Raw genomic sequence first — 115,343 nt, 5'->3', positions numbered from 1 at the left:
GATATATCTGACTCTTTTTTTTGGGACTATTACATTAGCTTTCTTTTGGTTAACAATTAAGTGGGAACTATTACCCGCTTCTCTAGTAAAGCCTTATTTAACACAGGAAAATACAGGGCTTTTTGATGCGCTAGGTGGATGGGCATTAGGTTTTGCAGGGGCATTAGTTGCGATCCGTATAGCGGGGGTCGCAAAAAAAATTCAAGAGAATGACTCTATTAGAGAACATGTAAACCTTTTAGGTAAGCATGTTGAACGTGTGTCTGAACTTAACTCAAAATTGACGCGTTCTACTGTGGATGCAAAAAGAGCGTGTGCAGCTGTGTTGCTTCATGCTAAAAATTTAAATGATTTAAACAAATTGAGTAAAGTATCTCACTTAATGAACTCAATAGATAAAAATAGAACAGATAAGGGCATGGTGGAAGTAAACGAGCAACGTCATCGGCAACAGCAGGAAAAACTTCAGACGAAACTTGAGGAAAAACTTGAAATACTAATTGATACGATTGACGAAGCATTTAAGGATTCGGTTTATCGCTCTGTATTGCAGATTGTTTCAAGTGAATATACTGAAAAGGCAATCGTATTTTCAGATGAAGATTTCACGAAGAAATATTTTAACTCTACAGAAACACGAAAAAACCTTATAGCAATTGTTGAGGAAGATAATGTTTTTTTTAATATTCTAAAAGTCATTGGTAGTTTAGGGACGAGGAACTTTGGTATTGGATTAATGGAGTTGCGCTCAACGCTATTATTTGAACACTTTTATAAAGACCTTATGCGCATAACATCTTTTCAACAAGTGGATAGCGAATCCGGCAAAGAGCCTATCGAAATTGCGGATGCAGCTTGGCTTTTTCTTGGTTTGCTGATATCTAGAAGTAAAATTGATGGTGGCAGAGAGAGTAATAATGATGGGTTTATATTAATGGCTTTAATGCTGGGTTCTTTGCCGACAGAAAAATCAATAAAAACTTATTTAGATACTAAAAAACCTGAAGTTGTGAACGACTATTCCTCAGCGGGACGAGCTTTTATGGAAAGAGAAGTCGATGAGTTAGCTAAGCGCATGTTTTTTGTCAAAGGTAAGGAGTTATCAGATATTGTTAAATTGATAAAGATGTGTAATGACAATTTGGGTTATCTAGATGTATTAACTAAAAACACTGGGATAAGTTTAGAGGCTGAATCAGTTGAAGATGATAGAGATGCTAAAAATAATAGAGATGCTATAGAATCTCCAGATAGTCATTTAGATAGTAGACAGAATCAACCTGTAAAGAATGAAAAAGCTATGTTAACTGGTATGAGTAAAGATAAAAAAAGCGGAGATTAATTCATCAACGCCCACTAAAATAAAATAGTGGGCGGTTCGATATGGCCGCTCTGAATTTAGTGGTGTTTAGCAAACTATGGCAAGCCCATATGTGTTTACTTCAATTTCGGCTAGTGGATGGTGATCACTGTATTTCTTCAGTCGCGGTGTTATTTTTTAAAAATTTCAGCTCTAATACGCCTTCGTTAATGTAAGAAAATATAACGATCCAACCAACGACTGAAATAAAAGACGCTTTAATGATCCAAGGTAAGAGCCAGTCTCCACTATTCCATAACATATGTGAAAGTGTTGCTATTAGAAAAACCCTCACAAAAGTATAATTAAATAACATACTTACCATAAACGGTCTGCCCTCCTTAACCTTCCATAATGCAGCGCCTATCATACCGGTCCAAATTATATGCCCAAAAGGTGACAAGACTCCTCGTAAATTAATATTGTCTATCATTGAGGTATAATTCTGACTTAAAAGGATTTCAAACGCATATCCAGCACTTTCAAATGAACCAAAACCACACCCAACAGCAGCTCCAAATAATAAACCGTTTAAAATATAGGGATACCTGACTGCATTTGCTATTAATAGAAGTGCGATTAATTTCCCTGGCTCTTCAGCTAAACCTGCAACAGGTGGGCCTAGCCAGTTTAAGTCAGAAGTTAATTGGAACATAAGTAAAGAAAAAATAAGCGACAGTATCCCGCCTTGTAGAACGAGTTTAAACACTTTTATTAATGAGACATTCCTTGGCACGTTTGTCTCGAAAAAGAAAACGAGTACACTTAAAGGCATTGCAAACGTGCCAACAAAAATTAAGCCGGGCAATAGTTTAATATTTTCCCAATATTCAAATGAGTAAATAAAGCCAAAGTAGGTTAGTAGCATCAATCCAAAAAGCCGAATAAATAACCAAGGTCTTGGGAATTCGGATGTTATTTCATTGATATCAGGTGTTGTTGTCACCGTTCCAACTGAATAATACTCTTCAAGCTCTTCATCATTTCTTTTCTTAAACACATCAGAGAAAAGTAGTTTGATGTTGAAGTCCGCCAGATCTTTAGTGCCCGCAAAGGAGGTAACATGCTGACTTAATGTCGCTCGGTTTTTGAACAACGTTTTTTTAGCTGTTACATCTCCTTTTGATGCAAAACGATTACTTGCATCCTCATTATCCATTACATAGCAGATAATGCCTGCTTCTAACATCGTCTCAGACATGTACTGGGCTTTTTCATGAGTTAGATCTTTCTTTAATACATAGCTCCTGCCATTAAAATATTGCTCAGCCTTAGTGACTGAAATATTAAAGAGTGATGCAAACTCATTAATAGTTTTTTCTAGATTTTTATCAGGGGCAATACCACCTTTAAAAACGAGTTTATAAGTATATGCCATCGTACTATCTCGTAAATAATAGTTTTACAGATGGTGTTACGGCGAGACTAATTTCCATACCTACGCTTTTCATACTTCTGATGTTAACTTTTCTCTGTAAATCAGCACTCATTTTGATTGCGCGAACTAACATTGCCACGACAGGTTTATCTTTAACTTTCTCTTCTAATTCTTCCATTGATAGCGTCGTTTCACTGTTCATTTTAATAATGACATTAACCTTCGGTGATACACCGACTTCCATCTCAAGATCTTCAATAATGTAGCCCGCATTCTCTAGATAAGGTATTGATGAATTTATTTGTACTACAGATTCTTGTAGTTTTACCATACCAATTGTTTGCGCTCTTTTGAGTTGCTCAAATGCCATTTTTTGTGCTTTTACAGTAAAAGCATTAGAGCTAATAAAGCTGCTTGTTTCCTCTTCAACAACATAAGCCCCCGACATTAAATCATGGAGTCCTCGACGTTTAGGGTTAAAGAAAATACTTATCGCTGATATCAAGAAAAAGGCGAAGCCTACTAAGAATACAATGGATCTTATGAAGGCGTTAAGTAAGTTTAATGGGGCCGAGTGTTCATCTACTATTTTTATTTTTAATAACCTTGCGCCAATTGTTTTTCCGCCTGATAAATTGCCAGTCATCAGCGTGAAATAAACGAGACTTAACACAAATCCAAGGTACTTTACGCTTTCAAGTGTGGCTGGAAAAAGAGTCAGTATCAAATACGTAATGATAAACGTAAAGACCATCGTTATTAGTTGGTCAACGCACAAGGCCGCAACACGTCTCCACGGTTTTGCTATTAGTAAGGAGTCTACTTTTATTGTATCATTTTCGTTGGCTGGTTCTTGGGCTTGATCCGCTTCTATTGTCGAAATGTCTTCAACGACGGCAACAATTTCAATTTCTTCCTCTGGGGCTAAGTCATCCACTTCTTCTATGTCTTCAATATTAAAAAGGTCTTCATTATTATCTTTAAATTGAAGTTCAACTTTTCCCCCAAATTTTATAATAGCCTGTTCAATTTTATTGGCTTTGTCTTCGTCCAAATCGGTAAAAAGAACGAGATCATCTTGCTTTAAATAGCTGATGACATTTGCTTTAGATGCGTTAGGGAAACAACGTTTAATTATGCCAGCAAGGTTAGCGATATTATTTTTATTACTGATCCCTCTGTAGATAACATCACACTTCATCATATATTTCAGTCCCTTTAATATTTTAGTTAACAATAGAATTTTATTAGCTTTACTTCGCTTATGAGCAGGCGCTAAAAAACGGGTATCTTCAATCAACGGTTGCGCTAAGGTGAAGTCACTTGAGATCTTAAGTGGTTTGCCTTTCTCGTATCAATAGCAATCATAATAGAGCGGTACTTATCGCATTTAGTTTTAGATGTAACTCAAGTCGCGAAGAGTTAGCTTATTTCACTTGCTCCTATCTGTATTGGCATGCACGACGAAGCATGTCAACCTGTCTGTTAACAAGTGTGATAGCGCCCTAGTTGTGTCTTTAAATTTGATAACGCTCTAGCGTTTGATACTTTTTAAAACAGCGGGTACATATTGGATAGGGATAATGGGAAATGAATATGTTTTACTTCCATGTCAACTCATCGTCCAATTTGATAAGTACTACAACTGACTAACCGAGAAATAGTATACATTCCTACCGTGTATTTCAAATGAAAATTTATAGTGCACAGGTAATCCCCCAAAAAATAATAGAAGCCAAATGTAGAATTTTCTCTTATTGTAAACACTGGAGAAAACTATGAAAAAGCACATTTTACGGACAGCCAAATCCTTGCCATTTTAAAATAAGCAGACAGCGGCGTGCCTATTCCTGAGCTGTGTCGCGAACATGACATGAGTAATTCAACCATTTTACAAATGGCGCACCAAATATGATGGTATGGACGCCTCAACGCTGAAGTTATTCAGGAAGCAATGGCAAAAAGTGGTAAAAGGTTTCTGAGCGAAAACTACTTGCACTCGAAGTCATTTACGCGAATAAAATGAGTATATCATTAGCCTGTCATGCGTTTATGATCAGCTAAACATGTTACCGCTATACGCCTAAACTGTCTGATAAAAATACAAAAAAAGCGGCGTTACAATTTGATAAATAATGTAGTTTAAGTGCTTTATACCTAATTTTATAAATATACTGCCTACAATGCCTTATTTTAGATCGTCAATAAGATAATCAGGCATATAGTGTGTCTCTTGAGAATATTAGGTTAAGATAATTTCCTATAGCTCTGCGGTAATGCCAAGACAATCCACTTGGAATAATTGGTGATGATACCGGCTCGTCTAATTATAATTTTAAGCTTGGAATGTCACATGCTACATTTATTGAAACGTATTTACTCGAGCGCGGCGTTTTGCAGTTTCAAATTAAAGTGGGCTCTGTGTCTAAAGCTAATAGCCACTTAAAACCATACGCGCGTACTTTTCATTTAAGCTACTAATGGCACTCGGCCCTTTAAACCCCACACTATGGGGGCTCATTTACAGGTAGTTACATGTCTATAATTGATACTTAATCATGGATTATCGTGTAGCTTGTACCACTTATGGAGTGATTTTGTCGGGGTGTGCTATATTCCGCACGAATTTAAATCATTACTATTTATTTTTAGCGCCTTTTAAGTCTGTATTTCCACTGTATTTAGAGTTCTTGAGGAACCATAGTGACAATAATTAAACGCTTACCCATCGGGTTCTTATTTATATTCGGGGCGACTTCTCTCATTTTTTCTGCTGCTATTTGGTCTCAGTGGAATAATTTAAAAAATATTCATGCTGAACGGCAATTATCCACCGTAACTAGGTTTGCAAGTAGTGTGGACTCGTTACTTAGTTCGCAAGAAATAATGATGTTGTTACTTGAGCAGTCTATTGTTAATGGCCATGGGCTTATTGATAGCGAAAAAATTGGAGCTAAATTTGAGGAACTTCTTAACGCGAATCCTGATATAGCTATGGTGGGAATTTCAAATCTGAAAGGTGAACCTCAATTAGTGAGACCGCACATTGAGATAGACCCTCGCTTTAATTTATTGGATTATGACGAAACACGCGATAGCTTTTTAAACGCTTTAAATAGTGACCATATGGTGCTTGGGCGCACGTATCGTGTAGATGGGCAGCTTATTATCCCCTTACGTAAAACATTACGGTCAGAGTCCGGTGAGCCTGTCGCTATGATTGCCATCGGGCTTAGAGTTACGGATGCAAGGCTGTTTAACAACCATCAGCATTATGCCGCCTATAATACGCTGACTGTGTTACGCGATGATGGTTATCGCCAATTCATTTCTTCCCACTTTGATTACCCCAGTGCTTACACAAATAAGCCATTCGTTTTTTCTGAGAAAATAGGAAAATCCGTTCCGCTAGTGGATGCTGTTGTTAGCCAATACCCATACAAGAAAGAGTCTTTTGAACCGTATCTTTTTTACAACAAGCGTGCTCAAGTTGTTATCGCTCGGCTTGATACCTATGGTTTATGGATCAAGTCCATAATATTTAAAAGTGACATTATATCCCTCTTAATTACGCCTTTTTTAATTCAGTTTTCACTTTTTATCTTCATTAATTTAGCCGCACTTTACATTATTCGTTTAATGGCCGCTAAACAACGACAAAGAGACAATGACTTTTTCTACCAAGCTCACCATGACGAATTAACGACACTGCCTAATCGACAATACTTCACAAAACACATGAGTGACTGGTTCAAGACAAGTCAGAAACCATTTGCGATGATTTTAATTAATGTCGACCACTTTAAATTAATCAACGATAGATATGGCAACTTGTCGGGCGATCGCGTTCTACAAGAGGTAACGGCTCGACTCAAAAAGTTAGAATGCACTAATGAACTCCTTATTCGCTATGCCGGTGATGAATTTATCATTTTAACGAGCGTTACACATACGTCCGAGCTGCACCGTAAAGCATCAATCATCATTAAGGCAATAGCGTTACCCTTTAAGATTGGGGAAAGTGAGTTGCGTCTTGGCTGTAGCTTAGGCATTGCTAAAGCACCCGAGCATGGAAAAACATTAACGCTGCTTTTACGTTCTGCAAATATTGCGATGTATAACTCAAAAAAAGAAGGGAATACGTTTAATGTCTTCACTTTCAGCATGGCGCAAACTTACATGGGTCGTTTGGAAATAGAAGAGCGCTTACGTGTAGCTGCTGAGCTTGAGTGCTTTTACATGGTGTATCAACCGCAAGTAGATGTAAATAACACCCTATACGGCGTTGAAGCTCTCGTAAGATGGGAAGATGAGAAGTTGGGCTTTGTACCCCCTGATAAATTTATCGCCATTGCTGAATATTGTGGCCTAATGCCAAAAATTGGTAACTATATTATTGAAACGACATTGAAAGAAATGAGTGCATTGCAAAAAAGCTTAAATTTAACTTTTCAAATAGCAATCAATATTTCGGCTCAACAATTTTCCCACATTGATTTTATTACGATGCTTAAACAGTCCATTAACCGCCACAATATTGACCCAAAGCGAATTACTATTGAGATCACTGAAAGTCTTTTTATCGATGATATTAATAAAGTGCTCCCGATACTTAACCAGCTTCGTGATGAAGGCATTTGTATTTCACTTGATGATTTTGGTACGGGTTATTCGTCTTTAAATTTGCTTCGCACATTACCCATAGACGAGTTGAAAATTGATAAGAGCTTTGTGGATGATATTATGCATGATGTTCAATCGTTGAAAATGGTGCAAAATATTATTTCAATTGGTAAAAATCTAAACTTGACGTTACTTGCAGAGGGCATCGAAACTGTTGAGCAGAAACAGTGTCTTATAGAGTATGGTTGCGATTTATTTCAGGGCTTCCATTATTCGAAACCGTTATTATTAGTCGATTTGTATGAATATACTTCCGAGAGTAAAGAGGTATCCAATCAATTATCTTACAATTCACAGTAAAGAACTACACGAATCATTCGTGTAGTTCTTTACTGATAAGGGATATGGCTGAAGACCTGGCTCACCCCATAACAACATTAATAAATACGCTCAATATCGGTTTTTTGGTATTAATCTCACGTCGTAAAGATCAAGGGATTTCCTCGTGATTTTTTATGAGACCACTACTAATTAAACGATCCAGTCGCGTTGAGTTTCACGATAAGTAGCCTCTTTGTAACTATCTATCCACGCCTTTAACACAAACTTCAACCGGTTGTTGTTGTTGTTGTTGTTGTTGTTGTTGTTGTTGTTGTTGTCAAGATCACTTTCAGTAGGCGTGTATTGAAACGAGACGTCGTTTTCATTTGGCCATTCGGCAATACGTATTCATATTTAATGGGTAAATCTACGCGACCGTTGAGGTTTAACACTTGTCCTTCGCATATATAGTCGTGCCCACTTCAACGAGATGAGGTGCACGTATCTGCTCCATCACTGGCCTTTGGGATACTGGACGCGCATAGTAACGAGCTTCTGACCATGCCTGCTCACCCGCTATCTCCGTTGGTGTACTGAATCTAAATCGACCCAAATAAGCGCTTACTCTCCTTTGGCTATGAATGACTGTGCAGGCGCACCTTCAAACCATGTTTCACCCTCATCATGCGATCATTGAGCTTGTCCGTCATACGCATTTATGTATCCTTGTAAGCTAGAAGCGTGGTTAGCTTTATATAATTCAGTCCTAATAGTTAATTACTTTTCACTAAGTTCAATGACTGCTGTTAACTGGTTATTGTCGCTATAATTTTCGGCTAAGTTACTTAGGCTGTTGGTGTATTTCGTTTGCCGTTAGCTCAATGAGTAGTGGCGTTTTTTGAGAGCAAAGCAAATCACTATAGTAATTAGATAAATATTCAGGGTGTGATATTAATTAAAATTTTTTTAAGTGGGGAGGGCGCATTGGTATTTTTATCCATTCCATGACTACTCAAAACACTGGTCGTATTCTATTGACTGTTAAAACGTTTCGTTAAGCAGTAATCAACTTAAAAATAGTATTAATAAGTGTATCGAGAGAAATATATTAATTAAATTTACTGCTCAACGTATTTTAAATCAAGTATGTGAAGGGGAGCTATGAGCGGCTTTTTGTCATATTACATCCTATTTAACGATGTAATAATTGACGTTGATACGGATAAAAACCTTGTGAGTCTTACCCAAATAACCAAATTATAGTTATATAAATTAGCGTCTAATATGTGAAAAAAACAAACTATTTTTGTCAATGTGTTAGCACTTTTTCTATTGTACTCTCTAATCTATTAGCGTTTAAGTTAGTAATAACAAGTGGATAGCATTGATTTGTTAAGTTTTATAAATTAATATTGCAGCTTAATGTTAACTGAATGCAAGGGACTGCGTTAGTTGAAGGTTTTTGAATAATTATTTTCAAATTACGACTTTCTTGCGTTCATATAAAGGAAGATATGTATGAAGTTGAAGCAGTTACTTATATTGCCATTGTGTAGTTTAGCATTGGCAGGTTGTGGAGGTTCGGATGATAAACCAGCCACCAAAGTAGATACCGTCCAAGATACCACGTCCCCTATTATTACACTTACAAATGGTGCTGAAATTGAAGTTGAAGTGAATACAGACTTTGTTGAGCCAGGTTATTCTGTATCAGATGACACTGATGACGACGTATCAGTATCCATTGATAGTAATGTTGATAGTAATGTTCTTGGTAGCTATACCATTACCTATTCAGCAACAGATAAAGCGGGAAATAGCGCTGAAGTAATAAGAACGGTTATAGTCGTTGATACAACAGCCCCAGTTATAACTCTATTAAACTCAGAACCGCTTACGCTTGAGCAAGGAACAGAGTACCGCGAATATGGTGCACAGGCTGTCGATAATTACGATGATGAAGTTGAAGTCATAATTTCAAATAGCATTGATTTGACACAGCCTGGTAATTATACAATTGTATATTCAGCCACTGATAGTTCTAACAATACCGCAACAACTGAAAAACAAGTAACAGTTTCACCTTCGAAAATCACAGTAACGATAGATTCGTTTGGCGATGGCATAGTTGAGCTATTAGACAATGCGAGTCCCTTAATCTGCTCAAGTAGTAATATTTGTTCAGTTGATGTTGAGCTAGGGACTGCACTATCACTAAAAGCAACCCCAACGAATGATTGGCAGTTTTTAAGCTGGCGTGGATGTGAAACTGCGCAAGATGCTAATGTCTGTCAACTAACACCGCAAGGCGACGTCTCTCTATCTTTAACCTTCTCTCCAAATGAATCAGGTGTAGATTTAACCTTAGCTGATAACGTGGTTGTACTTGATGAACAGCAAAAATCATCAATTAGAGATTACAATGAAACAACAGGTGTTATTACGTTTGATGGGAGTACTGATTTAAGTAAAGTGGTTATTGGTAGTATTCTTGTATCAAACGGAATAGATGAAGGGGATGGGTTAGAGAACTTCTTCTTAAAAAGAGTTGTTGAAGTATTGGGTAATCAAGGCTCACTAAGGGTCATAAAAACAGAAGAAGCGACGCTAGATCAATTAATCACAGAAGGTGCAATTGTTTATCAACAAGCATTAACAGCTGAAAATGTGCAGCAGTCATCGTTACCGCAAGGAATGAAAGTACTGACAACACAACAGTCACCGCAAGCACAAAACCAAGTAGCGAGTGCGACTCCTATTGAATTCGTGGTTACAAACCTCATACTTCATGATGCCGACGGTGATATAGGTACTAAGAATGATCAAATCAGTGCTACAGGTGCAATAAAGTTAACTGTAAATCCTGACTTCTCATTAAAAATAGACTTTCCAGCGACTATAAGCCACTTTAGAAGCGTAGCACACATTGATGTGGACAGTGAGCTCGGCTTAGATATTGGTGGACCTGTTAGTGTTGCCGCCTTGAAAAAGAATGTGACACTGCCAATCAGATTCGCACCTATTACACTAGGTATTATTGTCATTCAGCCTGAAGTGCAATTGTCTTTGGTTGCTGATGCATCCGTTGGCGTAACAATAAAACCGCGTTTAGTGGCTAAATTGGACATCGTCGCTGGGGCACAATATACAGAAAGTAAAGGGTTTGAAGGGATCAAAGGGCTTGACTTTAATGTGGATGCAAATGATCCATTTACCACTGTTGAGTTTAAAGCAGAGGCGAAAGCAGGCCCAGAGATTGCCTACTTTAGTCGCTTATATGGTATTGCAGGGCCTGGTGTTGGAAACTCATTAAAGCTAGGCATCGAAGCAATCCCATTAGTAAATAATAATAACTGTGTTTTTGATGTTAATACTTTTCTTGAACTAGATATAAGCTTTAAAGGTTCTTTTAGACTGATCACAAAAAGGTTTGATTACACATCGAGTTTATTTAAGTTTAAAAAACAGATAGATAGCCTCAGCCGCTCATGTGGGGCCTCGGTGCTGAGTGCGCCAACGGAATTAACGGTTACGACAACAGGAAATGAAAGCTTTATAGTTGATTGGGACTTCATTGATAGTGATGCTGATATCAGTTATAAAATTTATAAAGATAGCGTGTTTTTAGAAAATGGCATTTATGAATCACAATACGAAGATTCAAATGTGACTGCTGACACACAACATTGTTATTTTATTATTGCAGAAGATGATTTAGGCAATGAATCACCAGCGTCTAGTGAAGTATGCGCTATTGTTGAAGCGCCAGATGTCACTGCTCCAACCGCGCCAACGCAGTTATCAGCAGAGCCACTGTCATCTACAGCGATTAAATTAACCTGGAGTGGGGCAACTGATGATACAGGCGTTGAAGGGTATACAGTCTATGCATATGATAGTAATACGCCTTATGCTAAGGAAGTGTCAGTAGAGTCGACTGCGACTATTCTTCAATTATCACCTGATACTGAATATTGTTATTCAATAGCTGCTTTTGATGCGCGAGGAAATAGCTCTGAGCTGTCACAATCATCTTGTGCAACAACAAACACGAAAGAAGAGTCTGAATGGAGCATGTATATTGCTTGTACTGGCAGAGAGTATGTTGTTGAGGAGCAGTTTGATTTAGACCAAAACTTAACGTCAGAGGTTTTTGTATTTGGTGAAGCTCAAGATTACGGTGGCGCACAAATGAACTATAGTTTGTTTGGTGTGTACACAGATACTTCAGGTAACCTTAACGGTGAAATAAACTGGTCTTTTGATAATACAAATAGCCTCAGAAAAGATGAGTTTATAGTCGATTTATCTACCGGTGATACAGGCGATGTTGCAATGAACCAGACATTAGTGACTGGGTGTGATGCAGTGATACGATTCGTTTCAAGTAAAGAGCAGGCACCGACGAATATGCCAGAGGTTCGCTCTATTCAAAATAATACAGTAGGAGAAACAATTGGTGGACTTGGATACTAATAAGTCTACCCAAAGGGGCTCATTAGAGCCCCTTAATACGGGTGGAACACTTCATGTTACACACTCAGCGCATGAGTCAGGTGTACACTTAATACTCAAAGCGTCAAAATCAAATAAACTAGCTTATATCGGTTGTTTATTTTTTGGGGCGGTTATTCTAATTGCCAGTATATATATGCTTTTTGCCGTTGCTGATGTTTTTGCTGCATTTGCTTTATTTATAGGGGGGGGCACATTAATTGGTTTAGGAAGGTTAGTTAAAAAAAGCAGTAAAGAATACAGATTCATACTGTCTGAAAAAAAATTAATGGGTTTAGAGAAGACAATCCCTTTTAAAGAGATCGTCAAAGTAGAGTTATTAAAAAAAATTGTAAATGCAAAAAGTCAGGACGAGCCGTTTCAAAGTGGTGAAATAAGGATTTTAACTAACCAAGGAGCACGCTATCTACTTGTCGAAGGAGCTAATAGCGCGCAAATGAAAACAATCGCAACTTTAATCGCACGCTATATAAACGTCCCTTTAGTGAGTGATGAAACGCTGCATAGGGTTTGAAATTTACTCGTGTGATTCCTTTGGTATCAAGGGAATATGTCGTCTAATTACGCGCGACTATACCAACTAGCTAAATAATTGAAAAGCTAATAGGTGTTATAGTTTAAATCTCTATTTATCAATCACTTGAATTCAGAAGGTTATCAGAAGGTTTTATTTAGTTAATTCATTAGAATGCTCTAAAAATAAATAAAAGAATACCTTCATGGCTTCTATAGAAACTAAAAAAAACTATAAGATACATACTTTTGTACTTTCAATAATCTCTGTAATATCGTTTTTTATATTAAAAATTGAAAGTTTTTCGCTAGCATTTAAAATTACCCCAGTCATTATTTTGTGTTTTATATATCTACTTAAATCAGGGACGTTAGATATTTCTAGATTAGGTATACTTCATTCTCGTGCTGGAATGAAAAAATATATACACAAAGATGATATCCAAAGTATAGAACTTAAAAAAAACATCGGAATTACGTACTTAAAAGTGACTTTACACAACAATAAATCTCATTTTTTTTACGGCTGGGTTATTGAAGAAAGAAAGCTAAATGATATGTATAGGGAAAGACGATAAGGTAAAAAGTACACTTTTATTTTGAGGTATGAGAAAGCTGCGTGTTATTTCGTGACGAGCATCTAGAGCGCCTAAGACTATCTCTCATCGCTTGCTATATGGCTTTTATATAAAGGAATTTTTTCGCGCTAAAACCAGCGCGTAAACTTACCAATAGATAGGCTTAAATACCCAAAGAGAATGACATTTTACAGCAGCGCGAACACAATAACACCAAGGTGAAGACTTTATCAGTAAAGCTGTATGCTACTTTACACCCGGTGCCGAACAATCAGGACAATGGTATGAAATAGCGCACTGACTTCAATGTTACTCAGTTAATTCTGTGCTTTGATCGGGGCTCTGTATAAAATGTATAACCCGTTGACGAGAACGATTGCTGATATAATTAAAACGCAGAGCGTCGCAATTTGTATTACGTTCATAAACCCACTCCTAAATTATGGTTGTGATTAAGTATACTCGAATTTAGAGAATGTGCACAATTGATGGTTAATTGGCAAGACGCGCTCACGTGGTTATGAGTTTAGCACTATTGGCGCTAAACATGATTGATTATTCGTGATGAAATTGCTCACTCTATAATAGTATTTAGGCTTATTTTTTTGTTGATCTACGTGTCTCTTATTGAGAGCAATATTGGAAGCGTGTCGAACCATGTGTAAGTGGATGCATGGTTAAGTGGAACTTTCAAATACAGCCCAGAAACCGCGGTGATCAGAGTGAAACGATGTCGAAGAGCCGCTCACTGTCGACGTTTGATACTTAGTTAGAAATTAAACCCATACAATGATAGCGTAAATTTACAGCTTTGAGTTATGGGTATGTTATATTAGCGTTAATTCTTAAATGTTTAAATTTTAATAAATGGACCTGTATTATGCACCGGATTAAACCTTTATTTGTAGGTAGTTTGGCAACACTTTGTTTACCAGCCTTTGCAGCCGATGAACTAAATAACTTTCAGTCGTTTACTGGTTATACTGGGTTGATCAACATACCTACCGCCGAGGTACTACGTAAAGGTATGGTCGATATGGGCCATAATAACCAGCTTGATCTAATTGGTCAAAAATACGTTGATGGCCATAATTTTATTTTATCAGCGGGTATATTTCAAAATTTTGAGGCGAGCGGACAAATTGCCTCTAGCACGATGCATGACAATCTTTTTTATACGGAAGGCAATGGCCAAACACGAGATTTATCATTTAATGCTAAGTATCAACTGCCATACATTCCAAAAAATTGGTTTAGCGTAGCAGTCGGCGGTAAAGATATTGGTGGTGCTGCTAACAATTATGAAACGTACTATGTGGTTGCCTCTAAAGAAGTCGGCGATTTTAGATTTAGCGCGGGCATGGCTAAAAGTGATCGCCTAACTGGTGAGATGGATGGGGCTTTTGCGGGTATTGAGTGGCAATTATTTGATTGGTTCACTTTGCAAGCAGAACATGATGGTGAGGCTGAAAATGCAGCCGCGCGTATTACCGTGCCTAAAGAGTGGTTATACGATGTAGGTACGCTTACATTAACAAGTCGTTTCTACAGTAATAGTGATTTTGATGAAGAAGGCACATACTGGGGTATTAACTTTAGTCTACCTTTTACGAGTAGTGTTGATCAAAACTTAACTAAAGCGGCTCCTGCCGATTATATAAAGAGCAATACTGTAAATGCTAACGTGCCACCAGAGCTGACTATAAATCGCTCAACAATGGATGATGGTGAGCAACGGGCGTCTTATACAAGTGCTTCAGAGCAAAACGTTAGCTATACAGGAACGTCTCAAAAGAGTAATGCGAGTAGTCATTCATCTACTAAAAGTGACACTTCAAAGCGTATTAATGTTCAAGTGGCTGCACTCAAAGCTGAATTAGCTAATGATGGTTTTGAAAATTTACTTGTAGGCTATAACAAGCAAAATCAAATAGTTGTTAAGTTCGAAAACTCGATATTTAATCGTAATGACATTGATGCGCTTGGCTTAGTACTCGGGCGAATCGCTGAGTATGTTACTCCAAGTAATGCACAGTTTAATGTTGTGCTTTCTAAGTACGATATGCCGCTTATGAGTGTCACAGGTTTAGTGAGTAACTATCGTGAGTTTATCAACGGTAATACCACGCCTGATTTAAATATTACTAAATCCCCTCAACCTATGCCTAAAGCACTTACTTGGGTAGGTTTAACTCGTGCTAATAGTCCCTACTTTAAACCGCGCGTTACTTTTGGACCTGCCTTAACAAATAGCTATGCGAGTGAGCTTGGTGTATACGACTTTTCGCTTGCAATACGTGCTGATGTTGAAGTGCCACTATGGCAAGGTGCTGGTGTGCTAGTAGGTGGTCAAGTACATGTAGCGAATAGTGATGATTTCGAAAAGGATGGGTCATTTAGACGTTTACGTGAGCCAACAGGGTTTGATCGTGCGTTGTTTTATCAAACATTCGAATTACCATTTGGTTTTTATAACCAAACACAAATTGGTTATTTTAAAGAAACGTATGACTACACTGCTATCACGAATGAAACAGCTTGGTTAAGTGAGGCTGGACGTCATAAAGTAACAGCCAATTTAGGCTACTTTGAATATCAAAATTATAATGGTAATCGTGACTATAAAACGCTTTCTTATCAATATAACTGGGTTGAGCAAGATATAACATTGCATGCAACAGCTGGGGAGTTCTGGAGTAAAGATACAGGTGTAAAAGTTGAAAGTCGTTTTTGGTTTGGCGACAGTTATATATCAATATTCGCAGAAGATACTGCTACCCGTAAAGCGGGTGTCGCGATCAGTATTCCTTTAACACCACGTAAAGATATGAATGTAAGTTCTTATGGACAAATTAAGGGCACACAGGCTTGGCGTCACTCAATCAGTACACAAATAGGTGAGTCACATAATAGATTGGTTTTCAACCAAGGTTATACACCTAGTAGTGCTGTAAGTTTAGATAAAACCTTTTTAAACCAAGGCCGTATGTCTAGTGATTATGTTTATGGTAACTTATCGAGACTTAAAGAAGTTTATTTAGAATATAAATAAAGTTCACCGTTCAACCTTTTGATTTTAAGGCATATTATATGATATGCCTTTTTTATAATGTTCATATTATTTAACATTAAGTTTTATTCAGCAGGCATTTATTTTTAAAATGTTAGGTTAATGTTATTACATTGATAATAATAGATAAGAAGCTATCTCTTTAAATGTGAAAATAGCCAATAAACCCTTATTAAATACAGAATAAATGAGCGTGTAATCAAGGTGATCACAGATATTGTTTGAGGATGGGTCGCTTAAAAAACAATTGGAAGTTATTTTGATACAATTTTTTAGCTTCAAACTACACGTAAATATTAACGATCATGCGCGCAACGCAGGAAAATTAAGAGTTTAAGGGGGAGTAGCTACTCTTTTTAGTGTTTAGGCAAAAATAAACGACTTATCCGCGTCTAGACAAAATCTTAATCTTTTTAATAGTAATTGTTTCAGCAATAAAGATAGGTAGTTGCAGGGCTTTAGAATAATGAAAGGCTGATTTGATTTTTTAACCGGCTCCTATTGAGCAGTTTTCAAAGAGTGTTCACGCGTTGCTTTTTAGTGTGGTTGAACGATGAAGTTTCAAGTTAAAACTTCATCGTTAAATGATAAGCGTATAGCGTCGCTACTTTCTTTTTTATATTTTTAGAGAGTTATGTAGCATAAATTCATTTTTGACTTATATTTATTCTTGGTGTGCATATTATGTGCTAACTAAGTTTCCGAATTAATGTTATATTACCGTTAACTAAAACCAATTTTTTGGTATAGCTTTATTAAAGGTGTTTAATCAAAGCATAAAGTACTGGATTGTAGCGTTGCTCCTTATATTTGAAATTAAGATTTTCATAAGCGTAACACTGCTATTTTACTTATATTTTACTGCAATGAAATTTATGTAAAACTTTAATAATATATTAATAATGTATTGTTTAAATGCACATGTGTTGGTTATAATTTAACCTTGTGTTTGTGCGTTATAATTGAGCTGTTACACTTTATCTAGTAGGTATGTGTTATCTACTTAAAATGTTTATTGAAATGGAAAAAAAGGACTCCCTATGTTTACTAACAAAAAAACTCTACTAGCTTTATCAGTTGCGTCAGCACTTGTATTAAGTGGTTGTAGCGACAATGATAACAACGATCCAGTACCGCCGGTTGAAGAACCAGTTGCTGTAGTTGTTGCACCAGAAGCGCCTATCGAGCTTTCGGGTGTTGTGGCTGGTAACGTTGTAGATGGCACTTCATTTGACGTTGTTGCAGCTAAAGTATCATTTTTTGAAAGTGGTACTGCATCTACTAATGTAGTAGATGTTGATGGTAACGTTACATCTTCTATTGACTCTGAAGATGGTAGCTTTACTTTCCAGCTTAAAGATGGTGCTAGTATTACTCAAGTAACTGCAGTTGTAGTGGCTGACGGTTATGCAACAAAAACGTTTATTATTGACCTTAGCGATTTAGGTGATGATTCAGTTGAAGTGCAACTAGGCTTAACATCGTTAACTGCTGATGGCGTTGCCGCTGAATCTACAGACGTTACAGTATCTGGTGGTAGCTCAGCTGAAGTAGTTACAGCTGCAGTAGCACAAGGTAAAGCAGCTGCATCAGTTAATGTACCAGCGGGTACTACTTTTCAAGATGCTGATGGTAATGTAATTACTGGTAGTACTGTTAAAATTGCACTTACAGCTGCTGATACAAGTGGAACTGCAGGCGCTTTAATTACACCTGAAGGCTTAAATGCTGGCAGTACTACAGTTGTTAAAAAAGCAGTTGCAGTAGCAAGTGTTAACATGTCTGATGAGACAGGTACTTCGATTAAGAAGTTCTCAAGCCCAATCACAGTAAACATGGCAGTACCTGCAGATAAAGGTTTTGCTACAGGTGAGACGCTTAGCCTTTCTTCACAAAACGAAGAAACGGGTGTTTGGACGTCAGAGACTCAAGACGTAACAATCGGTGATTTATCTGCAGATAGCAGTTACTACAATGCTAGCTTCATGACTGACCATTTAACATTCTTTGCTGCAACAACTGAATCAGCTGTATGTGCTTCACCAGTGCGTTTCTTATTTACTGGCGATGCTATCCCAGCTGCAGGTTTGAAATTATCTGCTAGCTCTTCAGATTTCAGCTTTGGTGGTTTAACTGTTAAAGAAAACTACACAATTTCAGCAGCTAAAGTTGCTGCTTATGGCCTTGCTGACGATGCAAGTGCAAGTGTAGCTGTAAAAGATAGTGATGGTAACTCATGGTTTGCATCAACTGGCGAAGTTGCTTTATGTGGCGATGTGAACGTTGCTCTTACTGCACCAGCAGATATTAGCTATGTTTCTGAAGCGTTAGCTTTAACCGCTCAGTGTAGCAATGATACAGCTTTAACAACTCCAGGTTCTGGTGCTCTAGTTAAATATGGTCGTACAGGTAAAGCTAAGCGAGTAGCTAAAGGCGCTGACGGAAGTTATGCACTTACCGATTTAATCGAAGGTGCAAGCTACGAAGTATCAGTTAAATTCCAAGGTACTTTAGCGGCTATTGGTACTAAAACGTACACTATCACTGCTGATGGCACTGATGAGCCACAAACTGAAGCATTAACTTGTGATACTACGACTGGCGCTACTGGCGCTACTGGTGGGAACTAATTTGTTAGTAATATCGGGTTAATACCCTGATGAAAGCCGCATTTTATGCGGCTTTTTTTTTGCATTAATTTTACGCTTCTTTACTCATATATAATTCCACTTTTAAGGCTTAATCTCCTCACTTTGTTGCACTATACAATCCATAAATCGTGTTACGACACTCTATAATAAATCATTTGCACGTCTTCGCTTTCGCGTGAGGCTCTGTTAAAATTAGCCAGATAAGTACCGAGTTTTAAAAGGAATGATATGAAAATCACTATTGTCGGCACCGGATATGTTGGTCTTTCTAATGCAATGTTGCTTGCACAAAATAATGAAGTTGTAGCGCTTGATATTGACGAGCATAAAATTGCGCTTTTAAATAATAAACAGTCCCCGATTGTTGATACCGAAATAAGTGAATTTTTAACACGCAGTGATTTAAATTTCACTGCAACAACGGATAAAATAGCTGCTTATAAAAATGCTGATTTTATAATTATTGCAACACCTACTGATTATGATGTAGAAAATAACTACTTTAATACAGACTCTGTAGAAGCTGTTATTAAAGATGCTATCTCGCATAGCCCAATGGCCGTAATGATAATTAAATCAACTATTCCAGTTGGTTTTACACAAAGCATTAAAGAGCAGCTAGGCATAGATAATTTAATTTTTTCACCAGAGTTTTTACGTGAAGGTAAAGCACTCCACGATAACTTATATCCGTCGCGAATTGTCGTTGGTGAGCAAAGTGAGCGAGCAGCTATATTTGCTAACTTACTCAAGCAAGGTGCTATCAAAAAAGATATTGAAGTATTATTTACCGATTCAACTGAAGCGGAAGCTATTAAGTTGTTCTCTAATACTTACCTTGCAATGCGAGTCGCCTACTTCAACGAGTTAGATAGTTACGCAGAATCACATGGCTTAAACAGCAAGCAAGTTATACAAGGTGTTAGTTTAGATCCACGCATAGGCAATCATTACAATAATCCATCGTTTGGCTATGGAGGCTACTGTTTACCTAAAGATACTAAGCAATTACTCGCAAACTATGCAAATGTACCCAATAATATTATTGGTGCGATAGTTGATGCAAATACGACACGTAAAGATTTTATTGCAAATTCAATAATTAAGCGCAATCCAAAAGTGGTTGGTGTGTACCGTTTAGTGATGAAAACTGGATCTGATAACTTTAGGGCATCAGCGATTCAAGGTATTATGAAGCGTATTAAAGCGAAAGGTATTGAGGTTGTGGTTTACGAACCTGTACTTGAAGAAAGTGAGTTTTATCATTCACGCGTAATTAAAGATCTCAACGAGTTCAAAGAAATATCTGACGTTGTTGTATCAAACCGTATGGTTGAAGAGCTGAGTGATATTGCTGATAAAGTGTATACACGTGATTTGTTTGGTAGTGATTAGTCGAATAAAAGAGAAAGCTGTTAGAGGCTTTTTTAATTAAGATTAAAAATGATTATGGGAAGTTTATGCTTTAGATAAGTTGCTTCTCAGTCACTAAAGCCGTTTTACTTTGTACGCTAGTAATTGTTATTTCTAATATATAAATAAAACCCTATGATACACCGTATCATAGGGTTTTTTGTATTCTATTAAACCTAAACTTTAAATTCGTCTACCGACAAGCGAAGCTCTTCGGCAAGTTTTGCTACTTCTGAGCTTGAGATATTAGTTTGGTTTGCGCCTTCGGCTGTTTGCTCTGCGATGGCTACAATCGACTCAAGACGTTCGCTAATTTCTTGCGCTACTTGTTGTTGCTCAAGTGCTGCGGTCGAAATCTCTTCACTTACATCGTGAGCTTGCGAAACCGCAAATGTAATTGAATCAAGTGCGCTACTTGCTAGGTCGGTTTGCTCAACACACGATACCGCACGTTGCTTACCTTTACTCATAGCAGTTACTGCAGCTTCTGCACCTGTTTGAAGCGATTCAATCATTGATTGTATCTCTTGGGTCGACTCTTGAGTTTTACTCGCTAGAGAGCGTACTTCGTCTGCTACAACAGCAAAGCCTCGACCATATTCACCAGCGCGTGCAGCTTCAATTGCGGCATTTAGTGCAAGTAGGTTGGTTTGGTCAGCTATGCCGCGTATTACATCTAAAATGCTGCCTATTGATGCGCTATCTTGATGTAGTTTATTGATTACTTGTGAGGCGTCGTCTACTTCACGTGCTAACTGTTCAATCGTGGCTTTATTGTTATTCGAAATACCTTTAACACGCTCAGCTTCTTTATCAGCATTTTTAATTTCGTTAAGTGCTTGTTGAGCGCTGTTGCTAACCGTTTGTGATGTACTGCTCATTTCGGTCGTTGCAGTGGCTGCTTGTTCAACTTGTGCTTGCTGGTTACGAATTGCTTGGCTTGATTCTGCGGTAATGGCAGATGTTTGCTCTGATGCTGCAGCTAGCTGAGTTGAGCGTGAAATAATGCCTTTAATTAGGCTGCGTAAGTTATCAATTAAGGTGTTACAACTTTTAGATAGTTCGCCAAATTCGTCTTTAGCGCTGTCGTCTAAGCGTTGTGTCATGTCACCACTGGCAACAATATCTAAAATTCGGTTAACTTCAGCAAGTGGTTTAGTAATACGACTAACAGTAATAATAGCAATAGCTACAGCTAAAAGGGTGGCTATAATCATACCAACCCACGTCCATAAATTTGCAGAGTCTACGTCGCTGCGCACGCCTTGCTGTAATTTGAACGCAACGTCACTTGCTTGATTAACTAACTCATCAATTTGGTTAAGTGCCATTTTAGTGGCTTGCTCTGATTGGGCAAGCTCTGATTCTGTTAGGGTAATCGAATCAATTAAACGCTTTTTGTTTGCAGCTAAGCCATTACTCCCCTTGATATTGCTTTCTAAAATATCAACATACTCTTTTAGACTTGAATATAAGTCGCTATGAGTTTGCTCTATTGCTGGCTTAATTAAATCAACGGTACGTGTAACCTCTTCAAGGTAATAAGTTTGCTCATTTTTCACTATATCGAGTGTATTAAGGGTTTTAACAGTGAGCATGTCAGTACTATTATTAACTACCGACATAAAGTTGTTTTCTAAATTGTTTGCAGCTTGATAAGCACGAGGGTGGTTTTGTTCAAACCCGTCAATGTCGATAATATCGAGTACAACAGAGTTAGCATCTTCTGCACTTAGCTCTATATTTTCTAATTGTGCTTTTAATGTTTTGTTTAATGCGAGTTGTTTGCTTTTATCTTCTAATAAATTTTCAACAGTACTTAAAAAGCTCAAATAGGTTTTTTCTACATTTTGGCTGCTTTGATTAAGTGCAACATCGTCTTTTACTACGTCTTGAAGTTCACGATGAAGGGTATTGAATAACTGTTTTTGCTCAAGAACATGTGCTTTTATTGGTGCAAGTTCATTGGCTGATGTAGTGTAAAAGCTCGCTTGAGCGGCTTTACTCATTAAAATAAATTCGGCTTGTAGTTCTGAGCTTTTATTGAGTGCTGGAAGTGATAGTTGATTCACTTTTTGAGTGGAACGGTCAATATTTGCAATTTTTATTAAGGAATTACCACCAATTATTAATAATAATAGTGTGATAAATATAAAACCACCCCAAATACGCTGGCTTACTGTCAGGTTCATAAGATTTCCACTCAAAAGTACTTCAATTAAGACTTATCGGCGTTTGTACCAATAAGTTAAGTAATTAAAATCAATTACTTTAACTAATTTTAACTATTAATTGATAAATCTAACAGATGTATTGTTTTTTTTCAGTTTATTTAGACGAAAGGTGGGATTTTTCTACAATTACTTTTTTAGTACTTAGCTCCATTAGGGTCATGGTGTTACCCCACACACAGCCTGTATCTAAGGCGTGAACTCGTGGATTACCTGTTTTACCTTCAAGTGCTGCCCAGTGGCCAAAAATAATATCGTGTTTAGTTTTAGCTATATTCGGATGGTTAAACCAAGGGGTTAGTGTTTGGCTATCGGTTATTGCACCCTTTTCATTAAGCTCGAGTGTGTTATCACTTGTTAAAAAGCGCATACGGGTAAAATAGTTAACTATGTATCTAAATTTTGCAAAGTCATCAAGATTGCTTGACCACTCAATAGGGTGAGGCTGATACATGTGTTCAAAAAACGCTTTAGCATTGTTTGATTGATAACAGCTTTGTGCAAATTGTGCTTGTTTTAGCGCATCTTCAATAGACCAATCGGGGTTTAATCCGGCATGAGATATAAAGCAGTTATGTTTTATAAGCTCTAAGGCCAATGGTTGGGTTTGTAAAAAGGCGATGTAACGCGCTAATTTTGGGCTTTCAAATATTGGGTTTAGTTTATCTTTTGGATTGGTAGGTTTGTTAAGGAAGTAGCAGGCAACCATGTGAAGGTCGTGATTGCCTAAAGTGATGGTCATGCTATTTTGATGTTGATAAATGTAGTCTAAGCAGGCTAGGGAGTCTGGCCCGCGGGCAACTATGTCGCCAACTAAATAAAGGTGATCTTTGCTTGGGTTAAAATCAACTCGTTGCAAAAGGGTATTAAATTCACTAAAACACCCTTGTAAATCACCTATCGCATAATCTGCCATTTAAGTGCTTAATGCAAAATGTTAGGACAAGCCAAACGAAACACATTAATAGGCGCCTGAAACTCAGAGCCAAACTCGTTGCGTAACGTGTAATGGCCTTGCATTGTGCCTACAGGTGTATCTAAAATTGCACCGCTGGTGTATTTGTAGCTTTCGCCTGGGCCAATGTCTGGCATTTCGCCAACAACGCCTTCACCTTCTACTACTACTTCTTTGCCATTTGCATCGGTAATTAACCAATAACGGCTTAGTAATTTTGCACTACATAAACTATGGTTTTTAATTGTTACCGAGTAAGCAAATACGTATTTTTCAAGCTCAGGTTGAGATTGACCTTCTACGTAAAATGTTTCTACAGATACCTTTACAGGCGATCCAATATTACTGCTTGTTGTCATAAATCCAGTTAGCTATATCAATAAATTGTTGTAAAGATAAGCGCTCAGCACGCAGCGTTATATCAATGCCAATGCTAGTAAGCTCTTCAGCAGTTAGTAAATTACCTAAACTGTTACGCAGTGTTTTACGGCGTTGATTAAAGGCTTCTAAACACACTGTGTTTAATATTTTAACGCTTTTTGCTGTACGTTGCTCTGGCTTCTTAGGTATTAAACGTATAACAGCAGAGTCAACTTTTGGCGCTGGTTTAAAGCACTCAGGTGGTACTTCAACAACCGGCATTGCATTACAGTAGTATTGAGTCATTACGCTTAAGCGGCCAAATGTTTTACTACCTGGGCCTGCTACCATGCGTTTTACTACTTCTTTTTGAAGCATAAAGTGCATGTGCTCAATATGATCTGAAAATTCAAAAAGATGAAACAATAACGGTGTCGAAATGTTGTAAGGTAAGTTACCAAACACTTTTAATTTTTTGTCATCGCGAACCAAGCTTGCAAAGTCAAACGTCATTGCATCGCCTTGGTTAACGGTTAATTTAGGACCCAAAAATGGGTGTTCAATTAATCGTTGCGCTAAATCTTTATCTAATTCAACAACCGTTAAATGGCCGCTTAATTCGGCTACTGGCTCAGTAATTGCGCCAAGGCCGGGGCCAATTTCTACTAGGTTGTCTTCTGGTTTAGGATCGATCGCAGAGACTATTTTATCGATAATAGATTCATCAAATAAAAAGTTTTGCCCAAAACGCTTACGAGCGCGGTGTCCTAAATGTACTTTATCGGTCATTGATTTTGTGCTTTTTCTTGGGCGAGCTTAATTGCTTCGCGGATCGCTAATTCAAAACTGCCAACGTCAGCTGTACCAGTCCCTGCTAAATCGAGTGCAGTACCGTGGTCAACTGATGTGCGGATAAATGGTAAGCCAAGGGTAATATTTACTGATTTACCAAATCCCTTGTATTTTAGCACAGGTAATCCCTGATCGTGATACATAGCAAGCACTGCATCTGCTTCAGATAGGTATTTATCTTGAAATAAGGTATCGGCCGGTAGTGGGCCAATTAAATTCATACCTTCGCTTCTAAGTATCTCAAGCGTTGGCGTGATTGTTTCTATTTCTTCACGACCTAAATGACCATCTTCACCGGCATGCGGATTTAAGCCACACACTAAAATACGTGGTTTTTCTATACCAAACTTAGTTTGTAAGTCGTGATTTAAAATACCCGCTACTTTAGTTAAACGCTCAGGTGTAATTGCACGCGATACATACGCTAGTGGAATATGCGTGGTTACAAGTGCAACGCGTAAGCCCTCTGTTGCAAGCATCATAACTACATCAGCAGTATTTGATTGCTGCGCAAAATACTCAGTGTGCCCGCTAAATGAAATGCCTGCTTTGTTAATTATGCCTTTGTGAACCGGACCGGTAACAACGGCATCGAACGTGCCGTCCATGTTTTTTTCACTTGCTATACGCAAGGTATCTAACACGTATTGACCGTTACCGTCGTTTAGTACGCCAAGTTCTACATCAGTACCTAAATCAACTTGGTGAATATACAGGCTGCCAGCAGGTGCTGCGATAGCGGGTGCATTATCATCAAATTCAATTAAGTTTATTGTTAGGCCTAAATGTTTTGCACGCTCTTTTAATAGCTTACCATCGGCAATTGCTACAAGTTGAGCATCCCACGCTTGCTGAGCAAGCGTGAGTAGCAAATCTGGGCCAATACCGGCTGGTTCACCCGGTGTAATAGCTATTCTTAGGGTCATATTTATTGGTCTATAGGGAAAATTTCAACGTGAGCTTGCTCGCGCATTTCTTGCTGCCAGTTAAAACTTTCTTCCTTAAATTTACGGTTAAACAACATACCGTGAGCACGGTTACGTTTAGCTAGCTCAGTTTTATCAGCTACACGTTTACCAAGTAACTGAACAATATGCCAACCAAACTGTGTTCTAAACGGTTCGCTTATTTCGTCTTGCTTAAGAGAAAGAAGTGTATCTTTAAACGCAGGTACGTAAGTTGTTGGATCAGTCCAATCGTACTCGCCACCTTTAAGTGCAGAGCCTGGATCTTCTGAGTATTCTTTAGCTAACTTTCCAAAGTCGGCCGTTCCTGCGCGTAAGTCTTTTGCAAAGCCAGCAAGCATAGAGCGTGCTTTTTCTTCGCTTAAAATAATCGAAGGTTTAATTAGTATATGGCGTGAGCGTACTTCTGTTGTTTCTACAACTTGTAGACCACGAACATCTTGTACTTTAATGATATGAAAACCAGCACCAGAGCGAAGAGGGCCAACAATAGCGCCTTTCTTTTGGCCTTTTACTGCTTCAGCAAAAAGCGATGGCATTTCGTTAATGCCCATGTAACCAAGCTGTCCACCTTCAAGTGCTTTAGAGCCGCTTGATGATGAAATAGCAATACGTTTAAATTCTTGGCCATCGTTTAATAGCTCAATAACTTTATCTGCGCGTGTTTTTGCGCCAGCAATTTCGTCTGCATTCGCATCGTTAGGGATATCTATTAAAATATGACCAATGTCGTACTCTTCAGCACTTTGACCTTGGGTTTCCATAATTTTTAAAAGGTTATCAACTTCTTGTTCGCTAATATAAATACGGCGATCGACACTTGCACGTGTTACTTGTTGCGTTGTAATTTCTTTACGAATTTCTTCACGGTAAGCTTGAAAGCTTTCGCCCGAATCTTCAATAGTACGGCGTAAATCTGCAATTGTGCCACCTTGCTCTTGTGCCATGCTAGCAAGGGTTTGATCGAGTTGGCTGTCTGAGATTTGTAACCCCATACGGTCAGCCATTTGTATCATAAGGGCTTGATTTACTAAACGCTCAACGGCTTGTACACGAAGAGTTTCATCTTTTGGTAATTGCTGGTTTTGTTCTTCGGCTTGCTTTTTAACACGATTAATAATGGTGTCTACTTCGCTTTTTAAAATTACGCCTTGGTTTACAACGCCAATAACTTTATCTATTTCTACTGGTGCGGCCATTGCACTTTGACAAAGGCTGGCACTTAAAACTGCTGATGTTAATAATTTTTTTAAATTCATATTCTTTTTACTACTCTTGCTGATAGTACTGTTGTGATACTAGTTACTAAGAAAATACGGTCTACGATAGCCAAAAATACCTTGTTGTAATAATTTTTGTGCATCATAACGGCTTTTACTGCCAAGTCCTTTTAATACAAAATTCAAACTAATACCTGAATCAAAAGTTGCTTGTTCTTGGCCTATTGATTGATTTAAATCTGTTTCAATTTGGCGGTGCCCAGTAATTTGGATAGCCCAACAGCATGATTCATACTGTAATCCGCTCAATACTTCGATACTTCTGTTGTTTTCAAGATCTCGATGATAGCTTGCAATAAATTGCCATTCGTCGCTAATAGGAATACTTGTAAATACACCTGCTTGCTCGATTGTATTTCCTGAGACATCATTTGCATAGCGATGGTTCAATTGTACTAGCTGATTATTATCACCTTTATAATCAAGTGTTACATTTGACTGTACCATTTGCTTGCCATCTGTATCGTATTGAATACCTCCAGCGAGGTACCAACGGCGGTGCCAATGTAACATGGTTTGAGCTGCAAATAGTGCATTATAATTAGTGTCTGAGTTCAAGCCTTGCTCTGTTGGCTTGGCATCGTCACTTAAATAAAATATTTGGCCGGCACTAAAATTAAATACTTCTTCCTGTTTTTTATCAAATAGGCGCGTTGTAGCACCTAAAGTAAACTGATTCGCTGCTGCTATGCGGTCAACACCTGAAAAGCGCACGTCTCTAAATAAACCATAATAATCGTCTTGTAGCTTGGTTGTATCAAACAAGCCAATGTCTGACTGGTCTTTATTAGGTGTATATAAATATTGAATTTGCGGCTCTAGTGTTTGTATAGCATCTTCAAAAAAGTAAGATGCGTCGCGCTCAAAATTAAGCTGAGAATACAAACGTACTTTAGGAATAGTACGCGATATGGTATCGCTGTATTGCGTGCCTGTTAAGTTTCCGCTTTGCTTATAATTAGTTTGTAATAAGCTCACTTCAGATAAAAATGACCACGCATGAGTTGCGTAGTTGTAGCGGGCTTTTGGCTCTACGTGTACACGAGTTGCGCTGTCTATGGCCACTTCTGATGAATCATTAGTAAAATGGCTAATCTCCCCAGACACACTAAAGTCAAAATTATCAAAACGCCAAGGGGCAGTTTGCGTAAAATTAACTTGCGGTATAGCAGTGTATGACTCTAAGTGATCGCCCAGTACTTCAAAGTTTTGTACTTTAATATCGGTGCGCCATGTTTCACCTAAATGAGTAAGTGAACCAGTACGATACAGCTGTGTATCGGTTTTACTTGCGTAATTTGAGCTTAAATCGGTGATGTAGTTATCATCGCTTACATTGGTTACATCAACGTTTGCGCGCCAGTTTTCACCTAGGTAGCTTTGCTGTTGCCAATGAAACATGTAGCGTTCATTCAAGTCTGGCTCTGAATCATCACTATCTAAATATTCAATCCCTACTAAGCCTTCATGTTGCTCTGTTAGGTATCTAAATTCGGTTTGTAGTTGTAGCCCTTTGTTAGACATATAACGAGGCGTAATAGTGGCATCAAAATTAGGTGCAATATTTAAATAGTACGGCGTAATTGTTTCAAGGCCGTATTTATCAGAGCTTGAAATAGTCGGGGTAAGTAAACCCGATTTACGGCGTTCATCCAGCGGGAATGTAAAATAAGGTAAATATAAAACCGGTGTATCGAGAATACGTAATACGGCGTTATATGTTTCGCCCCAACCTTCTTCGCGTGAAAGGTTTATTTCGTCAGCTTCAATTTCCCATACTGGGGTGTCACTTGGGCAAGTAGTAAAGCTTGCATTCATGAGTAATAGGCCAGACTGATTAACAGTAAGCTTTTCAGCGCCGCCTTTACCTTGTTGTTCGGTTAGGCTGTAGTCGGCGCCTAACAAACTGACTTCTGAATTATTTAAATCGGCATTTAATCCGGTGCTGTTTACTTTACTTACGTAATCTTGATAAGTAATTGGCCCCGTTGCATTTAATAAACCACGCTGTTTGTCTATCAACGCAGTTTGTGCGGACAAACTCATCTTAAGGGTGTTAATATCAACATTGCCGGTAAATTCAGCGCTTTGAGTGCCAAGTAGCTCAACATCATCAGCTTGAATATCAACTTCACCAAGGTTAAGGCCTTCAAGTGGTTGCCAAGCTCTGGTTTGCATTGAAATGCCACAAAGGTTGTGTGCCAGTTCAGTTTCGGCAAGCGATGGTGCGCTAACTACGCTTAGCATCAATATGCCCCAGGTTTTGCTCATTTATCGACCTTAATACTGTGTGTTTAATATAATATACACATAATAAAGGAAAATAATGGCAATTACAGTAATTGACCTAATTAACTTAGTGAAAAATAGATATCTTATAAAATGACACGCTTTGAGAATTTACAACAATTTATAAACATACACCTTAATGCCAAGTCGCATACTTTAAACGCGATCACAGGTGATGCTAGCTTTCGCCGTTATTACCGTTTAAATCACGATAATAAGCATTTAATAGTGATGGACTCAGATCCAAAAAAAGTAAATAACGAACCTTACATTTCACTAAATCAGGTGTTTGTTGAGCAAGGTTTTTTACTTCCTACTATTATTGCAAGTGATGAGAAACAAGGCTTTTTTGTTCTTAGTGATTTAGGGAGTACGCACCTAGCTGACATGCTTGATGATGCAAACCGCACCGAGCACTATCAAGCATTAATTAGTTTAAGCGCTCAATGGGCTAAAACGCCGGCAGCTTCTGCTATGCAAGCGTACAACGAAGATTTTATAACACTAGAGCTTGATATATTTAGCCAGTGGTTAGTGAATGACTTTATTAATGAGCCACTAAACGCAGAGCAAAAAGTAATGTGGCAAACAAGTTCAGAGCTATTAATAAAGGCCATGCTTGAGCAGCCAACTGTTACCGTTCATCGCGATTACCATAGCCGTAATATTATGAACAGTAACGGCCAGTGGGCAATTATAGATTATCAAGATGCTGTACGCGGGCCGCTTTGCTACGATTTAGTCTCGCTACTACGCGATTGCTACTTTAAACTGCCTCAAAAAGAGTTAACAAGCTTGCTTGATTTTGCTTATCAGGAATTTACGGCTCAAAATTTACTGGCTAATACTTCATTTGATGAGTTTAAATATTGGTTTGATTTAACTGGATTACAGCGCCACTTAAAAGCTGCGGGTATATTTTGTCGATTGTATTTACGCGATGGTAAAACAGGTTATTTAGATAATATTCTACCGACTCTTGATTACATTATTGAAGTAGCGGCAAATTACCCAGAGCTTAAAGCATTGAGTGAGTGGACAAAAAATACCATAGTGCCAAAAGTGACTGAAAAGTTGGCAAAGGAGCGCTCATGAAAGCGATGATTTTAGCTGCAGGGCGCGGACAGCGTATGATGCCGCTTACGCAAAATATGCCAAAGCCAATGTTAAAAGTGGCACAAAAACCACTTATTGAGCACCATATAAATAACCTTAAAGCGGCCGGCATTACCGATATTGTAATAAACCTTGCGTGGCAGGGTGATAAAATAAAAGACTATTTTAAAGATGGCAGTCAATTTGGCGTAAATATACTTTATAGCCAAGAAGTTGAAGGTGGCCTTGAAACGGCCGGCGGTATTATTGAAGCGTTACCGCTGTTGGGTGACTCGTTCATTGTAGTAAATGGCGACGTATTCACAGATTATGATGTAAGTGCGCTAATGCAACTTCATTTACAACCCGGTGAGGCGCACATAGTGCTTATAGAAAACCCGCCACACAATCCAGATGGCGACTTTGCATTGAGCCATTTATCGGCCGAGAGTCAAAAATATACATTTTCGGGGATTGGCCGCTATCAGGCTGATTTTTTTAAAGGATTAACGCAAGGTATTCGCCCTTTAGGGCCTATTTTACGTGAAAAGCTAAATGAACATTTAGTCTCTACTGAGCTCTATATAGGGCAGTGGGATGACATTGGTACACCAGAGCGTTTAAACCAATTAAACACGCGCCTTGAGGCGTAACAACTCAATTTTTAAGAAGGCAGTATTATAGATGTGGGGAAAAATTCTCGGTTTTTGTTTTGGCTTTATGTTTGGCAAAATATTTGGTGCCATTTTAGGTTTATACCTAGGTCATTTATTTGATAAAAGCTTAAAAAATAACTTTGATAAAGCAGGCGGCTTTTCTAGCTTATTTAGTGGTGACGATGTTCACGAGCGCCAAGCTTTATTCTTTTCAAGCTGCTTTGCTGTCATGGGGCACATTGCCAAGTCGAACGGCCGAGTCAGCGAAGTACATATAAAAGCGGCTAACTTGTTTATGGATGAAATGGGCTTAAAGGGCGAAGAACGCCGCGAAGCACAACATGCATTTCAGTCAGGTAAAGAGAGCGACTTTTCACTTAAAGAAACAGTACACGATTTTAAAGAACGCTTTGCTAAACGAAACGATCTAATACAGTTATTTTTAGAAATACAAATTCAAATGGCGTTTTCTGATGGAGTGCTAGCCGAACAAGAAAAGCAATTATTAGCAGAAGTAAGTAAACAGCTAGGCATTTCTAAAACACACTTTGCATTTGTATTAAAGCGCTACCAAGCAGAGTTTAACTTTAGAAAGCAACAACAGCGCTTTAATCAGCAGCAACAAAACCAAGGTCAAAGTAGTAGTTACCGTGAAGGTTCTGGCCACCATGTACCGCCAAATAATAATATGAACCGTGCGCAAGCATTGGCGTTATTAGGCTTAAGTAGCGATGCAACGCAGCGTGATATAAAAGTAGCGTACCGTAAACTTATGTCGCAACATCATCCAGATAAATTAGTATCGCAAGGTTTACCAAAGCACATGATGGAATTGGCTGTTAAAAAGAGCCAAGATATTCAAGCTGCTTATGAGTATTTAAAAAAGTCGGCGTAAAAAGCCGTCTATTTCTTTTGTTAGGCGTGCGTGTTGATCGGGTTGATCGCGCAAGCCAAACAACTGGCGTTGGCGGTAATCAAATTTTGCATTTCGGTCAACCCAGCGCTGACGATTTTTAAGGCTCATTAAAATGTCTGTGCTGTCATTTGCATAGTAAATATCAAGTAAGGCGGGTGTAACAAGTGATGCTGTTTGGCTCAAGCTTTCGTTACGCTTGGTATTAGGTAAGTAACTACTTAAACTGATAAATGCCTCAACTCTCTCGTCCGGAAAATCTGCATAGTACTCCAATAACACACCTGCACTCGTGCCTTGTGCTATAACCACTATATTACTCGAATCTTCCATAGCGGTTTGATACAGCGCATTAAATCGAGAAATGAGATTTATTTTATAGTTATCAAGTATGTCGTCAGTTACTTTTTCAATTGCATTAACGTAATGAGGTTCTTCTTTTATTTTTGCAGGCTGCGATTGGGCGTTTGTTGCTGTGTCGGGTGATGCAAGTTCCTCGGCTTTACTAGGAGCAGCTTCGGTTTCGCTGGGCATTGCTTCGGCCATTTTACTTGCTTGCCAATCAATGTCGGGTACTGTCATTGCGTAGGTGCTGTAACCTAAATTATTAAGCTCTTTACGCAAGTAGCTCATACCTGAATTATTGGTAGGTGAAGAATGCCAGTCGGGTATAAGTATTACTATACCTCTAAAATTACTACTCATATACTCGCTGTAAAGGCTTAAAAATTCTGTTTCACCCGCCAATATAGGCTTTATTTCATCGCTTGGAAGTAGTCGCTCAATGTCGCTATTTTCAATGCTTGATAGATTAGGTGGGGCAATATGTTCAGCCGCGCTGATGGGGTTAGCTAAAAGTAGGGCACAGCTGAGCTGTATATAAAAAGCCCTTTTTAAAAACCGTGGAAATAGCATAACGCACCTAACTAATGACAATTAGTTAGGTATCGGCAAGGTTATCTAAAAGTTTAATAGATAGAGCGAATTAGCTAGTGAATTTGAACCTGTTAAAACTCTAATTCGGCTTCAAAAGTAAGTACTTGCTCAGTTACGGGGTGCTTTAATTGCAGCATTTGTGCATGTAATTGTAAGCGAGGAGCGGCAGCAAGTGCCTCTTTGTGGGCGTAAAGTCTATCACCTAAAATAGGATGACCAAGGCTTAACATATGCACACGTAGTTGATGCGAGCGACCAGTGATGGGAGTTAGCTCTACACGGGTTGCATTTTCTTCACGCTCAAGTATTTTGAAATGCGTAAGCGAAGGTTTACCTCTGTCGTGATCAACCATTTGTTTTGGGCGATTAGGCCAATCACAAATAAGGGGTAAATCTACTGATCCTGTTTCAGCTTCAAGTTGTCCGTATACACGTGCTATGTAACGTTTAGCTGTTTCGCGCTCTTGAAACTGCATACTTAAATGTCTGTGTGCTGCTTTATTCATGGCAAGGCACAGTATGCCGGAAGTCGCCATATCTAAGCGGTGCACTATTCTTGCTGTTGGAAAAACACGATTAACACGATTAATTAAGCTGTCGGCATGTTTAGGATCTTTACCTGGGACAGTTAATAACTCACTTGGTTTATTAACTATCAGTAAGTCGTCATCCTGAAAAAGTATCGTTAAATACGGACTCATAGGGGGATTGTAATTAACTAACACGGCCGACCTTAGTAATTTTGAAGGTCGCTATTTTAGTAGAGCAGGCCAACAGGCTCAAGTAAAAGTTTGGCTATATTGTTTTAACTAATAATCCAAGCCTTAGCTCCTTTAAAGCACTTTTATAGCTTAATTTCTTGCGCTGTTAATAATCGATATTCACCACTAGCCAAGTTTTCATCTAGGGTAATTTCCGCAATTTGCTCGCGATGCAGCTCAACTACTTTGTTATCTACCGCGTAAAGCATACGCTTAACTTGATGATACTTACCTTCACTTATTGATAAACGTAGGCCGTAATTAGCAAGTCGTTCGGCAATAGCTGGGCGGGTTAAATCTTTTTCGTTATGCAGCATGACACCTGTGCGTAATTGCTCAAGGGCTTCATCGGTAATCGGCTCTTGAGTTTCTACTAGGTAGGTTTTAAATTTATTGCTTTTAGGTGCCGTAATTTTATGTGACCAATCACCATCATTAGTAATAATAACTAACCCTGTCGTATCTATATCAAGACGACCTGCCACATGAAAGTCACTCATATTTGGCTCATCAAGTAAGTCAAAAACGGTTTTATGTAGCTCGTCACTGTTAGCACATACATAGCCAACAGGTTTATTTAGCATGTAATAGCGCTTACCTAAAAATACCAAAGGTGTATCTTGGTACAGTACTTCATCTTGCTGGGCTAGCTGAAAATTATGTGATGTGATTACTTCGCCATTAACGCTTACTTCTTTTCGCTTAATACTAGCGCGAGCTTGGGTACGCGGTATTTCAGCTAAGTGGCTAATAAATTTATCTAAGCGGCAAGGGAATTTCATTTTGGTTCACATTTTTAGTCGGCTACAATGGGCGCGATTATAGCCGATAGTGAAATACCATGACAGTGCACAGCACACAAATTTTAAGCCTTTACCAAGCAAAAATAGACACAGGTGAACTGTGTTTTGATGCTGCGCAGCAAAATGCAGTGGAAGCTTTAAATACGCTAAGCGAGCAACTTCAAGCTCACACATCATGGTGGCAAAAAGCGACTTTAATAAAAGGTGTTTATTTATACGGACGCGTAGGGCGTGGTAAATCCATGTTAATGGATTTATTTTATAAAAACCTACCTATTGAGCAAAAGCAGCGGCTGCATTTTCATCATTTTATAGCACAAGTGCATGCCCAACTTTCGCAGCTACAAGGTCAAAAAAATCCACTCATTCTAATTGCAAAACAGTGGGCTAAAAATATTCGTGTATTGTGTTTTGACGAGTTTTTTGTGAGCGACATTGGTGATGCCATGATTATGGCCAGATTGTTCAATGCGTTATTTGAACAAGGTGTTGTGCTGGTGGCCACATCGAACGCAAAGCCAGAGCAGCTTTATTACAACGGCCTGCAACGGGCGCGATTTTTACCTACTATCGATTTAATTAATAACCATTGCCATATAATTAATGTGGCAGGGGAGGACGATCACCGTTTTAGATATGGTAAAAACAGTCGTCACTATTTTATTAATTTATCTAATCACGATTTTGAAAATGAGTTTTTAGCTTCGTATCCGGCTGTAACATGCAGCAATACAATTACTGTGCATGGCCGCGATTTACCTTATTTATTAAGAGCCGATAACGCCTTGATGATTGATTTTATGGCGCTATGTTCAGGCCCACGTAGTGCTAACGACTATATGTTTTTAGCAACGCAATTTGATGTGTTATATGTATCGAACGTGCCGCAAATGGGTGTTAAAGCAACGGGTAAAGTTATTGTTCACGGTATAGAAGATAGCTACCAACGCGAAAAACAAACACTTGATGAGCATGCCTTTGACGACGAAGCACGGCGCTTTATTGCCTTAGTAGATGAGTTTTACGATTGCCATAAGTTGCTGGTAATAAATGCGCAAACCGACATTGAACATTTGTATAAAGGTAAAAAGTTGAGCTTTGAATATGCACGCACACAATCACGCATAGTCGAAATGCAAAATTGGTAACGCTTTAATATATATTGTAAACGAGCTTGCTCAAGTGAGAAGCGCAGCTTTTAATATTTATAACTGATTACTTATTGGTTTCTCTAAAGCGAAGCACCCTCTAAACCTCTTTGTGAATAAATCACTTAAGATCTTATTGCACAAAGAGGAGTAAATGAGAAAACATTAAAGCATAGAAATTATGAGCTTTGCTCGTCACGCCAGCAAGCTGTGTCTACAAGAAAGTTTAACCACGGTGTTAAACTTACCCCTCTTGGCGCACTATATTCTCAAGGGCGCGAATATTAGTAATTAAGTCCTGGCGTTGTGGGTTGGCTTGTAATGCTTTTCTAAGATGCTTTAGCGCGCTCGGGTAGTCTTTAGAATCAATCGCTATTTGCGATAATCCAAGCCATGCCGATAGTTGGTAATCAGGTAGGGCTTGTGCACGAACGTACATAAGTTTTGCTTGGGTAAGTTGGCTTTTACTGCGATATATACTCGCTAAACTAAGTAGGGCATCACCTAAATTCGGGTTTATTTTAAGTGCGTTATTTAAGCTTTTAAGAGCACGTTTAGTATTACCTTGTTGCATAGCAATTTGTGCGCTGTATACAGAAAACTGCGCTTGTTCATCACGGGGTAGCTGCTTAGTTAATCTTTTTGCGCTGCCTATTAGCTCTTTAGCTAAATCCCATTTTTGTTGAGATACAAGCCAGCCTAAAGTTTGCATCGTGGTATTAATAACCTCCACTTGCTGCTGTTTAGTGGCGTGTTTTAAACCTTGCTTTAATAAACTCACAGCGCGTTCAGTGCTGCCTTCACTTAAATGCAGCTGGGCTGCTAAAAGCTGGTTACTGGTATCTTTAGGGTTGAGTTTTAAGGCCACTTCAATAGCAGCTAGCGCCTGCTTTTTGTGATCAAGCTGTAATGCTATTTGTGCACGTTGCAGCCAAAGTTCAGCTTTATCAGGGCTTTTATTAAGTAATTCTTTTAATAATGCATTTGCCTGACTTAAATCACCCGATTCAATTAACGCAAACAATAGCCCTTGTTGGTATTGGCTTGTTTCTGGCGCTAGCATAAGCGCTTGGCGGTACGCCGCTACTGCGCTCCAAGGTTGGCTGTGCTGTACATGTATATAAGCAAGTTGCGCATAACTTTGTGCATCAGCTTGGCCAAGTTCAATACTGTGAACTAGGTGTGTTTGTGCTTTGTCATACTTTGCTTGTTGCATGTATAAAAGGCTCAAACCTTGGTGTGCTTTTACTAAATCAGGTGAGGCTTTTAAACACGCTAAGTACGCTAGTTCAGCGTTATTAAAGTCTTTTGTTGAAAGCAGTACTTGTGCACGTAATAAGTTTAAAGCAGTGCTATCTTTGCTTATATCACGGCCTTTAAATAGCGCAGCGACTTCACTGTAATTACCTGCTTGTAACAGTGGTTGCACTTGGCGAGCAAAACCGCGCTCGGTCGGCTCAATAAGGACCTCTGTAGGACCCAGTAATTTATTATTTATAGCCAACTGCCATGTTGGATCGCTAGGCGATAACGTTACTTTTAGTGGCGCATTAGTATCACTGGCAGCGCTTGCATGTACGCTACTTGCACTTACTAAAGGTAATGAACACATTACAGTCGTTAACAGTGCGGAAGTTAATGGTTTTAGCGTTTTAAATATATTCATATTTTTCATTTTAATAGGCTTAAGGTTTAAATTCGATTGGCCAAATAAAGCGAGCGCGTACGGTTTCACCTTCTTTTTTAGGTGCACTAAAGCGGCTTTGTTTAATAATTTTGTCGATAGCTGGTTTAAGTTCAGGGTATGGGTTTTGTACTACCTCAATTAAACTTACCTTGCCACTTTCATCAATAAATACATCGAGTTTTACAGTAAATACATCAACACCTCGGCGGGTTAAGCTTTTTGGTAAAACGGCCTTGACGGGAGTAAGCAAAGTGGGGAGACCATCGAGTTGATTTAAGCTAAATGCATCCCAATTTACACTCATTGATTGCCATTGTGGCGCGCTTACTTTTACGCTAGGTGTATCGGGTTTTACAATACTTAAATTGCTGTTGATCTTAATTTTTACGGCTTGAATAGATGCGCCTGCACCTTCTACCGCCAAGCTTTGCATTGGCTCACTTGTTTGCTGTTGCGATATTGATGGTGGAGGAGGAGGTGGCAATGCCACCATAGCAATCTCACGTACAACGACTTTGTCTTGCATATGATGCTCTGCAAGTTGTCCAAGCCATAAAAGTAGTAATGCAGCACTAAGTACAATGAGGCTAAGGCCAAATGCAAAAAGTGGATGGCGATTGTTTTTTGTTTTTTGAGGCGAGTCAATCGTGTGCATATTATTGCTTCGTAGCTAAGTTAACTTTCGCCGCGCCTGCCAGCTTTGCTTCGTCAATTACTTGAACAAGTAACTCTGTAGGTACTGTTTTATCAGCTTGAATTACCACAGGGCGTTGTTGCTGTTTTAACATTTGCTCGACACTACTACGTACACCAGCAACACCAATTTGGCTGCCATCAAAAAATACTTGTTGAGAGTCGGTTATTGCTAAAAATATAACTTGCTGCTCAAGGCGGCTGGCCGATACGGCTTGTGGTTTATCAACCTCAACACCGCTTTCGCGTACAAATACGGTTGTAACAATAAAAAATATTAGCAATATAAATACCACATCAAGTAGCGGCGACATATCGATATGTTGCCCCGCTTCTTGCTCTAGCTTGTGCTTTAATCGTGATTGCATAGTGTTACCCTAACTGTTTACTTAACGTATGTAATTTAGGATTACGCTGCGAATACGCTAAATACGCTTGCATTAACCACGCGGGAATAGCGCACACAAGGCCGAGTTGAGTTGTTAGTAATGCATCACCAATGGCGTCACTCATTAACTCGTTATGGCCCAGCGCCATTACTTTAAATGTATCAAGCAAACCAACAATGGTGCCTAATAAACCAAGTAGCGGAAGCGCTGCAGTTAAAATAGAGCTTACCTCTTGCCAGTAACCTTTACGCTGCGCTTGGTATTGTTTAAGGTGCAGTAAGTCATGAAAAATCAGCTGGTATACAAATAAAGCGAGTAAAAGAATACACCAGCAAATAGGGTTACTAACGATTTTTTCAAACATTGGTTTCTCCTTTTTCTAGTTGGCTAAGCTGTAATGCAAAGCCTTCTAGTTGGCTGTAATACGCTTTTGCTTTACGTGATAGCAATGCATTTAATACCAATGCAGGGATGGCAACGACTAAACCTAATTCAGTTGTTATAAGTGCTTGTGCAATACCGCCCGATACAACTTCTGGGTCACCTGAGCCAAACAAGGTCATCATTTTAAATGTTTCGATCATGCCGCTAACAGTACCTAACAAGCCAAGTAGTGGAGCTACTGCAGCCGTAACGGCAATAGCGCCAATAAAGTTATCGAGTTTATGCTTATCGTGAATTAACTGATTAAATAATTGATCGTCTCGTACTTGGCCTTTTTCGCTTTGCAGCGTTAAGTTGAACAACTGCTGCTGCATGCCTGCAAATTCATTGCTATTTTTAGCTTTAAAAAATTGCTGTAATTGCATTTGAGGGTGCATTTTAATTTTACTTAAACGCAGTAGTTGCGCGGCTTTTAATAGCGCAATGGTTAGTGCAAAGCAGGCAAATAAAATAATAGGGATAGCCCACAAGCCGCCTTTTTCTAGGTGTTCAAGCGGACTTTCTTGTTGGGCTTGGCTAGTTACTAAGTGCGTTAAACTAGGATCAAAAGTAAGTAATGTTGAGCCTACACCGTTTTGCTTTAAAGTATTATCGAGTGGGTTATCGTCACTTGTTGATTGTACTAACGCTACTTTTAATGCATTAGATTCATCATCCAAATTTAATAAACCCATAAGTTTAGGTGTTTGCGTACTAAACCATGCAATAGGGCCTACTTGAAGGGTATTAGCTTGGCTTAATTCGCCATTACTTAGCACAACCGATTGCTTTTTAAACTGTGGATAAAGTGCCTGTTCTTGATTATTAATTTGCGATATAACGCGGCTTAATAACTCGTTTTGGTTATTAGTCGCGTTGTTATTGCCTGAACCATTGCCTGCATTATTACCGGTACTATTGCTGGTATTTTGGCGCACAAAACGGCTAAGTAAGTTTAATTGATATTGCTGTTGCTGTTGCCAAGTGTCTAATCGGGTTTGTAACTGATCGAGGCTTAATGTGTTTTCGTCTGCTAGGCGGCGATTAACCGCTGCTTGTTCGCGTAATTTACTGAGCGATTGCTGCTTGGTAAAAATTTGCTTTGCAAGGGTAGCTTGCTCTTTTGAAATACTATTTTGAGTTTTACTTAGAGTACGTTGCGCTGTTTTAATATCAGTTAAAATACTTTGTTTAGCATCATCACTGCTAGCTGCAAAAGAAACATTTGCACTAAAAAGTAAAACTGTGGCGCTAAATACTTTAATTATGCTGTTAATAGCCATTATTTAGCCCCTTGCTGGTTTTTATTTACATAACTTAATATTGGGAGTGTTACCCAATCAGCAGCGCGCTTTTTTTGCTGTACAGCAATACCCAGTGCAACTTGCTCAGCATTAATGCTTGGGTCAAATTCCCACTGCCAACCTAAGTCACTTGGAAAACCAATACCTACGTAACTTAAATCTTCGCTTACAAACCATGCTTGTGCTGCACCTAAATAAAGCTGCTTTACCCATATTTCTTGCCCGTCAGGATGCTTGATAGCCATTTCGTGAATTGAAATACGTTGTTGAAAATCATTAAGTAGAGTCAGCATTTTTAGCGCTGTTTGTAATTTGTCTGTTGTACTGAGCTGTGAGTCGCTTAAATCACCAGTGTTTTTCCAACTACTTAAAAGTGGCGGGGGGAGTTGCACTTGTAATGAAAGTAATTGCCCAGAAATACGTGCTAGTTGATCATTTAATTGCTGTTGATCATTTTCTAGTTCTGATTGCTTAGTAACAAGTTGTTCGCGTTTTTGGGCAAGCTCACTGGTGCTTTTTTTTCTACGCTGATTAAGCTCGCTAAGTTGCTGCTGCTCAGCATTTAGAAGCGTTAAGGTTTGCTCCATACTGCTTTTTTGTTCAAGCCAATGAGTATTTAATTCTGTGTTTTGATTTTCTATTTGTAGCCATTTATTAACGAGTTGTTCTAGCTCACTAACAGTGTCGGCCTTTACTGCCATGGTGCTACAAAGCGCGATAACTACGCTAATTGGTTTAATTAAGCTTCGCATTACTTAACAACAATCCTGAAAGTTACGACAAGCAATTACAAGGACGTAATTACTGTTAATTTTTGAGTGCGTATACAATATAGGAATTCACATAACAATGCAATTGATAACAGTTATCGTTTACATTGCGTTGTTTGAGTGGTAGGATTTCGCCGAAATTAAATATGTACCTTAAATTAACAATAGTTAAGTGCTTAATAAAAACTACGGAGTAACCATGAGTAAGCCATCGAATAAAGTAAATACCTACGTGAAGCCAATTGCAGCGGTTGTTACAGCAACGCTTTCAACTTGGGCAAGTGCACAAGATGTTCAAGAGCTGGCTGTAGTAAAAGCACAAACGATAACTGAGTCTAGCTATGTTGTTGAAAAATCAACGTCGCATAAATACACTCAACCGCTACTTGATACAGCTAAAACTGTAACGGTAATTAACCAAGCGGTAATGAAAGATAGAAACGTAGATAGCTTACGTGATGCTTTACGCAATGTGTCTGGTATTTCTTTAGCAGCAGGTGAGGGTGGTTCACCTACTGGCGATAGCATGTCGATTCGTGGTTTTAGTGCTACAAATGATATTTTTGTAGATGGTATTCGTGATGTTGCAGGTTACACACGTGATATTTACAACATTGAAGCCGTTGAAGTTGCAAAAGGCCCAGGCTCTGCAGTTTCTGGTCGTGGCGCAACAGGTGGTAGTGTTAATTTAGAAAGTAAAAAGGCGAAGTTAGACAACTTTAACGACGTTTCTCTACGTTTAGGTACAGAAAACGATTACCGTGGTCGTTTTGATACTAACATTCAAGTAAACGACACAAGCGCACTACGTATCAATCTTCTTACTGATAAAGGTGATGTTGCAGGTCGTGATCATGTTGAAAACGAAACAAATGCTGTTGCGCTTGCATTTGCAACAGGACTTGGTACAAACAGCCGTTTTGATTTAAACCTAGAGTATCAACGCCAAGACAATTTACCAGATTATGGTATTCCTTGGGTTTACAGTGATACGCCAGTAGCTGAACTTGCAGATAGTGCACGCTCACCTTCTCCTGTCGACTTTGATAACTTTTACGGTAATATTTATCGTGATTACGAAGATATTGAAGCTTACTCAACAACAGCTCGTTATGAGTATGATTTTTCTCAAAATACTACGTTACGTGTGCAAGGTCGTTTAGGTAAAGTTAAGCGTGAGTCAGTAACAACTGCACCGCGTTATTTCTCGGTTACAACAGACACTGATATTACCTTTGCAGATGAAAAAACACGTGATACTGAAAATTCACTTGCTGCACTTCAAGTTGATTTAATTGGTAACTATGAATTTGCTGGCTTTACTCACGACGTAGTAGTAGGTGTTGAACTTGCAAATGAAACGTTTACACGCCATAACTTTGTTGCCACTACGCCTGATAACCTAATTGAAGATGGAATACGTAACGACTTATACAACCCTGATGCAACAATTGCATTTACGGGTGTGTACGGCCGTGACGGTACAAGCATTGAAGCTAAAGCTAAAAACCAAGCTATTTATGCATTTGATACAGTGACGCTTAACAAGCAATGGGAAGTTACAGGTGGAATTCGCTTTGATAGCTTCACTACGGATTATCACAACGATTACAATGATCCAAGCGCTTTAATTTCTACAAGTGACGATTTATTTAGCTGGAATGCAGCTGTAGTTTATAAACCTACAGAAAACGGCAGTGTATATTTAGGCGCAGGTAATTCATTTAACCCATCGGCTGAAAGCCTAACGGTATCTACGCGTTCAAATGCAGCTGATTTAGACGCAGAAGAAAGCCGCAGTTATGAATTAGGAACTAAATGGAGCCTAATGGATGGCCGCCTGCAAACTAATGCTGCACTTTTCCGTACTGAAAAAACCAATGCCCGTACTGATGACCCATTTGCAGATAGCTCAAGTGACGAAATACTCGGTGGTGAGCAGCGCGTTCAAGGTTTAGAGCTTTCAGCAACGGGCCTAATTACTAAAGAGTGGACTGTAATTGCTTCATACACTTACCAAGATAGCGAAGTAACTAAAGCATTAGGCGACGACGCAACTCAAATTGGTAACGAGCTTGCACGTACGCCTAAAAATAGCGCGAGTGTTTGGACTACGTACGATATGTCGGATAAGTTATCGTTTGGTTTAGGTGCGCAATATGTAGGTGAGCGTTACAACGGGACTACGTCAACACGCTCTCGTGCGCCAGGTTATACTATTTTTGACCTAATGGTTGCGTATGACATATCAAAAGATTTGAGTCTGCAGTTTAATGGTGAAAACCTAGGTGATAAAGATTACGTTGATCAGTTAGGTGGTGGACACTTTGTACCAGGTGATGGTCGTAAGTTTAGCTTAACAGCGAGCTACTCTTTCTAAGAGTAAAATAAGTACGGCATAAAAGGGCAGAGTTAACTCTGCCCTTAATTATTTGATGAAAATGTGAGAGGGCGCACATGCTAGTTAAAATTCCAGAGCTACTAACGAAAGAAGAAGTGGCGTATTGTCATGAGGTTTTGCTTCAAGCGCAGTGGGCCGATGGCAGTATTACCGCAGGGCATCAATCAACCAAAGCAAAAAATAACTTACAGCTACCTGAAAATAGCCCTGAATGCCAAGAGCTTGGCGACATTATTATGGCAGCACTTGCGCGTAGTAATTTGTTTATGTCGGCAGCGCTCCCCGCAAAAATTTTTCCTCCGCTTTTTAACTGTTATCAAGGTGGGCAATCGTTTGGTGTGCATGTAGATAATGCGATTAGACAAGTGCCGGGTACGCCAGTAAAAATTCGTACAGATGTATCAATGACGTTATTTATTAATGACCCCGAAGACTATGAGGGCGGTGAACTTGTTATTGAAGACACTTATGGCTCACACAGCGTAAAGCTGCCAGCAGGCAGTATGGTGTTGTACCCTTCAACGAGTTTACATCGTGTAATGCCAGTAACAAGTGGGCGCAGATTAGCCTCATTCTTTTGGTTACAGAGCATGGTAAACAGCGACGAAAAACGTGGTTTACTCTTTGATTTAGATATGTCGATTCAAAGTTTGCGCAGCAAAGTAGAAGATAGCCCAGAGATTATTCAATTAACAGGGGTTTATCATAACTTGCTAAGACAGTGGGCGCAGACATAACGAAGATACTCGTTATTAAATATTGGATATTAGATATAAGTAATTAAAAGCTGCGCTTTTCGCGTGAGTAAGCTCTACGCCTACGACGCAGCCATAAAATTGAATTCGGTGTTTAAAATACTCGGTATGCGCGGCTTGATGCCGCGCACTTATTGTAAGCGCAAAGCTTGTTTTACTTAACCCTTATAACCGTTAGGGTTATTTGACTGCCAGCGCCAGGTATCTTGCATCATTTCATCAATACCGCGCACTGCTTCCCAGCCAAGTTCATTAAGTGCTTTTTCTGGCGCTGCATAACACGCTGCAATATCACCCGGGCGGCGAGGTGAAACCTGATAAGGTACAGCTTGATCGCTTGCTTTAATAAATGCATTAACCATTTGTAGTACAGAGTAACCATTACCAGTACCTAGGTTATAAACTAATGCACCCGTACTGCTGGCAATTTTATCAAGCGCTTTTAAATGACCAATAGCTAAATCTACAACGTGTATATAGTCGCGTACACCTGTGCCATCAACTGTGTCGTAGTCATCACCAAATACAGCGAGTTGCTTTAATTTACCTACCGCTACTTGTGCGATAAACGGTAAAAGGTTGTTTGGAATACCATTAGGATCTTCACCAATTAAGCCCGACTCATGTGCACCCACTGGGTTAAAGTAACGCAAAATAGCAAACGCAAAGCGCTCATCTGATTTGGCGATATCTTGTAGCATCATCTCAACCATCAGCTTAGATGTGCCGTACGGGTTAGTAGTACCGCCTACAGGAAAGTCTTCTTTAATTGGTAAGCTTGCAGGGTCGCCGTATACTGTGGCTGACGAGCTAAATACTAATTTAAATACACCAGCATCGCGCATTGCATCAACAAGCGTAAGCGTACCTTGTACATTGTTTTGATAGTACTCAATGGGCTTTGCAACCGACTCGCCTACTGATTTTAAGCCCGCAAAATGTATAACACTATCAACCGTGTGTTTTGCAAATACTGAATCTAAAAAGGGTTTATCGAGAATATCGCCTTGGTAAAAAGTGGCCTCTTTGCCTGTAATATTCTTTACGCGCGCAAGTGATTCTTGTGATGAGTTACTTAAATTATCAATAACAACAACATCGTTACCTTGCTGTAAAAGTTCTAAAACAGTGTGCGAGCCAATATAGCCAGCGCCACCGGTTACTAAAATAGTCATGAAAGCTCCGTGGGTACCTTTTATCAATTGAGTTAATTTCACCATAAATAGAGGTGATTTACATGCTTTATCTGTAATTTCTATAGTTTAAATAACATCTTTTTTTAATAACGGTAAATTAATCACTTTTGATTACATTTTACTCAGTACAAGTAACACTTTATACGTAAGATTAAGTTATAGTTAATAAACAAGTGCTAAAATGAGTCTAGTAATAGCTGATGCTAGGTTTACTCCAATCTACACTTTTGTGATTGGTCTACCTCTTTGGAGAAAGATATGAATTTAGTTAAAAAAATAGCAACAACAATGTGTATCGCATTACCTGCGCTTGCCCATGCTGGTGAGTCTGTTGTTAAATGGCATGACTTTAATGATTATCGTGATGTGCGAGCGTCAAACCAAACAAAGAGCTCATATCACAAAAGTGTGGCAGCAAGTTTCGAAAAGCATATGGCTAAACTAGCCGAGCAATTGCCAAAAGATTATAAATTAAACGTAGAGTTTACAGACTTAGATTTAGCAGGTGATGTGCGTTATGGCGGTATGGACGAAATTCGTGTAGTAAAACCAATTTATTTTCCACGCATTAAGCTAAATTATTCGTTAACCGATAACGACGGTACAGTGCTAAGTAAAGATACTGATGTGGAGCTTAAAGATATGGGCTTTATGGATAAAATTAAAATGGGCCGCGACGAATCATTTTATTACGAAAAACGCTTACTAACAGAGTGGTTTGGTGAACAAATATTACCAAGTTTAGATTAACTGAAAATAAAAATGCCGCTAAATAGCGGCATTTTTATTTTTAAGCTTTACTTAAAAGTAGCTAACAACGTGAGTATTTGTTGTAACTTAATAACGGTTGTTTTCAGTTTTTCTTCTTCAAAACCATCGTTAGATAAGCTTTCAACATCAGCGGCTACGTCAAGTACGTAAGGCTTAAAACGTTTAGCTTCAAAGCTAAAGCCAGAATCGGCAGTAAATAAGGCTTTAAACTTACCGTGACCTTGCTGTTGAAGCTCGTCGAGTTTTTTGTCAGCATCAAGTGCCTGACGGTAAACAATTTTTAAGTTGGCATTGAGTTGTTCAATAATAGAATCCATGGTTTTCCTAAAGCTTTGCACTGCATTGCCGACATAATACTTGGATTACATTTAAAAGTCAGGTTTGTTATATGAATATATCAGGCACAAGTTTACCCGCTGTTTCTGGCTCAGGCCAAGGCAGTGAGCTTTACAGCGCTGCTTTATCTAAAAAGCAGCAGTTAGCAGATGGCGCGGCGGCTCTTGCACTTATTGAAGGTGCTGCACAATCGTCAAGTGCGCAAACACCGGCTAAATCGGTAACAGCATCATTGGGTAACAACGTAAATATATACGTTTAAATGCTGTTTTAAATTAGCTTAAGATCGATAGGTGTTTTGCTTTTTTGACCACCGATTTCTCTTACTAATTTAGGCACTAAAAATCCAGGCAGAGCTTTTAATAGCTCTGCCATTATTTCAATTGCTTGCGCTTCATTAATATCAAAGTGGCTCGCCCCTTCAACTTTATCTAGCAAATACAAATAATACGGCAATACGTCTGCGTCAAATAACGCTTCGCTTAAATTTATTTGCGCATCAACCGTATCGTTCACATCTTTTAAAATTACAGCTTGGTTTAGAAGCGTTACGTTTGCTTGTTTAAGCTTTTGCATAGCAGCTTTAAAATCAGCGTCTATTTCGTTGGCGTGGTTTATGTGATTAATAAAAATAATTTTTAATGGCGATTTTGCTAATCTCTCACATAACTCATCGGTAACTCGCGCCGGTATAACTACTGGCAAACGGCTATGAATTCGCATTCGTTTTATTTGTGGTAATTGCTCAAGCTCATCCAAAAACCAGCTTATTGCATCGTCTTTGGCCATCAGTGGATCACCACCACTTAAAATCACTTCGTTTATATTGCTATCTGATTTTATATAGCTCAGTGTTTCAAGCAGACTTTTTTTATTGAGTTGGTTTTCTTGATACGGGAAATGCCTTCTAAAGCAATAACGACAATTTACAGCACAGCCGGTTTTAAACATCACCAAAACACGCGATTTGTACTTATGTAAAAGGCCTGGTTGGTCGTTATCTTGCTCAAGTAGGGGATCTTTATTAAAACCCGATTTAGTCAAAAATTCTTGATGGCGTGGCATAACTTGTAGCAATAGAGGATCGTTTGGATCGCCTTTGCGTATTTTTTTTATAAAAGGGATAGGCACGCGTACCGGAAATAAACTACGGGCTTTTAGGTCGTTTTCATGGACTTGGCTCGATAAACCGACCATTTCAAGCAAGGTTTTTGGGCAGGTAACTACATTTGCTAATTCTTTTTGCCAGTTTTTATGCAAATTTGCTTCATTTCTTTGTATCATTGGCATGTAGATTACTCGAAAAAATATAAATAGAGGAAACGATGGCGAATTATAGCACCAACGAGTTCAAGGGCGGCCTAAAAATTATGATGGACGGCGAGCCTTGCAGTATCTTAGAAAATGAAATGGTAAAACCTGGTAAAGGCCAGGCGTTTAACCGTGTTCGTATCCGTAAACTTATCTCTGGTAAGGTGCTTGAAAAAACCTTTAAATCGGGTGAATCAGTTGAAGGTGCTGATGTAATGGATACAGATTTAGCGTATCTATACACAGACGGCGAATTTTGGCATTTTATGAACAACGAAACATTTGAGCAAATTGCTGCTGACGAAAAAGCACTAGGCGATTCAGTAAAATGGTTAGTTGAAAATGATTTATGCACAATTACATTATGGAACGGCAGCCCTATTGCTGTTACACCACCTAACTTTGTTGAGCTTGAGATCACTGAAACTGATCCTGGCCTTAAAGGCGATACAGCGGGTACTGGTGGTAAACCAGCAACGCTTAGCACAGGCGCTGTGGTACGAGTTCCATTATTCGTACAAATTGGCGAAGTAATTAAAGTAGACACTCGTAACGGTGAATACGTAAGCCGTGTTAAGTAAGCTTTAACATTGTTTATAAAATCCCAGCTTACGCTGGGATTTTTTTTTGGAGAAAATATGTCAGCAGATCTTTGGGCCCCAAGCGCAAGCATTGAAACACTAAAACAACGTGCAGCGATATTACGTAGTATTCGTGAGTTTTTTTATGTACGTGATGTTTTAGAGGTAGAAACGCCAAGCTTAAGTGCTGCCAGTGTAACCGATGTGCACTTAGCTAGTTTTAAAACCAAATTTGTAGGTCCAGGGCATGCTGGTGGGCTTCCTCTGTTTTTACAAACATCTCCAGAGTTTGCCATGAAACGCTTGTTAGCAGCAGGCTCAGGCGCTATTTTTCAGCTTTGTAAAGCATTTAGAAATGAAGAAGCGGGTAGCCATCATAATCCTGAATTTACTATGCTGGAATGGTATCGCCCAGGCTTTGATGAATTTACACTTATGGATGAAATGGATGAGTTAATGCAACTTGTTTTAGGTGTCGAGCCTGCAACTAGACTTACTTATCAGCAAGCGTTTGAACAAGCACTCGGCCTCGATCCTTTAACAGCAAGCATAGAGCAATTAAAGCAACTAGCGTGTAAGCAGGGGTTTGCTGATATAGCCCAAAATGAAACGCATAAAGATACCTTACTGCAATTATTATTTTGTATGAAAGTGGAGCCAACAATAGGACAAGAAAAACCGTGTTTTGTTTATCATTTTCCAGCTTCTCAAGCGGCACTTGCACAAATTTGTGAACATGATGCACGCGTAGCAGGGCGCTTTGAGCTTTATTACAAAAATATGGAATTGGCTAACGGCTTTAACGAATTAACAAATGCTAGTGAGCAAGCTAAACGTTTTAATGAAGATAACACATACCGCGCTAACAACGGTTTAAAGCAAGTACCAATGGATACACGTTTAATTAAAGCGCTAGAACATGGATTACCACAATGCGCAGGGGTGGCTTTGGGGATTGATAGGTTGGTAATGCTTGCAACAAATAAAGAAAAAATTAAAGACGTAATAGCGTTTGATGTTCAAAGAGCGTGATACTTGGCTTGTAGGCGTAGGTGGAATATTTGTAGGTGCGAATTTATTTCGCGCTCGTGTAATTTAACTTTATAAAAAGCGAGGTATAAAACCTCACCTACAAATAAAAACACCGCGTTTAATTTAAACGCGGTGTTTTTATTTGCTTGCTGTAGCTTTCATTTGAAAGCCAACGGCTGTGCTTTACAGATTAAGTGTAAACGTAACACCTGCAACACGAGGCTCACCTAATTGTGTGTAGGTATGCGTTGCGTAACCATCTTGTGGATCGTTACCAAACTCAAAACCACGTGTAGGGACTGTCTCGTCAAACACGTTACGAGCCCACGCGCGAACTGCCCACATGTCTGCTTCGTAGCCAAAGCTTAAGTTAACTAAGTTGCTGCTTGGTGCCTGTGAGTTATGACTATCTGAGAAGTAGTAGTCGTCCTTACCTTCAACACCAATCATACCGTAAAGCTCACTTGTAAAGTTATAGCGAGCAGTAAACGCATACTGGTATTTAGGTGACTGTGCTTGCTCACGACCGTCTTGGTTTAAGCCAGACTGCGTTACAAAGTCATCTATTTCAGTGTTTAAGTAACCAGCACTACCCGTTAAAAATAGATTATCAGTTAGTTGGTAACTACCTTCAACTTCTAATCCGTAGTTGCTACCAGAACTTGCGTTATCAACATAACCGGTAAATTGCTGACCTTCTACTTGCCATGCTTTTAACTGAATATCGTCGCGGTGCATGTAAAATGCAGCTAAGCGAAGCGTAAATTTGTCATCAAGCGATGAGCCTTTAACACCAAATTCGCCACTCCATAAATATTCAGGGTCGAAACTGGTGTGTTGCTGGAAAAAATCAGCGCTTAGGTTTAAGCCTTCATCTTTGGCTTTAGCAAGCGCTTCTGAGTTAATACCGCCAGCTTTGTAGCCACGCGTAATGCTGGTGTAGATCATAGTGCGATCAATCACTTGATATTCAAGTGCTATTTTACCGCCAACCATTACGTCGTCGGTGTCTTGTATAAAGCCATTGCTATCGGTGTAGTCGCCTTGGTATTGCTCTACACGTAAACCTGTAATTAATGTTGTTTTAGGGCCAATTGGAGTCGCTACTTGACCATATACTGCAACGTTACTCGTTTCGTAAGTTGAAGAAAACGGGCTTGCTAACCATGTGTATTGGCGCTCTAAATCAACGTCACGGTTTTGGTAATAAATACCCGCAACCCAGTTACCCGTTTTAGAATTAAACTTTAAATCTACAGACTGATCGTCGCGATCGCGGCTGTATAAATCAGTTGAGCTGTATCCATCTGGATGTAAGCCTGCAGCACATAACTTTGGCTCACTTGTATCGTTACATACCCAGTCTTCGTCAAAGCTGTAAAGTAATTCGGTATCAATAGCCGACAGGTTTAGATTTACATCAAAAGCGTCAAAACCCGTGTAAGTATTCTTGACACCTATAGCGTAGCTTTCTTGATTATCTTGGCCTGGTTCATCGGCAACACTATTGCGGCTGTTATCAAGCGTAAACGCATCGTAACCATTGTTTATGTCAATATAGTGAAGGTTTAATTCAGTATTTAAATGCTTTGTAAGCTGACTGTTTATTTTAAAGCGGGCTACTTGTTCGTCTTGATTTTGTGTTTCGTCATTTAAGTACAGGTTATCTACGTAACCGTCTGACTTTCTGCGAAAGTAGCTAACGCGTGCGCTAGTGTCATCTGTTAAGCCTGTGCTTGCTGCAATGCCTGCTTCGCGGGTGTTGTATGTGCCAGCACCTACTTGTAATTTTAAACTTGGATCGCTCGTGGCTTTAGCTGAACCCATTTGGATCATACCGGCCATACCGTCTGCGCCAAAGCGTGTACCTTGTGGACCACGGTAAATTTCTACTTGGTCTATATCAAATAATAATGAGCTGCCACCAAGGCCAGAATAGTTAATACCATCAATTACTAAGCCTACAGATGGATTAATAGGATCTACAAATTGTGAACGAAGTCCCACGCCACGAATTTGAATATAACGACCGCGCGACGCACCAGATGCAAAATTTACATTGGCGGTACTGCCTAACATTTCGTCTAAGTAACTTGCACCACGTTGATTAATTTCATCTTCGCTGAATAAGCTCGCACTCGCGCTTAAAGTTTGAATGCTTTCGCGCTGAAAATCGCCGGTTACAACAATTCTTTCTAGGTCGCTATCATCAGCGTTAGCTGCAATTGGTGCACCAAGCAGCGGTAAAAGTGCGGCAGTAATTAAAGACAAACGTAAGTTCATTGGGTTACTTAACTCCATTTTAGGGACTCGTATGGTAGCAATTATTTAAACACATGTGCTATAAACGCGGCAATTATACGTTAAATAATCAGGATTACTAATATGACCTTTAAAGTTGACTTCAAAGTACGTGATTACGAATGTGACTTACAAGGTATCGTAAATAACAGTGTTTATTTTAATTATTTAGAGCATGCTCGCCATGAATTTTTGTACGCACACGATATTGATTTTGCTCAATTAGCGAAAGATAAAATTAACCTAGTCGTGATGCGCAGCGAAATGGACTATAAACATTCACTATTACCAGGTGATGAATTTTATGTGGCTGTGGAGCCGCAGCGTATTAGTCGTTTAAAATTTGCGTTTAAGCAAACGGTTATACGTAAAAGCGATGAAAAAGTAATGCTCAATGCACTGGTTATAGGAACGTCTATTAATGAAAAAGGTAGACCGTTTTTACCTGAGCAAATAGATAACGTATTTAAAACTACAACTTAGTACTTAATCGCATAAATTTTGAACTATCATAGAACAAAAATTTACATTTAAAACATGCATTTTTAACGGATAAAGGGCATAAATATTGTTACAATTACATTAATTAGACAATTAGTTAGTAGTAGCATGAAATTAGCAGCAATACCGATGCTTATAGTCGGTTTATGTGTTGGTTGCGCATCAACAGGGACGGTTACCAGTGAGCAGCTTAAATACACCCAATGGCAATTATCACGTGTTGATGGTTTAGCAATTCCACCTTCGTTTAATGCATCAATGAGCTTTATTGAAGCACTGCAAGTAAACGGTTTTGCTGGCTGTAACAAATTTTTTGGTGAAGGCTCGCTTGAAGAAAGTAACCTTACCGTAAGTAAATTAGGAATGACGCGCAAGTCGTGCGGCGAAGACCTTGATGAGTTTGAGCAGCAGTTATTACAAGCCTTAAAGCAAGGTGCAGAGCTTAAAATGCAAGACCAGCAATTAGTCATGCAAGGCGAGCAAACATTTGTGTTTATCCCTAAATAATTTTAAGTTTTTGAAAAACAGCCCCTTGCGGGCAGTTTTTAACTGACGTACACTCAGCGCAGATTTGATGGATAACACCTTCAAATTAACGAACAGAATTTATATATCAATACTTGTCGGAGTGCCAAAGCTAAGTAATTAGTTTTTGGCTGAGATCGCGAAAGCGGGATCCGTGAACCTGATCAGGTTAATACCTGCGTAGGGAACAAGCTGCCTAAAATGGGACGCTTGTGCGTCTTTTTTTATGCGCACAATAAAGTGATTTTGTTTATTTTAGGCTGCAAAGTAGCATGTACGCTACTTTACGATCTTTCTCTATTCCTCGGAATATCTGACAAGACAACCCTTAAGCAATGAGGCAAGTCATGTCAAATACTACAAATAAAGCGTCACGCCGAGAAACTCGTGCTGCCGCGTCTGAATATATTTATAACTTAACGGGTCAACCGTTCCCAAATTCTCATAAAGTATACGTTGAAGGCACTCAACCTGGCGTGCGCGTTGGTATGCGTGAAATCACATTAAGTGATACGTTTATTGGTGGCACAGATGAAAACCCTGTTTATGAGTCAAACGATCCGCTACGTGTTTATGATACGTCGGGCCCGTATACCGATCCTAATTTTGAACTTGATGTACGCAAAGGCTTACCAAAATTTCGTGAACAATGGATTGAAAGCCGTGGCGACACCGAGGTTTTAGAATCAGTGACGTCGCAATTTTCGCAGCAACGTATGGCAGATGAAGGGCTGGATCATATTCGCTTTGATCACCTTCCAAAAATTCGCCGTGGTGTCGCTGGTAAAAACGTAACGCAAATGCACTACGCACGCCAAGGGATTATTACTCCTGAAATGGAATACGTAGCCGTTCGCGAAAATATGGGACGTGCAGAAATTCGTAAAGAATTATTAGCAGCGCAGCATAAAGGCGAGTCGTTTGGCGCGAGTATTCCTGAATTTATTACCCCAGAATTTGTACGCGATGAAATAGCCCGTGGTCGCGCTATTTTACCAAATAATATAAACCATCCAGAAACAGAACCTATGATTGTAGGCCGTAACTTTTTAGTAAAAGTTAACGCCAACATTGGTAACTCATCAGTAAGCTCATCTATTGAAGAAGAAGTAGAAAAAATGGTGTGGTCTACCCGCTGGGGCGCAGACACCGTGATGGACTTATCAACGGGACGTTACATTCACGAAACGCGTGAATGGGTTGTACGTAACTCGCCTGTACCTATTGGCACAGTACCGATTTATCAAGCACTTGAAAAAGTAAATGGTGTGGCTGAGGATTTAACGTGGGAGATTTTCCGCGATACGCTTATTGAACAAGCCGAGCAGGGTGTTGATTACTTTACTATTCATGCCGGTGTACTGCTTCGTTACGTACCAATGACGGCTAAACGTGTAACCGGTATTGTGTCGCGCGGTGGCTCAATTATGGCTAAGTGGTGTTTAGCGCATCATAAAGAAAACTTTTTATACACTCACTTTGAAGATATTTGCGAAATTTTAAAACAATACGATGTGTGTTTTTCACTTGGTGATGGACTTCGACCTGGTTCGATTGCTGATGCCAACGATGAAGCACAGTTTAGTGAGCTGCGCACATTAGGTGAACTGACTAAAATTGCGTGGAAGCACGACGTGCAAGTATTTATTGAAGGTCCAGGACATGTGCCAATGCACATGATTAAAGCCAATATGGACGAGCAATTAAAACACTGCGACGAAGCGCCATTTTATACATTAGGTCCGCTAACGACCGATATTGCACCAGGGTACGACCATATTACTTCTGGTATTGGGGCGGCTCAAATAGCATGGTACGGCTGTGCAATGCTTTGCTATGTAACACCTAAAGAGCATTTAGGTCTGCCAAATAAAGAAGATGTTAAAGAAGGCTTAATTACCTACAAAATTGCAGCGCATGCCGCCGATTTAGCAAAAGGGCATCCTGGCGCGCAAGAGCGCGATAACGCCTTATCAAAAGCACGCTTTGAGTTTAGATGGCATGACCAATTTAATATTGGTTTAGATCCAGACCGAGCTCGCGAGTATCACGACGAAACCCTGCCGCAAGAATCAGGTAAAGTGGCTCACTTTTGCTCTATGTGTGGTCCTAAATTTTGCTCTATGAAAATTAGCCAAGAAGTACGCGATTACGCTAAAGATTTAGAAACACGTGGTATTGATCCTAATAACGCTGGCGACGCTATTGAAATAAAAATGGTTGATGTAGAAGCCGAAATGAAAGCTAAGTCAGCTGAGTTTAAGCAAACAGGCTCAGAGATTTACCATAAAGCGGTATAAAGTAATTATCGCTAGAAGTTAGATGCAGACGTAGGTGAGGTTTTATACCTCGCTTCTTTAAAAGTTGAAGAAGTGCGAAGTAAATTCGCACCTACTAATAACTGCTTTGGAGGTTTTCGTGTCCTATAACATTGCGGTGGTTGGGTTTGGTTTAGCGGGCAGGTTAGCTGCGCTTACGCTGAGTAAACAGCACCATGTCACTGTTTTTGAAGCAGATGACGAGCATACTCAAAATAGCGCAGGTAAAGTGGCAGCAGCAATGCTTGCCCCGCTTGCTGAGTCGGTGTTATGTGAGGCTGATTTAGCTTTAATGGGTCTTGATTCAATGAAGCGCTGGCCTAGCATTATTGCCGAGCTTGAAAGTGACGTTTTTTTTCAGCAGCAAGGCACTTTGGTCATTGCGCACCAGCAGGACAAAGGCGATTTACAAAGCTTTGCACAGCGTATAAAACCGCTAGCTGATCACACTGCCGAGCATATAAATGCTCAACAAATTACAATGCTTGAACCTGAACTGGCAGGGCGCTTTAATCAAGGCTTATTTTTACCCTGCGAGGGGCAAATTGATAACCAAGCATTTTATAAAGCCAGCTTTGCACAGCTCAACAAACGCAAAGTAAAATTTGTATTTAATCAGCGCGTAACCATTAGCGACAACAAAATAAACAATCGACCATTCGATTATATTATTGATTGCCGTGGGCTTGGTGCTAAAAATACTCAAGATGATAAACCGCTTAGAGGTGTGCGCGGCGAAGTAGCAAGGTTATACGCACCAGAGGTAAGTTTAATCAGGCCCGTGCGTTTAATGCACCCGCGTTATCCAATTTATATAGCGCCTAAACCTAATCATGAATATGTAATTGGTGCGACTGAAATAGAGTCACAAGACAATGGTGCCGCAACAGTGCGCTCAACTCTTGAGTTACTTTCAGCGGCTTATACCGTACACAGCGGGTTTGCCGAAGCACGACTACTTAGTATTCAAACCGGATTACGCCCTGCATTTAGCGATAACCGCCCAGAAGTATCACAAGTTGGTAATGTAATTAGCATTAACGGTTTGTATCGACATGGTTATATGTTGGCGCCGGCATTAGTGGCGCAAGCAGTTTCACGAATAGAGTGAGAGTAGAATGAATATTACAATTAATGGCGAGCTACTTAATGTTAATAGCAAAGCACTCGTTGAGGTACTTCAAAGTTTTGGTGCAGTCGCGCCTTTTGCTGTGGCTGTTAATGGCGAATTTATTCCACAAAGTCGGCACAGTAACTATGTACTTAATGAAGGCGACAGTGTTGAGTTGCTGTCACCCATTCAAGGCGGATAAAGCTCATGCAAACTAAAGACTGTTTAACTATTTATGGAGAGCAAATAAAGAGTCGTTTATTAATAGGCTCTGCACTTTATCCGTCGCCCGACATTATGACCCAATCGATAGTCGCCTCTGGCGCTGAAATTGTAACTGTGTCGCTTAGGCGCCAACAAAGTGCAGCAGCGGGTGATGACTTTTGGCAGTTAATAAAAAATACAGGTTTAAAAATACTCCCTAATACCGCAGGGTGCCACAGCGTTAAAGAAGCTATCACGCTTGCAAAAATGTGCCGAGAGGTATTTGCTACCGACTGGATTAAGCTAGAGCTGATTGGCGATGATTACAATTTACAGCCAGACCCTTTTGCGCTACTTGAAGCCACAAAAATATTAATTAATGATGGCTTTAAAGTATTGCCTTATTGCACCGATGACTTAGTACTTTGCCAGCGCTTAAATGAACTTGGGTGTGAGGTACTTATGCCATGGGGGGCACCAATAGGCACCGGTAAGGGATTGTTAAATAGCTATAATTTAAAAACTATTCGAGAGCGCTTACCCGATACCACATTAATAGTAGATGCCGGTTTAGGTTTGCCATCGCATGCCTGCCAAGCACTCGAAATGGGGTATGATGCGGTATTATTAAATTCAGCCATTGCAGGGGCGGGTTGCCCAATTACTATGAGCCGCGCATTTAAAGCCGCAGTTGAAGCGGGGCGCTTTGCATACAAAGCAAAAGCGATGCCGGAAAAAGACGTTGCAGCCCCATCAACCCCAACAATGGGTATGCCATTTTGGCATCAGCAGTGAAGGAAAGAATATGAATAACGTAGTATGGACAATTGCCGGATCTGATTCGGGCGGCGGTGCCGGTATTCAAGCTGATATAAAAGCAATGCAAAGTTTTGGTGTACATGGCTGCACGGCAATTACGGCGCTTACTGCACAAAATAGTTTAGGCGTAGAGGCTATTAATGCAGTGTCTACCGATATTATTGAATCGCAGTTACTAGCGCTTGAAAAAGACATGAAAGCCAAAGTGATAAAAATTGGCATGTTAGCCAATGTGCAGCAAATTCAGTTGATCAGCGAACATATAAGTCACTATAAAGCTAAGTGGCCTGTGCCTCCCGTTATTGTATATGACCCTGTCGCTATTGCCTCAAGCGGTGACTTACTAACAGAAGAGGACACCGTCAGCGCAATAAAAGAATGTTTACTGCCGCTGGTGGATGTAATAACCCCAAACACCCATGAAACACAGTTATTAACCGGTGTGTATTTAATTGGCCCGGCGGCAATAAAAGAAGCGGCTAATAAGTTATTAAGCTGGGGTGCAAAAGCCGTTGTGATTAAAGGCGGACATTGGGATTACCCAAGTGGCTACTGCATTGATTATTGTATTGATAGTAATACGCAAAATGGTGAAGAATACTGGTTAGGCAATAAAAAAATACAAACACCGCATAACCACGGCACCGGGTGTAGCATGGCTTCAGTAATTGCTGCGTGTTTAGCTAAAGACTATCCATTAAAAGATGCCTTTATTTTAGCTAAAGCATATATAAACCAAGGGCTAAAACAGTCAGTACGCTACGGTGAGGGGATTGGACCAGTTGCTCAGACCTCGTTTCCTACTAATTTAGCTGACTACCCACAAGTAATTGAGCCAGGTAGCTGGCTTGGCGATGAATTAGATTTTGATGTACCGCTTGATTTTAATATGGCTGCTGATTTTGCACCGTGTGAAACACAATCGCTTGGCTTGTATGCGGTTGTAGATAGCACAGATTGGTTAGAAAAATGCTTACAACAAGGCATTAAAACAGCGCAGTTACGCGTTAAAAATAAAACGCAAGACGAGCTTGATGCGCTCATTAAGCAAGCTGTTGAGCTGGGCAAGCAATACAACGCACAGGTATTTATAAACGATTACTGGCAGCTAGCTATTAAGCATGGTGCGTATGGTGTGCATTTAGGGCAAGAGGATTTAGAGATTGCTAATTTAGCGGCAATTAAAGACGCTGGGTTAAGGCTTGGGCTTTCTACTCATGGTTTTTATGAAATGCTGCGTGCGCATAATTATCGCCCTAGTTATATGGCATTTGGTGCTATTTACCCAACCACAACAAAAGACATGACAGGGCAAATACAAGGTCTTGAAAAGCTGATCAAATTTGTACCGCTTATGCAAAGCTATCCAACGGTAGCAATAGGCGGTATTGATTTAAGCCGTGCAAAGCAGGTAGCGAAAACTGGCGTGGGTAGTGTTGCCGTAGTGCGTGCGATTACCGAGGCTGATAATTACGTAGAGGCTATAAGTGCTCTGCAAGTGGCCATAAGAAGTGCACATTAATATTAACAAGGGCAATACTAACAAGGCCGGTAAACGTGAATGAGCTAAGCGAAAAAGAAACCCTTCGTTATAGCCGCCATTTGTTGCTTGAAGAAGTTGGGCTTGAAGGGCAGTTAGCACTTAAATCCTCAACGGTTGCAGTAGTGGGGGCTGGTGGTTTAGGTAGCCCAGCACTTTTGTATTTAGCTGCGGCGGGCATTGGAACGCTTATTTTAATTGACGATGATGAGGTTGAGCTTTCAAATTTACAGCGCCAAGTGCTTTATAAAATAAATCACTTAGGGCAAAACAAGGTCGCTGCAGCAGGTAAAGTATTAGCGAGCCTGAATAATCAAATAGACATAGTAACGCATTGCCAAAAGTTAGATGAGAGTAATGCAGTTAACATGCTAAAAGGTGCTGACATCGTACTTGATTGCTCTGATAACTTTAGCACTCGCTATTGCGTTAATCGTTATTGTATTGCTAATAAAACACCGTTAATTTCTGGTGCTGCATTGGCAACTAAAGGGCAGTTAATGGGCTTTGATTTTAGGCAAAGTGATAGCCCATGTTATGGCTGTGTTTTTCCACAAAGCGAAGCTACACCAGTTATCAATTGCAGTAACGCAGGAGTGATTAGCCCGCTACTGGGTGTAATTGGCTCTATGCAGGCGCAACTTACGCTCAACTTATTAATGGGGCATGCAGAGGGATGTGTATTTATAACGTTTGATGCGCTTACTTTAAAGCAGCAGCACTTTAAAGTGATTAAAGATTCAGAGTGTAAAGAGTGTGGTAAATAGGTTTTTGAGGGGCTTGTGCTTGTTATTACATGTGGCGTTAAAGAATTAAAAGCTGCGCTTTTCGCGTGAGCAAGCTCTACGCCTTGTATCTCTCATTGATAAATGATTAGCTATCATTTATCACATCGAAGTCAGTGAGCTTGCCTTTACGCCTAGTATTTAATACTGCGCCGTAGATAAAGCCCTGACTTTCTATTCTCACAAACTGAATGGTATCCAAGCACGCTTTTATTTAAGTAGATGCTGTATGTACAAGGGGAGTAAGTAGAGATGATGTTTATCGGCATTGATATTAGTAAAGAGAAGATTGATTTATCGTGGTTGAGAGACCAGCTTACAAATAAAATTAAAACAAAAGTCTTTAAAAACAAGCGCCAAGACTTTGTAACAATAGAAAAATGGCTTTTAAATACAACTAAAAGCGCTGCTAGTGAGCTCGTTATCACCCTCGAACCAACGGGTGTTTATCATGAAGCGCTGATGTATTTTTTACACGAGCAAGGCTTTAATATTATTTTAGCGAACCCAGGTAAAGCTAAAAAGTATGCAGACGCTTTAAACATAATTCACAAAACAGACAAATCTGATGCAACGATGCTTGCTCATTATGGCTGTGCTAAGCACGCAGTCGTTAATTATTGGCAACCTGAAGCGTTAGAAATTAGAGAGCTTAAAGCCCTTATTCGTCGTTTAGATGCGCTTGAGAGTAACCGACAACGAGAAGCTAACCGATTAGAAGCAAGTGAATTCAGCAACGTTTCCGCGCGTGTTTGCCAATCGATAAAAGTGACAATCGCGTTTTTAGATGATGAAATTAAACAGCTTAAATCTGACATTGATAACCACATAGATAATGAACCTGATTTAAAAAGAAACAGGAAACTACTTGAGTCTATCCCTGGCATTGGGCCCGTATTATCGAGAGAGCTGACGTATTTGTTTGCGGCTAAAAAATTTAATAAAGCCAAAGAAGCGGCGGCTTATTGTGGATTAATCCCACGGCATAATGAATCGGGTAAATTAAAAGGGCGAACATCAATCAGTAAACTTGGGCCAGCCAGAATTCGATGCAAACTTTATATGGCAGCCATTGTTGCTGGGCAATGGAATAAAACAATAAAACGACACAAGTTAACGTTAATAAATAATGGTAAAACACCGATGCAAGCTGTGTGTGCAAATATGCGAAAGCTAATTCATATATGTTTTGGTGTAATAAAAAACCAAGAAGCGTTTAAGCTCCAAGAAAGTTAAATACGACCTTGAAGCTTAAAATGAGAGATGGTATCTACAGTACATCAAAATTCTTACACCAAACTTGTATACGCACAGCTTGCTGGCGTGACGAGCAAAGCTCGTAATTTCTATGCCAGATGTCTTCTCATTTACATCTCTTTTGCTTCTCTTAGTGCAATAAGATCTTAAGTGATTTATTCACAAAGAGGTTAAGAGGGCGCTGCGCTTTAGAGAAGCCAATTAATAGTTATCAGTTATAAATATTAAAAGCGGCGCTTTACGCGTGTGCAGGCTTTACCTCTTCAAAAATAAAAAACCGCGTTAATTAAACGCGGTTTTTTTAATTTCTAATTAACGATTGATTTTAGTCGTTAATTTTTGCAAACGCAGTACCTAAGCGAGTAACCACTTCAGGTAGTTGATCGTCCAGTATTTCAGCTTTATCAGCACCCCATGCTAGTACCACAGTAGAGCCTAATTTAAAGCGACCCATCTCTTCACCCTTTTTAAGCGTGATAGCGTTATCGCCAGTGGTTGGATATTTCCAACTAAATACATCGCTACCTGCTGGTGGCGTGACAGTACCAGCCCAAATAGTTTCTATGCTGGCTACAATTGTTGCGCCAACAAGTACCATTGCAAGCTGACCAATCTCAGTTTCAAAAATTGCGACTACGCGTTCGTTACGTGCAAATAAGTTAGGCACGTTTTGCGCTGTAAGTGGGTTTACTGAAAATAAATCACCTGGCACGTAAATCATTTTGCTTAGTGTGCCATCAATTGGCATATGAATACGGTGGTAATCTTTAGGCGCTAAATAAATCGTTGCAAACTTACCGCCTAAAAATGGTGTTGTATCATCTTGTGAGCCGCCTAGTAGCGCTTGTAAGCTGTAATCGTGGCCTTTAGCTTGTATTAGCTGTCCGTCAACAATATCGCCTAGCTGGCTGATTGCGCCATCCACTGGATGAATGATGATATTGCTATCTTCTACCATTGGGCGCATGCCTTCTTTTAGAGGGCGAGTAAAAAATTCATTAAAGCTTTTATAATGAGCCGGATCTGGGTATTGGGCTTCGCTCATATCTACTTTATATTGCTTAATAAATAGTTTAATTAAAGTAGTGGTTAAAGCACCCGCTTTTGCAGCAGCTAATTTGCCGACTACGCGTGAAATAAAATGTTTTGGCATTGCGTACTGCATTGCGATTTTAAATTTGTCTAAACTCACAGTATTTTTCCTAAATTATACGCGAGGCGCACGGGCGCCTGCACGGCCATCGGCCATTGTTTCTAAAATTCGGTGGTAGCTGTCAAAGCGCAATTGAGAAATTCTTCCATCGGCTACTGCTTCTTTAACGATGCAACCCGGATCGTTTAAATGTTTACAGTCTCTAAAGCGGCACCCGCCTATAAATTCTCTAAACTCTTTAAAGCACCACGTTACACGTTCAACATCTAAATGCCATAAACCAAACTCACGAATACCTGGCGAGTCGATTAGGTTACCGCCACTTGGTAAATGGTGAAGTCGCGAAACAGTTGTTGTATGCTGGCCTAAGCCGCTGTTTTCAGATACTTCTTTAGTTAATATTTCAGCGTTAGGCAATACAGTATTAACGAGGGTTGATTTACCCACACCACTTTGGCCAACAAAAATATTATTTTTATCAACAAGTACTTCTTTTAATTTATCAATACCATCGCCTGATATATTACTAACAAGGAGTACTTGGTAATCAAGTTTACGATAGATATCGAGAACTTTTTGTATTTCGTTAAGGCCTGCTTCGTCAATTAAATCGGTTTTATTGAGCACTAAAATTGGCTCAATGCCCATATCTTCACAGGCTATTAAATAACGGTCGATAATACTAGGGGTAAACTCGGGTAATACAGCCGATACCATGAGTATTTGGTCAATGTTGGCTGCAATAACTTTAACACCGTCGTAAAAATCAGGGCGGGTAAGTTGCGAGCGACGCTCTTGCGTGGCTTCAATTACACCGGCTAAATCACCTTCACTTACTTTGGCACGGCGAAATAATACTTCATCACCACATACTAAATTAGACACAGTACGGCGTATATTACAGCGAAGTACATCGCCATTTTCAGTTTCGACATCGGCGTGTTGGCCAAAACGACTGATCACAATTGCGCTCTCGACCTGACCTAAGTTATCGGTTTGCCATTCTTGCGCCCCTTTTTTAGCCGGTCTTGAGTCTGCGCTATTAATGCGCTTTTGGTGATTGGCCTTGATCTGACGCGATTGGCCTTTACTTAATTTTTTTTGTTTTGCCACTGGAGGCCTATAACCTTAGTTAAATGTCGCTTTTCCTAAAAAAAGCTTTAGCTCGACGGTTGATGCTAATATGATATATCGAAATGCGTTGGATCTAAAGGAAAGCACCGCTTAGGTAATTATGACTATTAATAAATCAAATTTAATTTGGCTCGATCTTGAAATGACAGGGCTCGAACCAGAGACCGATAAAATACTCGAAATTGCGACGGTTGTCACTGACGCAGACCTGAATATATTAGCCGAAGGGCCAACTATAGCTATTCATCAAAGTGATGAATTACTAAATGGCATGGACGAGTGGTGTACTACTCAACATGGTAAGTCGGGTTTAACAGCGCGCTGCAAAGCAAGTACCTTTGATGAAGCCTATGCTGTGGAGCAAACTTTAGCGTTTTTAAAGCAGTGGGTACCAGCAGGCACTTCGCCAATGTGTGGTAATTCAATTGGTCAAGACCGCCGCTTTATGAATAAATATATGCGCGAGCTTGAAGACTTCTTTCATTACAGAAATCTTGATGTGAGTACTATTAAAGAATTAGCACGTCGCTGGAAACCAGAAGTGCTTGCAAAAGTGAACAAAAAAGGCTCACACCTTGCTTTGGATGACATTAAAGATTCGATTATGGAATTAAAAGTCTATAGAGAAAATTTCTTTAATTTGTAAAAAACACTTGCAAACAGACTGTATTATTGTAGAATCCTGCCCCGCTCAAGACGATAACCCACGCGGGGTTAGTGTGTTTGAGTGATTGAATTACCATCAATAAATGCGGTACTAGCTCAGTTGGTAGAGCGCGACCTTGCCAAGGTCGAGGTCACGAGTTCGAGCCTCGTGTACCGCTCCAATTTCTAACCAAAAGAAATTGTAGTGTTGAATAAAAATATAATGCGGTACTAGCTCAGTTGCTAGAATGTTGAACGCGACCTGTCGCGCACCAACGTAAAATAACTGAAGAAGTAAAAATGCGGTACTAGCTCAGTTGGTAGAGCGCGACCTTGCCAAGGTCGAGGTCACGAGTTCGAGCCTCGTGTACCGCTCCAATTTCTAGCCAAAAGAAATTGTAGTGTTTAATGAAAATATAATGCGGTACTAGCTCAGTTGGTAGAGCGCGACCTTGCCAAGGTCGAGGTCACGAGTTCGAGCCTCGTGTACCGCTCCAATCTTTTTATATCCTTTCAAAATTTTCTGTATTAAAAATCATAAATAAAATTATAATTTAAAATCTCTCTTATCTACTTTATTCTATATGTAACATTCAGCATTGAAGTTTTGGTTATTAGAAGCTATCGCTTCGCGCGCGAGCAAGCTCTGCGCCTACAAGAAAGGTGTCGTACTTTGAAGTTATGAGGTATGAGTGAGGTACAGAAGAGCTAATACTTTGAAACCTGAAGCTTTTGTTAAAATAGCTCCCCCTGAATAGTTGCTATAATACGTCTAGATCCGCCTGAGTTACGATGTTCACCTAAATAAATGCCTTGCCATGTACCTAACGCTAAATAACCATTTGAAATAGGAATACTTAGCTCGCAGCCTAACGTACTGGTTTTAATATGCGCGGGCATGTCGTCATCACCTTCATAATCGTGGCGGTAGTAAGGTTGACGCTCAGGAACGAATTTATTGAAATGGCTTTCCATGTCCATACGAACAGTGGGATCTGCATTTTCGTTTATTGTAAGGCTCGCTGAGGTATGCTGAATAAATAAATGTAACAAGCCTATTTTGTAACTCGCCAGTTCAGGAAGTTGAGATAATATTTCGCCATCAATTATATGAAAACCTCGCAGGCGAGGTTTTAATGTAATTTGCTTTTGCTGCCAACTCATAGTTTATCGAAGCTAACTTCAATGTTTGCATTACCAGCGTCACAGCTAAATGGCATGATGATCTTTTTACCTTGGCTTTTATGAGTAATTGTATGACCTTTACCCGATACCACAATAGGCGTTGCCATATCAAAGTCGAAGCCTTTCTCGCCAAGTAAATTTTTAGCACCACCAGTTACCATGTTGGTTATTTCGCCAACCATATCGGTAACTTCTTCATCTATGGTATCAGGGCGTTCGCCAAGCATACGCTCCATGATGGTTAATGCTAATCCTTCATCAAATGTAATTGAAAATGATCCTCGCGTTTGCGGGCCAACCATACCAATCAAACCTGATACATCACCACAGGCTATCTCATCAGTTTTAATGCGAGGTTTACCCGGCTTCAATTGAGTTTGAGCCATAGTGCTTAAAACATTAATTAAAGAAGATAAAAAAGGATTGATGAATTCTACATTCATAGTGGCTACTCTTAAATTTGTTCTGTGAAATGACTATATAGTTTGAGTATAGTCACTAAGGATAACTTTGAAGGATTATGATGCTCTGCAAGATTCACATTTACCATGTGCTTCTATTGTTTGCCCTGATACGACAAAGCCACCTTCGGCAGCTAGATTATTAAGCTCATGCGAAATTACACTCGAGTGTAATTCTTTAACAAAGCCACATGTATCGCAAATTAATAATTGTACCGGGTGAATATGATCAAAATGATGGCACAGCATAAATGCATTTGTGCTTTCAATTTTATGAATAAAACCTAGTTCAGCTAAAAAGTCTAATGCACGATAAATAGTTGCAGGTTTAGCACCTGTTTCAGTTACTTTTAATTGCTCAAGCAAATCGTATGCACCAACACCACCTTGTGCACTGGCTAATAGACGAAATACTTTCTCGCGGATAGGCGTAAAACGCGCACCACGGTTGTCACAAACTTGTTTTGCTTTACTTACGAGTGATTCTATATTCATCATTACTCTTATCCTTATGCTACCGTGATATACTAACATACTGTGTTGTAGTTGCAGCGTTTTTATTAAGCGCTTTTTACCTAGGAAACCCAGTAATGCACGAACTATTGGCTATATTTATTTTCTTTTTTGCGGTTATTGACCCCATTGGCACTGTACCTGTATTTATTGCAGTCACACGTGGTGATGATGAGAAATTTAAACGTAAAGTTATATTTAAAGCGGTAGGCGTATCTGCATTAGTGCTCTTATTTTTTGTACTCGCAGGTGAGCAATTACTTAACGCAATTGAAATTCCACTTTCGGCTTTTCAAATAGCCGGCGGTATCATATTACTTATTTTTGCGCTTTCAATGATATTTGGTGAAAGTAAACCTGAAGCCGAAATTAAAAGTGTACGCGACAGCACTGAAACCGCTATTTTTCCGCTTGCGATTCCGTCTATCGCGAGCCCTGGCGCTATGTTAGGCGCCGTATTAATGACTCGTAATGAAGAATATACCTGGGTTGAGCAGTTACTAACGTCTTCAATGATGCTTGCTGTATTAGCGGTTGTACTGGTTTTGTTACTGCTTGCAACGCATGTACATAAATTAATTGGTGACAGTGGCGCAAGTATAATAAGTAGAATTATGGGGCTTATTTTAAGCTCGGTTGCGGTTACCAATATTTTAAATGGCATAGCCCATTATTTTGGCTTGCAGGTATTCTCTTAACATTGATGCCTGCTAGGCTTTTGTGTAAAATGCAGCGCCTTTTAAGCTGTGCTTAATAACTTTAATACCCTGAGGTTTGCTTTGAATAAATGTACTTTGGATAGACGCTTTTCTGTGGCCCCAATGCTTGATTGGACTGATCGCCATTGTCGTACTTTTCATCGCAAAATGACTAAACATACTGTGCTTTATACTGAAATGATAACCACAGGGGCTATTTTATTTGGTCGAGGCGACTACTTACATTTTAATAAACACGAAGGCCCAGTTGCACTGCAACTTGGTGGCTCTGATCCTAAAGCGCTTGCGCAATGTGCAAAGCTCGCAGGTGAGCGTGGTTATGACGAAATAAATTTAAATGTAGGTTGCCCGTCAGACAGAGTTCAAAATGGTCGATTTGGCGCATGCTTAATGGCTGAGCCTCAATTAGTTGCTGAGTGTGTTGCAGCAATGAAAAGCGAAGTAAGTATTCCTGTAACTGTTAAAACGCGTATTGGTATTGATGAGCAAGATTCGTATGAGTTTTTATGTGCGCTTATTGAAGCGTCTCATAAAGTAGGATGTGATGATTTTATTATTCATGCTCGTAAAGCATGGCTTAATGGTTTAAGCCCGAAAGAAAATCGTGAAGTCCCACCGCTTGATTACCCACGTGTTTATCAACTTAAAAAAGATTATCCGCAGCTAGACTTAAGCCTAAATGGCGGTGTTAAAACAATTGAGCAGAGCCTAGAACATCTACAACATATTGATGGTGTAATGATTGGGCGTGAAGCTTACAGTAACCCATTTATGCTCAATGACGTTGATGAGAAAATTTATGGTGATGCTGCAAACACACAATCACGCCACGACGTAGTGCGCTCAATGTACAGCTACATTGAAGAAGAAATGCGTTTGGGTGCTAATTTTTGGCATATTGCACGTCACATGCTCGGTATTTTTCAGGGGCAGCCTGGTGCACGAGGTTTTAGACGCCACCTTTCTGAAAGTGGTCATGGTAAGCAAGCTGATTTATCGGTAATGGATAAAGCATTAAGCTTTGTACCAGAATAAAGCTAAGCTTTAAAAGTTCTAAATTTAAGCCACTTTCGAGTGGCTTTTTTGATCCTAAATATTAGTCAAAAGCATAATTTATTGGCCAATTACACTCTATGCTGTTCAGCTTGAAGTCACTAAAAACTAGAGTGATTTTTGTTTATCACTATGATTTTAAATGTTTTATTTTTGTTTTGATGAACTTGGCACAACTCTTGGAATCTTCTTGTTGAAATTAATTAAAAATCAACAGGAGAATACCATGGGAATATTTAACCGCGTAAATGACGTAATTCAATCAAACATTGTCGCTATGCTTGATAAAGCTGAGGACCCAGAAAAACTTTTAAACTTGATGCTTACCGAGATGCAAGATGCGTTGAATGAGTGCCGTAGTACAGCAGCCGCTTTATTGTGTGAAGAGAAAATAATTAATCGCCAAATTGATACTAAAAAAACAGAATTAGCAGCTTGGCAAGTTAAAGCAGAACGTGCGGTTGAGAAGGGCAGTGATGACCTTGCTAAGTCTGCCTTACTTGAAAAGCAGCGCGTTAACGAAAGCATTGAGAATAAGCAAACTCAACTAGAAACACTGCAAGAGTCTATTGCAAAAATTAAGGTTGATTGTGAGCGTCTGCAGCAAAAAATGGCTATGGCCAAAACTAAGCAAGCTCAGTTAATGCAGCGTCATAATGTTGCTATTGCTAGAGGGCGAATCAGTACGCAACTACAAAGCGATAAAGTAGCTCATGCGTTGTCTCGTTTTGAACAAATAGAGCAGCGTGTTGAAGGTATTGAAGCTCAAGTAGAGGCTTATGAGCTGACTGATACAGCAAGCTCTACGAGTGCCCAAATTGAGTCGTTAGTTAAAAATGAAAAAATTGATGCTGAACTGGCTCGCTTAAAAGCGAACTTAAATACTAATTTAAAACAAACTGCTTAGGAGATTGCTATGAACAGCTTTAATCGTCAACGAGGTTGGTATAAAGATACTCTAAATAAAAAAATATCAGGTGTTTGTAGTGGTTTAGCTCGTAGATTGGACTTTCCTGTATGGGCAACACGCGTAGTTACTATTTTGTTGTTTTTGAGTTTTCCGTTTGCAATTGCACTTGGTTATTTTATAGCGCATTGCTGCCTTGAAAATAAAGAGTATTAATACCAACAGGCATAAATATTTGAACAATTTAACAAATTAAATTACTTTATAACGTTGTTAAAAATTTTATGTAGAACAACTAGATATAAAAATTTTTGCCTAGTTATAGCGCAATTTTCTTATCGTTAAAGAGACCTCATATATAAGCCGGTTGGTATAAGGAGAATTACTATGAAAGCTTTGGCAGTATGTGTAATTATTTATTTATTACTGTTTACTGATTTAATAACGTTTGTGCAGATTGATTCTTGGCAGTTGCCGTTATGGATTGCTGATATTAGCTGGGCTGGGCTCGAGCTTGTAGGTGCTTTGGCCGCAATTGTTGCTGTAGTTGCTGTAGTGGCTTTAATTACTATGGGATTAGTTGGTGCGGGTGTAGTGGCATTAGCAGGGACTGTTTTAGCGCTTTTATTCGGATCTATAATGATTGCATGGCCGTTACTATTTGTTGCAGTGTTGTGCTGGCTTGTTGCCGATAACAAAAAAGTAGCCTCTTAATCCTTAATTTGACTGACTATTATAGGTTAACTATGTTAAATTTAGTCTGTAATTTAAAGTTTTCATAAGGATAAGAATGATGACGAAACTATGTTTTTCGATGGCTTCTGCATTAATATTTAGTTTTTTTTCGTCATCGTTGGCGGCGCACTCAGGGCACGATCATGGTTCTGATGTGGCTGTGCTCGAAGTAACTAACGCGCAAGTTAGAGAGTTTTTACCTGGCAGTACTTCAACTGTAGGTTATTTAACGCTAATAAATCACAGTGGAGCCGCAGCAACTTTAACTAAGGCAACTATTGATGGCTTAGGGCGTGTTGAAATACACGAGCATTCACATGTAGACGGCATGATGAAAATGCAACAAGTTGAATCAGTTGAAATTAAAGCGCACGAAAGTGTCAGTTTTCAACCTGGCGGTTATCATTTAATGGTATTTGAACCACAAGAGCCATTAAAAGTAGAGCAAGAACGCAAACTCACGCTATATTTTAGTGACGGTAATCGCTTGTTCACTAATGCTCAAGTCGTGTCGCTTGAAGCGCAAGCTACGCAGTCAAAACCATCTACTCAACACGCTCATCACTAGGAGTACACATGTCGCAACACAAAGGAAAAATAGCAGGAATAGTTGTTTTACTGCTTATCATATTTTACGCAATTGCTGTTTACTGGAGCACTGAGCCTTCACGTTTTGATGTTGTTGCAAACGCGAAAGAGCAAGCGCAGCTTCGTAATGAAAAAATAGTTACGGGTTATGTAACTACTTCTACTTTAATTACAGTAGCAAATACCTTACTAGATAAACCCGGTGGCTACTTATCAAATGATGTAATACCACCAAGTATTATTATGGATGATATGCCGGCGTGGGAATATGGCGCGCTAGAAATGGTGCGTGATTTATCGCTTTCTATGCGAAAAGATTTTAGCCGTTCGCAATCACAATCAACGGAACATGAAGCACTTAAAAAGGCGCAGCCACAGTTTAATATAAGCTCTGAAGCATGGGCATGGCCAAGTGCTGAAGGTGAGTATCAAAAAGGTATTGACTACTTAATGGTATATCGTGGACAAATTGCTAACGAGCATGAGCGTGATAGTCAATTTTATGCACGAGCAGATAACTTACGTAGTTGGCTTAAAGAAGCTGAAAAACGTTTAGGTAGCTTAAGTCAGCGTTTAAGTGCCAGTGTAGGCCAAGAAAAAGTGAACACCGATTTAGCAGGTAATTCATCAAATAAACAAGCAACTCTTGCTCCACTGCAGCAGCAAGTAAGAACACAGTGGTTAGAAATTGACGATGTATTTTACGAGTCGCGCGGTGCTACTTGGGCGTTACTGCATTTTTTACAAGCGATAGAGTACGATTTTAATGATGTACTTGAAAAGAAAAATGCACGTGTAAGCGTTCAACAAATTATACGTGAGCTTGAGGCAACCCAAGAAACAGTGTGGAGCCCACTTATTTTAAACGGGAATGGTTTTGGCTATGTTGCTAACCATTCTTTAGTTATGGCAAATTATATTTCTAGAGCCAATGCGGCTTTAATCGAACTTAGCGAACTACTAGCTCAAGGATAAAAAATGAAAAAGTATTGTTTAGCAGCAGCCCTTTCAATGGCATGTTTAGCACCAGCAGCGCAAGCTGACACTCTACTAGGTTTATACGTAGGTGTTGATGGATGGAAGTCAGATAACGATGGCCAATTTTCTTACAAAAATAATGCATCTCAAGATTTTAATTTTGAAGATGAGACTTTTGTAAGTTATTACGCGGCGCTTGAGCACCCAGTACCGTTAGTACCAAATATCAAATTAAAGTATACAGAGCTTGAGTTAAATGGTTCTGCGCTGCTTACAGATACATTTAGCTTCAATGGTTCTGATTATGTTGTTGGTTCTACTGTAAATACGATAAGTGATTTAACGCATATTGATTATATTTTTTATTATGAAATTTTTGATAATGACTTAATTTCAATAGACCTAGGTTTAAATGCTAAACAGTTTGACGGTGATATTGTTGTAAGTGGCACTACCCAAAATGGTGGTACTAACTTTACCGAAACCAAAGACTTCTCTGGTTTTGTTCCTCTTGCATACGGCCGTGCCGAAGCTGGCTTACCATTTACTGGTTTAAGTGTATTTTTTGAAGGTAGCTTTTTGGCTATTGACGACAGTAAAGTACAAGATTATCAAGTAGGGGTAGCGTGGGAACTTATTGATAACCTAGCAGTAGATGTTGCTGTTAAAGCAGGTTACCGCTCTATGGTATTAGAACTTGATGATGTAGATGATATTACTACTGATATTGATGCATCTGGCCCATTTGCGGGTATTCAGGTTCATTTTTAATTAGTATTTTCTAATTAAACAAAGCGTGGCATATTATTTTATTGCGTGCCACGCTAAATCAAACTCTCCCTCTAGCGCATTATTAATCAACTGCTTATAGACCTTATTGACAGGGAAATTAATGAGTTTAGATAGCTCATCACCTGTTTGAGTAAATTTGTAATAGCTTAATACCAAATCACTACTCTTTGCTTTTAACGTTACTTTTTGCGATAAAAATGAAAGGGTAAGTTCTTGCCCCGCTTTAAGCACTGCAGATTCAATTTCTTTTCTATACAGTAAATTAAGATCCATGAGCGTTAAAATATCAGGAAAGCTAATGCCCGTTTTTCCTAAATTTAGAGATACTTTATTGCCTTTTCGTAGCAAATCAAACAAAGATGGTTTTTTGTAAAAACCGAGTAATATAAAGTGGCTGTCGTCTTTTTCGTTATAGCCTGAGAGCGACACACATTTTTGCAAAGAGTCTGCTTCTCGCTGTGTCATATGCTTTAAAGTTTGTAGGCTTTTAATTGAAAACGTACCAGGGTTAAGTGTTTCTCCTGTTAAAATTTTTGCCCATAAAATTTGCATTGATTCATTAGAAGTATCTTCACACAGAGCTATAAAATGCTCTACCCAATCAACATCGGGCTGTTTACTATTTGCTACATCAGGGCAAAACCCCATAGCCATTGCTAAAATTGATTCTATATTTTGTTGTTGTTTAATAAGTAATAAATCTTGGCGTTTTTGAGCGCGAGCTAAAACAGAGTTTTCACTGTTAATATGATAAAGCGGCTTAATTTGGCCCTTAATATCGTAACTTTGCTCGTTAGTAGGTAGTACACCGTTACTACCTACTTTTGTTATAGGGTAACCAAGTAAGGATTCGATGATGTTGGCAAGATTAATTCTCGCCTGTGCTGTTTTGACTGTCATGACTGTGCATTATCCTTTGTGGATCACTAAGCTGTGCAACAGTTTGAAGGTTATTTAACCCCAGTGAAACTGTATTACTGAGTACGTACTCGCTTAAAATTGCAGTGTAACCAGATATTAAAGGAGCAGTTGTTTGACCTTTAATATTACATATTAACGTAACTATACCGTTTTGCTCGCTAAGGTTAAATGTACCTCTAATAATATGTTCAGCATTTAAAAGTATGTTGAAGCTGACTTTATTTTGGCTTACCGAAGTTATGATCATTTCACCATACCCCCATTTTCCTTTCCAAGACTGATGAGCCCCTAGGCCAGAACTGGGTTCGCCCAAAGTAAAATGTATGCTGGGGTCTACTTTTTCCCATGGAGACCATTTTTGCCATTGGCTAAAGTCGGTGATAAGCGGCTTTATTACTTTAAGATTGGCATTAATTTCGATTGTTTTATTTACACTATAACTTTGAGGCAGTATTAGCCCTACCAGTGCCAATACTAATAGTAATAACAGTACGCATTTGATTAATATTTTTAATGATTTAATAAGCACACCTTTTATTAGTTTTTCAAGTTGAAATACAACAACTTTTTATTAATCGACTATAGTATGAATTAGATTATAAACCAAAAATAATTTATTGATTGCTACTTAGGAGAGCGAATGTCGTCAGATCAAAACGATTTTTTATTTTTTGAACAAGATTTTGAAGACTATGCTGTTGTTGAGCAGACTAAGTTTTGGGATATTTTAATTGTTGATGACGAACCTGAGATTCACTCTGTAACAAAATTAGCTTTGTCTGGCGTTGAGTTTTTAGGGGCTGGCTTGCGATTTCACGATGCTTATTCGGGTGTAGAAGCAATAGAAGTGCTAGCTAAAAATAAAAATATTTCGGTTATTTTTTTAGACGTTGTTATGGAAACTGACGATGCCGGTTTGCAGGTTGTAAAAAGGGTGCGTGACGAATTAAATAATCAACATGTAAGAATTATTTTAAGAACAGGGCAAGCAGGTATTACACCAGAAGAAAAAGTAATACGAGAATACGACATAAATGACTATAAAACGAAAACAGAGCTGACTCGTTCTAAGTTAGTAACTTCGCTTATAACCGCTATTCGCTCATACGAGCAGGTATGTCAGCTTGAATATCAAAGTGATGCAATGAACACGATTGTTTCAGCATCAAAGTCTATTTTAGGACTTACTGATGTTAAGCAATTATGCAAAGAAATCATCAAGCACATGAGTATTATTTTAAAATGTTCACCTAGAGGGCTTGTTTGCAGTAAGTTAGATGGCGATGATTTTATTCAGGTCTTAGGTGGTTGCGGGCATTACGAAAGCTATTTTGGTAAAAAATTAATTAATGTTGATAGCAAAGTATTTGAACAAGTTGAGTCGTGTTTTGGTTTGTCAAAGCACCAACACATAGACTCAAGTTCAACATTTATATTAAAAAGTAAGCATCGAAAAGCGGCTTTATATATAGAGTGCGACCACATTCCCTTACAAGCACAGCTACAATTTGCTGAAATTTTCTTAACTAATGTAAGTGTAGCACTTGATAACATAAGGTTATTTGTAAAGTTAAGAGATGCTGCTTATAAAGATGTGCTTACTGGTATTTCAAATCGTACTAACTTTATTGAGCGTGTTGTGAGTTATCAAAAGCCACACGTGAACGATCATGTATTTGTATTACTTGATGTAGTTAATTTTGCAGATATTAATAACGGCTTAGGGCAAGAGGTCGGCAATAAAGTATTAATTGGCATTGTGCAAAGGTTAAGAGAAAATTACCCAACAGCTAAATTACTATCACGTATTGGCGCTGATGTTTTTGGTTTTATTATTCGTCAAGACGAATTTGACTTAAAAAAGTTGAATGAGCAATTAGGTATTTCATTTTACGCAGAAGAACATTTACTCCCTATCGATTTTAGAGTGGGCTTATGCCAACAACAAGACTTTCAAAGTAGCGGTATTGATACACTGAAAGTTGCTTATATTGCACTTGACCAAGCTAAAAAAGCAAAGCATAAAGAAGGCGTTTATTACAATATTGATATGCAAGATAAGATGGCTTGGCGGATAGGGATTATTAGGCAGTTACGTCATGACTTTGCTCGAAATAAATTAGAGGTATGGTACCAACCTCAACTTGCACTAGATGACTTATCGCTAATTGGATGTGAGGCATTATTACGCTGGCCGGCAAGTGATGGCGTGTATATATCGCCGGCTGTGTTTGTGCCACTTGCAGAGGATGCGGGCTTAATTGTTGATATAGGGCAGTGGGTATTAGAACAAGCTTGCCAACAGCAAAAGCGCCTAGAAAATATGGGCACAGAAATTTGTATTGCTGTTAATGTGTCTGTCCCACAGTTTAAAGTAAAAGGTTATGCGCAAACTGTTAAAAATACATTGTTAAAATATGGTGTTAAGCCAAAAAACATAGAATTAGAAATCACCGAGAGCGTAGTAATGGATGAGCTGGAAACGGTTATTAGTACGCTAAGTGAGCTAAAAGAACTCGGAATGGAAGTTGCTATTGATGACTTTGGTACTGGTTTTTCGTCGCTGAGTTACATTCAAAGTTTACCTTTGGATCGGTTGAAAATAGATCGTGCATTTATTAAAGATTTACCAAATGATGACACTGGCGCTATTGCTGCCTTAGTTATATCTCTTGGTGCTAAGTTGGGCTTAAAAACGATTGCTGAAGGGGTCGAAACACAAGAGCAAGCCCAGTTCTTAAAAAATTTAGGATGCGATGAAGTACAAGGTTTTATGTATGCTAAACCCATGCCTGAAAATGAATTAATAGAATTTATAAATAAACGCTAAAAAGATTAACTTATTATTTAAGCTAATGAACGATTTAGAATTTAAGGCGCGATATGCTTTGACTACTTTGTATATATAAACAATTTAGTAGGGTATAATTCGCGCCTTTTGTTATTCTACGGCCACAATTATGAGCACACTCAAAGCTAAGCGCGCCTTATTTTCATACCCTAAATACTGGGCTGAATGTTATGGCACCGCGCCATTTTTACCAACTACACGTGAAGAAATGGATGCACTTGGCTGGGATAGCTGCGACATAATAATAATTAGTGGCGACGCGTACGTCGATCATCCTAGTTTTGGTATGGCGGTAATTGGCCGTGTACTTGAAGCGCAAGGTTTTAGAGTAGGTATTATCGCCCAGCCAGCATGGGACTCTAAAGATGCATTTATGGAACTAGGCAGACCGAATTTATTTTTTGGTGTAACAGCTGGCAACATGGATTCAATGATCAATCGCTATACAGCTGAAAAGCGTATGCGCCACGATGATGCTTACACGCCAGATAACGTAGGTGGTAAACGTCCAGATCGCGCCGTAATGATTTACTCGCAAAAATGCCGTGAAGCATACAAAGGTATCCCAATTGTTATTGGCGGTATTGAAGCGAGTCTTCGTCGTATAGCTCATTACGACTATTGGCAAGAAAAAGTACGTCGTAGTATTTTGTTTGATGCAAAAGCTGATATTTTAATTTACGGTAACGCAGAGCGTCCGTTAGTTGAAGTTGCACACCGTATTGCCGCAGGCGAAACAATGGATACTATTCAAGATATTCGCGGCACGGCTGTTATCAGAAAAGAACCTTTACCAGGTTGGCGTGGAAGTGACTCCACCGCTATAGATAAAATTGGTAAAATTGATCCAATTCCAAATCCATACGGCGCTGATGATGTTGGCTGTAGTAAATCTGAATTTAAACAAGCGGGTATAGACTTAAAGGCAGAAGCTGCAAAACCAATTATGGTTCAGCCTGCGCGACCTAAGCCATGGGAAAAAACTTACGTTAAGTTACCTGCTTATGAGCAAGTAAGTGTTAACAAACCTTTATACGCCCACGCTTCGCGTATTCTACATCAAGAAACAAATCCTGGTTGTGCAAGAGCACTGTTTCAGCGACACGGCGATCGTTCTATTTGGGTAAACCCGCCAGCATACCCATTAGAAACACATGAGATGGATGCTGTGTTTGGTTTACCGTATCAGCGTATTCCTCACCCAAGTTACGGCGACTCTAAAATTCCTGCTTACGACATGATAAAAACGTCAGTTAATATTATGCGCGGCTGTTTTGGAGGTTGTTCGTTTTGCTCAATTACGGAGCATGAAGGGCGTATTATTCAAAGCCGTTCGCAAGAATCAATTATTGAAGAAATTGAACAGATTAGAGATAAGGTACCCGGTTTTACTGGTGTTATCTCTGACTTAGGTGGCCCAACGGCAAATATGTATAAACTGCGTTGTACTAGCAAAAAGGCAGAAAGTACCTGTAGACGTTTATCATGTGTGTATCCTGAAATTTGTAAGCATATGGATACAGATCATACGCCAACAATAGACTTATACAAAAAAGCACGTGAAGTTAAGGGTATCAAAAAGGTATTGATTGCTTCCGGTGTTCGTTACGACTTAGCTGTACGCGACCCGCGTTACGTTAAAGAATTAGTAACGCATCATGTAGGTGGCTACTTAAAAATAGCGCCAGAGCATACAGAAGATGGTCCATTATCAAAAATGATGAAACCAGGTATGGGGGCGTACGATCAATTTAAAGAATTATTTGATAAGTACTCTAAAGAAGCCGGTAAAAAGCAGTATTTAATTCCTTACTTTATATCAGCTCACCCAGGGACAAAAGATGAAGACATGGTAAACATGGCTTTATGGCTTAAATCGAATGACTTTAAGCTTGATCAGGTACAAAATTTTTACCCATCACCGATGGCTAATGCGACGACTATTTACCACACAGAAATGAACTCTTTACGTAATATAAAAAACAATACAGAAGTTGTTCCAGTACCTAAAGGTGCTCGCCAACGTAGATTACATAAAGCTATTTTACGCTACCATGATGCAGCAGGTTGGCCGATGATACGTGAAGCACTGCGTAAAATGGGTAAAGCTAATTTAATTGGTAAAGGGCCTAACTGTTTAGTGCCTGAAGAAGGGCGTGATGAAAAAGCAGGTAAAGGTGGCAGTAAAGGCGGACGTCCGGCACTAACGCGACATACCGGTTTTAGCCAATTTAAAAAGGCAAACACTAAACCAAAAGTAGGCGGTAATCGTCAAAGTACACGTTAGTGATTCAATCTATTAATAACTAGTAGATTAGTTTAATTACGCCAAGAGTTTTTAAGCCCTTTTCATGCGTAAATTAAGTAAACCTTGCTCTTTATTATCTATATTATTGTAGGTGATAAAGAGCGAGCTTTTAGAAACCCCTCTTGAGATAGCACGTATTTAGTGCCTATATACTTGCAGTTAGTTTTTTCTTAAAACGTTGATGATAACCACAAACGTAATTTAAGTGACCACAACGGCTGAATGCCTGTTAGCCCTTGCGTCATTTTATTATCTTTTAAGATTATATAAGATGGCGTGACTTGCCCTTGCCAATCGGCAAATATCTCACCGTGTTGATCGTTGACAGTGGTAAAACTGTAGCCATGATCATTTAGATACTCATGTAGTTTTTGATCCGAACCTGATTTTACTGCGATGCTCACTACAGGGTAGTTATTCTCGTTTGCGAGTTCGTTTATGGCAGGGGAGGTAATACTACAAATAGGGCACCAAGTTCCCCAAAAATAGACAAGTGTTGGTTTATCTTGGCTCATTGCTGACAAATCAATGTTTTGCCCTTTATAATCTATTAATTGTAATTGAGGATTTGCTGGCATAACAGGTTGTCGCCACCAATTTACAGCGTTATAAATTACGAAAAATATGAAACCATATATCAACACACTTTTTAATATTGATAAGCCTTTTTGTTTTGGCGTTTTTTTAGGTGTGTCTTTTTTATTTTTGGTATCCGTTGTCATAGTTGCAGCTTTACTCTAAGTGTTTTTTACTTTAGTTATTTGCAAAAGTTTCTAATTTAAACCAGCAACCAGGTAGCAGTACCTAAAAAGGCGAATATACCCACAATGTCTGTAATTGTAGTTAAAACTACACTACCTGCAAGAGCGGGATCTATATTCATCTTTTTAAGAATAATAGGGATACTCGCACCAGCAACACCTGCCACCACTAAGTTCATAAACATAGCGAAGGCGAGTACGCCACCAAGCATAAAGTCCCACTGCCATAGGGCAATAACACCTGCTATTAACAACGACCACAAAACACCGTTTAACGCGCCAATAGCAAGCTCTTTCATCATCAAGAAACGTTGGTTAGTTTGATTAATATGACCTACCGCAATACCACGGATAACAAGCGTTAATGATTGGCTACCTGCAACACCGCCCATAGAAGGGACAATACCGTTTAGTACAGCTAAAATAGGGAGCACATCTAAAGTGCCTTCAAAAAAGCTAGCTACAAAAGCAGCTGCAAGTGCAGTTAGTAAGTTGACACCTAACCAGACTGAGCGTTTTTTAGAGCTTTTTAGTACTGGCGCAAAGGTATCTTCTTCATCATCAAGACCGGCTAAGCCCAATAAACTATGCTCAGCATCTTCTCGGATTACGTCAACGATGTCATCGATAGTGACACGACCAAGGAGCTGATCGTTATCATCAACTACGGGGGCCGATATCCAATTATGACGTTCAAATAATTGCGCGACTTCACTTTCATCCATTGAGATTGGAATGGATTCACAATCTTCATCCATTAAATCGCGAACAATCTTTTCTGGCGGGTTAGTTAATAATGTACTCAGCGATAAAGCGCCTATAAAGCAGTTATGCTTATCAACAACGTACAAGTCATCGGTACCTTCTGGTAACTCGCCACGTAGCCTAATATACCTAAGTACAACATCAAGCGTAACATCAGGGCGAATGGTCACCGTATCGGTGTTCATTAGCGCGCCAGCAGAACGCTCTTGATACGAAAGTGCTTGTGTTGCACGTTCACGGTCTTGAATGTCCATCGCGCTAACAACGTCTTTATAGACGGTGTCTGGCAGACTACGTAATACTTCACCTAAGTCATCGTGGCCCATATCTTCTGTTGCGGCTGCAATGTGCTTAGGTTCCATTTGGGCAATAATGCCTAAACGAACATCTTCTGAGAGTTCTTCAAGAACATCGCCTTGCACATCAGGATCAACCAACTGCCAAAGGAGTCGGCGAATTTTATGCGGTGATGATTCTAATAATAATGCGGTATCACAAGGAGCTGTTTTTGCGAGCATGCGCCTAACTTGAACAAATTGACCACTATTGAGTGACTTAGTCACCTGTTTTAGTTGCTGTAGTGGGTAATCTTGTTCAAAAGCTTCAGGCATTGGCGTCCTTTATAAATTTTTATATTACTTTATGGGGAGAGGTGAGTTAACTGGCGTCACTAACCGTATTTATTTTATATATCTGTTTTAGTTGGGGCATTAGTAATGCGAGCATTATTTTTATAACTGTTTATTCTTGTTCATTAAAACGTTGTGCTATTAATTCTCCAACAGCATGTAAAGCTTGCTCAGAATCGGGGCCTTTACATACAACTTTTACTTCTTTGCCTTGGCTACTTTCAAGTAACATTAGTGCAAGTACGCTATCGCCTGCAGCTTCTTTGTCATCTTGAAATAATGTAATTGTCGCATCAAACTGCACTGCCAATTGGGCAAGCACGGTGGCTGCTCTGGCGTGCAATCCTAATTTGTTTTTTATTAAAAAAGTGTCTTCACAATGCATAACTTACTCTACCTAAGCTGAACAGGTGATTATTCAGCTATATTATTTTTCTTGTTCGCGATGGCGAATTTTCACATTGGGATGTGTCATTGCAAAACTTTCACCAATAGTTTGCGCTAAATATACAGAGCGATGTTGTCCGCCTGTACACCCAATAGCAATGGTTAAATAACTGCGGTTATTTCGCTCTAAGTGCGGTAACCATGTTTGTACAAATGTTTGAATTTGCCATGTGAATTTTTGCACTATGCTGTGATTGGCCAAATAATCTTTAACGGGTTGATCTAACCCATTTAAAGGTTTTAATTCAGGTTCCCAATGTGGATTTGGTAAAAAGCGTGCATCAAATACATAATCAGCTTCTTTTGGTATGCCGTGTTTAAAACCAAACGATTCAAACGTGACAATTAGTTGTTTATCTTTTTTACCTAAAATCTTTTCACGAATAGATTCAGCGAGTTGATGAACACTCAAATCAGTCGTGTCTATCATAAAGTCGGCGCGGGTGATTAATACATCAAGTAATTCTTTTTCTTTTTTGATGGCTAAATCAAGAGGCAACGAGTCAATTGATAGTGGGTGTAATCTACGAGTTTCAGAAAAACGTTTGATCAATGTTTGATCGTCGCTATCTAAATAAAATAACGTAGGTTTTGCAAAGCCAGGCAAGTATTCAAGAATATCGTTAAATTCATCTTGTTGTTTAGGGATGTTCCGCACATCAATGCTAACAGCAATTTTATCGTAGCTATCAGACACACTGCGAACTAATGAAGGAAGCAAGTTAACTGGAATATTATCTACGCAATAATAACCTAAATCTTCTACAACGCGTAAAGCAACCGACTTTCCAGAACCAGAACGGCCGCTTATGATAATTAACTCCATTTAACACCCTTTATAAAACTATGATTGATTGACAATAACTTGGTAAAGCTCAGCATCTGATTTTGCACTGCGTAACTGTTTACAAAAATCTTTGTTGTTTAGTTTATCAGCAATGGTTGCTAGAGTCTTTAAGTGCTGCTGGTTATCGCCATCTGGTACGATGAGTGCGACGAAAATATCAACAGGGCGATTATCGATTGCATCAAAATTTATTGGAGTTTCGCTAACGAGCACTAAAGCCAAAGGCTCTTCTGCACCGCTCATTCTTCCATGAGGAATGGCAATGCCACGCCCTATACCTGTACTACCCAATTTTTCTCTGCTCATTAAAGCATTAAGAATATCTTGTTGCGGTAAATACGGAAGTTTGTCGTGAGCAAGTTCGCTAATGAACTCTAAAATTCTTTTTTTGCTATTAAAAAGGACCGCAGCTTTGCTGCAGTCCTGGCATATAAGTGAGCTTAATTTCATCATATTAGTGTCGAGCAAGCTTCTCTTTGTGTTTAATTACTTGTCGATCGAGCTTGTCGATCAACGAGTCAATGGCGGCATACATATCTTGATGTTCTGTAGAGGCAAATAGCTCAGCACCGCTTACGTGTATGGTGGCTTCTGCTTTTTGATTTAATTTTTCTACATCGAGAATGACATGAACATTATTAATATGATCAGAGTGTCTTTCTAGCTTCGCAAATTTGGTATTAATATAGTCTCTTAGTGAATCGGTTAATTCTACGTGACGACCAGTTAAGTTTAGTTGCATAAGCATTACCCTCTTTTTTTTGCGTCTTAAATCAAACTTTTACGCTGATTTGACGGTGGAATAGCCAGAGATTCGCGGTATTTTGCGATTGTACGTCTCGCTACTTTAATTCCTTGCTCAGCCAATATATCCGCTATTTTGCTATCACTCAATGGTTTTGCTGAGTTTTCTGCTGCGATTAATTTTCGGATAAGCGCACGGATTGCTGTAGATGAACATTCACCCCCGTTTTCGGTGCTTACATGGCTTGAGAAAAAGTATTTAAGCTCAAATATACCACGGGGTGTGTGCATATACTTTTGGGTTGTTACGCGCGAAATTGTTGATTCGTGCATTTCTACCATTTCAGCAACATCATTTAAAACCATTGGTTTCATGGCTTCAGGACCGTGTTCAAAAAAGCCTTGTTGTTGCTTAACAATACAATTTGTTACTTTTAATAGCGTGTCGTTTCTACTTTCTAAGCTTTTAATAAACCATTTAGCTTCTTGTAAATGCGAGCGAATAAACTGGCTGTCACCACTGGATTTTACAGTGCGAGACATTGCCGCGTATTGGCTATTAACACGAATTTTAGGCATGCTATCTGGGTTTAACTCAACAACCCAGCGGCCTTTAATTTTTTTAACTGACACATCAGGAATAACATACTCAGATTCTTCTCTTACAATAGTATCTGCAGGTTTAGGGCTAAGAGTATGTATTAATGTCATTACTTCTTTAAGCTCTTCTTCTTTGAGCTTAGTTTTCTTCATTAATGTACGATAGTCACGAGCAGCTAATAAATCAATATGCTCGGTTAAAATCATTTTTGTTTCATTAATGTAAGGTGTTTCTTTATCAAACTGGTTAAGCTGAATACACAAACACTCTTGTAAACTACGTGCAGCAATACCAACAGGATCAAACAGTTGGATGCGTTTTAATACAGCTTCAATTTCATCAAGTTCGACTTCGTTATCATCTTCGTTTTCTTGATTAAAGCTTTCTAAAATCTCTTCGCAGCTTAGTGTTAAAATACCTGAATCATCGACGGCTTCTACAATAGCAATAGCAATAGCTTCGTCTGTAGGGCTAAATGGCGTTAGTTGTAACTGCCACATTAAATACTCATGGAGCGTTTCAGTAGAGGCGCCTTGGTATATTGATTCGTCTTCAGGCATCGGACCCGATGATGCTGCTGGGGCGGCACTCATGTACTCATCCCAACTAACATCCATAGCCATGTCGTCACTTAGCGTGTCTTTTGCAAGTGCTTCACCACTATCTTGTTCGTATTCGCTTGGAGCATCATCGGCAGATGCGCTAACAGTTATGTCATCTGTATCTGCTTTTTGCTCGTTTTTACCTGCAGCGTCTTCTGAATAGTCTGCTTCTTCAACCTCTAATAGCGGGTTGCTGTCGAGAGCTTCTTGTATTTCTTGCTGGAGATCCAATGTACTGAGTTGCAACAAACGAATAGCTTGTTGCAGCTGTGGAGTCATTGTAAGTTGCTGGCCCATGCGCAGCTGTAGTGATTGCCTCATGTATCTCTAACAATCCTTTTATGTTGTTATAATTAATACTAGCAGATGCTTAAAGACATGGCGTAAATGTTACAGCCTAAATTGCTCGCCTAAGTAAACATCGCGTACTGTTTTATCATTTAATACGTGTTCTGGAGTACCTGATGCAATCAGCTCCCCATGAGAAACAATGTAGGCTTTTTCACAAACATCAAGGGTTTCTCTTACGTTATGATCGGTAATTAATACACCAATCCCACGATTTTTAAGATGTTCTATTATTTTCTTTATGTCTAATACCGAAATAGGGTCAACACCTGCAAATGGTTCATCCAGTAATATAAATTTAGGATCTGCTGCCAGCGCACGTGCTATTTCAACACGACGACGTTCGCCTCCTGACAATGCCATACCTTGGCTATCACGAATGTGTTGTATGCTAAATTCATCTAATAATTTATCGAGAGTGTCTTCTCTAGCTTGTTTATTTAACTCTTTGCGCGTTTCTAAAATGGCCATTAAGTTTTGATAAACAGTCAGCTTTCTGAATATTGAAGACTCTTGCGGTAAGTAGCCAATGCCTAATCTAGCACGACTATGCATAGGTAAAAGAGTAATATCGTTATCGTCTATCGATATTTTACCTTTGTCGCTAGGTACAAGTCCTACTATCATATAAAACGTGGTAGTTTTACCTGCGCCGTTAGGGCCAAGTAAGCCAACAATACTGCCAGCTTTGACTTCAAGGCCGACGTTTTTTACAACTTCACGGCCTTTATAGCTCTTTGCTAATAGCTCTGCTTTTAATGTGCTCATGGTTGACCTTTGTCGCTTTTTTTACTTTTTTTAGTCTCGATTGGCACTAAAATTGTGTGAACGCGGTCAGTTGAGTTTTCATCTTTTTCGGCACTGATTAGCTGCTGCTCTATATCGTAGGTAATGCTTTTAGCATTTATTTTTTGTCCCGCTTGCGATACTTGTGCATTACCAACAAGCGTTAAAAAACGCTTAGATACATCATAACGTACTTCGTCAGCACTGGCGCTCATAGTCGTGCCATCTGATTGCTTTTCTTCAAAGTGCGCAGGGCTACCTGTAGCAATTAATAATTGTTTATTATCGCCAAGTTCATCGCGTTTATGTACTTCTAAGCGGTCGGCTGTGATACGGCGGTTACCGTGAATAATTTCAACGTTTTTCTCAAAAATCCCGACATTAGCTTTTAATTGACCTTCTTGCTTATCGGCGCTTATTGAAATTTGATTTGCAGCCGGTTGCGTGTTTTGCTCTGCAGCACTACTATTAAACGCTAGTATAAGTGTAGGAATAATAAGTGATTTTAATATTTTATTGGTCATAATATATGGTTCGCGTATGGTTAATTAGTTTTATCACTTCGGTTTTTAAGTCGGCTTCTAGGCCTTTACCAGTGATTTTTAAATTGGGCCCAGTAATGATAACGGGTTGCTCCGAACGCATTGTTAATAGCTTTATATCTACTTGAATATTATCAGCATTGATTTTGTCTATCATGGCGTTATCGGTTAAGTTTTTGGCAACCACATTGCCTTCTAAAATTAATTGTTTGTCTTCATATAATGTTGCTTCGTCTGCATTTATTTGCCACGTTTGCTTTTCGTTATATAAAGTAAAAATAGGTTTTTCAAAAAACGTAAAACCTAATTGTTGATATAGCTCCATTTTAGCCGCAGTGACTTTGTGGCTAATTTTACCTTGTTCGTCATAGGCTGTTTGTTTGAGTTCTATGGCTATGTAATCAGGCTTGGCAATAACTTCAGGCTCAGTCTGAGGTACAATATTTGTTTGTGTAAAATAAGGGTACCAAAGCCAAACCATACAGCTAATGAATAAAACGCTTAATATTATGCGCGCTGCATTCATGAACTAGTGCCTTGTGTAGTCAATGCTTTACCATTTTCAAGCATAAGTAAGTCGGTGAGCTCTCTTACTGCACCAAAGCCGCCAGGCATTTGCGTTACATAGTGTGATAAACGTTTAATAAGTGGATGGGCATCATTTACTGCAACAGCAAAGCCGACTAATTCCATAACGGGCATGTCAGGACCATCATCACCGATATAAGCAATTTGTTCATCGCTAAGGTTGAGTTTGTCTTTTAATTCTTGATAGGCAATGAGCTTATTTTCTTGGCCTTGATAAATATGCTGTACGGTTAAGCTGCTCATACGTTGTTGCACTATTTGTGAATGACGACCAGTAATTACAGCCACTTCAAAGCCACTGTTTATAAGCGCTTTAATGCCAAAACCATCTTTTGTATTAAATGCTTTTAGCTCTTCACCTTGATTACCAAGATAAATACGGCCATCAGAAAATACACCATCAATATCGCATATAAGTAGCTTTACTTTTTTAGCGCGTGCTTTTGCATCATCGCTCAGCGGTTGATAGAGTTCTTCAAATTGCATTTATAACACTCCTGCTTTTAATAGGTCTTGCATGTTTAATGCGCCAATAGGTTGGTTTTTATCATTGACGACGATTAAGCCATTTATACGTTTGTGTTCCATAATATTAAGCGCTTCAGCAGCCAAAATATCTTGTGTAGCCGTAGTACATGACTTAGTCATAACAACATCTATTTGTGTTGTATGAATATCAATTCTTTGCTCTAAAATACGACGCAAATCGCCATCGGTAAATAATCCCACGAGCTGCTGATTTTCATCAACAATGGCTGTCATACCTAGCCCTTTAGCAGACATTTCAATAAGGGCGTCTTTAACTGTTTGTGAAACGCTAATAATAGGTGTATTTGCGCCGCTGTGCATAACATCTTTTAAAGTAAGTAATAAGCGCTTGCCTAAACTACCACCTGGGTGAGATAGCGCGAAGTCATCAGCTGTAAACCCGCGAGCTTCTAATAATGCAACTGCCATGGCATCGCCCATCGCAAGCGTTGCAGTGGTACTTGATGTAGGAGCTAGACCCAATGAACAGGCTTCTTTTTCTACTTTAATACACACATGTACATTAGCAAGGGTCGCCATGGTTGATTGCGTATTGCCAGTCATCGATATCATTTTGGCACCAAGTCGTTTTAAAACCGGAATGATATTTAAAACTTCGCTGGTCTCCCCTGAATTAGAAATAAGCATAACCACGTCATTTTTAGTGATCATACCTAAATCACCATGACTTGCTTCACCAGGGTGAACAAAAAATGCTGGACTGCCAGTGCTTGCAAGGGTTGCCGCTATTTTATTGCCAATATGACCTGACTTACCCATACCAATGACAATAATACGGCCTTCGCAGTCGTACATTAATTGGCACGCGTTATGAAAATTTTCATCTACATATTGTGCAATATCACTAAGTGCTTGGCGTTCAACATCTAAAACGCGAAGGCCTTGTTCAATAAAATTTAGCGTTGCCATCATTTACCCTACTTGACTAAAAATATACCCTTGGTAACCCAAAAACGCTATTAGCAATAAGCCGCCTTCTACTCTATTGATACGTTGGGTGCCTCTAAAGTTCAATGACATAATAATAAGAGCAAGTGTTGCGCCAATCATAATTAATACGTCTCGGCTTACTAATGATGGGTCAATGGCTGAAGGGTTAATAATACCGGCAAGTGGTAATACCGCTAGAATATTAAATATGTTTGAGCCAACAATATTACCTAGTGCTAAATCATCTTCATTTTTAAGTACACCTGCAACCGAAGCGGCAAGTTCAGGCAAACTAGTACCGATGGCAATAATTGTTAAGCCAATGACTAAGTCGCTTAAGCCGAAGTATTTAGCAATATCGACAGCCGAACCTATTAAAAAATGAGAACTAACAGGTAGGAGTATCATGCCGACAACTAACCAAAATACCGCTTTTTTCGTAGGTACATCGTTTGGTACATCGTCGCAGGCTTCTGACACAAATGGATCATCTTGGTTTTTTGCACGCATAGATACAATAATTAACCCACCGATGAATACGATAAAGCCAACCAAAAGTGCAACACCTTCATTAAATGAAAAGTAGTTATCTGAGAACACATACCAAGTAGCTAAAGATACGAGCATCACTAATGGCATTTCACGTTTTAATGTACTTGATGAAACTGAAAGAGGGCGAAATAGAGCAGTGATACCTAACACAAGTAAAATGTTTGTAATATTAGAGCCAACAGCATTGCCAACCGCTGTGTCGGTTTTGTTAGCCAGAGCGGCAGAGGCTGAAACCATCATTTCGGGTGCTGAAGAGCCCATAGCTACCACGGTTAAACCAACAATAAGTGTAGGTACACCAAAGTTTTTAGCAAGAGCCGCAGCGCCATAAACAAACCTGTCTGCACTCCAAACAAGAGCTGCAAAACCAAGAATTAAAATAACAAACGAGGTAACCATTGTGTTAAGCCAGTTATACAAAATACGGATGGCGCGAATAGTAACAAAAGCCAAGATGAAAGTATAAATAAAAGAGTAAGGTCAACTACGTAACAATGCTGCTTTTAAACAGCTAATTTAAAAATTTAAGCCGGGGTTAAGCTGTTTTGAGCGAGTCTTATAATCCTTTTCATGGGTGTATTACAAAATCTTACGAATTGTTTTTTCCATCTTTGACAAAAAAGCTTTAAAATAGGTGCACTAGTGAACATTTTTATGGAGAGCGACTTGTCGCAATCAATAGTAGAAGTCAAGGATGTTAGCTTTTCGAGAGGCAATAGAACTATATATAAAAATATGAGTTTTAGCGTTCCTAAAGGTAAAATTACTGCGATCATGGGGCCAAGCGGAATTGGCAAAACCACTATGTTGCGTTTAATTGGTGGTCAGCTTAAACCAGATTCAGGTGATATTTTATTTGAAGGTGGCAGCATTCCTAAAATGTCTCGTAAAGAGTTATACGAAGCACGTACTAAAATGAGCATGCTTTTTCAAAGTGGTGCGCTGTTTACTGATATGTCGGTATTTGACAATATTGCGTTTCCTATAAGAGAGCACACAAAGCTAAGTGAAGACCTTATCCGATTAGTTGTATTAATGAAATTGCAAGCGGTTGGGCTACGTGGCGCTAAAGATTTAATGCCCTCTGAGTTATCGGGCGGTATGGCAAGACGTGCTGCACTTGCGCGCGCTATAGCACTTGATCCAGAGCTAATCATGTACGATGAACCATTTGCAGGACAAGATCCTATTTCGATGGGCGTATTGGTTAAGCTAATTAAGTCGCTTAACGAAGTATTGGGTTTATCGTCTTTAATTGTGACACACGATGTGACAGAGGTAATGAGTATTGCCGATCACGTTATAATTATCGCCGATCAAGGTGTAATTGGTTGTGGTACTCCTGATGAAATGCGCAATCATGAATCTCCTTTAGTTCAACAGTTTTTAAAAGGCTTGTCGGATGGTCCGGTACCATTTCATTTTCCGGCTCAAGCTTATGCAGACGAACTACTTGGAGAAAAAGCATAATGTTGGATTTATTTCAAAAGCTAGGGCATAAAACGCTAGGACGTTTTGCGGCTCTTGGCCGTTCGGCTTATATGCTGTTTAGTGCGCTTGCGCATGTTCCTAATTTTAAAAAAGGCACACCGTTACTTGTTCGCCAACTTTATATGGTGGGTTCGCAATCGTTACTGATTATTATGGTGTCGGGTTTGTTTATCGGCATGGTGTTGGCTCTACAAGGTTACACCGTATTAGTTGGTTATGGCGCTGAGGATAGTTTAGGGCCGTTAGTGGCACTGAGTTTATTGCGAGAACTGGGCCCGGTTGTTACTGCATTACTGTTTGCAGGACGCGCAGGTAGCGCATTGACTGCTGAAATTGGCTTAATGAAAGCAACAGAGCAACTTTCATCACTTGAGATGATGGCAATCGATCCGCTAAAACGTATTATTGCACCACGCTTTTGGGCGGGTTTTATAAGCATGCCATTGCTTGCATTGATATTTTCAGCCGTAGCAATCATAGGCGCTCATTTAGTGGGTGTAGATTGGCTGGGGGTTGATACAGGTAGTTTTTGGTCAATCATGCAATCACAAGTGTCGTTTCAGCAAGACATACTAAACGGTATTATTAAGAGTTTTGTATTTGCCATAGTGGTGACCTGGATTGCGCTTTATAAAGGATATGACTGTGTGCCGACCTCAGAAGGGATCAGCAAAGCAACCACCGAAACGGTTGTTCATTCGTCATTAGCAGTTTTAGGTTTTGACTTTATTTTGACAGCGGTAATGTTTACCAGCTAATAGGGTATAGATAATGAATTCACGGAAATTAGAAATTTTAGTTGGTTTTTTTGTAGCACTTGGCATTTTAGCTTTTGCGATGCTCGCACTTAAAGTTGCCAATTCAGGTATTAGTGGCTCTGGCGAAACATATACGCTTAATGCCAAGTTTGAAAACATTGGCTCATTAAAAGCGCGTGCGCCGGTAAAAGTAGGTGGTGTTGTAATTGGTCGTGTTGAATCAATTTATGTACACCCACAAGAGTTTTTACCAGTGGTAAACATGACCATTGATGCACAGTATTTATGTCGTTTTTCAGACACAAGCTCAATCTCTATTTTAACGTCGGGTATTTTAGGTGAGCAGTACTTAGGTATTCACCCTGTCATTTCTCCAGATTCGGCTAAACAACGTTGTTTAGGCGAAACAGTGACTGAAAACAAGCAAGATGAAGCAATTGACGATTTGTTTGGTGTGGAAAGTAAAGCACTAGGTGATGGCGATTCAATTACTGATACTAAGTCTGCCATTGTACTTGAAGAATTAATCGGGCAGTTTTTATTCAACCAAGGTAGTGAGTAATTATTATGTTGAAAAAGTTTTTAGCTATTGTAGCAATTGGCACAATGACGCTAACTCAAAGCGTAAGTGCAGCAGATGTTAAATTGGTTGATCCAAATAAAATGGTACGCCAAGTTGCCGATAATACATTTGCACGTATTAAAAAAGATCAGCCATTAATTGTTAAAAATCAAGAGCATCTTCGCGTAATCGTTGAAGAAGAATTAATGCCTTATATCGACTACAAATATGCAGCACTTCGCGTACTAGGTAGTGAAGTATCTAAAGTACGTGCAATTACCGACGAAGCTGAAAAAGCCAAAGCAATTAGAGAAATTCAACGCTTTATTGGTGTTTTTAGAGAGTATTTAGTTGCTACTTATGCAGGTGTATTCACTCAATATACAAACCAAAAAGTTGAGTTTGGTGCAGAACAAGCATTTAAAGGCAAAGATGTCGTTGTCGTTAAAACTAAAATTATTGAAGATGGTAAACCTGATATCAGAATCGATTTTAAAGTACGCGAAGACCGTGACGGTGAATGGCGCGCGTACGATATGATTGCTGAAGGTATTAGTTTACTAGATGCAAAACAAAGTGAGCTACAAGGTATTTTGCGTCAGCAAGGTATTGATAATGTAAGTAACCTTTTAGAGCAAAAGAGTCAGCTACCAGTTCAGTTTAGAGGCAGTAACTCGAATGACTAAATTGGCAATAAGCCAAGTTGATGGACAACATTTTCGAGTAAACGGTGAGCTTACTCGAAATTCAATTGGCGATGAACAGCTTCTGAACAGCAAGCTATTAACCAAGCATAAAATCATCTATTTCGACCTAAGTGGTGTATCTAGGGTTGACACAGCGGGCTTAGCTTGGTTAATTCACTCTTTTGCAGAATTAAAGCAGCAAGGCATTCGCCTTGAGTTGCAAAACCTACCTGAGCAATTGCAAAATTTAATGCAATTGGGTCAGGTTACAACCCTATTTGAGTGAGAGTTATGGAAACTAGCCAAGTCGAAACATTATTACGCGAAGAACTTCAATTAGCTGAAGTACATGTAAAAGCCAATGGTAGTCATTATGAAGTTGTTGCAGTAGGTGAATGCTTTGACGGTTTAAGCCGAGTTAAAAAGCAGCAGCTAGTTTATGGCCCATTAATGAATACAATTTCAGATGGCACAATTCACGCAGTATCTATTCGTGCATTTACTCCTGTAGAGTGGAAGCGTGAACAAAAATTTATTTTACCGCAATAAATAGGGCCTCTTAATGGATCAATTTGTAATTCAAGGTGGTACTTCACTTGCTGGTGAAGTGACTATTTCTGGCGCTAAAAATGCCGCACTTCCTATTTTGTTTGCTTCATTATTAGCTGATGGAAAAAGTACATTTACTAATGTACCGCGCCTTCGCGATATAGTGACCACTGAAGCCTTATTAAAAACTCTAGGCGCTGATGTTAATTGGCACGGCGATACGCTAGTGATTGACGGCGCAACGGTTAATAAAACATTAGCGCCATACGACTTAGTTAAGCAAATGCGTGCTTCAGTACTTGCATTAGGCCCTTTAGTTGCTCGTTTTGGTGAAGCTCAAGTGTCTTTACCTGGTGGGTGTGCTATTGGTGCTCGCCCTGTTGATATACATATTCAAGGTTTGGAGCGCATGGGCGCACAAATAAACGTTGAAAATGGTTATATTAATGCCAAGGTAAACGGTCGCTTAAAAGGCGCTGAAATCTTTATGGAAATGGTAAGCGTAGGCGCTACCGAAAATCTATTGATGGCAGCAGCCCTCGCTGATGGTAAAACCATACTTGATAATGCTGCACGCGAGCCCGAAATAATTGATTTAGCTAACTGCTTAATTGCTATGGGCGCTAAAATTACGGGTGCAGGCACTAGCCGCATTGAAGTTGAAGGCGTTGAGCGTTTAGCAGGATGCGAGCACAGCATTTTACCAGACAGAATAGAAACAGGTACATTTTTAGTCGCTGCAGCAATGGCAGGCGGTGAAGTACTTTGTAAAAACACTGACTTTCATTCTCTTGAGCCTGTGATTGAAAAGTTACGCGCAACAAATGCACATCTAGAAGTGCATAACGACAGTATTTATCTTGATATGCGCGGCCGAGAACTGAGAGCCGTGAATATTAAAACAGCTCCACACCCAGGTTTTCCTACGGATATGCAAGCTCAGTTTACAGCATTAAATGTAGTAGCAAATGGTAGTGCAACGATTACGGAAACGATTTTTGAAAACCGTTTTATGCATGTACCTGAGTTGCAGCGTATGGGCGCTAATATTCGTTTAGAAGGGCATACCGCAATTTGTGGTGAGACTGAGAGCCTAACGGGCGCGCAAGTGATGGCAACCGACCTACGCGCTTCAGCTAGCTTAATCTTAACGGGTATAGTGGCACAGGGTGAAACGGTTGTTGACCGTATTTATCACGTTGATAGAGGTTATCAGCGCATTGAAGATAAGCTAAGTGCGTTGGGTGCAAATATTAAACGTCGAAGTAGTTAAGTAGATATTTAACTAGCTAAGCTATTTTAAAAAGGTCGGATACGCAAATTGCTATCCGACCTTTTTATTGACGATTTATGGAAGTTGGTATTATTTTTTATTAAAGCTTTGTTTCAAGCTCAGCTACCACCACCATGATTTTTTCTATTTTACCATTCCGGTAAAGCTCAAATTCTATTTCTTTACCTGGTTCTGTATTACCTATTTCTTCCAGCACTTTTTGTGGATTTGCTACCGAAAGCCCTGCAATTTTAATAACAATATCTTGCTCTTCAATACCCGCTTGCCATGCTGGTCCCAAAGGGTCTAAATTAGTAATACGCATGCCAGTAACTGGGGTCAGACTGTCGTTTACTTCCTTGCCGGTACTATCTACTGCTGTGCCTTCAAAGCCTAAATAGCCGCGCACAACGCGACCATGACGAATGAGCTTACCCATTACTTTTTTAGCAAGTGAGTAAGGAACCGCAAAGAATATTCCTTGAATATTCAAGTTCTCACGCGTTTTAAACTGCGCAGAAGTAATGCCGACTAAATCACCATTGGAGTTAACTAATGCGCCGCCAGAGTTGCCCACATTAATAGCCGCATCCATTTGCAATAAGTTATTGTACGGACTGTCTGTAATTTTTTGCTTACCCGTTGCGCTAATAATGCCTTGCGTGATTGTTTGGCCTAAATTAAGCGGGTTACCTATGGCAAGTACAACATCGCCTACACTGGATACATAGCTATCATTTACAGGAATTACCGGAAGGTGATCTGCATTTATTTTAAGTAAGGCTAAATCAGTAATAGTATCAAAACCAATTAGCTGTACATCAAAAAAGCGTCTGCCATCGGTTAGAATAACCATAATTTGATCTGCATTATTAACAACATGGTAGTTGGTAAGAATGTAACCGTCTTGCGACATGATGACGCCAGAGCCTAGCTCTTGTACCGTGTTTTTTCTTTTATAACGAGGTTCTTTGGAGATACTTTCTGAAAAAATAGTAACCACAGAAGGAGCTGCTCGTTTAACTGCATCAGAAAAACTCAGGTGACTCGAACTCATTGCGCTTGGTAGGGGAACATTTGGAAGTAAAGCCGCTCGCATATTAGGGCTGAAAAAAACCACTAAAAAAGCAATACTTAGGCCTGCAAATAAAGGGGGAAGAATAAATTTTATTAGTTTCAGCACGATTTTCTTATTATGTAAGTGAGCAATCTCTTTATGATGACATAAAAAAAATAACAGCGGCAAGTGCCACTGTTATTTTTATTACATTAATAGTGCTATTTATTACTGAATTAAAATAAATATAGACTCACGACCACGTTGCACGCCAAGTACTATATTACCTTTTGTACTGTCGATGATTTTATTCATGTCGCGAATCGTTTCAACTCGTTGACGATTCACTTGCATAATAATATCGCCTTCTTCAAGGCCAACACGGGCAGAAGGTGAGCGAGGATCTACAGAAGTAACCTCAACACCTTTATTACTGTTTTTTTGTACATTTTCAAGTGTCGCGCCTTGGAATGCAGGGTGCAGCTCTTCACCGGTCGCTGTAACACCTGATGCACCATCAAGGGTTACTTTCACTGTTTTAATTTTACCATCGCGGTAAATGCCTAGTTTTATCTCACGGCCTTCACCTAACGTAGCAATTTTGCTACGTAGTTCATGGAAGCCACTAATGTCGCCACCGTTAATGCTAACAATAACGTCACCAGCTTCAATTCCAGCCTTACTTGCGGCAGTGTCGTCCATTACTTGCATTACATAAGCACCTTGTTTGACATCAAGTTGCTGTGCTTTTGCAAGTCCAGCATCAAGTGGACGACCAGAAATGCCTAACGAGCCTCGACGTACTTCACCATGTTCAATAATTTGATCGACTAGATTTTTCATCATATTAGATGGAATCGCAAAACCAATACCCACGTTGCCGCCAGAGGCACCTAAAATAGCGGTATTAATACCAATCAACTCACCATTGAGGTTAACTAAGGCACCGCCAGAATTACCTTGGTTAATAGCTGCGTCGGTTTGAATGAAATCTTCGTAGCCCTCAATGTTTAAACCACTTCGGCCAAGAGCACTAACAATACCTGATGTAACTGTGTGGCTAAGGCCAAACGGGTTACCAATCGCAACCGCAAAGTCGCCCACTCGTAAATTATCTGAGTTAGCGAGTTTGATTTCGGTTAAGTCATCAGCGTCTATTTGTAAAAGAGCGATGTCTGATTCTGTGTCAGTACCAATTTTAGTTGCTTCAAATTCACGGCCATCTTCGAGAGTAACTACCATTTTTTCGGCGTCTTGGATTACGTGGTTATTAGTCACTACATAGCCCTCATCAGCATCAATAATGACCCCAGAACCTAATCCACTAAATTGGCGTTTTTGACTGCGAGGCTGCTGTTGTCCAAAAAAGTATTCGAGAGGATCTGCACGGCGGCGTACTTCTTTAGAGCCTGAAACTTGAATACTTACAACACCAGGAGATATTTTCTCTAGCATGGGGGCAAGAGTGGGTAGTTGTTGACCATTTACTGCAATTGGCATTTTTGCATAAGACGCTACAGGGCTCATTAATAAGCTTGTAGATAAAATAGCTGCGCTGATAAGTGATAATTTCATTTTCATAGTCAGGGGTAACTCCACTTAAGATAAAGCAAAAACAAAAAGGGCTACTTTAAAAGCAGCCCTTTTTGGTTTATTAAGATAAAACAACAAAGCTGTTATATCTAAAGACTATGGGGTCTAAAAAAAGTTCATCAAGATACTTTAGAATGTTCTGAAACTTTATTTTGACCAGCAAATAAACCAGATTCACCCGATACATAATCAGCTGGTTGTGCTGCGGCTGAAGAACGATCTGAACGACGTTCTTTTAAAGACGCTTGTAGTTGTTCTGTTGTTTCTTTAGAAAAATAAGGTTCTGCTGGTGCTTTATTTCTATCTTCTAAAAGAAGTTGGTTTGTTTCTTCAACGTGACTAAGCAGTTGATCATAGTTTTCTTTCATTTTATTTACGAGCTTGCCAGTATTCGCTAAATGATCAGCGACATCTTGACGATACTGCTCTAACGCATTTTCAGCTTGCTCTGCCTGCTCTTTTAATTCATCTTGTTTGAATTGTTTTTTAGTAACAAATGCGCCAATAAAAAATGCTACAACAGCAGCAATAACAATTAAACCTACCCACATAACTGTGCCCATAAAAACTACCCCTTTGGGAAAATAACTAACGAATGCCGATTCAATTATAAATCATACTAAGTGTAATATACCCCGAGTTATGATGCGTGTTAATATGCTTTGCAAATTAAACTGTGTTTTAACTGTAAATAGATATGACTCCTTGGCAAACATACCAACAAGACTTAAAGCGAGATGACTTTGTACACGACGCAGCACAAGAAAATGCTGTGCGCCATTTACAACGTCTATACGATGACCTAACTCAGGCAAAGCCAAAACAAAAAGGTTTTTTTGCTAAGTTATTTAGTAAAGATGAACCTGCGCCTATAAAAGGTTTGTACTTTTGGGGTGGAGTAGGGCGTGGTAAAACTTATTTAGTTGACACTTTTTACGAATCACTACCGGGCACACGTAAAATGCGCGTGCACTTTCATCGATTTATGCACCGAGTGCATAATGAGCTTAAAAAACTAAACAATACGGCTAATCCATTAGAAAAAATAGCCGACACTTTCAAAGCAGAAACAGACATAATTTGTTTTGATGAGTTTTTTGTTCAAGACATTACCGATGCTATGTTGCTAGGTGGCTTAATGGAAGCGCTATTTGCACGGGGTATAGTACTTGTTGCTACATCTAATATAGTGCCTGATGAGCTTTACAGAAATGGCTTGCAGCGTGCCCGCTTTGTCCCTGCTATAGAACTGGTTAAGCTCAATACAGAAATAGTTAATGTAGACTCAGGTATTGATTATCGGTTGCGTACCTTAGAGCAAGCCGAAATTTTTCATAGTCCGTTAGATAAAGAAGCGGATAAAAACTTATTTGAATACTTCGATAAGCTATCGTCAGAGCCTGGACAATTAGATGAGCCGATAGAGATAGAAGGTCGTTTAATCAAAACGCGAAAAGTAGCTAAATGCGTGGTGATGTTTGAGTTTAGTGAATTATGCGAAACAGCGCGTAGTCAGGTTGATTACATGGAGATTAGTCGCTTATATAATACGGTGATTATTTCTAACGTAAAACAGCTTGGGCAAACTAATGATGATGCCGCTAGACGCTTTATTGCTTTAGTGGATGAATTTTACGAGCGCCATGTAACTTTAATTATATCGGCTGAAAAACCTATTACCGAACTTTATACCCAAGGTAATTTAAACTTTGAATTTAAGCGCTGTATAAGCCGTTTGCAAGAAATGCAGTCTCTAGAGTATTTAGCTAGAGAGCATTTGGTTTAAATTAGTAGGTAAAAGTGTAATAGGTTAGCCATTAAGAATAAGAGGTGCATATATAGTACTTCTTATTTCTAAAATTTCTTGTGGAAAAAACAACCGGCGAGTAGCAATGTGTTTTAAGTGCTGGTATACTCCCGCGTCTGCCACGTTGCGTTCTATGCCCTCATATAGTCTAGCCACTTGTGAGCGGCGCAAAAGTCTAAAACTCGAAGGGGTTATAGCAAACTTAGAGCAGTAGTTAATATTAACTACTTGTGGTTTTAATTGAAAAACATTGGATTTTTATAAATGAAAACGTTTGTTGCTAAACCAGAAACAGTAAAACGTGACTGGTACGTAGTTGACGCTGAAGGTAAAACTTTAGGTCGCATCGCTACTGAAATCGCTCATCGCCTACGCGGTAAGCATAAAGTTGAATATACACCGCACGTAGATACTGGTGATTATATCATCGTTATCAACGCTGAAAAAGTTACTGTAACTGGTAACAAATTCAAAAACAAAGTGTACTATTCACACTCTGGTTTTCCAGGTGGTCTTAAGTCTACTACTTTTGATAAACTTCAAGCTGCAAAGCCTGAAATGATCATCGAGAAGGCTGTTAAGGGCATGTTGCCACGTGGTCCTTTAGGCCGCGCTATGTACCGTAAACTTAAAGTTTACACAGGTACTGAGCACAACCATGCTGCACAACAGCCTCAGGTTCTAGACATTTAAGGAGCACCATCATGGCAAATCAATACTACGGTACAGGTCGTCGTAAAAGTTCAAGTGCTCGCGTATTCTTACGCCCAGGCACTGGTAACATCGTAATCAACAAACGCTCTCTAGAAGAGTATTTTGGTCGCGAAACAGCACGCATGGTTGTTCATCAAGCTCTTGAGCTAGTTGATATGACTGAAAAATTTGACCTTTACATCACCGTTTCTGGTGGTGGTACAACTGGTCAAGCTGGTGCTATCCGTCATGGTATCACTCGTGCACTTATGGAGTTTGACGAATCATTACGTTCACAACTTCGTAAAGCAGGTTTTGTTACACGTGATGCACGTAAAGTTGAACGTAAGAAAGTGGGTCTTAAGAAAGCGCGTAAGCGTCCACAGTTCTCAAAACGTTAATCTATACGTTATCAAGAATTCAAAAACCCAGCTTATGCTGGGTTTTTTGTTTTCAAATCAAAATGTTTACATTTGCAACTTAATATAAAGTTATTTATATCGATGGTGATACTGGGTGATTGCAGCAATTAATGATGATCAAATTGATTAATAACTGCGTATTAATCAAACGAAAGTTAAAAAACACTCAGATAGCTGCAAAAAAGTTAAATAATTATCGTAATTAGTTTAAATCCATCAGTTAATTGGTGGAATTTTTTGCTACAATTGGCATTGAAGTAAAATGAGTGAGTTTAACCGCACTATGTACAGTTTTTACTGTTTCCTCTTAGTGGTGTTGATCTTGGTCAGTATATTGTTTTTACAGAAGCGTTATTATAGTCGTTCGGCTTTATTCTCGAGCTTACTTAATCAAATTTTGATCAAGTTAGTTTTATTCGAGCATAGGGCTTTGAATAACCTTGTTTTAATCAAGGGTTTTAATTATGATCGCTTCTATTTTAAAAATTCGAATAATTAACCTGCTGTAACTGATGTTCTCAATATAGCAAGTGTTGAGAATCATAGTGGAGATAAGTGGATGAGCAATGCGCCTGTAGACAATGGCCGACGTCGCTTTTTAACCATAGCTACCTCTGTTGTAGGTGGTGTTGGTGCGGCTGGGGCTGCTGTTCCTTTTATTGCGTCTTGGAATCCAAGTGAGCGAGCTAAATCTGCGGGTGCGCCTGTAGAAGTAGATATCAGCAAACTTGAACCGGGACAATTAATACGTGTCGAGTGGCGTGGTAAACCTGTATGGGTTGTATCACGGACCCCAAAAATGCTTGAGCAAATGAAAGAACATGAAGGTCAACTTCGTGATCCGCATTCGCAAGAGCCACAACAATTAGAATCATCAACAAATGATTACCGTTCATTACGTCCAGAAATCTTTCTGGCTGTAGGTATTTGTACGCATTTAGGGTGTTCACCTGGCTTTTTCCAAGGTAACTTTAGTGAGAAAGTTGAAGGAACCGATGATGGCTTCTATTGCCCATGTCATGGTTCTAAATTTGATATGGCTGGCCGTGTATTTCAATCGGTACCTGCTCCATTAAACTTAGAGATACCACCTTATACTTTTCTTGATGAGACCACTATTTTAGTGGGCGAAGAAAAAGGGGCAGCCTAATGTTTGGTAAGATTATTGGTTGGATAGACGACCGTATCCCAATGACACGTGTTTGGAACATGCACATTGCACAGTATCCAGCACCTAAAAACTTTAACTTCTGGTACTTTTTTGGCTCATTAGCCATGTTGGTACTAGTAAACCAAATCCTAACAGGTATTTGGTTAACGATGAACTTTGTTCCGTCTTCTGAAGGCGCATTCGCTTCAGTAGAATACATCATGCGTGATGTAGAATATGGCTGGTTATTACGTTACTTGCACTCAACCGGTGCATCAGCGTTTTTCATCGTTGTATATATGCATATGTTCCGTGGCATGATCTACGGTTCTTATCAAAAACCACGTGAGTTACTGTGGTTATTTGGTATGTTTATTTTCTTAGCGCTAATGGCTGAAGCATTCATGGGGTATTTATTACCATGGGGGCAAATGTCGTTCTGGGGTGCACAGGTAATCATCTCCTTATTCGGGGCTATTCCGGTTATTGGTGATGACTTAACACTTTGGATCCGTGGTGACTATGTAATATCAGGTGCAACGCTTAACCGTTTCTTTGCATTACATGTAATTGCACTACCACTGGTTATTGTAATCTTAGTTTTCTTACACATTGTTGCTCTACACGAAGTGGGTTCAAATAACCCTGAAGGTATTGAGATTAAACGTAAGAAAGGCTCAGTAGCTGAAGAAGATAAGCCTAAATTTAAATTTCATGAGTATTACACTGACAAGAAAGATATTGTTGATGCGATACCGTTCCACCCTTACTACACAGTTAAAGATATTGTGGGTGTGGTTGGTTTCTTAATATTGTTCTGTTGGGTTGTGTTCTTTATGCCAGCGATGAATGGCTTCTTTTTAGAAGGTCCAAACTTCGAGGCAGCTAACCCACTTAAAACACCTGAGCATATTTTCCCGGTTTGGTACTTTACGCCATTCTATGCAATCTTACGTGCAATCCCTGATAAGTTAATCGGTGTTGCGGCGATGGGTGCATCGATTGTGGTACTTGCGTTACTACCTTGGGTAGACCGTGGTAGAGTTAAATCGGTTCGTTACCGTTGTGGTTTCCATAAATGGAACATTGCAGGTTTTGTTGTAACTTTCGTTCTTCTAGGTTGGGTGGGTGCAACTCCACAAACTGATATGAAAACGATTATTTCTCAAATCTGTACTGTGACTTACTTTATGTTCTTCGTACTGTTGTTTGTATACAGTAAGAACGAAAAAACTAAGCCATTGCCAGAGAGGTTAACGAAATGATGAAGAAGCTTATTATTGGTTTATTTGCTTTATCAGTAAACTTGTTGCCGAACATGGTTATGGCAGCGGGTCCATCGGTTCCTTTAATGGAAGCGAACAACGACCTTACTGATCAACCATCTTTACAACGCGGTGCAAAGTTGTTCATGAACTACTGTCTTGGTTGTCACCAAATGCAGTATCAACGTTATGAACGTACTTTTCGTGATATCGGTATCCCAACAGAGGTTGGTTTAGAGCAGTTGATTTTTGACGGTTCTAAAGTTGGTAGTCATATTACTAACGCGATTACAAAAGACGATGCAGCAAAATGGTTTGGTGCGGCTCCGCCGGATTTAACTCTAATTGCTCGTGTAAAATCACCAGATTATATTTACACGTACTTAAAATCGTTTTATAAAGATGAATCTCGCCCGTTTGGGGTTAACAACATTGTTTTCCCATCGGTAGGTATGCCTCACGTTCTTCAAGAACTACAAGGTTTACCAACACCTATCACTAAAGAAGTACAAGAGCATGGTCACACTGTGACTAAAGTTATTGCTACTGAAACAGATGGTACGGGCGAATTAAGCATAGATGAATACGACCAAGCGGCTCGTGATTTAACAAACTTCCTTGAGTACGTGGGTGAACCTTCACGTCTTGAATCGGAAGCGCTAGGTATTAAGGTAATAGGATTTTTAATTATCCTGTTTATCTTGGCATTTATGCTTAAGAAAGAATACTGGAGAGATGTTCATTAGGTTGAACATTTTTAAAGGTAATTTTGCAATAGGGGCTTAAGCCCCTTTTGCTGTTTTAGTTATTTAATGGAGGTATAGGCATGGCCGTAGCTGCCAATAAGCGCCCTGTAATGACCCTTTTTTCTGGTGCTAACTGTATGTATAGCCACCAAGTACGTATTGTACTTGCGGAAAAAGGTGTAAGTGTAGATATTCATTTGGCTGAAAAAGATAACTTGCCAGAAGCACTTCACGAAATTAACCCTTACGGTACAGTGCCAACACTGATTGACCGTGAGCTTGGTTTATACCAGGCAAACATCATCATGGAATACCTTGATGAACGTTTTCCTCATCCTCCACTAATGCCTGTTTACCCGGTAATGCGTGGTCGTAGCCGCTTAATGATGCATCGTATTGATACTGATTGGTACAGCCTAGCTGACAAAATCAGTAACAACACGTCAGACGCTGCTCAAGCTCGTAAAGAGCTAACAGAAGCATTGCTTGCTGTAGCACCTATTTTTAGCGAAGCACCTTACTTTATGAGTGAAGAGTTTAGCTTAGTAGACTGTTATTTAGCTCCACTATTATGGCGTTTACCAGAGTTTGGTATTGAGCTTAATGGTGCAGGTTCTAAAGAGCTTAAAGAGTACATGATCCGTTTATTTGAACGTGAGTCATTCCAAGCCTCTTTAACTGAAGCTGAGCGTGAGATCCGTTTATAATGACGCCTAATCGTCCTTATTTATTACGTGCTTTTTTTGATTGGATAGTCGATAACGAGTGTACACCGCATTTAGTGGTAGACGCTGGATTTGCGAATGTACAAGTGCCAACACAATTTGTTCAAGACGGACAAATTGTTTTAAACATAAGTCCATCAGCGGTCACACAGTTTTCGTTAGACTTAACCCAACTTAGCTTCAGTGCGCGCTTTGGTGGTCAGCCAATGCAAGTGTATGTACCCCTAGGTGCTGTGCTTGCAATATACGCGCGTGAAAATGGCGAAGGAACAGTCTTTACCGCAGATGAGTTTTTAGAGGACGAAGACGATTTTGTGCCAGAGCTTGAAAGTGTTGATTCATCAGCTGAGTTTATTGATGAAACACCACCAGAAAAGCCTGAGAAGAAAAAAGGCTCTCATTTACGCGTTATTAAATAATAAGTAAATGCCAAAAAAAAACCGCTGAATAAGCGGTTTTTTTATGTCTGTATTTTGCTTTACATATATTCAAATACTTTAATTACACGCTCTACGCCAGAAACATTGCGGGCAATATTTACAGCTTGAGTTGACTCAGAGTCAGATACTAAGCCCATTAAAAAAACTTCAGCATTTTCTGTCACTACTTTAATGTTATTACTGCTAATGTCTTTTGCTGTTAGTAGCTGGGCTTTTACTTTAGAAGTTAGCCAAGAGTCGTGAGTTTGTGTAGTAATGCCAGTATTTGAGCCAATACGAATTTGGTTATGTATTTTACGAATACCTGAAACGCCCTCAATGGTGCGCTGCGCTTCGTTTCTCATTTCTTCGTTAGATACTTGGCCAACAAGTAAAACAATACCGTTAACGCTTACAGCGCTTATATTGGCAAACTTTTCAAGACGTTCTACTTCGCTAAGTGCAATACTGGCTTTTATTTCAATATTGTTATCGTCAATTTGAGAGCCAATAGTACGGCGATCGTTCGCTGCAGTTACTGCACTGGCTGTACCTGCAACAACAGCGGCTGCGCAGCCTTGCAGTAATACAACAGTACCTAAAACAATAAGAGAGCGTTTAAACATAATTTTCATCCTGAGGGAAAAGCGTTAAATCAACAAGTTCGCTTAAACAATGTAAGTTAACTAAATGGGATTCGATAATGCGGCTAGGGCGTTTAGATGGCGATCTAATTTCAACATCGTTAGGTCCAAGTAGGCCTACCAACTCGCCACCATCATCACCAACCATAACGATGACCTTCATATCTTTAGTTAGTGCAGCTTCAACGGCAGAAATAACATGTTTTTCGTTACCGTTTATAGCCAGTACAAGCAATAAATCACCTTGTTGGGCAAAAGCGCGGACTTGGCGAGCAAATGTATCGTGATCGTCTACTTGAGTACTTTGCCCCAGATTAACGTTTTCTTGCGATAGAGCAATTGCAGGTAAGCAGGGACGTTCGGTTTCATAATGATTAACCAACACACCCGCCATATGCTGAGCGAGCATGTGGCAATTTGCAGTACCGCAGCAAATGAGTTTATTTCCGTTGATCAGACTTTGTGCAATAGTAAATGCAGCTGACTCAAGCGCACTAGGTAGCACTTCACCAGCAGCGATTTGAACTTGAATGCTTTCTGTAAAAATTTCTTTAATTGTGTCTTGCATAGCCTACCAATAATTTATCTTTGTATTTGCGTTTAAAATACATTTTTAAGCCAATTAATATTAGGAGATGCTTCTCCTGTAATGGCTACATAATCAATTCTTAGAGCTTGGTTAGTTAAATTTTTAGCTGCTAAGTAATGATAAATACTACGTTTTAATCGAGCTTGTTTTTGTGGACTAAGCGCATAGTTGGCACCGCCACGAGCATTATTTTTGCGAAACTTAACCTCAACGAATACAAGGGTATCGCCTTCTTTCATAATGACATCAAGCTCACCAAAGGGGCAGTAATAATTACGTTCTATGGGTGTTAGCCCTTGAGTAACTAAGTATTTTTGCGCTTCAAGCTCATAATACTGGCCTTTTTCGCGACTATTGTGCCACAGCTCTTTAAACCACGACATGCCGCCCCCTTAATTAAACTTAATTGATAGTTTGTATTTCACCCGCTGATTGCATAAACAATGGTACAGGGCGTTGTGTTTCTAATTGCACAGGCTTAATGCGACGGTTTGTATATTGAGCCCAGTCGAGCGTGCGTTCTATATGGCCGCTGGTATTAACAGATAACTTACCGCTTAAACCACTATATTGATTGCCTGGCATTACGCTTAACTGCCTGATGTCATGTAATATTGATACAGCATCGTACGCCATTGCAAATAAGCGTTGGCTAATATCTACTTGCTCTGGCCATAACGAATCATACTGCTGGCGTAAGTTATGTTGTTTAATTTGCGAATCGAGCATCCACGGCAATTCAGTGAAGTATAGGCCGTCTAAGTCGCCTTTGTCAGTACTGTCAATTTGTTTACTATGACTTTTAGAGCTGGCATAAAGTGGAATACGATCTGCAAATGTACTTACGTTTACATCGAGGTAGGGTTTAATTAAGCGTGTTTCTATTGCATCACCCAAAATATAAATAACGTCTATATCACTACGCGAACGGGTTTCGTTTTCTACTTCCTGTTTAAATAGTGCTTTAATCGTTTTTATGCGCTCTTTTGATTTATCAACTTCTAACAAGCTGGTAATTGTATTAGGCATATCTTTTTTATCGTTATAAAAACCTATTTGCGGCTTGGTTTCGCTATAGCGTTGCCACTGTAAGTTAAAGTAATCAACCAAGCGTTGGCCATTTGCGTTATTTGGTGCAAGCAACATAGGTTTTTGATAGCCCTTAGTTAAAAAGTGTTCTAAGGCTTGTTGTACTTCGTGCTCAGGGTTTAGTGCAAAGTAATAATGCTGAAGCGAAATTCGCTCACCATCAAAGGTGTTTAAATGCAGTACCGGAGTATCAATAAGAGTTTGCGCATTAGCTAGTTTATCAATATTTGCTTTAAGTAGAGGACCAATTACAAAGTCAGGCTTTATTTCTTCAAGTTGCGCTGCAATTTCTTCTGTACTTAGGTTTTCATCAATAAAAATAGTGTCGTTGATATTTTGCGTATCAAGTGCAGCTAATACGCCAGCTTTAAGGGCATCACCTAAACGTTCGTTAGGGCCCGATTGTGGAAACAGCACAACTAAGCGCTCTATATTGATAGGAGCAAGTTCAGTAAGCATTTCATCTTGTTCAGGTAATACAGTAAAAGCCGGATGCCCAATATAGCGTCTGCGCCAATTGTTGATCGCTTGATCTAACTCTACGCCACTACTTGCATATACTTGATGATATAACGCTAGGTTAGCCCACCCTTGCTGAATAACCGAACCACGGTTAAAACGTTCAAGCGCATAAGAAGAGAGTTGCTTTAAGTTATCCCACAAATTTTGATTAAGTTGAGGGATTTCTATATTATTTTTTGTTGCTGTTTCAGAGGCCCTAAAAAAGTAGGGTGCGGCTTTTTTAGGAAAATTTTGCGATGCGTAAATACTAGCTGTTAAAAACTGATGCCAAGCAAAATGCTCAGGTTGAGTCAGTTGTCCGTCTAGCGACTGTAAAATAACCAAAGCTTGATCATTTTTATTCTGTTGTTTTTGTGCAAATGCAATATAAAGACGGTTCTGGATTTGATCAACACTTGCGGTTAATTCAAGCTCATTACCAATTATCTCTAATAAAGGCCAGTTTTGCTCACTAATTGCTGCATCACGGGCGCTATACAATAACTGTATTTTATCGGCACCTTGGCGGTTTTGCGCCAATTGATAGATAGATTGCGCACTGGTTGCCTGATTTTGCAGTGCATTAGTGCGGTTACTTACGTTATCGCTGTTTTTAGTTGGTTTTTCGGTTGTGCTACACGCCGATAACCCTGACAATATAATTAATAGACTAACTAGTTTAAGTCGCACAATGATTTCCCAATACGTTAACGCGATTTGCTTATATTACTGACTGACGCAGGAGACCTCAATGTTAAATGAGGAGAATTCACAGAAAATTGGCACTCTTTACATTGTTGCCACCCCAATTGGCAATTATGACGACTTAAGTCACCGTGCCATTGCGACATTATCGCAAGTTGACTTAATAGCTGCTGAAGACACTCGCCATACCGGCAAGCTACTTAGCCACTTTGGTATTAAGGCAAAAACGTTTGCATTACACGACCACAACGAAAAGCAAAAAGCACAACAAATTATTGATCAACTTAATCAAGGTTTAAATATTGCTTTAGTATCTGACGCTGGTACACCGCTAATTAGTGATCCAGGCTACGCTGTTGTAAATCTGTGTCGCGAACAAGGCGCTCATGTTACACCTGTTCCAGGTGCATGTGCTGCAATTACAGCCGTATGTTGTTCAGGTTTACCAACCGACCGCTTTCAGTTTATTGGTTTTACGCCAGCTAAAAGCAAAGCTCGCCAAGACTTTTTTACCGAAGCTGTTAACTCAGGCATTACCAGCATAATGTACGAAAGTACGCACCGTATTATGGCAAGCCTTGATGATTTAGCACTAGCCCTTGGTGATGAGCAGCAAGTTGTGTTTGCTAAAGAGCTAACCAAAACCTTTGAAACATTTTTTAATGGTAGTGTAAGTGAGCTTAAACAGTTTTTAACTGATGATCCTACCAAGCAGCGCGGCGAAATAGTGCTTATGCTTCCGGGCAAACCAAAGCAAATAGACGATGTTCCGCCTGAAGCGCGCAAAATGCTGGCACTGCTTGAAAGTGAAATGCCAATGAAAAAAGCCTGTGGCGTTGTAGCCGAATACTTTGGTATGAAGAAAAACGCTTTATACAAAACAATTATTGAAGAAAAAGAGTAAATTTTACTGCGCTTGGTATTAGCCTCATGTATACTGCGCGCCGAGTCAGCCAAGATGATCGCTGCCTGTGACGAAAATGATCAGGGGGAGGAAAGTCCGGGCTCCATAGGGCAGAGTGCCAGCTAACGGCTGGGGGGCGTGAGCCCACGACAAGTGCAGCAGAGAGGAGACCGCCAATTTTCGGATTGGTAAGGGTGAAAGGGTGCGGTAAGAGCGCACCGGGCCGCTAGTAATAGTCGGTTGCAAGGTAAACTCCACTCGGAGCAAGACCAAATAGGGTTCCTTATGGCGTGGCCCACGTTGGAACCGGGTAGGTTGCTTGAGCCATAGAGCGATTTATGGCCTAGACGAATGATTATCACTTTCTTCGGAAAGGACAAAACCCGGCTTATACGGCTGACTCACTCATTCAATAAAAAGCCCGCAGTTAATACTGCGGGCTTTTTTGTGTTTAAGTTTTAGTTAATACAATTTAAGCATTATTAAATAATATTTTTCCCTTGTTCTGGATCGCGAGATTGCTCTGCTTGTTCACGTATTTCGTCGGTATCACTACTTACATCATCAAGCGTTTTAGTTTGCTCAACAGTTTCATTTTTTTCGCTTTGTATTTGCGATGGTTGTTCTTCCCCTAAACTAGAAACACTTTCATTAGGGTCGGTGAGTATAATTCTCTCTCGTGCGTCATCAGGCATGCTGATGTTTTGTTTTGTGAACTCATTGACTAATTCGCGCATAAGCTGGGAGGCTACTTTTAATGGACTGTGCTGCTCGCTATTAACCCAAAAATACAAAATGAAGTTAATAGTAGATGAGCCTAAGTTTTTTATTAAAACCTGCGCGGGTGGGTCGCTAAGTACTGCATTTTGTTGATTGGCAATATCGAGGGCGAGGGTTTGTGCGCTGCGTATATCGTTATCGTAGCCAATACCAATTTCTACTTTGCCGCGCATTTTTGGATTGGCAGTCAGGTTTTTAATGGTATTTTTATATACAGTCGCATTGGGTATTTGAATATGATTGCCATCGTAATCAACAAGCGTGGTTGCTCTTGCGGTTACTTTTTTAACAATACCTAATCGGCCATCCACTTCAATTACATCGTCAATTTTAAAAGGTCTTTGTACGCTCAGTAATAAACTAGCAATAAAGTTCTCTGCTATGTCTCTAAAAGCAAAGCCGAGTATTAAACCTATTAACCCAGTCCCACTCATAATAGCAACAGCAAACTGAGTAAGCCCTGCTAAACGTAAAAATAAATATACCCCAAATAAAATTATTAGGGTGCTTATGCTGCGCCTTATAACTAGGTGAACAAGCTTGCTGTCAGTCATATAGTCAATGGGTTTGATTAGTAATCTAGAAAGTGGTCCTGAAATTAAGTAACTGAGTACTAAAAGCATTATGCCGAGTAAAAGAGTGGGTAATATTTGCGCTGTTACGTGAAGTAATTGCACGCCTTGCTCATAAAAGAAATTCCACGAAAGTGTATCAACTTTGATCACGTCAGTTATTGGTGTTGTATTATTTAGCGCTACACTGCTTTTTAGGGTACCGAGCATGGCTTATCTTCCGTGTTAGAGTCATTTATAGATAAATATTAGCAAGTTTGGTACCAAACACTTATAACTTGGCAAATATTTTGCTGTAGTAACGTAATACAAATATTGAGGTTTAGAATGAAAGAAGCTAAACGAGGACAGCAAGCAGAGCAGCCTGCACATATCCCTTTTATAGGTTGGTGGGATATTGTTAAACGTATTTTTAAGCAAATGAGTGAAGATAACTTATCTATAGTGGCAGCCGGTGTGGCATTTTATGCGTTACTTGCTATTTTTCCAGCCATTGCGGCGATGGTATCAGTGTATGCGTACTTTTCATCCCCAACAGATATTAGTGAGCACTTAAGTAAAATAGTTACTTTGCTTCCACCAAGCACCAGCGAACTGATTTTATCTCAGGTTTCTAGCCTTGCTAAAACATCAAGTGCAAGCTTGAGCTTAAGTGCAATTGGTACGCTCATACTTACTATTTGGAGTAGTTCAAAGGGCAGCCAAGCACTTATTACTGCATGTAACATTAGTTATCGTGAATATGAAAAGCGCTCATTTTTTCAGGCTCAACTAGTCCGTTTTCTATTTTCGGTAGGAGCGATTGTAGTCGCAATTTTTGCGCTATTAATTATTGGTATCCTACCTATTGTACTTAATTTAGTGGGGCTAAAAGAAAGTATAGATTTATTAATTAAACTCATTTCTTGGCCATTATTGGCTTTTACCTTTAATTTTGCATTGGTGCTTTTATATCGTTATGCCCCACATCGTAAACCTGCTAAATGGCGTTGGATCACGATGGGATCGTCTATTGCTACCGTGCTTTGGATTTTGGCGTCTATAGGTTTTTCATTTTATGTGTCGCGTTTTTCTAGTTACAACGAAACGTATGGTTCGCTTGGTGGCGTAGTGATCATGCTGATGTGGTTGTATATCAGCGCTTATATAATCACATTAGGTGCTGTAATTAATGCAGCTACTGAGCAGCAAACAGGTAAAGATAGCACTGTAGGGCCGGCTAAAGAGCGTGGGCAGCGAGGCGCCTATGTAGCAGATCACCTCGATGTAAAAAATGAATAGCTATTAATTAGCTAAATTAGTAAGTGCAGTAATTTGCTCTTTAAATTCTTGTGCTGCAGGACCAAGCCTATCGTTGTCGTTGCACATTAAATATAAATTAAGAGTGCGGGTTGTACCTTGGTCTAAATTAAGTGCAATGAGGGTTTGATCTTCAATTAAGTGTGCAATTTGTGTTTTTGGCAGCCAAGCGTAACCTAAATTTTGACTAACCATATCAATAGAGTTACGTAAGTGGCTTACTGTCCAGCGCATATCTGCACCTAGCCAGCCTTCATTGTGACTGGTGTGGGTTGCTGAATCGCGAACTACTATTTGTCTATGTAGCTTTAAATCACGAAAGTTGAGTTGTTCAGTATGTTGGTGTAATACATGGTCTTTATGCGCAACCGCTATAAACTCTATATCGCATAACGTACTGCAACTAATTCCATAGATAGGAATTGACGAAATAGCTAAATCAACCACTGAGTTATGTAATAATTCGTTTGCACCTGTTAGCACGCTTTCTACTAAATCAATTTTTAAAAGAGGGTAAAGCTCACTCGTTTTAGCAAGTGCTTGATATAAAATAGCGTGTGGAAAAACCTCATCAACAGCTATTTTTAATGTGCTTTCCACGCCTTCGCTTAGTGTACTTGCTACCGATTCTATTTTAGTCGCTTCCTCAATTAAAAACTCGGCTCTGCGTAAAATCAGCTTACCGCTATCGGTTAAAAATGCTTTACGGCCTTTTACTTCAAGCAACTTAATTTGCAAGGCGGCTTCAAGTTTTTGCACAGCATGGTGTACGGTTGACTGACTTTTATGTACAGCTGCGCTTGCGCCTGCAAACCCGCCATGATCCACAACCGCTTTAAACATTCGCCATTGCTCTAATGTTGCTTTTGCCATTTTTAAATCCTGTTACTACTTTATATCTGATTGCTTAACTTGACCGCGCAGACGCATTATTTATTGCGTAACAGTGATTTTTTGTCTATTTATTTTAACAAAGCTACTTTTTTATCAGCTAGAAGTGCCATAAAACTGCTTTTATTTAAAGGTCTTGAAAATAAATAACCTTGACCGTAATCGCATCCTGCTTCAAGTAGTAGCTGCATTTGTAATTTAGTTTCAATTCCTTCGGCGATTACTTTTAAGCCCAACTGATGCGCCATAACAATGATGGCTTCACACAATGCAAGTTCTTGGCTGCCTACTTGAATATTATCAACAAAACGTTTATCTATTTTTAAATAGTCGGTGTCCATTTCTTGTAAGTAAGCGAGCGACGAATACCCGGTACCAAAGTCATCAAGAGCAAGCTGCATACCTGATTTTACTATTTCTTTTAGGCGTCTTTGCGTAAGTGCTTCAGGGTTAACCATTAAGCCTTCAGTTATTTCTGCGACAATTGACGAAGCAGGCAGCTTTGCTGCTTTTAGCATATCGTACCATTCATCTATGCCACTCTCTGGCGTGGATAATTGCACTGGCGATACGTTTACACTTATTTGAAAAGTATCATCGGTTAGTGTTTTTATATCGTTAAGTGTTTGCAAAGCTTGGGCAAATACAAATTGACCAATTGCATTTATTTGCCTGGTTTCTTCAGCAAGTGGGATAAATGCGATAGGGCTAATTAGGCCTTTTTCGGGATGTTGCCAACGAATAAGCGCTTCAGCTTTATGAATATGTAAATCATTTAAAGCAACTATGGGCTGATAAAATAACTCAAACTGTTCAAGTTCTATGGCACTTCGTAAGTCTTTTAATAGCACCATGCGCGCGTGTGCATATTCGCGCATGTCAGCAGAGAAAAACTCAAAACAGTTACGACCATTACTTTTTGCTTTATACATAGCCTGATCGGCTGCCTTTAAAAGCTGTTCAGTATTTTCACCATCATTAGGAGCGCAAGCAATGCCTATGCTTGCACTAATAAATAACTCTTCGTTTTCAAGATGCAAAGCTGACGATAGACTAAGTAAAATATTACTCGCAATTTGATTAATATGGCGCGTACTTTTAATGTGACTAAATACAATAACAAACTCATCTCCCCCAATTCGTGCCACAAACTCAGCGTTTTTTGCCGACTGGACTATACGCTGAGATACGAGTTTTAATAAGTTATCGCCATAGTGATGGCCTAATGTGTCATTAATATCTTTAAAGTGATCAATATCTAAAAGCATGACAACCAATTGATTATCTGGAGTAACAACATTTGAAAATCGTTGATTTAATCGCTCCTTTAACTCTAAACGATTTGGTAAGTCAGTTAGGTGATCAAAATGAGCTTGTCGCCAAATGGTTTCATCAGCTTGTTTTTTTTCTGTGAGGTCTGTGAATATCGCGATACGACGAATAGGTGCGTTGTTTGTATCATAAATAGTATCGATTGTGAGCCACTCAGAGTAAAGCTGCCCGTTCTTTTTACGGTTAATAACCTCGCCTTGCCAGCGGCCTGTTTGCTGTAATTCAGACCACATTTTATTGTAAAAATTCTTATCATGTTTTCCTGATGAAAGAATTGAAGAGGACCGGCCAATAACTTCTTCTTTACTATATAAAGTCGTTTTACAAAACGCAGGATTTACATCAAATATAATGCCCGTTGGATCGGTGATTGCCATGCCTTCACTACTGTTGTTATACACTAGTGAGGCAAGGTGGAGTGCTTCTTCATTTACTTTTCGTTGTGTTATATCTCGTAGCACAACAACGTATTCATTTTTACTTTGCATTGCGCTAATACGTGCTTCAAAGCTGCGTTTAGGATCTGATTTTTCGAGTGTGAATTCTAAATTACTCGAAACATCAAGTTTAGATAACTGCGATAACAAAAGCTGAACATTGCTGTGTGAAAGTATTGATGATAAATGAGGTACTGCAGTGCTGTTTGGGTTTACTCGAGGCTTAAATTGCCCTGTTATGTTGAGAATGTCGCCATGGATATTAATTCTAACGTAGCTATCGGGCAGAGTATTAAGCAAGCTAGTAAGCTCATCATGCTTGTTTTTTAAATTAGCCTCAGCTGTTAACCGAGTTTGCGCCATTGATTTAAAACGCTGATAGAGAGTATTTAGCTCTGGATTATTGGGTTGTATTTTTTGTGCGGGCATCTCGCCCTTAGCCAATACGTTTGTTGCATTTGTTAGATTATTAATTGGGTCAATAATGCTGGTTTTAAGTAGTTTACGTGCAATTAAAGACAGTATCAGCAGCGATAAAATAAACACACCAATCGCTATAAAAAAATTATTATTTATTTGCTTTAAAGCATGTGTTACAGGAAGTGCGATATGTATATTTAAGCTGTTATTACTCGGATCGCTGTAAATAATAGAGTGGTGAAGCATTCGGGCTTCACCTTCAATAGATTTTATTTTTGTTGATGCCTCATTATCAATCGAAGAATCAGTTGCTAATAAAGTCTGTGCAATATTATCGCCAAGCGCGGCCGTTGTAGGAGGATAACGCGCTAAAATTTTTCCGTTAGAATCAGCAATTGCAGCAATAGAGCCTGGCGGAAGTTCAATGTCATTAAAAGCATTGTTCCACCAGTCAAGCGCAACAACGATAACTACAACGCCCTGAATTACATTTTTTTTATTAATAATAGGTAACGCAAAATTAAGGGTGTTTTTTTGCAGACTTCGGTCGTGCTGAAAATAACCTACCGACAATTGGTTACTTTTTAAGGCGTTTTGGAAATACGCCCGATCGGCAATATTAATTGTTTTGGCTAACCCGCTTGTTGTACATATAACAATGCCATTTGGATCTATAATCCCGATATTGGCAACATGTGCGTAAATAGATCTAAATTGATTAAAATAATTAGGGCAGGTCGTTGCTAGATTTTCTTTCTTACTTTCCTCTTTAGCCAAATAACGCGCTAAACGGTCAATATCATCGACTAAGTGCTTTTGCTGTAAAATTAATTGCTTAGCAATATTTTCTACTTTTTTTTCGCTTTGCTCAATAGAGTGATCGCGTTCAAGCAGCAGTGTAAAAATAATTACAGCGGTGCCCGGAATACTTAGCAATATAAGTAAACGATAAAGCTGATGTTTGAGAGAATAAGTAAAAATAACCATTCCTTAGTTTTGTATTTTGCAATAACAATTGTAGCCAAATTCACTCCAAATAACCATAGTAATTATAAGGTTGAAAATGTAACCAATGAATCATTATAGTTCTATTTTTTGGAATGTTAAGGTCGATTTAAAGACATAGTTGTTTTGTTTAATGAATGATTTAATAACCTCATCAACTTATTCTTTAGAGTGAATTAATAAATGAAAATATCAAAAATACTTACAGCTTATGCAACTCAAGATGGCGATGGCGTGAGCATTAGCCGTATACCTGGGTTTGATGGTAAATATTTAGATCCATTTTTAATGATTGATGAACTTAAGTCAGACGACAAAAAAGATTATATGGGAGGCTTTCCTGATCATCCGCACCGAGGTATTGAAACGTTTACTTATATTCTAAAAGGTGGCTTTGAACATCGCGACCAAATGGGTAACAGAGAAGCAATTAAAGCAGGTGATGTGCAATGGATGAGTACAGGGCGCGGCGTCATGCACAGTGAAATGCCACTCGCGGATGCTGTTGACGGTTTGCATGGCTTTCAAATTTGGATCAACATGCCAAGCGCAGAAAAAATGCGTGATTCACGTTATCAAGATACTACTAAAAACCCAGCTCCGAGTTTTACAAATACGCAAGGTGTGACGTTAAAAGCACTTGCGGGATCGTGGCAGTTCGAAAGTGAAACGCTTACAAGCGCTCTGCAAAGTTTAGCTGCCAATGCGGCGCTCGCTGATATTACATTACCTGCTGGTAGAAGCATGAGTTTAGAGCCTCTTAGCCAACAAAAAGTAATGCTTTATATTCATAGCGGCTCACTAATAATGAGCGACAATCAAACAATACCAGCGGGCAAGTTACTTATTTTGGAACCAGGCAGTGACATTAATATTAGCTCTGAGCACGGCGCTGGTGTTTTGGTTTTAGCAGGCGATCCACTTAATCAACCGATTGCTCATATGGGGCCGTTTGTAATGACGACGCAAGCAGAAGTACAGCAAGCAGTGCGTGATTATCAAAACGGTGAGTTTGGCAAAATATAACGGTATTTTTAGGAGAGTTTTATGGGATTATTAGTTAACGGCCAATGGCAAGATAGATGGTACGACACCGATTCAAGTAACGGTAAGTTTGAGCGAGAAACGGCGCAGTTACGTCACTGGATAACTGTTGATGGTAGCGCTGGAATAACGGGCGAGGCCGGTTTTAAAGCTCAAGCGAACAGGTATCATTTATATGTGTCACTTGCGTGTCCTTGGGCGCATCGAACACTTATATTTAGAGCATTAAAAGGGTTACAAGACTTAATTACTGTGTCGGTTGTTAGTCCTGATATGCTTAGTAGTGGTTGGGAGTTTAATACGAAAAATCATAGTACTGGCGATGCATTATTTAATAGTAATTACTTACATCAAGTGTATACAAAAAATAACCCTGAGTATTCTGGGCGAGTAACGGTTCCCGTATTGTGGGATAAAAAGCTCAATAAAATTGTTAGTAATGAGTCTGCCGATATTATACGTATGTTCAATAGTGCGTTTAATGAATTAACAGGTAATAAAGATGATTACTATCCTGAGGCACTGCAACCAAAAATTGACGAATTAAATGCACTGATTTATCCAAATATAAATAATGGTGTTTATCGTACGGGCTTTGCTACAACTCAAGATGCGTATGAAGAGG

110 protein-coding genes, 3 tRNA genes, 1 other RNA gene, 1 pseudogene and 1 riboswitch (2 of these 116 only partly in view) are annotated in these 115,343 nt (G+C 39.3%); of the genes and pseudogenes, 63 read left to right on the top strand and 52 right to left on the bottom strand.

Annotation, left to right across the window (positions count from 1 at the left end; translation table 11 throughout):
* Nucleotides 1–1,342, top strand: partial view of a hypothetical protein gene (locus tag I6E70_RS01350; RefSeq protein ID WP_197173129.1) — the 3' portion only. It extends 71 nt beyond the left edge of the window; 1,342 of the gene's 1,413 nt are visible here — the last part of the coding sequence; its start codon lies beyond the left edge, outside the window; it ends in the stop codon at nt 1,340–1,342.
* Between the two features lie 124 nt (nt 1,343–1,466).
* Here I6E70_RS01350 and I6E70_RS01345 read toward each other — a convergent pair whose 3' ends face one another.
* Both I6E70_RS01345 and I6E70_RS01340 read right to left on the bottom strand, forming a co-directional pair.
* A complete protein-coding gene (locus I6E70_RS01345; protein WP_197173130.1) occupies nt 1,467–2,738 on the bottom strand; it encodes a PrsW family intramembrane metalloprotease in 1,272 nt (423 codons plus the stop codon).
* 4 nt (nt 2,739–2,742) lie between these two features.
* Entirely contained in the window at nt 2,743–4,038 is a 1,296-nt protein-coding gene (locus I6E70_RS01340; RefSeq protein ID WP_197187856.1) for an RDD family protein, read from the bottom strand.
* A gap of 456 nt (nt 4,039–4,494) precedes the next feature.
* On the opposite strand from I6E70_RS01340, the pseudogene tnpA reads away from it, so the two are divergent.
* From tnpA to I6E70_RS01305, 9 genes and pseudogenes are all read left to right on the top strand, one after another.
* Nucleotides 4,495–4,799, top strand: a pseudogene (gene tnpA, locus I6E70_RS20835) (IS66 family insertion sequence element accessory protein TnpA); the annotation flags it as partial.
* Nucleotides 4,800–5,084: 285 nt separating this feature from the next.
* The gene (locus tag I6E70_RS20770; protein ID WP_257983176.1) at nt 5,085–5,219 is read left to right on the top strand and encodes a hypothetical protein; all 135 of its coding nucleotides are present in this window, start codon (nt 5,085–5,087) and stop codon (nt 5,217–5,219) included.
* Between the two features lie 222 nt (nt 5,220–5,441).
* Nucleotides 5,442–7,721, top strand: a complete 2,280-nt coding sequence (locus I6E70_RS20830; RefSeq protein WP_121953648.1) for a bifunctional diguanylate cyclase/phosphodiesterase — start codon at nt 5,442–5,444, stop codon at nt 7,719–7,721.
* 1,479 nt (nt 7,722–9,200) lie between these two features.
* Nucleotides 9,201–12,158 (top strand): immunoglobulin-like domain-containing protein, encoded by a 2,958-nt coding sequence (locus I6E70_RS01330; RefSeq protein WP_197173131.1) that lies wholly within the window; start codon nt 9,201–9,203, stop codon nt 12,156–12,158.
* 175 nt (nt 12,159–12,333) lie between these two features.
* Nucleotides 12,334–12,711: a hypothetical protein gene (locus I6E70_RS01325; RefSeq protein ID WP_197173132.1), complete on the top strand. Its 378-nt coding sequence runs from the start codon at nt 12,334–12,336 to the stop codon at nt 12,709–12,711.
* A 205-nt stretch (nt 12,712–12,916) separates the two neighbouring features.
* Entirely contained in the window at nt 12,917–13,288 is a 372-nt protein-coding gene (locus tag I6E70_RS01320) for a hypothetical protein (protein WP_197187855.1), read from the top strand.
* Nucleotides 13,289–14,168: 880 nt separating this feature from the next.
* The gene (locus tag I6E70_RS01315) at nt 14,169–16,340 is read left to right on the top strand and encodes a YjbH domain-containing protein (protein WP_197187854.1); all 2,172 of its coding nucleotides are present in this window, start codon (nt 14,169–14,171) and stop codon (nt 16,338–16,340) included.
* A gap of 1,058 nt (nt 16,341–17,398) precedes the next feature.
* On the top strand, nt 17,399–18,988 hold the full coding sequence (locus tag I6E70_RS01310) for a hypothetical protein (RefSeq protein WP_197173135.1): 1,590 nt from the start codon (nt 17,399–17,401) through the stop codon (nt 18,986–18,988).
* Between the two features lie 249 nt (nt 18,989–19,237).
* Entirely contained in the window at nt 19,238–20,404 is a 1,167-nt protein-coding gene (locus I6E70_RS01305; protein ID WP_121953654.1) for a nucleotide sugar dehydrogenase, read from the top strand.
* A 194-nt stretch (nt 20,405–20,598) separates the two neighbouring features.
* On the opposite strand, the gene I6E70_RS01300 is transcribed toward I6E70_RS01305, so the two are convergent.
* From I6E70_RS01300 to lptD, 7 genes are all read right to left on the bottom strand, one after another.
* Nucleotides 20,599–22,614: a methyl-accepting chemotaxis protein gene (locus tag I6E70_RS01300; RefSeq protein WP_121953655.1), complete on the bottom strand. Its 2,016-nt coding sequence runs from the start codon at nt 22,612–22,614 to the stop codon at nt 20,599–20,601.
* A 136-nt stretch (nt 22,615–22,750) separates the two neighbouring features.
* On the bottom strand, nt 22,751–23,569 hold the full coding sequence (locus I6E70_RS01295; protein ID WP_197187853.1) for a symmetrical bis(5'-nucleosyl)-tetraphosphatase: 819 nt from the start codon (nt 23,567–23,569) through the stop codon (nt 22,751–22,753).
* Nucleotides 23,570–23,577: 8 nt separating this feature from the next.
* Nucleotides 23,578–23,967 carry a Co2+/Mg2+ efflux protein ApaG gene (apaG, locus tag I6E70_RS01290; protein ID WP_007585091.1) on the bottom strand — a complete coding sequence of 130 codons (390 nt, stop codon included), beginning with the start codon at nt 23,965–23,967 and terminating at the stop codon, nt 23,578–23,580.
* Entirely contained in the window at nt 23,951–24,757 is an 807-nt protein-coding gene (gene rsmA, locus I6E70_RS01285; RefSeq protein ID WP_007585090.1) for a 16S rRNA (adenine(1518)-N(6)/adenine(1519)-N(6))-dimethyltransferase RsmA, read from the bottom strand. The genes apaG and rsmA overlap by 17 nt, the downstream gene beginning before the upstream one ends.
* Complete coding sequence (pdxA, locus tag I6E70_RS01280; protein ID WP_197187852.1) at nt 24,754–25,746, bottom strand: 4-hydroxythreonine-4-phosphate dehydrogenase PdxA; 993 nt, start codon at nt 25,744–25,746, stop codon at nt 24,754–24,756. The genes rsmA and pdxA overlap by 4 nt, the downstream gene beginning before the upstream one ends.
* Before the next feature lie 2 nt (nt 25,747–25,748).
* The gene (gene surA / locus I6E70_RS01275; RefSeq protein ID WP_121953657.1) at nt 25,749–27,044 is read right to left on the bottom strand and encodes a peptidylprolyl isomerase SurA; all 1,296 of its coding nucleotides are present in this window, start codon (nt 27,042–27,044) and stop codon (nt 25,749–25,751) included.
* Between the two features lie 39 nt (nt 27,045–27,083).
* Entirely contained in the window at nt 27,084–29,336 is a 2,253-nt protein-coding gene (lptD, locus tag I6E70_RS01270) for an LPS assembly protein LptD (RefSeq protein ID WP_197187851.1), read from the bottom strand.
* Nucleotides 29,337–29,447: 111 nt separating this feature from the next.
* Between lptD and I6E70_RS01265 the strand changes: the two genes are divergently transcribed.
* Genes I6E70_RS01265 through djlA form a run of 3 tightly spaced genes read left to right on the top strand, consistent with a single transcriptional unit; the run spans nt 29,448 to nt 32,000 of the window.
* A complete protein-coding gene (locus tag I6E70_RS01265) occupies nt 29,448–30,449 on the top strand; it encodes an aminoglycoside phosphotransferase family protein (protein WP_197187850.1) in 1,002 nt (333 codons plus the stop codon).
* Complete coding sequence (gene murU, locus I6E70_RS01260; protein WP_197187849.1) at nt 30,446–31,102, top strand: N-acetylmuramate alpha-1-phosphate uridylyltransferase MurU; 657 nt, start codon at nt 30,446–30,448, stop codon at nt 31,100–31,102. The genes I6E70_RS01265 and murU overlap by 4 nt, the downstream gene beginning before the upstream one ends.
* 31 nt (nt 31,103–31,133) lie before the next feature.
* Nucleotides 31,134–32,000, top strand: coding sequence for a co-chaperone DjlA (gene djlA / locus I6E70_RS01255; RefSeq protein ID WP_007585079.1), 867 nt, complete (start codon nt 31,134–31,136; stop codon nt 31,998–32,000).
* On the opposite strand, the gene I6E70_RS01250 is transcribed toward djlA, so the two are convergent.
* The 3 genes from I6E70_RS01250 to rsuA form a co-directional block, all read right to left on the bottom strand.
* A complete protein-coding gene (locus I6E70_RS01250; protein WP_197187848.1) occupies nt 31,983–32,933 on the bottom strand; it encodes a DUF3530 family protein in 951 nt (316 codons plus the stop codon). The genes djlA and I6E70_RS01250 overlap by 18 nt on opposite strands.
* A gap of 92 nt (nt 32,934–33,025) precedes the next feature.
* A complete protein-coding gene (gene rluA, locus I6E70_RS01245; RefSeq protein WP_024589793.1) occupies nt 33,026–33,679 on the bottom strand; it encodes a bifunctional tRNA pseudouridine(32) synthase/23S rRNA pseudouridine(746) synthase RluA in 654 nt (217 codons plus the stop codon).
* Between the two features lie 119 nt (nt 33,680–33,798).
* A complete protein-coding gene (rsuA, locus tag I6E70_RS01240; RefSeq protein WP_197187847.1) occupies nt 33,799–34,497 on the bottom strand; it encodes a 16S rRNA pseudouridine(516) synthase RsuA in 699 nt (232 codons plus the stop codon).
* A gap of 59 nt (nt 34,498–34,556) precedes the next feature.
* Here rsuA and zapE (I6E70_RS01235) point away from each other — a divergent pair, with 59 nt between their 5' ends.
* Complete coding sequence (gene zapE, locus I6E70_RS01235) at nt 34,557–35,666, top strand: cell division protein ZapE (protein WP_197187846.1); 1,110 nt, start codon at nt 34,557–34,559, stop codon at nt 35,664–35,666.
* Between the two features lie 244 nt (nt 35,667–35,910).
* On the opposite strand, the gene I6E70_RS01230 is transcribed toward zapE (I6E70_RS01235), so the two are convergent.
* The 6 genes from I6E70_RS01230 to I6E70_RS01205 are packed head-to-tail and all read right to left on the bottom strand — an operon-like array spanning nt 35,911 to nt 40,914.
* Entirely contained in the window at nt 35,911–37,332 is a 1,422-nt protein-coding gene (locus I6E70_RS01230; protein ID WP_197187845.1) for a tetratricopeptide repeat protein, read from the bottom strand.
* 19 nt (nt 37,333–37,351) lie between these two features.
* On the bottom strand, nt 37,352–38,008 hold the full coding sequence (locus I6E70_RS01225; protein WP_197187844.1) for an energy transducer TonB: 657 nt from the start codon (nt 38,006–38,008) through the stop codon (nt 37,352–37,354).
* Between the two features lies 1 nt (nt 38,009).
* Nucleotides 38,010–38,414, bottom strand: coding sequence for an ExbD/TolR family protein (locus I6E70_RS01220; RefSeq protein ID WP_007585059.1), 405 nt, complete (start codon nt 38,412–38,414; stop codon nt 38,010–38,012).
* A gap of 4 nt (nt 38,415–38,418) precedes the next feature.
* The gene (locus I6E70_RS01215) at nt 38,419–38,799 is read right to left on the bottom strand and encodes a MotA/TolQ/ExbB proton channel family protein (protein ID WP_002960812.1); all 381 of its coding nucleotides are present in this window, start codon (nt 38,797–38,799) and stop codon (nt 38,419–38,421) included.
* A complete protein-coding gene (locus I6E70_RS01210) occupies nt 38,792–40,141 on the bottom strand; it encodes a MotA/TolQ/ExbB proton channel family protein (RefSeq protein WP_197187843.1) in 1,350 nt (449 codons plus the stop codon). Before I6E70_RS01210 ends, I6E70_RS01215 begins: the two co-directional genes overlap by 8 nt.
* On the bottom strand, nt 40,141–40,914 hold the full coding sequence (locus I6E70_RS01205) for a DUF3450 family protein (protein ID WP_197187842.1): 774 nt from the start codon (nt 40,912–40,914) through the stop codon (nt 40,141–40,143). The genes I6E70_RS01210 and I6E70_RS01205 overlap by 1 nt, the downstream gene beginning before the upstream one ends.
* 217 nt (nt 40,915–41,131) lie before the next feature.
* Here I6E70_RS01205 and I6E70_RS01200 point away from each other — a divergent pair, with 217 nt between their 5' ends.
* The gene (locus I6E70_RS01200; protein ID WP_197187841.1) at nt 41,132–43,312 is read left to right on the top strand and encodes a TonB-dependent receptor; all 2,181 of its coding nucleotides are present in this window, start codon (nt 41,132–41,134) and stop codon (nt 43,310–43,312) included.
* A 77-nt stretch (nt 43,313–43,389) separates the two neighbouring features.
* Nucleotides 43,390–44,070, top strand: a complete 681-nt coding sequence (locus I6E70_RS01195; RefSeq protein WP_197187840.1) for a Fe2+-dependent dioxygenase — start codon at nt 43,390–43,392, stop codon at nt 44,068–44,070.
* A gap of 176 nt (nt 44,071–44,246) precedes the next feature.
* Here I6E70_RS01195 and galE read toward each other — a convergent pair whose 3' ends face one another.
* On the bottom strand, nt 44,247–45,263 hold the full coding sequence (gene galE, locus I6E70_RS01190) for a UDP-glucose 4-epimerase GalE (RefSeq protein WP_024589785.1): 1,017 nt from the start codon (nt 45,261–45,263) through the stop codon (nt 44,247–44,249).
* A gap of 279 nt (nt 45,264–45,542) precedes the next feature.
* On the opposite strand from galE, the gene I6E70_RS01185 reads away from it, so the two are divergent.
* Nucleotides 45,543–46,034, top strand: coding sequence for a DUF3016 domain-containing protein (locus tag I6E70_RS01185; protein WP_010555263.1), 492 nt, complete (start codon nt 45,543–45,545; stop codon nt 46,032–46,034).
* Between the two features lie 47 nt (nt 46,035–46,081).
* Here the strand turns inward: I6E70_RS01185 and I6E70_RS01180 are convergent, their stop codons facing one another.
* Nucleotides 46,082–46,372, bottom strand: coding sequence for a hypothetical protein (locus tag I6E70_RS01180; RefSeq protein WP_007585044.1), 291 nt, complete (start codon nt 46,370–46,372; stop codon nt 46,082–46,084).
* Nucleotides 46,373–46,443: 71 nt separating this feature from the next.
* Here I6E70_RS01180 and I6E70_RS01175 point away from each other — a divergent pair, with 71 nt between their 5' ends.
* Nucleotides 46,444–46,653, top strand: coding sequence for a hypothetical protein (locus I6E70_RS01175; RefSeq protein ID WP_002960797.1), 210 nt, complete (start codon nt 46,444–46,446; stop codon nt 46,651–46,653).
* Nucleotides 46,654–46,661: 8 nt separating this feature from the next.
* Here the strand turns inward: I6E70_RS01175 and epmB are convergent, their stop codons facing one another.
* Nucleotides 46,662–47,675 (bottom strand): EF-P beta-lysylation protein EpmB, encoded by a 1,014-nt coding sequence (gene epmB / locus I6E70_RS01170; RefSeq protein ID WP_101216916.1) that lies wholly within the window; start codon nt 47,673–47,675, stop codon nt 46,662–46,664.
* Nucleotides 47,676–47,716: 41 nt separating this feature from the next.
* Here epmB and efp point away from each other — a divergent pair, with 41 nt between their 5' ends.
* The gene (gene efp / locus I6E70_RS01165; protein ID WP_010555265.1) at nt 47,717–48,283 is read left to right on the top strand and encodes an elongation factor P; all 567 of its coding nucleotides are present in this window, start codon (nt 47,717–47,719) and stop codon (nt 48,281–48,283) included.
* A 57-nt stretch (nt 48,284–48,340) separates the two neighbouring features.
* The gene (epmA, locus tag I6E70_RS01160) at nt 48,341–49,315 is read left to right on the top strand and encodes an elongation factor P--(R)-beta-lysine ligase (RefSeq protein ID WP_169059864.1); all 975 of its coding nucleotides are present in this window, start codon (nt 48,341–48,343) and stop codon (nt 49,313–49,315) included.
* A 183-nt stretch (nt 49,316–49,498) separates the two neighbouring features.
* Here epmA and I6E70_RS01155 read toward each other — a convergent pair whose 3' ends face one another.
* A complete protein-coding gene (locus tag I6E70_RS01155) occupies nt 49,499–51,616 on the bottom strand; it encodes a TonB-dependent receptor (RefSeq protein ID WP_197187839.1) in 2,118 nt (705 codons plus the stop codon).
* Nucleotides 51,617–51,700: 84 nt separating this feature from the next.
* Here I6E70_RS01155 and I6E70_RS01150 point away from each other — a divergent pair, with 84 nt between their 5' ends.
* From I6E70_RS01150 to I6E70_RS01110, 9 genes are all read left to right on the top strand, one after another.
* Nucleotides 51,701–52,099, top strand: coding sequence for an acyl-CoA thioesterase (locus tag I6E70_RS01150; protein ID WP_197187838.1), 399 nt, complete (start codon nt 51,701–51,703; stop codon nt 52,097–52,099).
* 126 nt (nt 52,100–52,225) lie between these two features.
* Nucleotides 52,226–52,624: an META domain-containing protein gene (locus tag I6E70_RS01145; protein ID WP_010555269.1), complete on the top strand. Its 399-nt coding sequence runs from the start codon at nt 52,226–52,228 to the stop codon at nt 52,622–52,624.
* A 107-nt stretch (nt 52,625–52,731) separates the two neighbouring features.
* Nucleotides 52,732–52,846, top strand: a riboswitch (TPP riboswitch).
* Nucleotides 52,847–52,989: 143 nt separating this feature from the next.
* Nucleotides 52,990–54,942, top strand: coding sequence for a phosphomethylpyrimidine synthase ThiC (gene thiC, locus I6E70_RS01140; protein WP_165740921.1), 1,953 nt, complete (start codon nt 52,990–52,992; stop codon nt 54,940–54,942).
* A gap of 118 nt (nt 54,943–55,060) precedes the next feature.
* Entirely contained in the window at nt 55,061–56,071 is a 1,011-nt protein-coding gene (locus I6E70_RS01135; protein ID WP_197187837.1) for an FAD-dependent oxidoreductase, read from the top strand.
* A 7-nt stretch (nt 56,072–56,078) separates the two neighbouring features.
* Nucleotides 56,079–56,273: a sulfur carrier protein ThiS gene (gene thiS, locus I6E70_RS01130; protein ID WP_002960781.1), complete on the top strand. Its 195-nt coding sequence runs from the start codon at nt 56,079–56,081 to the stop codon at nt 56,271–56,273.
* Nucleotides 56,274–56,278: 5 nt separating this feature from the next.
* Complete coding sequence (locus I6E70_RS01125; protein WP_010555272.1) at nt 56,279–57,070, top strand: thiazole synthase; 792 nt, start codon at nt 56,279–56,281, stop codon at nt 57,068–57,070.
* A gap of 10 nt (nt 57,071–57,080) precedes the next feature.
* Entirely contained in the window at nt 57,081–58,616 is a 1,536-nt protein-coding gene (thiE, locus tag I6E70_RS01120) for a thiamine phosphate synthase (RefSeq protein WP_197187836.1), read from the top strand.
* 35 nt (nt 58,617–58,651) lie between these two features.
* On the top strand, nt 58,652–59,401 hold the full coding sequence (locus I6E70_RS01115; protein ID WP_197151783.1) for a HesA/MoeB/ThiF family protein: 750 nt from the start codon (nt 58,652–58,654) through the stop codon (nt 59,399–59,401).
* Nucleotides 59,402–59,671: 270 nt separating this feature from the next.
* On the top strand, nt 59,672–60,655 hold the full coding sequence (locus I6E70_RS01110) for an IS110 family transposase (protein ID WP_096058047.1): 984 nt from the start codon (nt 59,672–59,674) through the stop codon (nt 60,653–60,655).
* A 346-nt stretch (nt 60,656–61,001) separates the two neighbouring features.
* Here the strand turns inward: I6E70_RS01110 and asd are convergent, their stop codons facing one another.
* On the bottom strand, nt 61,002–61,868 hold the full coding sequence (gene asd / locus I6E70_RS01105; protein WP_197187835.1) for an archaetidylserine decarboxylase: 867 nt from the start codon (nt 61,866–61,868) through the stop codon (nt 61,002–61,004).
* A 15-nt stretch (nt 61,869–61,883) separates the two neighbouring features.
* Nucleotides 61,884–62,942 (bottom strand): small ribosomal subunit biogenesis GTPase RsgA, encoded by a 1,059-nt coding sequence (rsgA, locus tag I6E70_RS01100; RefSeq protein ID WP_010554253.1) that lies wholly within the window; start codon nt 62,940–62,942, stop codon nt 61,884–61,886.
* 121 nt (nt 62,943–63,063) lie between these two features.
* Here rsgA and orn point away from each other — a divergent pair, with 121 nt between their 5' ends.
* The 4 genes from orn (at nt 63,064) to I6E70_RS01080 (ending at nt 64,105) form a co-directional block, all read left to right on the top strand.
* Entirely contained in the window at nt 63,064–63,609 is a 546-nt protein-coding gene (gene orn, locus I6E70_RS01095) for an oligoribonuclease (protein ID WP_007585019.1), read from the top strand.
* 105 nt (nt 63,610–63,714) lie between these two features.
* Nucleotides 63,715–63,790, top strand: a tRNA-Gly gene (locus tag I6E70_RS01090).
* A gap of 120 nt (nt 63,791–63,910) precedes the next feature.
* Nucleotides 63,911–63,986, top strand: a tRNA-Gly gene (locus I6E70_RS01085).
* 43 nt (nt 63,987–64,029) lie between these two features.
* Nucleotides 64,030–64,105, top strand: a tRNA-Gly gene (locus I6E70_RS01080).
* A 238-nt stretch (nt 64,106–64,343) separates the two neighbouring features.
* On the opposite strand, the gene I6E70_RS01075 is transcribed toward I6E70_RS01080, so the two are convergent.
* The 3 genes from I6E70_RS01075 to I6E70_RS01065 all read right to left on the bottom strand — a co-directional run bounded on the left by I6E70_RS01075 (nt 64,344) and on the right by I6E70_RS01065 (nt 65,749).
* Complete coding sequence (locus I6E70_RS01075; RefSeq protein WP_197187834.1) at nt 64,344–64,772, bottom strand: secondary thiamine-phosphate synthase enzyme YjbQ; 429 nt, start codon at nt 64,770–64,772, stop codon at nt 64,344–64,346.
* A complete protein-coding gene (locus I6E70_RS01070) occupies nt 64,769–65,236 on the bottom strand; it encodes a chemotaxis protein CheX (RefSeq protein ID WP_007580265.1) in 468 nt (155 codons plus the stop codon). Before I6E70_RS01070 ends, I6E70_RS01075 begins: the two co-directional genes overlap by 4 nt.
* Nucleotides 65,237–65,311: 75 nt before the next feature.
* Nucleotides 65,312–65,749, bottom strand: coding sequence for a transcriptional repressor (locus I6E70_RS01065; protein WP_007580267.1), 438 nt, complete (start codon nt 65,747–65,749; stop codon nt 65,312–65,314).
* A 95-nt stretch (nt 65,750–65,844) separates the two neighbouring features.
* Here I6E70_RS01065 and I6E70_RS01060 point away from each other — a divergent pair, with 95 nt between their 5' ends.
* The 8 genes from I6E70_RS01060 (at nt 65,845) to I6E70_RS01025 (ending at nt 71,518) form a co-directional block, all read left to right on the top strand.
* Nucleotides 65,845–66,465 carry a MarC family protein gene (locus tag I6E70_RS01060; protein ID WP_024589771.1) on the top strand — a complete coding sequence of 207 codons (621 nt, stop codon included), beginning with the start codon at nt 65,845–65,847 and terminating at the stop codon, nt 66,463–66,465.
* Nucleotides 66,466–66,588: 123 nt separating this feature from the next.
* Nucleotides 66,589–67,521, top strand: coding sequence for a tRNA dihydrouridine(20/20a) synthase DusA (dusA, locus tag I6E70_RS01055; protein WP_024589770.1), 933 nt, complete (start codon nt 66,589–66,591; stop codon nt 67,519–67,521).
* Nucleotides 67,522–67,765: 244 nt separating this feature from the next.
* Nucleotides 67,766–68,446, top strand: coding sequence for a PspA/IM30 family protein (locus I6E70_RS01050; protein ID WP_165721146.1), 681 nt, complete (start codon nt 67,766–67,768; stop codon nt 68,444–68,446).
* Between the two features lie 9 nt (nt 68,447–68,455).
* Nucleotides 68,456–68,662 carry a PspC domain-containing protein gene (locus I6E70_RS01045; RefSeq protein ID WP_010554259.1) on the top strand — a complete coding sequence of 69 codons (207 nt, stop codon included), beginning with the start codon at nt 68,456–68,458 and terminating at the stop codon, nt 68,660–68,662.
* 171 nt (nt 68,663–68,833) lie between these two features.
* On the top strand, nt 68,834–69,160 hold the full coding sequence (locus I6E70_RS01040) for a hypothetical protein (protein ID WP_010554260.1): 327 nt from the start codon (nt 68,834–68,836) through the stop codon (nt 69,158–69,160).
* Nucleotides 69,161–69,239: 79 nt separating this feature from the next.
* Nucleotides 69,240–69,749, top strand: a complete 510-nt coding sequence (locus I6E70_RS01035) for a copper chaperone PCu(A)C (protein WP_425595354.1) — start codon at nt 69,240–69,242, stop codon at nt 69,747–69,749.
* A gap of 8 nt (nt 69,750–69,757) precedes the next feature.
* On the top strand, nt 69,758–70,744 hold the full coding sequence (locus I6E70_RS01030) for a DUF2333 family protein (RefSeq protein WP_197187832.1): 987 nt from the start codon (nt 69,758–69,760) through the stop codon (nt 70,742–70,744).
* A gap of 3 nt (nt 70,745–70,747) precedes the next feature.
* On the top strand, nt 70,748–71,518 hold the full coding sequence (locus I6E70_RS01025; RefSeq protein WP_197187831.1) for a TIGR04219 family outer membrane beta-barrel protein: 771 nt from the start codon (nt 70,748–70,750) through the stop codon (nt 71,516–71,518).
* Nucleotides 71,519–71,551: 33 nt separating this feature from the next.
* On the opposite strand, the gene I6E70_RS01020 is transcribed toward I6E70_RS01025, so the two are convergent.
* Both I6E70_RS01020 and I6E70_RS01015 read right to left on the bottom strand, forming a co-directional pair.
* On the bottom strand, nt 71,552–72,439 hold the full coding sequence (locus I6E70_RS01020) for a TIGR03899 family protein (protein ID WP_197187830.1): 888 nt from the start codon (nt 72,437–72,439) through the stop codon (nt 71,552–71,554).
* Complete coding sequence (locus I6E70_RS01015) at nt 72,408–72,989, bottom strand: SRPBCC family protein (protein WP_197187829.1); 582 nt, start codon at nt 72,987–72,989, stop codon at nt 72,408–72,410. The genes I6E70_RS01020 and I6E70_RS01015 overlap by 32 nt, the downstream gene beginning before the upstream one ends.
* 111 nt (nt 72,990–73,100) lie before the next feature.
* Between I6E70_RS01015 and I6E70_RS01010 the strand changes: the two genes are divergently transcribed.
* Together I6E70_RS01010 and I6E70_RS01005 are read left to right on the top strand one after the other, a co-directional pair.
* Nucleotides 73,101–75,290 (top strand): bifunctional diguanylate cyclase/phosphodiesterase, encoded by a 2,190-nt coding sequence (locus I6E70_RS01010; RefSeq protein ID WP_197187828.1) that lies wholly within the window; start codon nt 73,101–73,103, stop codon nt 75,288–75,290.
* Nucleotides 75,291–75,420: 130 nt separating this feature from the next.
* On the top strand, nt 75,421–77,598 hold the full coding sequence (locus I6E70_RS01005) for a YgiQ family radical SAM protein (RefSeq protein ID WP_007580292.1): 2,178 nt from the start codon (nt 75,421–75,423) through the stop codon (nt 77,596–77,598).
* Between the two features lie 191 nt (nt 77,599–77,789).
* Here I6E70_RS01005 and I6E70_RS01000 read toward each other — a convergent pair whose 3' ends face one another.
* The 13 genes from I6E70_RS01000 to I6E70_RS00940 form a co-directional block, all read right to left on the bottom strand.
* Nucleotides 77,790–78,341: a protein disulfide oxidoreductase gene (locus I6E70_RS01000; protein ID WP_197187827.1), complete on the bottom strand. Its 552-nt coding sequence runs from the start codon at nt 78,339–78,341 to the stop codon at nt 77,790–77,792.
* A 56-nt stretch (nt 78,342–78,397) separates the two neighbouring features.
* Entirely contained in the window at nt 78,398–79,756 is a 1,359-nt protein-coding gene (mgtE, locus tag I6E70_RS00995; RefSeq protein ID WP_007580297.1) for a magnesium transporter, read from the bottom strand.
* A 130-nt stretch (nt 79,757–79,886) separates the two neighbouring features.
* On the bottom strand, nt 79,887–80,159 hold the full coding sequence (locus tag I6E70_RS00990; protein ID WP_002957937.1) for an HPr family phosphocarrier protein: 273 nt from the start codon (nt 80,157–80,159) through the stop codon (nt 79,887–79,889).
* A 42-nt stretch (nt 80,160–80,201) separates the two neighbouring features.
* Nucleotides 80,202–81,047 (bottom strand): RNase adapter RapZ, encoded by an 846-nt coding sequence (rapZ, locus tag I6E70_RS00985; protein WP_101216897.1) that lies wholly within the window; start codon nt 81,045–81,047, stop codon nt 80,202–80,204.
* An 18-nt stretch (nt 81,048–81,065) separates the two neighbouring features.
* Complete coding sequence (ptsN, locus tag I6E70_RS00980; protein WP_024594001.1) at nt 81,066–81,518, bottom strand: PTS IIA-like nitrogen regulatory protein PtsN; 453 nt, start codon at nt 81,516–81,518, stop codon at nt 81,066–81,068.
* A 4-nt stretch (nt 81,519–81,522) separates the two neighbouring features.
* The gene (gene hpf / locus I6E70_RS00975) at nt 81,523–81,810 is read right to left on the bottom strand and encodes a ribosome hibernation promoting factor (RefSeq protein ID WP_007580301.1); all 288 of its coding nucleotides are present in this window, start codon (nt 81,808–81,810) and stop codon (nt 81,523–81,525) included.
* A 26-nt stretch (nt 81,811–81,836) separates the two neighbouring features.
* Nucleotides 81,837–83,336 carry an RNA polymerase factor sigma-54 gene (locus I6E70_RS00970; protein WP_007580303.1) on the bottom strand — a complete coding sequence of 500 codons (1,500 nt, stop codon included), beginning with the start codon at nt 83,334–83,336 and terminating at the stop codon, nt 81,837–81,839.
* 69 nt (nt 83,337–83,405) lie between these two features.
* Nucleotides 83,406–84,131, bottom strand: a complete 726-nt coding sequence (gene lptB / locus I6E70_RS00965) for an LPS export ABC transporter ATP-binding protein (protein WP_007580304.1) — start codon at nt 84,129–84,131, stop codon at nt 83,406–83,408.
* Nucleotides 84,128–84,673: a lipopolysaccharide transport periplasmic protein LptA gene (gene lptA / locus I6E70_RS00960; protein ID WP_024590191.1), complete on the bottom strand. Its 546-nt coding sequence runs from the start codon at nt 84,671–84,673 to the stop codon at nt 84,128–84,130. The genes lptB and lptA overlap by 4 nt, the downstream gene beginning before the upstream one ends.
* A complete protein-coding gene (gene lptC / locus I6E70_RS00955; RefSeq protein ID WP_007580308.1) occupies nt 84,663–85,217 on the bottom strand; it encodes an LPS export ABC transporter periplasmic protein LptC in 555 nt (184 codons plus the stop codon). The genes lptA and lptC overlap by 11 nt, the downstream gene beginning before the upstream one ends.
* Nucleotides 85,214–85,765, bottom strand: coding sequence for a 3-deoxy-manno-octulosonate-8-phosphatase KdsC (gene kdsC, locus I6E70_RS00950; protein WP_007580311.1), 552 nt, complete (start codon nt 85,763–85,765; stop codon nt 85,214–85,216). The genes lptC and kdsC overlap by 4 nt, the downstream gene beginning before the upstream one ends.
* A complete protein-coding gene (locus I6E70_RS00945) occupies nt 85,766–86,737 on the bottom strand; it encodes a KpsF/GutQ family sugar-phosphate isomerase (protein WP_197101340.1) in 972 nt (323 codons plus the stop codon). It abuts the gene before it with no gap.
* A 3-nt stretch (nt 86,738–86,740) separates the two neighbouring features.
* Entirely contained in the window at nt 86,741–87,709 is a 969-nt protein-coding gene (locus I6E70_RS00940; RefSeq protein WP_024607453.1) for a calcium/sodium antiporter, read from the bottom strand.
* Between the two features lie 255 nt (nt 87,710–87,964).
* Between I6E70_RS00940 and I6E70_RS00935 the strand changes: the two genes are divergently transcribed.
* From I6E70_RS00935 to murA, 7 genes are read left to right on the top strand one after another with little or no spacing between them, the layout of a single operon-like run.
* Nucleotides 87,965–88,780 (top strand): ATP-binding cassette domain-containing protein, encoded by an 816-nt coding sequence (locus I6E70_RS00935; protein WP_076915496.1) that lies wholly within the window; start codon nt 87,965–87,967, stop codon nt 88,778–88,780.
* A complete protein-coding gene (gene mlaE, locus I6E70_RS00930) occupies nt 88,780–89,559 on the top strand; it encodes a lipid asymmetry maintenance ABC transporter permease subunit MlaE (protein ID WP_002957949.1) in 780 nt (259 codons plus the stop codon). Before I6E70_RS00935 ends, mlaE begins: the two co-directional genes overlap by 1 nt.
* A 13-nt stretch (nt 89,560–89,572) precedes the next feature.
* A complete protein-coding gene (gene mlaD, locus I6E70_RS00925) occupies nt 89,573–90,121 on the top strand; it encodes an outer membrane lipid asymmetry maintenance protein MlaD (protein ID WP_002957950.1) in 549 nt (182 codons plus the stop codon).
* A gap of 5 nt (nt 90,122–90,126) precedes the next feature.
* Complete coding sequence (locus I6E70_RS00920; RefSeq protein ID WP_197187826.1) at nt 90,127–90,807, top strand: MlaC/ttg2D family ABC transporter substrate-binding protein; 681 nt, start codon at nt 90,127–90,129, stop codon at nt 90,805–90,807.
* Nucleotides 90,800–91,093: an STAS domain-containing protein gene (locus I6E70_RS00915; RefSeq protein WP_007580316.1), complete on the top strand. Its 294-nt coding sequence runs from the start codon at nt 90,800–90,802 to the stop codon at nt 91,091–91,093. Before I6E70_RS00920 ends, I6E70_RS00915 begins: the two co-directional genes overlap by 8 nt.
* Nucleotides 91,094–91,098: 5 nt before the next feature.
* Nucleotides 91,099–91,356, top strand: a complete 258-nt coding sequence (locus tag I6E70_RS00910) for a BolA family protein (RefSeq protein WP_002957953.1) — start codon at nt 91,099–91,101, stop codon at nt 91,354–91,356.
* Nucleotides 91,357–91,369: 13 nt separating this feature from the next.
* The gene (murA, locus tag I6E70_RS00905) at nt 91,370–92,629 is read left to right on the top strand and encodes a UDP-N-acetylglucosamine 1-carboxyvinyltransferase (protein WP_007580318.1); all 1,260 of its coding nucleotides are present in this window, start codon (nt 91,370–91,372) and stop codon (nt 92,627–92,629) included.
* 100 nt (nt 92,630–92,729) lie between these two features.
* Here murA and I6E70_RS00900 read toward each other — a convergent pair whose 3' ends face one another.
* The 3 genes from I6E70_RS00900 to I6E70_RS00890 all read right to left on the bottom strand — a co-directional run bounded on the left by I6E70_RS00900 (nt 92,730) and on the right by I6E70_RS00890 (nt 95,842).
* The gene (locus I6E70_RS00900) at nt 92,730–93,812 is read right to left on the bottom strand and encodes a trypsin-like peptidase domain-containing protein (protein ID WP_007580320.1); all 1,083 of its coding nucleotides are present in this window, start codon (nt 93,810–93,812) and stop codon (nt 92,730–92,732) included.
* Nucleotides 93,813–93,914: 102 nt separating this feature from the next.
* Nucleotides 93,915–95,267: a Do family serine endopeptidase gene (locus I6E70_RS00895; protein ID WP_010554276.1), complete on the bottom strand. Its 1,353-nt coding sequence runs from the start codon at nt 95,265–95,267 to the stop codon at nt 93,915–93,917.
* Nucleotides 95,268–95,398: 131 nt separating this feature from the next.
* Complete coding sequence (locus I6E70_RS00890; RefSeq protein WP_007580324.1) at nt 95,399–95,842, bottom strand: YhcB family protein; 444 nt, start codon at nt 95,840–95,842, stop codon at nt 95,399–95,401.
* A 134-nt stretch (nt 95,843–95,976) separates the two neighbouring features.
* Here I6E70_RS00890 and zapE (I6E70_RS00885) point away from each other — a divergent pair, with 134 nt between their 5' ends.
* The 8 genes from zapE (I6E70_RS00885) (at nt 95,977) to I6E70_RS00850 (ending at nt 102,506) form a co-directional block, all read left to right on the top strand.
* Nucleotides 95,977–97,065 carry a cell division protein ZapE gene (zapE, locus tag I6E70_RS00885; protein WP_010554277.1) on the top strand — a complete coding sequence of 363 codons (1,089 nt, stop codon included), beginning with the start codon at nt 95,977–95,979 and terminating at the stop codon, nt 97,063–97,065.
* A 285-nt stretch (nt 97,066–97,350) separates the two neighbouring features.
* On the top strand, nt 97,351–97,779 hold the full coding sequence (gene rplM, locus I6E70_RS00880; protein WP_007378318.1) for a 50S ribosomal protein L13: 429 nt from the start codon (nt 97,351–97,353) through the stop codon (nt 97,777–97,779).
* Nucleotides 97,780–97,787: 8 nt separating this feature from the next.
* Nucleotides 97,788–98,180: a 30S ribosomal protein S9 gene (rpsI, locus tag I6E70_RS00875; protein WP_024590200.1), complete on the top strand. Its 393-nt coding sequence runs from the start codon at nt 97,788–97,790 to the stop codon at nt 98,178–98,180.
* A gap of 580 nt (nt 98,181–98,760) precedes the next feature.
* Complete coding sequence (gene petA / locus I6E70_RS00870) at nt 98,761–99,351, top strand: ubiquinol-cytochrome c reductase iron-sulfur subunit (protein ID WP_007580333.1); 591 nt, start codon at nt 98,761–98,763, stop codon at nt 99,349–99,351.
* Nucleotides 99,351–100,616: a cytochrome b gene (locus I6E70_RS00865; RefSeq protein ID WP_007580335.1), complete on the top strand. Its 1,266-nt coding sequence runs from the start codon at nt 99,351–99,353 to the stop codon at nt 100,614–100,616. Before petA ends, I6E70_RS00865 begins: the two co-directional genes overlap by 1 nt.
* The gene (locus I6E70_RS00860) at nt 100,613–101,362 is read left to right on the top strand and encodes a cytochrome c1 (protein ID WP_007580337.1); all 750 of its coding nucleotides are present in this window, start codon (nt 100,613–100,615) and stop codon (nt 101,360–101,362) included. Before I6E70_RS00865 ends, I6E70_RS00860 begins: the two co-directional genes overlap by 4 nt.
* 80 nt (nt 101,363–101,442) lie before the next feature.
* Nucleotides 101,443–102,069 carry a stringent starvation protein SspA gene (gene sspA, locus I6E70_RS00855; RefSeq protein ID WP_002957965.1) on the top strand — a complete coding sequence of 209 codons (627 nt, stop codon included), beginning with the start codon at nt 101,443–101,445 and terminating at the stop codon, nt 102,067–102,069.
* A complete protein-coding gene (locus tag I6E70_RS00850; RefSeq protein ID WP_007580339.1) occupies nt 102,069–102,506 on the top strand; it encodes a ClpXP protease specificity-enhancing factor in 438 nt (145 codons plus the stop codon). Before sspA ends, I6E70_RS00850 begins: the two co-directional genes overlap by 1 nt.
* A gap of 59 nt (nt 102,507–102,565) precedes the next feature.
* On the opposite strand, the gene dolP is transcribed toward I6E70_RS00850, so the two are convergent.
* The 4 genes from dolP to I6E70_RS00830 are packed head-to-tail and all read right to left on the bottom strand — an operon-like array spanning nt 102,566 to nt 106,019.
* Complete coding sequence (gene dolP, locus I6E70_RS00845; RefSeq protein WP_024590201.1) at nt 102,566–103,132, bottom strand: division/outer membrane stress-associated lipid-binding lipoprotein; 567 nt, start codon at nt 103,130–103,132, stop codon at nt 102,566–102,568.
* A complete protein-coding gene (locus tag I6E70_RS00840; protein ID WP_002957968.1) occupies nt 103,125–103,718 on the bottom strand; it encodes an SIS domain-containing protein in 594 nt (197 codons plus the stop codon). Before I6E70_RS00840 ends, dolP begins: the two co-directional genes overlap by 8 nt.
* A gap of 32 nt (nt 103,719–103,750) precedes the next feature.
* Nucleotides 103,751–104,122, bottom strand: a complete 372-nt coding sequence (locus I6E70_RS00835; protein ID WP_010554278.1) for a YraN family protein — start codon at nt 104,120–104,122, stop codon at nt 103,751–103,753.
* A gap of 19 nt (nt 104,123–104,141) precedes the next feature.
* Nucleotides 104,142–106,019 carry a penicillin-binding protein activator gene (locus tag I6E70_RS00830; protein WP_197187825.1) on the bottom strand — a complete coding sequence of 626 codons (1,878 nt, stop codon included), beginning with the start codon at nt 106,017–106,019 and terminating at the stop codon, nt 104,142–104,144.
* Between the two features lie 61 nt (nt 106,020–106,080).
* Here I6E70_RS00830 and rsmI point away from each other — a divergent pair, with 61 nt between their 5' ends.
* Together rsmI and rnpB are read left to right on the top strand one after the other, a co-directional pair.
* A complete protein-coding gene (rsmI, locus tag I6E70_RS00825; RefSeq protein WP_010554279.1) occupies nt 106,081–106,938 on the top strand; it encodes a 16S rRNA (cytidine(1402)-2'-O)-methyltransferase in 858 nt (285 codons plus the stop codon).
* Nucleotides 106,939–106,980: 42 nt separating this feature from the next.
* An RNA gene (rnpB, locus tag I6E70_RS00820) (RNase P RNA component class A) lies at nt 106,981–107,345 on the top strand.
* 75 nt (nt 107,346–107,420) lie between these two features.
* Here rnpB and I6E70_RS00815 read toward each other — a convergent pair.
* On the bottom strand, nt 107,421–108,500 hold the full coding sequence (locus tag I6E70_RS00815; RefSeq protein ID WP_197187824.1) for a mechanosensitive ion channel family protein: 1,080 nt from the start codon (nt 108,498–108,500) through the stop codon (nt 107,421–107,423).
* 117 nt (nt 108,501–108,617) lie between these two features.
* On the opposite strand from I6E70_RS00815, the gene I6E70_RS00810 reads away from it, so the two are divergent.
* Nucleotides 108,618–109,571: a YihY/virulence factor BrkB family protein gene (locus I6E70_RS00810; RefSeq protein ID WP_007582878.1), complete on the top strand. Its 954-nt coding sequence runs from the start codon at nt 108,618–108,620 to the stop codon at nt 109,569–109,571.
* A gap of 3 nt (nt 109,572–109,574) precedes the next feature.
* Here I6E70_RS00810 and I6E70_RS00805 read toward each other — a convergent pair whose 3' ends face one another.
* Together I6E70_RS00805 and I6E70_RS00800 are read right to left on the bottom strand one after the other, a co-directional pair.
* Complete coding sequence (locus I6E70_RS00805; protein ID WP_010554286.1) at nt 109,575–110,462, bottom strand: LysR family transcriptional regulator; 888 nt, start codon at nt 110,460–110,462, stop codon at nt 109,575–109,577.
* Nucleotides 110,463–110,551: 89 nt separating this feature from the next.
* Nucleotides 110,552–113,656, bottom strand: coding sequence for a bifunctional diguanylate cyclase/phosphodiesterase (locus tag I6E70_RS00800; protein ID WP_197187823.1), 3,105 nt, complete (start codon nt 113,654–113,656; stop codon nt 110,552–110,554).
* Nucleotides 113,657–113,857: 201 nt separating this feature from the next.
* Here I6E70_RS00800 and I6E70_RS00795 point away from each other — a divergent pair, with 201 nt between their 5' ends.
* Nucleotides 113,858–114,700, top strand: coding sequence for a pirin family protein (locus I6E70_RS00795; protein WP_197187822.1), 843 nt, complete (start codon nt 113,858–113,860; stop codon nt 114,698–114,700).
* 21 nt (nt 114,701–114,721) lie between these two features.
* On the top strand, nt 114,722–115,343 hold the 5' portion of the coding sequence (locus I6E70_RS00790; RefSeq protein ID WP_197187821.1) for a glutathione S-transferase family protein. The gene runs 353 nt beyond the window's last position; 622 of the gene's 975 nt are visible here — the first part of the coding sequence; it begins with the start codon at nt 114,722–114,724; its stop codon lies beyond the right edge, outside the window.

The sequence above is a fragment of the Pseudoalteromonas sp. NGC95 genome (assembly GCF_015864705.1).
Taxonomy (GTDB): Bacteria; Pseudomonadota; Gammaproteobacteria; order Enterobacterales; family Alteromonadaceae; genus Pseudoalteromonas; species Pseudoalteromonas arctica.
This window is presented reverse-complemented; position numbering and strand designations above follow the sequence as displayed.

Coding starts and splice junctions, on each gene's coding strand:
- I6E70_RS01345 (WP_197173130.1), bottom strand. CDS start 2,738: ATGGCATATACTTATAAACTCGTTTTTAAAGGTGGTATTGCCCCTGAT.
- I6E70_RS20770 (WP_257983176.1), top strand. CDS start 5,085: ATGTCACATGCTACATTTATTGAAACGTATTTACTCGAGCGCGGCGTT.
- I6E70_RS01330 (WP_197173131.1), top strand. CDS start 9,201: ATGAAGTTGAAGCAGTTACTTATATTGCCATTGTGTAGTTTAGCATTG.
- I6E70_RS01325 (WP_197173132.1), top strand. CDS start 12,334: ATGCTTTTTGCCGTTGCTGATGTTTTTGCTGCATTTGCTTTATTTATA.
- I6E70_RS01320 (WP_197187855.1), top strand. CDS start 12,917: ATGGCTTCTATAGAAACTAAAAAAAACTATAAGATACATACTTTTGTA.
- I6E70_RS01315 (WP_197187854.1), top strand. CDS start 14,169: ATGCACCGGATTAAACCTTTATTTGTAGGTAGTTTGGCAACACTTTGT.
- I6E70_RS01310 (WP_197173135.1), top strand. CDS start 17,399: ATGTTTACTAACAAAAAAACTCTACTAGCTTTATCAGTTGCGTCAGCA.
- I6E70_RS01305 (WP_121953654.1), top strand. CDS start 19,238: ATGAAAATCACTATTGTCGGCACCGGATATGTTGGTCTTTCTAATGCA.
- I6E70_RS01300 (WP_121953655.1), bottom strand. CDS start 22,614: ATGAACCTGACAGTAAGCCAGCGTATTTGGGGTGGTTTTATATTTATC.
- I6E70_RS01295 (WP_197187853.1), bottom strand. CDS start 23,569: ATGGCAGATTATGCGATAGGTGATTTACAAGGGTGTTTTAGTGAATTT.
- apaG (WP_007585091.1), bottom strand. CDS start 23,967: ATGACAACAAGCAGTAATATTGGATCGCCTGTAAAGGTATCTGTAGAA.
- rsmA (WP_007585090.1), bottom strand. CDS start 24,757: ATGACCGATAAAGTACATTTAGGACACCGCGCTCGTAAGCGTTTTGGG.
- pdxA (WP_197187852.1), bottom strand. CDS start 25,746: ATGACCCTAAGAATAGCTATTACACCGGGTGAACCAGCCGGTATTGGC.
- surA (WP_121953657.1), bottom strand. CDS start 27,044: ATGAATTTAAAAAAATTATTAACATCAGCAGTTTTAAGTGCCAGCCTT.
- lptD (WP_197187851.1), bottom strand. CDS start 29,336: ATGAGCAAAACCTGGGGCATATTGATGCTAAGCGTAGTTAGCGCACCA.
- I6E70_RS01265 (WP_197187850.1), top strand. CDS start 29,448: ATGACACGCTTTGAGAATTTACAACAATTTATAAACATACACCTTAAT.
- murU (WP_197187849.1), top strand. CDS start 30,446: ATGAAAGCGATGATTTTAGCTGCAGGGCGCGGACAGCGTATGATGCCG.
- djlA (WP_007585079.1), top strand. CDS start 31,134: ATGTGGGGAAAAATTCTCGGTTTTTGTTTTGGCTTTATGTTTGGCAAA.
- I6E70_RS01250 (WP_197187848.1), bottom strand. CDS start 32,933: ATGCTATTTCCACGGTTTTTAAAAAGGGCTTTTTATATACAGCTCAGC.
- rsuA (WP_197187847.1), bottom strand. CDS start 34,497: ATGAAATTCCCTTGCCGCTTAGATAAATTTATTAGCCACTTAGCTGAA.
- zapE (WP_197187846.1), top strand. CDS start 34,557: ATGACAGTGCACAGCACACAAATTTTAAGCCTTTACCAAGCAAAAATA.
- I6E70_RS01230 (WP_197187845.1), bottom strand. CDS start 37,332: ATGAATATATTTAAAACGCTAAAACCATTAACTTCCGCACTGTTAACG.
- I6E70_RS01225 (WP_197187844.1), bottom strand. CDS start 38,008: ATGCACACGATTGACTCGCCTCAAAAAACAAAAAACAATCGCCATCCA.
- I6E70_RS01220 (WP_007585059.1), bottom strand. CDS start 38,414: ATGCAATCACGATTAAAGCACAAGCTAGAGCAAGAAGCGGGGCAACAT.
- I6E70_RS01215 (WP_002960812.1), bottom strand. CDS start 38,799: ATGTTTGAAAAAATCGTTAGTAACCCTATTTGCTGGTGTATTCTTTTA.
- I6E70_RS01210 (WP_197187843.1), bottom strand. CDS start 40,141: ATGGCTATTAACAGCATAATTAAAGTATTTAGCGCCACAGTTTTACTT.
- I6E70_RS01205 (WP_197187842.1), bottom strand. CDS start 40,914: ATGCGAAGCTTAATTAAACCAATTAGCGTAGTTATCGCGCTTTGTAGC.
- I6E70_RS01200 (WP_197187841.1), top strand. CDS start 41,132: ATGAGTAAGCCATCGAATAAAGTAAATACCTACGTGAAGCCAATTGCA.
- I6E70_RS01195 (WP_197187840.1), top strand. CDS start 43,390: ATGCTAGTTAAAATTCCAGAGCTACTAACGAAAGAAGAAGTGGCGTAT.
- galE (WP_024589785.1), bottom strand. CDS start 45,263: ATGACTATTTTAGTAACCGGTGGCGCTGGCTATATTGGCTCGCACACT.
- I6E70_RS01185 (WP_010555263.1), top strand. CDS start 45,543: ATGAATTTAGTTAAAAAAATAGCAACAACAATGTGTATCGCATTACCT.
- I6E70_RS01180 (WP_007585044.1), bottom strand. CDS start 46,372: ATGGATTCTATTATTGAACAACTCAATGCCAACTTAAAAATTGTTTAC.
- I6E70_RS01175 (WP_002960797.1), top strand. CDS start 46,444: ATGAATATATCAGGCACAAGTTTACCCGCTGTTTCTGGCTCAGGCCAA.
- epmB (WP_101216916.1), bottom strand. CDS start 47,675: ATGATACAAAGAAATGAAGCAAATTTGCATAAAAACTGGCAAAAAGAA.
- efp (WP_010555265.1), top strand. CDS start 47,717: ATGGCGAATTATAGCACCAACGAGTTCAAGGGCGGCCTAAAAATTATG.
- epmA (WP_169059864.1), top strand. CDS start 48,341: ATGTCAGCAGATCTTTGGGCCCCAAGCGCAAGCATTGAAACACTAAAA.
- I6E70_RS01155 (WP_197187839.1), bottom strand. CDS start 51,616: ATGGAGTTAAGTAACCCAATGAACTTACGTTTGTCTTTAATTACTGCC.
- I6E70_RS01150 (WP_197187838.1), top strand. CDS start 51,701: ATGACCTTTAAAGTTGACTTCAAAGTACGTGATTACGAATGTGACTTA.
- I6E70_RS01145 (WP_010555269.1), top strand. CDS start 52,226: ATGAAATTAGCAGCAATACCGATGCTTATAGTCGGTTTATGTGTTGGT.
- thiC (WP_165740921.1), top strand. CDS start 52,990: ATGTCAAATACTACAAATAAAGCGTCACGCCGAGAAACTCGTGCTGCC.
- thiS (WP_002960781.1), top strand. CDS start 56,079: ATGAATATTACAATTAATGGCGAGCTACTTAATGTTAATAGCAAAGCA.
- I6E70_RS01125 (WP_010555272.1), top strand. CDS start 56,279: ATGCAAACTAAAGACTGTTTAACTATTTATGGAGAGCAAATAAAGAGT.
- thiE (WP_197187836.1), top strand. CDS start 57,081: ATGAATAACGTAGTATGGACAATTGCCGGATCTGATTCGGGCGGCGGT.
- I6E70_RS01110 (WP_096058047.1), top strand. CDS start 59,672: ATGATGTTTATCGGCATTGATATTAGTAAAGAGAAGATTGATTTATCG.
- orn (WP_007585019.1), top strand. CDS start 63,064: ATGACTATTAATAAATCAAATTTAATTTGGCTCGATCTTGAAATGACA.
- I6E70_RS01075 (WP_197187834.1), bottom strand. CDS start 64,772: ATGAGTTGGCAGCAAAAGCAAATTACATTAAAACCTCGCCTGCGAGGT.
- I6E70_RS01070 (WP_007580265.1), bottom strand. CDS start 65,236: ATGAATGTAGAATTCATCAATCCTTTTTTATCTTCTTTAATTAATGTT.
- I6E70_RS01065 (WP_007580267.1), bottom strand. CDS start 65,749: ATGAATATAGAATCACTCGTAAGTAAAGCAAAACAAGTTTGTGACAAC.
- I6E70_RS01060 (WP_024589771.1), top strand. CDS start 65,845: ATGCACGAACTATTGGCTATATTTATTTTCTTTTTTGCGGTTATTGAC.
- dusA (WP_024589770.1), top strand. CDS start 66,589: ATGCTTGATTGGACTGATCGCCATTGTCGTACTTTTCATCGCAAAATG.
- I6E70_RS01050 (WP_165721146.1), top strand. CDS start 67,766: ATGGGAATATTTAACCGCGTAAATGACGTAATTCAATCAAACATTGTC.
- I6E70_RS01045 (WP_010554259.1), top strand. CDS start 68,456: ATGAACAGCTTTAATCGTCAACGAGGTTGGTATAAAGATACTCTAAAT.
- I6E70_RS01040 (WP_010554260.1), top strand. CDS start 68,834: ATGAAAGCTTTGGCAGTATGTGTAATTATTTATTTATTACTGTTTACT.
- I6E70_RS01035 (WP_425595354.1), top strand. CDS start 69,240: ATGACGAAACTATGTTTTTCGATGGCTTCTGCATTAATATTTAGTTTT.
- I6E70_RS01030 (WP_197187832.1), top strand. CDS start 69,758: ATGTCGCAACACAAAGGAAAAATAGCAGGAATAGTTGTTTTACTGCTT.
- I6E70_RS01025 (WP_197187831.1), top strand. CDS start 70,748: ATGAAAAAGTATTGTTTAGCAGCAGCCCTTTCAATGGCATGTTTAGCA.
- I6E70_RS01020 (WP_197187830.1), bottom strand. CDS start 72,439: ATGACAGTCAAAACAGCACAGGCGAGAATTAATCTTGCCAACATCATC.
- I6E70_RS01010 (WP_197187828.1), top strand. CDS start 73,101: ATGTCGTCAGATCAAAACGATTTTTTATTTTTTGAACAAGATTTTGAA.
- I6E70_RS01005 (WP_007580292.1), top strand. CDS start 75,421: ATGAGCACACTCAAAGCTAAGCGCGCCTTATTTTCATACCCTAAATAC.
- I6E70_RS01000 (WP_197187827.1), bottom strand. CDS start 78,341: ATGACAACGGATACCAAAAATAAAAAAGACACACCTAAAAAAACGCCA.
- mgtE (WP_007580297.1), bottom strand. CDS start 79,756: ATGCCTGAAGCTTTTGAACAAGATTACCCACTACAGCAACTAAAACAG.
- I6E70_RS00990 (WP_002957937.1), bottom strand. CDS start 80,159: ATGCATTGTGAAGACACTTTTTTAATAAAAAACAAATTAGGATTGCAC.
- rapZ (WP_101216897.1), bottom strand. CDS start 81,047: ATGGAGTTAATTATCATAAGCGGCCGTTCTGGTTCTGGAAAGTCGGTT.
- ptsN (WP_024594001.1), bottom strand. CDS start 81,518: ATGAAATTAAGCTCACTTATATGCCAGGACTGCAGCAAAGCTGCGGTC.
- hpf (WP_007580301.1), bottom strand. CDS start 81,810: ATGCAACTAAACTTAACTGGTCGTCACGTAGAATTAACCGATTCACTA.
- I6E70_RS00970 (WP_007580303.1), bottom strand. CDS start 83,336: ATGAGGCAATCACTACAGCTGCGCATGGGCCAGCAACTTACAATGACT.
- lptB (WP_007580304.1), bottom strand. CDS start 84,131: ATGAGCACATTAAAAGCAGAGCTATTAGCAAAGAGCTATAAAGGCCGT.
- lptA (WP_024590191.1), bottom strand. CDS start 84,673: ATGACCAATAAAATATTAAAATCACTTATTATTCCTACACTTATACTA.
- lptC (WP_007580308.1), bottom strand. CDS start 85,217: ATGAATGCAGCGCGCATAATATTAAGCGTTTTATTCATTAGCTGTATG.
- kdsC (WP_007580311.1), bottom strand. CDS start 85,765: ATGCAATTTGAAGAACTCTATCAACCGCTGAGCGATGATGCAAAAGCA.
- I6E70_RS00945 (WP_197101340.1), bottom strand. CDS start 86,737: ATGGCAACGCTAAATTTTATTGAACAAGGCCTTCGCGTTTTAGATGTT.
- I6E70_RS00940 (WP_024607453.1), bottom strand. CDS start 87,709: ATGGTTACCTCGTTTGTTATTTTAATTCTTGGTTTTGCAGCTCTTGTT.
- I6E70_RS00935 (WP_076915496.1), top strand. CDS start 87,965: ATGGAGAGCGACTTGTCGCAATCAATAGTAGAAGTCAAGGATGTTAGC.
- mlaE (WP_002957949.1), top strand. CDS start 88,780: ATGTTGGATTTATTTCAAAAGCTAGGGCATAAAACGCTAGGACGTTTT.
- mlaD (WP_002957950.1), top strand. CDS start 89,573: ATGAATTCACGGAAATTAGAAATTTTAGTTGGTTTTTTTGTAGCACTT.
- I6E70_RS00920 (WP_197187826.1), top strand. CDS start 90,127: ATGTTGAAAAAGTTTTTAGCTATTGTAGCAATTGGCACAATGACGCTA.
- I6E70_RS00915 (WP_007580316.1), top strand. CDS start 90,800: ATGACTAAATTGGCAATAAGCCAAGTTGATGGACAACATTTTCGAGTA.
- I6E70_RS00910 (WP_002957953.1), top strand. CDS start 91,099: ATGGAAACTAGCCAAGTCGAAACATTATTACGCGAAGAACTTCAATTA.
- murA (WP_007580318.1), top strand. CDS start 91,370: ATGGATCAATTTGTAATTCAAGGTGGTACTTCACTTGCTGGTGAAGTG.
- I6E70_RS00895 (WP_010554276.1), bottom strand. CDS start 95,267: ATGAAAATGAAATTATCACTTATCAGCGCAGCTATTTTATCTACAAGC.
- I6E70_RS00890 (WP_007580324.1), bottom strand. CDS start 95,842: ATGGGCACAGTTATGTGGGTAGGTTTAATTGTTATTGCTGCTGTTGTA.
- zapE (WP_010554277.1), top strand. CDS start 95,977: ATGACTCCTTGGCAAACATACCAACAAGACTTAAAGCGAGATGACTTT.
- rplM (WP_007378318.1), top strand. CDS start 97,351: ATGAAAACGTTTGTTGCTAAACCAGAAACAGTAAAACGTGACTGGTAC.
- petA (WP_007580333.1), top strand. CDS start 98,761: ATGAGCAATGCGCCTGTAGACAATGGCCGACGTCGCTTTTTAACCATA.
- I6E70_RS00865 (WP_007580335.1), top strand. CDS start 99,351: ATGTTTGGTAAGATTATTGGTTGGATAGACGACCGTATCCCAATGACA.
- I6E70_RS00860 (WP_007580337.1), top strand. CDS start 100,613: ATGATGAAGAAGCTTATTATTGGTTTATTTGCTTTATCAGTAAACTTG.
- sspA (WP_002957965.1), top strand. CDS start 101,443: ATGGCCGTAGCTGCCAATAAGCGCCCTGTAATGACCCTTTTTTCTGGT.
- I6E70_RS00850 (WP_007580339.1), top strand. CDS start 102,069: ATGACGCCTAATCGTCCTTATTTATTACGTGCTTTTTTTGATTGGATA.
- dolP (WP_024590201.1), bottom strand. CDS start 103,132: ATGTTTAAACGCTCTCTTATTGTTTTAGGTACTGTTGTATTACTGCAA.
- I6E70_RS00840 (WP_002957968.1), bottom strand. CDS start 103,718: ATGCAAGACACAATTAAAGAAATTTTTACAGAAAGCATTCAAGTTCAA.
- I6E70_RS00835 (WP_010554278.1), bottom strand. CDS start 104,122: ATGTCGTGGTTTAAAGAGCTGTGGCACAATAGTCGCGAAAAAGGCCAG.
- rsmI (WP_010554279.1), top strand. CDS start 106,081: ATGTTAAATGAGGAGAATTCACAGAAAATTGGCACTCTTTACATTGTT.
- I6E70_RS00815 (WP_197187824.1), bottom strand. CDS start 108,500: ATGCTCGGTACCCTAAAAAGCAGTGTAGCGCTAAATAATACAACACCA.
- I6E70_RS00810 (WP_007582878.1), top strand. CDS start 108,618: ATGAAAGAAGCTAAACGAGGACAGCAAGCAGAGCAGCCTGCACATATC.
- I6E70_RS00805 (WP_010554286.1), bottom strand. CDS start 110,462: ATGGCAAAAGCAACATTAGAGCAATGGCGAATGTTTAAAGCGGTTGTG.
- I6E70_RS00800 (WP_197187823.1), bottom strand. CDS start 113,656: ATGGTTATTTTTACTTATTCTCTCAAACATCAGCTTTATCGTTTACTT.
- I6E70_RS00795 (WP_197187822.1), top strand. CDS start 113,858: ATGAAAATATCAAAAATACTTACAGCTTATGCAACTCAAGATGGCGAT.